Source organism: Hahella sp. NBU794 (assembly GCF_050749805.1).
In the GTDB taxonomy this organism is placed as follows: Bacteria; Pseudomonadota; Gammaproteobacteria; order Pseudomonadales; family Oleiphilaceae; genus Hahella.
The window spans coordinates 4,203,137-4,318,479 of record NZ_CP192738.1; the positions used below are offsets into that span (position 1 = coordinate 4,203,137).

Consider the following 115,343-nt stretch of genomic DNA (forward strand, 5'->3'; position numbering starts at 1 on the left):
AGGCTCAATTAATTCAGAGGGCGTCACCGGCGTAATCAGGTGCCCACGCCGTATGATCTCCACGAGAAAAAGCTGCTCCAAATTCCTAAAGCCATTTTCAGACACTGTCTTACCAATAAGAGGAGACTGGGGCAGCACGGTATACTCAAGGAAATACTCTGACTGCAATGCAGATTTTGTCATGCCATTCTTAGGCAAAGAACGCACGCTCAGAAAGACAATACACGCACAGCCACATATAAAGACCGGCAGCCCAACCCACACAAAATCAAGCAACGCCAACGGAGGATAGCCAGCCTCTCGAACAAAACCATCCACAATAAGATTCGTAGAAGTTCCAACAAGAGTGAGCACACCACCAAGAATTGAGGCGTAGGAAAGAGGAATTAACAGGCGCGAGGGTGAAATAAAGTTATTATTCTTCAGTGGCGCAATAAGGGAGCTAACTACCGCTGTATTATTTGCAAAGCTGCTTACAATTCCTGCAACTCCAATAGTCTTCAGCAAACTACTTCGCTCTGTACTTCCAACAATCCAGCCAGCAATACGCGGCAACAACAGTGTCTTCTCCAGTGCAACGGAACACAACAGCAGCAAAGCCAGCGAAGCCAGCGAAGTGTTGGTAAAGTTCGCCAGCATCTTCTCTCGATCCACCAACCCAAAAACATACAGAGTGACGAGACCAAAGATAAATACCATTGCAGGACGCAGAGATGTAACTGCCAGCGCAACAAGGATTGACAAAACCACCAGCGCAGATAACCAGAGGCCCAATTCGCCGAACACGCTATCTCCTATATTAACTTAACCCGCTAAAACGCACATTCCACCACACCTTTGCAGTAGCTGCAATTTCAGCAACATTAATAACAGACACATCTTTCTTATTAAGTTGGAGGGAGACCGAATAGGCCTCACAAAAAACAAGACGGGTAGTCTAGCCTTAGTCACAACATGCGAGGAGTTCGGTTCTCAGCTTCGGTAGACAGGACAGTAAACACTCAAGCTTAAAGCACAAGAAGCGGAGACTTTGCAAAATTTTTGCCGCGATAACTATCGACATACAAAAGGGGCGTAAAGAAAACTTTACACCCCTTTCGCTTAAAACTTCAGACTAAACTGATTAAGCTTTCTTACGACGAGAAAGACCCAAACCAACCAAGCCCAAGCCCAACATCGCCAGAGTACCTGGCTCAGGAACATTGTAACCGCCTTCGATAACGTCGTTAGCGCAAGTCATAGTCCAACGCAGGCCCAGAGCAGTAGATTTGCTCAGATCAGTAATACCCAGGTCAGCCAAAGTGATAGTAAAGGACAACACACCCAGATTACCAATAGTGTTGCTTGCGCCACTCAGGTCAGCACTGGAAGTTTCACCAGCAACCAAACTTGCTGCGTCAGTTTTCACGCCTACTTCTTGATTTACACGAACAGAACCAGGACCAGAAAGTACTAGCTGAGACGCGTAGTCTACTTCTGACAGGCTGTAAAGATCGCCAGTTGTAGAATCAAGTGCGTATTCCCAATGCTCGCCGTTGCTAACATCGTCAGTACCGTAGCGGTTTGCTGCAGTGCCGTTAGGATTCCAACCGTTAGTGCTGATGAACAGATCACCAAACTTGTGACCTAAGCTATCAGCGCCTTCAAAGAAGTTTGTATAAACATTTACGTAAAGATTGTTTGCGTCGTAGGAAACTTCCATACGATCTACTTGGTAAATGTCAGCATTTCCAAAAACGTCGCCATTGTAAGAAAGGCCAGCGCCGTTGTAACCATCGTTGATAGTAGCAGCATTTGCAGAAGCCGCAGCGACACCGATAACTAAAGCCGCCAAAGTTGACTTAGTGAAAGAACTCATAACCGATTCCTTTTTTCTTTTGAAAGAAAGTGATGATAAACCCGACGCTAATAAAGCACAGCCTATGCCAATATTTTTTTATCATTATTTTTCAATGCATTATAAAAATACCACCCCCCCACTGCCTCAAGCAAATGTAAAAAAAGCTGACAAGAAGGTTGCCAGGGTATAAAACCAGTTGATCTCCGTTTTTATTCTTCTTTATAGTGCGCAATCACTGAATTTTAGTTGTGCGATCAATGCCGTCAGAGTTAAAGAGATTCAACCTAACCACAATTTCACTTGTGCTACTGACCATTTCCCTAGGTTACTGGCAAGAGTGGTTATCCCTATTCCAGTTGTGGAATGATTCCTACGACTACACACATGGCTTTCTGGTCTTTTTTGTAACCCTGTGGCTTCTCTACACAAAACGCCACGACGCCATGCTCCTTAAGCCAAATGGCTGGTGGATCTTTTTACCCGCACTATTACTGACAGCCGCCGCCCATCTTTTAGCAAAAGCAGCAGATGTCAAAACCGTCGCCACACTCAGTTTGCCTTGCTTTATCTTATTCTCTGGCATGTTTTTGTATGGAAAACAATTTTTTATAAAAATTACTCCAACACTCTCTTTGCTGTTCTTCGCCCTCCCTGTGTGGGATGACATCGCGCCATTACTGCAGCGCATCACCGTATTCACCAACCAGATACTACTTAGTGCTTTTGACATACCCGCTATAATAAGGGACCTGTACATAACAATCCCCCAAGGAACGTTCTTTGTAGCGGGCGGATGCAGCGGCTCCCGTTACTTACTCGTCGCCATGTTTATCTCTAATGTCTACGGAATACTTTATCTCAAAGACATCAAGCGAAGCCTTTTGCTCTTCTCTTTTAGCATCTTCTTCTCAATGCTTGCGAACTGGATTCGTGTATTTGGCATTATCTACGCTGGCTATCAAACAAATATGCAGAGCTCGCTCGTTAACGATCACGAAGTTTATGGTTGGATCATTTTTGCTGTTGTGTGCCTGTTACCAGTGTTTATTACCGCACACTTCATTGAAAAAAGCGCACCAGACGCTATTAGCGAATCCACCACCAGTTCGCCAAGCTCCACCCATGCCACTGCTACGCCATCGCTCACTCCAACCTATATTCGCCTCGGCATTGCTGTAGCAATTATGCTGATATCACCAACTTGGATCTCGCTCCTTTCCCTAACTCAGCCTTCAGAAAGAGGCGTTTTAACTTCCAATGAACTACCTGTTGGCAATGGAACCTGGAAGGGACCCCTTCTAAAGGAGACTGCTTGGAAGCCTAGGTTTCACAACGCAGATCTGGAAGCCACCGGCGTTTACATAAACTCAAATGGAGATAACCTGCAACTTAGCGTCAACTGGTACGTCGAACAACATCAAGGCAAAGAGCTGGTTTATTATGATAATCATCTGTTTGATGATAAAGAGTGGACGTTGATAAGTTCAAATGCGGCTCCAGCCTCCATCCAGAAAGGAATCGCTGCAAAAGAAACGATACTGAGAAGCAAGTCAAATCAAGACAACTTCGTAATTATCTACCACTGGTACCAAATTGGCCCATTCACAGCCAATACAGACCTGAAGGCCAAATTATTTGGTGCAATTGCTAGACTCACAGGAAGAGATTCCAGTGGATTACTGGCTATAGCAAAATATTGCTCATCTATTAGCAGCTGCCAAGAATATAGAGAGGAACTCCTCTCTCTATCAGTAATCGCGCACAATTCTTTTAAGTAAACTGGCACGCAGTTGCCTAATCGCCAAAGCTATGAAAGCATTAAGAAACGCCGTCAAATATGTAGTTCAATCCATTAACTACACACAGTTCAAGGTAAAAGCGAAGTCTTTTAACAAACCAACGCTGTATATTCTTACCTATCATCGCACACTACCTTTAGACGACCCTCGTCGAAATTTTGAGCAGCCAGGTATGATGATAGCCCCCGAACACCTGAAAAATCATATACACTGGCTAAAAGAGGCGGGAGGTAACCCCATATCCCTGACAGAATGGGGAGATAAGAGGGATACACTCAAGCCTGGGCTCTATTTTGCTGTAACATTTGATGATGGCTGGAAAGATAATCAAGAGTACGTTACCAGCTTTTTAGCAAGCCAAGAAATTCACAGCACAATCTTTTTAGTCGCGGACTACATTAGTACCGACTTCATTTTTTGGCCGGAAAAGCTGCTATACCTTCTTAAAACAACGGCGGCCAACAAGCCTGAAGCGCTATCTCACCCTCAATTCAACTGGCTGCGCGAGCTGGGCGCCAAACTTGACTGGTCAAGCCCTCCAGACACTGAAGAACTGGATCCCATTATCAACCTGTGCAAAAGTTTAGATGAAGTCACCTTGTACCAAAATATAAATGCGACTATATCTTCCACTCTCGAAAGCAGCGCCTCTTTACCTATAACACACCAGTTAGTCAGTGACTGCGACATCAAGCAACTGCTAAGCACAGGCTTTATCCAATTTGGCTCTCACACGTGTCGCCACTCCCGCTTAGATAAACTTCATTCAAAAGATGAATTAAAGTACGAGGTTGTCGAGTCAAAAAGAAAAATATCTCAACTAACAGACACGCCTACTGACATTTTTTGCTATCCAAATGGAAGTATGTCTAATGAGTCGCAAGCATTAGTTGACGCGAATTACGTAATAGCGTGCACCACCGTTGTAGGCAACAATCAGGCGACGACTCCCCTACTGCGCCTAAAAAGACACAACCTTCATGACGGAAATGCCGGCACAAAGCTTAGCTTTTTTTCCACCCTCAGTAAGGGCTGACTTTGTCTATGCAAAATCCACCTCATATAACCCATATTGCTTCTGGCGATATATGGGCCGGAGCAGAGAAGCAACTCTACGAACTATGCAAAGCTCTGGTTGCCTCCAAGCAAGTTAAAGTTTCAGCCATAATCTTTAATGAGGGCGCCCTTGCTGACAAACTGAAAGCCTTAGGAATGCCGGTGACCATTGCTCCTGAAAGTCAGCTCTCCTTTATGCAGTTGATTTTCAAGACAAGATCCCATCTTCTCGCCCAGAAGGCAGACCTCATACACACACACGGATTCAAAGAAAACATAGTTGGCTCTCTCGCCCGTATCGCCAGCAAAACCATGAAATCCGTCACTACTATCCATGGCAACCAAGAAACCCAATTACCATGGACTAAGCCTCACAAATTAGCGATATATTACTTAGACAGACTCCTTACCAGATTTTATCAAGACAGAATAATCGCTGTTTCAACACAGCTGGAGCAATCTTTAAGAGCCTTGTATTCAAACAAAGTTGTTAAGATCTTTAATTTTATCAACAGCTCAGAGATTCAAGAGCTGCGAAAACCTGAAACTAATAGAGAGCTATATACAATTGGTTTCGTTGGCAGGCTTGTCGGCGTCAAGCGAGTAGATTTGTTTATCAAAGCCGTTAAAGCTCTAACCCAACGCCTCCCCCAGCTAAATATTAGAGCCAAGATTATTGGCGATGGACCGCTTCGACTGTTAGCGGAAAAGCTCGTCATCGAACAGCAGCTTGATAATGTTATTGAGTTCACCGGCTTTATAGACCCATCCACACCAGAAATAGGAAAGCTTGATATCTTAGTTATGCCGTCAGATCACGAAGGGCTTCCCATGACCTTACTTGAGGCGCTAGCTCTTCGCGTACCTGTTGTCGCCCACAACGTAGGGGGCATACCAGAAGTACTAGATAATGGAAAAGCCGGGGTGTTAGTTGCAGATCATTCGGAGCAGGGTTACGCCAATGCACTAGCCAAATTGGTTTCAGACCCAAGGCAATTATCACTCATAGCCGAACATGGCTACAGTCATCTGGCAAAGAACTTTGACGCATACGCCATCACCCCTAAGTATTTGAAACTTTATTTTGAACTAATATAGCCAGGAGGAATTCTGAATGGTTGACACCAATATTGTATGGCAGGATTTTAAGCTGCAACGGCAGGACCGCGCCAAAATTAAAGGACAGAAGCCTTGTCTTATATGGTTTACAGGCTTGAGCGGATCAGGAAAGTCGACGTTATCGAATGCCTTAGACATTGAGCTTCATAAGAGGCGTTACCACACCTACGTACTTGACGGCGACAACGTAAGACACGGACTAAATAAAGACCTAAGCTTTTCGGATAGCGATAGAATAGAAAACATACGCCGTGTAGCTGAGGCTAGCAAGCTCCTCGTTGATGCGGGAATTATAGTAATGACCGCATTTATTTCACCATTCAAAGCAGATCGCGACATGGTGAGAACCTTATTTGCTGATGGAGAGTTCACAGAGGTTTTCGTCAACACCCCTCTCCACATTTGCGAACAACGCGACCCTAAAGGCCTCTATCAAAAGGCGAGAAAAGGCGACATCAAGAATTTTACCGGTATAGACTCACCCTACGAGCCTCCTGAGCACCCTAACATCGTCGTAGATACAAGCAAAGAAAGCACAGAAGAATCAATTGCGAAAATAATTTCTTACCTTGAAGAAAGGAAATTTATCAACCCGCTCAGAAACCTTGAAAATGAGTAAAATACTGATTTTGTATCATTGCGAGAGCAATACGGGATATGCAATCGGCTCTTTAGAGCGAATATTTTGGAGAATGGGCTTAAATTTAGTTAATTCTCCCAACAACATCCACCTTTGCTACCCTAGCTTCACAAAAGGAATACCAACTTACCCCCCTGGTGGCTACAACAATTATCTCGAATTTTCGGACAAAGAAGCAGACGCCGTCAGGATAGCGGAATTCGCCAAGTATATAAAAGACAACGACATATCCATCCTGTTTGGGTTTGATCAACCGCTGTCCCTACCCTACTACAAAGCCGCCAGAGCCGCCGGCATAAAAGCATTTATATCCTATTGGGGCGCCCCTATGAGCAGCCTCAACTCGGGAGTCAAGCTAATACTAAAGAAACTTGACGCATCAAGGTACCGGCAGGGGCCAGATCTATACATTTTCGAGTCAATTGCGATGCAAAAATCAGGTTATCTGGGCCGCGGCATAAGCAAACGCAAAACCGCCGTGTGTTATCTCGGCGTCGACGTAGGCAAATACCGTCCAGACAGTAATGACCGGTTTTATGCACACGACCTTTACAACCTGCCGCGAGATAACAAGCTTTTCTTCTACTCGGGCCATTTTGAAGAAAGAAAAGGCGTCAGAGTTATCGCAGAAGCAGCCAATATCATCGCGGAACAAAGAAGCGATGTGACATTCCTGTTGTTCGGAAACAAAGATGACGAAGCCGCACCTTACGAAGCAGTTCTAACAGAAAAGGCAAAAAAACAAGTTATCTTTGGAGGGTATCGCGATGATCTTGAGAGGATACACAGAAGCTGTTTCGCAGGAATAATCGCCTCTGTCGGCTGGGACTCATTTACGATGTCATCTATAGAAATGCAGGCCTCTGGACTCCCGCTGATCGTGTCAGATCTTCAAGGACTTAGCGAAACGATCGTTGACGGCAAAAGCGGCTTTCTATTCCAGCCAGGCTCTTCAGAGCAACTGTCATTAAAAATACAAGGTTTGCTATCTTCCAATAGCCAGAGGGATACAATGTCCAGCTATGCAAGGGAGAGAATCGTTGAAGCTTTTTCAGATAAAGCACAGGTTTCAAAATTGACAAGCCTCGTCAACCAATTCCTGTAGCCCAGTGAAGTTGGGGAGAGACTCTCCAACTTCACTCACATATCGTGAAACTATTGCAACTCAGCTGATGGGGCGCTAGGAGGGTTGACGCCAGGGATTTTATCCAATGTAATCATTAAGTTATCCATGTAAAAGGCAGTATCGGCACTATAACCACTATTAGCCCATCCTAAAAAGTAGCCTTGATCCAAATAGTTGCCATTATCGCCATTAATGTCTGTCGCTGACGAATAATTAGCCAGCCCCGTTACATTAAAAAGCGTATCCCCCCCTTTTTTAACCGTAATAAATCCGTCAGTAGCCCCGGGGGCGCTTGCAAGCTTTATATCAATTCTGTAGTTGATCCACTTTCCTCGATCAGCCGCTGCGAACACTGGAGTAGCGGAGGGAATTTTATGCCCCCAGTCACTATCTCCAGGCCCTAAGTGGTATGACAAAACCGAGTCCCCTTCCGCCCCTCCTTTGACAGTAGCAGGCCAGTATTCAAAAGCTACTGAGTTGAGGGATGCTCTTGTGCCGTAGTCGCCAGACCACAGGACAAGAAATTTATTGTTCGCTGTAGAGGATTGCGTTCTATGTGTAAAATTAGTGGGTATAAAAAGGTCAAACGTTATACTTAAAACTGACACTTGGGGCTTAAGTATACGAAAGCGCTGTTCTACAGATGAGTCCTTACCATCGGCGACCCCCTTAAACAGAAACTTAAGGCTCTTTTTCTGACCCGTATTAACCTCACCATTGATATCGACAGCCTTATACTGCTCGCCACTTACAGTGCCACCAAGCCCCCACCACTTGAATATCGGCACACTGCTGGCCGCAAACTCGTCATATGACAGACTTGTCCCAGCAAAGTTCTCCTTATAAACATATTCCGCCGTTTCCGCTAACGCGGACGTAGTGAGCATCGAACAAGAAAGCACTAGCCCAGCCGTAAATCCTGGAATTTTTTGCATGCTTTTAAGTTTCATGTCTGTAAAACCCTCAAAAAACTCTTAAAATCAATGCAGACAACTGCCCACTACAACGTAACTACCAAATACGCCTTATATAAGAATAGCAAGGTTTTGGAGCACAAGCGCAGTTTTTGCCAACATCTCGGAGCCGCTCTTTCTAGGAATCGGCCGTCTTTAACAAAGATAACCTTCTAGCGATCAGAAAACTTGAGAATCAGTCAATGAAATACAATTTTCAAAAAATTTTGAAAAAGGCTTACACACGACTCACGAAGTTTATCTTAAGCCGCAAAAAAGGCTTGATAATCGGAGAAAACGTAACCTTTAAGGGGCTTCCGAGCATCATGCTTCACCCCTCCGCCAAGGTTGTCCTCCATGACAACGTCACGGTTAACTCTTTGAATAAAGGTTACCATATCAATATGCATTCTTCTGTAAAACTTATGGCCGATATGCCCGGCGCAGTCATAACTATTGGAAAAGACACAAGAATTCACGGATCGTGCTTACATGCCTATCAATCAATAGAGGTAGGGGAAGGCTGCCTAATTGCAGCAAACTGCCAAATAATGGATTGCAGCGGACATAACATTTGCCTAACCGCCCCGCATGAGCGCCTTAACACAAAAGGAACCCCCAAACCCATTGTCATCGGCAACAATGTATGGATAGGCGCTAACACCATCATTTTACCCGGAGTCACCATCGGCGCCGGCAGTGTAATTGGCGCAGGAAGCGTCGTTAGAAACGACATCCCTGCTGGCTGCATCGCAGCAGGGAACCCAGCCCAAGTTCTTGCACAGCAGCCCCCCAACTAAAAGGCCCTAATGGATTTGGCCAGTTATACAAAGAGCCGCTAAGCATGAAAGCTTTAGCGGCCATAGGCAAGAATCACCACCAAGACTGGTCGCTAGAAAAAGGAAGTCTAGAGCTTTGAGATCACTCCTTTCACTTTACCGCTTTTGGTCTTTTCCAGTTCTTGGACTTTGGTCACCTGAAAAGTAATAGACTCTCCTAATCGTTCTTTCAGGTTCTGAATTAACTCAGCAACACCGTTATCAGCAGACTCTCCTTGAGGCACTATCCTCAACTCAATTTTGTCGAGCGCATGTTGCACAATTTGGCATCCTCCAATTCCAACGACTCCTTTAAATGCAGGGTCCAATCTACCGATCCTTTTGCCCTCAGGAGTTAAAACTACATCATCCTCCCTGCCAACGATCTCGCTGATCTTTAGAGCATGACTCCCGATAAACGCGTCTTCAGAATTCGCCACTGTTACATTGTCACCTATCTTATATCTTATCAAAGGCATGTAAGAGTTTATGAACCCCGTCAGCACCAATGCTCCTGATTCGCCAGGCATAACCTGCCTCCCCTCCTCATCAAGAACTTCCACCAGACCATAGAAGGGATTTGCCGTATATAAGGACTCAGAGTTGTATTGCGCCAAAGTCCCTCCCATCTCTGCCTGCCCGTACTGGTCATATACCTTACATTCAAAGAAGTCTTCAATCTCCCGCCTCTGATACGAGAACAATGTTTCACTTGAAGTCACTATACATTTTGGCTTGTTATTAAGCACCAACCCTTTTACTTTAGCTAAGCAGGCTAACTCGTAGACTGCTGAGGGATAGGAGTCGATATATATTGGGGCCCAGTCATTCAGTTCATTTATATAACTGGCAACATTCTTTTCACTCAAATGATACGATGAACACAACAAAGTATTCATAGTGAAATTTTTGCGGCAGAAAGGAGCCCCGGAGTCAGAGCTTAAAATCTTTCGCCCAGCAAAAGTTGCGCTACGATCAAAGCTGTTAACGCCATTTGAATTTAAAAAATATTCAAAATGGGCGTAGTTTTTCTGCAGCGCAGATCTCGTACATGCAATACTCAAAGGCGACCCTGTTGACCCACTTGTGTTTATGGTAACAATGTCCTTACACTTTTCTTTTGATCTAAACTCAGAGCTTCTGCTCTTTAATGTAGACTTATCAAGAATGGGGACCACAGATGAGAAGTTATCTAGAGTTATTTCACATTCATTCGGGAGTAATCTATAACACTCTGAATAGTAAGGAACATTTTTTTTAGCGTAGCTGACCAACTCTCTTATTTTGGAAGCTTGAAACGCCTTCACTATGTTTACGTCCCCCATGGACGCCATATACTCATCCAGCTCTTTTTTATAGCCAGGATAAATACCGCCATATCTCCTCACTTTTAGCTGAAGTCCATACATGCTTAGCGCAATATTCTGCATGAATGGGGGCATAAGTTGATAAAGACTATCCACCAGAATTATCCTCCATTATCAAGAAGGCTAAAGTATTTCTCGGCCATATCATCACCAACAGCCTTAAAGGAATAGCGTCGTTCAATGAGCTCTCTCCCAGCCCTCCCAAGATCAATTCTTAATGACGGTTTATCCAGTAAATACAATATCTTATCAGCCATAGCTTCTGGTGTTTCAGCAAGTACGACATTCTTGTCCTGCTCAACGTCTATGCCTTCACACGCTATCGGGTGCGCCACCATAGCCTTACTCATTGATAATGCGTCAAGAACTTTAAGTTTTGTTCCACCGCCAACAAAAATGGGGCATACGTATACGCTCGCTCTCTCAATATATGGTCTTACATCGTCCACAAAGCCAGTTATCTTGATCGCCGCTTCCGCTCCAACGAGCGGGCGTAGTTTATCCCCACCTCTTCCGACTATAGTTATATTTATTGTTGGTCTTCTTTGTTTAAGCAATGGCCAAACTTCTTTAATAAAGAACTCCATAGCCTGAAAATTTGGATACCACGTCATCCCTCCAGCAAAAATGAGAGAATCATCAACCTCTCTTTCATTAAATGAGGAGGAAAAATAGTCTGTATCCACTCCATTTGGAACGACATGAGTATCAACATGTAGCTTATCAACAAGTCTCTCAGCATCCAAATCTGAGCAAACAATATTCAAATCAAATTCATGGCAATATCGTTTCTCCAGGCTATATATTTTCATTGCGTCAAAATAAAAATACAGCTTCTTTAATATGTTTTTTTCGCCCTTAGCCCTTCGATACTGCATATGAGATTCGATATTATGATGATTCAAAATCTTTTTAGCTAAAAGCACTTCCTTTGCATAGCGCGCGACACCAATCGTATCACAATGAACAAGATCATAGCTGTCATTCCCACCTATATCCTTTAACCTAGCCAATAGCTCGTCAGATTTTAGCCAGTACTCTATATAAGGGGATGAGGACAGACCTGCCTTTATGGCGGTAAGCGCCTTATTTGGCTTATTTTTTTCTGAGTTAATATAGAAAAATTCAATTGAGCTTGTGTACTTCGACAGTTCATTCTTACAAACTTGAATCCCCTCTTCAAGACTTCCAAAGTTTTCTTTAACAGGAAAACTTTGCACCAAAGAAAACAAGTCAATATCAAAATATCTACTCGCCTCCTTTAGCAAATTAAAGCTACGCTGCAGCGCCCCGCCTTTGGGCGGGTACGGTATAAAATGTGAAAGCCATAACAGTTTTGGCTTTTTTGAAGGTGATCTGTTCCCCATACTATTCCCACAATAGATAATTATAGCCTTAGCCTAATGATAACAATCTCTATTATAACTTGCTGTAAAGTCAGGATTTCTAGTGATCAAAAAAATCGAAACCTAATCCATCTGACCTAACCTTACTCAAACTCAACCTTTTCGCGCCGTAAAATCTTTACTACTAAGTTAACAGAACCATAGCACAACAGTTAAAAAAACGTAGATAACTGTGTAAAATACCGCCTTTTTAAACGTCCACCTTCTACCCCCTTTTCCAGAGGTTGCTGTGCTTCGCTATAGACCAGACATTGATGGCCTTCGGGCGCTTGCTGTTGTTCCCGTAATTCTATTCCACAGTTCAATACAAGGATTTTCCGGCGGATACGTTGGTGTAGATATATTTTTTGTCATTTCTGGCTTTCTCATAACCAGCATTATCTATGCTGAAATGGAGAAAGGTGAATTTTCCATTCTTACATTTTATGAGCGGAGAGTTAGACGGATCTTCCCCGCATTGTTCACAGTTATCGCTTTGACGCTGGTGGCAGGATACCTGATTTTATTGCCGAATGAATATGAGAACCTGGGTAAAAACGCATTATCAGCAACTCTTTTCTCTTCGAATCTTTACCTAATGACAGAGATTGGCTACTTCGCAGCCCCAGCAGAAACCAACGCGCTATTGCACACTTGGTCTCTTGCAGTCGAAGAGCAGTTTTATATCTTCTTCCCCCCTCTCTTGTTGGTTATATGCAGCTTAGGCCGCAAGAGAATTTTTCTTTTGCTTGCATCAATTGCTTTATCGTCTTTGGTGTTGGGCGTAGTTCTCACTAAGAGCCACCCAGAATCGTCTTTTTTCTTCACTCCCATACGCATTTGGGAACTGATGATCGGCTCTATTTTAGTTTTTATCCCTAGAGGTGAGCTGTCACGACCTACAGCAAATATTATCTCTCTTGGTGGGCTTAGCCTAATCGCGCTCAGCATTATCACTTTCACACCCGCAACACCATTTCCTGGTTATGCCGCACTTGCCCCTTGTGTTGGCACTGCACTAATCATTTATGCAGGGCAGTATGAAGGCATCTATGTTTCTAGGTTACTATCCCTATCACCAGTCAACTTTATAGGAAAACTTTCATATTCCTTGTACCTATTTCATTGGCCAGTGCTGGTTTTTCTGAAGCTTTATATAATCACCCCTATAACAGACTTACACCTAGCCTTTTACTTTGCATTAGTATTTTCTCTTTCATATTTGAATTGGAGATACATTGAGACGCCATTTAGAAAGAAAAAGCTTCTTTCGAAGCGAACGCCAACCCTAATAACAAGCGCAGCAACTCTGTCACTCTTTAGCATCATTTCCTTCATAACCATTACCTCACAAGGACTACCCTCTCGAGTAGATGAGAAGATATCGGTTATCGCAGATGCGGCAAATGATAAACCAGACCTATCAGCATGCCTGAAAGACAACCAGGCATTCGGCTCCCACTCCCACCTCTGCAGCCTGGGAGCCGATAGCAACAATGATGCATCAGTGTTATTGTGGGGCGACTCGCACGGAGAGGCTTTAATGCCAGCGCTTGATAAGGCCCTAAGTAAACTGGCGCTTAAAGGTGAGTTTGTCGGAAGAGGCGGCTGCATTCCTTTACTCGACGCTTATCAGTCGGCGGAGGGCTTCTCAGAGTGCCCACAAATAAACGAGGCCATTTTTTCACACATAGAAAACATGCCCAAAGTAAAGACCGTTATACTTGCCTCCAGATGGAGCTTGTATGCAAATGGTCTACGTTACGAACACGAGCACGGTTCAACAGTGTATCTGCGAACCTCTGACACCGCTCACACATCTCTTGAGCATAATAGAGAGGTATTTAGAAGCTCGTTTTTCAAGACCTTAAACAAACTAAGGGCTAAGGGAGTCAAGGTATTTGTAGTAGAGCAGGTTCCAGAAATTGGATTTGATGTTCCAGAGAATATTGCTCGCTCAAAGCTACTAAACGTTGACATTAATATAGAACCAAAAGTTGATGACTATAATCGGCGTCAGGAGTTTGCAAGAGAGATATTTAACGAAGCAAAAACTAACGGCTTAGTCAATGTCATAGCCGTCCAACCACTATTCTGTGATGAGTTTAGCTGTGCAGCGACAAAAGATGACAAGCCAATTTATAGAGATGGAAATCACATAACTCGCACGATGTCCGAAAATATCGCATATATCTTTATCAAGCCACTATCAGCAGCAGAAAGCTACAATTAGACAAACTATTAGTTAAACTTTTTTGAACTTATACTCCATGAGAAGACATATGGAAAAAAATAACTTTCACGTGCTTCATGCTCACGCCTCAAGAGAGAACGTTGGGGATGATGCGATAGTTATCGCGATCCAAAAGATATTGAGCAGTGCCCTTCCAGATCACAAACTGACTTACACCACTCTATGCTCGGACAATAGAAGCCGAGAAGAGTCTATTACAGGTTACATGCACCTTTACACTTTGCATTATCCAAAGAACTGGAGCCATTTGCTTAGTGAGTTTAGAAAAGCAGATCTCGTTGTCATTGGTGGCGGTGAACTCATCTGCGGCGCTCTGGAGTATTTAATGCTACTCCCATTAGCCAGAATTTTTAAGATTCCTGTGGTGTTTTTAGGTGTTGGTGCAGACCGACATGGAATGTCATTTCTGACAGAGAGCTACACTCGCCATACATTGAAGCTTGCCGACAAGTTACTGGTTAGAGATAACTCCGCCTACGAAGTCATTAAGTCATTCAACACTCCACCTGAAAAAACCGAGGTGACGGCTGATGTTGTATTTGCTCTATATAAAGATCGCCCCGTTGAGCCTATAAAATCAGGCATCGGAGTTTGCTTACGCTCAACACAGAGAGACGATAGAGCGCTAACACTTGAAAGATTGGAGGTACTAGCGCAATACGTTTCTGAACAATCCAAGCAACTGAACTGTGATATACACTTATTTCCTTTCATTCCCTATGCTACAGACAAAAACGGCGACAAGCTGGAGATTGATAAGGAGTTTAAGTTTGGCCTTCCTTATTCAGATCAAGCCATAATGGATAAGCTATACGAGCTTCTACCGGAAAAAGAAAGGGTTATTATGCACGCGCCGCTGGAGCACCCTGAGGAGATAGTTGAAAAGCTTGCCAAGCTTAACTATATAATCTCGATGAGACTACATGCGCTAATTTTATCAGGCCTTGCTGGCACTAAGTTTATAGCCGTAAATTATGCCGACAAAATAGCTAGAGTAATGACTGAATTAGGCGTAGGAGGCCAAGTAGTACCGATAGATGCGCTAGATTCATTAGAGAAAGTCGGCTCAACCATTTCAAATCTCCCCCCTCTGGACTCAGAGAGTCTAAAGTCCTCTCTGGTCAGCCTAAATAGCAAAGCATTGAAGAATGCAGATATCATAAAAGATATTATCAAGCGCGCCCCAAGAAAAAGAGCGCACTTAGCTAGCTACGCATTAGCCATTCCGTTTCTGCTTATTAATGCCTGTTACTTTTGGCTTGTCGAAAGTAAAAACCCAACGTTAATTAAGCTCATTAAGCTATTCAGGGGCAAATAGCCATTTGAGCACTAACATAGACTCCATGTTAGTGCTCAGTTCTTTACAGTGACCAAATAGAATAATCACGCCCCGTCACTTTCTCTAACTCCAAAAGCTTTTCTTTAAATATTGGGGTTAGCAGCTTATAGACTTCATCACGCTCCTGACTCGACAATTTTTCAGCACTCACCTCTTCTGACAACTGATTACCAAACTTCTTGAGAGCCTTAGGAATCAGGGGAGACACCTTATCCCACACTTCGCTATGCCTTAGTTTATTCAAATACCCTTTTCCTTTAGCCTTCACGTACACTTCTGGAGCCTTATTGGAAACCAGATTTTCCTTTGGCTCCACCATATCGACATCAAGCCACTGGTATAGCTGGCTCAGCCCGGAAAAAACGTCTTCCTTGAATTCCTCAAAAACAAGCGTATATACACTCTCTTTGCCAAAGGCGGCATAATAAGGCGCCAGCTGATAGGCATAGTCTGAATAAGCTATATAGTTTGGATCTTCCTTAATTGCAGAGAAAATATCTCTAGTTTCTCCGGCTCCTTTTAAGTTCCTTACGGAGTGGAAATAATGACTAATGGTTCTCTCAATAGGGTTTCGCATTATGTATATAAACTTAGCATTAGAATTATAGTCCTTTATTCTCTCTACAACCCCTTGAAATCTAGGAAGCTTTGTATAGTGCGTACTCGACTCCCCGATGTATCTTTCTTCTCGAGCTCTCGCAAATAAAGCCGAATACTCACTGTCATCACGTCGCCCCCAAAGCTCAGGCACAAAGAACCCTGGCTCCTTTTCCTCCGACATGAAAATTTGTGGGTGTTGCGCTAAATAGTCATGCAGAGTGGTAGAGCCTGATTTCATAGCGCCAATTAAAAATAAGTTTGCTTTAGCCATAAATCACGCGCCCGCCTTCTTCGCCAAAGTTGAGTACACAGTTTTCAAATCCGAAACTTTCACAATTTTCAGAACAAAGAGCATTATTAAGAACAGGAAGCAAACTAACACATTAGACAAGAACAAATTACCTGTATTAATCACTCCGATCTCATTAACCCAAAAAAGAACAGAAGCCAAACACAAGGAGCTAACTGCTGGGTACCAGTTAAGCTTCATATTAAATCTCGCTTTCGCTAACTTATGTATAACAAAGAAGCGAACAAAGAAAGCTATAGCTGTAACCACGGCCGCCCCCATCAAGCCATATGATGGAATGGCCAACCAATAGGCAACCAAACAAAACAACGCGGTAAACATGGAGCTAACACCAAATACCTTGGTGTTGCCAGAGGTAAATATCCCCAAATTACAATACCCTGTCCAAGATAAGAAAACATAACCCAAAATAATCACTGGAACATATTCGGCAGCAGGCCAAAACTCCTGGTCAGACATGAGCTGTAAAAAGTAACCTATCCATATAGATAAACCAAAGGCCATAAAAACCAAGAGCACTGACATAAAACTGAATATTGCGGGAAACAAATAGTGCTGACTTTCCTCCTTGTATATACGATATCTTTCAGCCTCCCACATTGACTGAAATGGCTGCCAACCAATTGCATATAATATAAAGCCAAACTTGTAGGCCAGCGCATATATCCCAACATCAGACAATGTCAAATATGTTCTTATAAAAAACCTGTCACCGTATGTAATAAAGAACATACTGACCGCGGCGAGTATAATTGGCCAACTAAATCCCACCAATTTTTTAGCCATCTCCTTAGACAAAATAATTTTATTGCTCTTGATACAGTACAGAGTAAGGAGAACCGCAACAGTTCCCTGCGCCAAAACAGAGGCTAACGCAGCTCCCATAACCCCCCATTCAAGGTACACTAGAAGTCCAACGCAAAGAGAAATTTGTAACACTAGCTTAGCTAAAGAAAAAAATAGGACACTCGCCGCTTTACCGTTAGCACGCAGCCAAGCAAGAGGTATTTCAGACATACCTCCAAAAAGCAAATTCAACGAAAAAACAACTAGAACGGCATGGTATTCCTGCCCACCAAATAATAGCGCCCCTATTGATGTGGAAAAAACAATAAGTAGTACTGCGCCAACAAGGTGCGTAAAGCTCAGAAGAGAGAACGAGGTTGAAAACACCTCACTTTTTTCTTTTTCATTACTGGCAAGGCCATAATATCTTAGAAAGGACTGCCCAACTCTTGCGCCAAAAAATATAGCGGCAAAATCTACCGTCATCGATAAGAGCTCTATAACTCCATATCCCTCTGTAGATAAATACCTTGTATAAAGAGGCAGCAAGATAATACTAGATAAAGAGCGAGCAATTATTGCAACGCCATATATCAAAGAGTCACTAAATAACTTCTTAACTTTTGAGGATGACATCTTTTATTTATTTCTCAGGTGAAATAGCCTGATCGTATATCTCACACATACGATCAGCATATTGCTTTGGCAAGAAGTTTTCTTTAACGCTTATTTTAGCGCTCTGAGTTATTAGCTTCCTGAATGCCGCATCCATGACCACTTTCTTAATCGCCGCTGAAAACTCGGTCGAGTTTCTAGGGTCAACCAAAAGCCCTGTGACCCCATCATCGACCAACTCCTCTGGAGCACCCAGTTTGGAGGCGATAATTGGAACGCCTGAAGCCATTGCTTCTGTGACAACAAGTCCAAAGGGCTCCGGCTCTATAGAAGAGTGAAGCACCAGATCCACATCCTTGTATACCTCATGAACATCACGAACAAATCCAGCCCAGATTATATTCTTCTCAACTCCAAGTAATTTCGCCTGCTTCTTGATTTCTTCAAGATAGACATCACCAAACCCCTCGGTTGAGCCCCCTACCAGGACCAAATATACCTCATCCCCCAGCTTGGCCTCAGCAAATGCTTTAACCGCCTCAAGCTGCCCTTTCCATTCGATTATTCGACCAAATACAGCAATTAAAAAGGCATTTCCGGCTAACTCATACCGCTCACGCAAGTCTGAGTTTCGGCTTTCATTACTTAAAGTACAGTCTTCCTCAATAAACTGGTCACCAACAGGATTCCAAACAGTCACCAGTTTGCCTTTAGGATAACCATGCTTCGCTGCCGAATCACTTACATAATTAGAGATAGCCAAATAACATGAAACGCTTGGTTCTAAGAGTCTGTGTAGAAAAGATCGCTTTTCTTCAACCACGCCATGTATATGCCAAACACACGGAGTGCCAGTTATTGCAGCCGCCATCAGCACATAAACGCTATTATTTATATGTACAACGTCTATTTTTCTCTTCTTTATAATTTCACACAAATCCAGGACATACCTTAGATTCACAAAAAACTCATAAATCGAGAGCATATATACACTTAACTTTCTAACAACCCTCGACCTAATTTTCCGTATTTTTTCATATGCACTGAATCTATTCACATATGTAAATGCAGGTTTACGCGACAAAACCTCAAAATCGCCACCAATATCAATCCACTTGGATATGTCGCCATCAATTGCCGAAACAATAGTTGGGTTATACCCAGACTTCAAATTTTTTACAATGGAGACCAATACTACTAAAGCGCCGCCGAATGATACCCCTTGATCAACCAAAAGAACGTTTTTTCCTCCATCGAGATGGGAGTCGACAACATCACTTGCGCTCATTTTTTAATTTCACCTTGACATTCCATGAATTATGCATTGTTGATGTGAGTGCAAAATGAATCCAGAGGAAAGGATAGTAAAGAACAGTCACAAATGAAGCGCTTATCAGTAAGCCGACCAAACCTAGGTCCATGCCATAGCTTAAGTAGTAATAGAATTTATCATCATATTTGTCCGCTTGCTTTCTGACAGTCCTATTTGTTTTAAAGGAAGTAAAAAGAAGCAAAAATAAAACAAGAAGCCCCGAATAACCTAACTCGCTTCCACATTGAACAAATATATTATGGACTAACTTACTTCCCTTCTCTTCTGGAGTAAAGTTTCTTGGGTAGAAAGTAGTCCACGCATCATGCCCAACCCCCAGGAGAGGGTAATTATTTAACGTCTCCCAACCATGTCGCCACCGCTCCATTCGGTGTAGCGACGTTTTATCTTCGCCGGAGGACTGGAACCTTGCTTTTGATTCATCAGGAACAAAGTACCATATAATACTACCCAAAATCGAAACCGCCACGAGCGTTCGTATTAGATATTTTGTTTTGCTCAGAGCCATAAGTCCACTGGCGGCCAACCCAACCAATGCTCCACGAGAAGATGAAGCTATAATGGTTGCAGTTCCACTAAAGGGCATAAAGTAGAAGATAAACTTCCACACTTTATTCCAGTGCCCCTTAAGCGCCATAATAAAGGCCACTGCGAGTGGAACGTATATCGCCATCTGAATGCCGACTTCACCACTATTATGAAACCAGCCTGGCGCCCCCGTTACACCCCAGCTAGCAAAGCCAAATCCTCTGGAGGCCCAGCTTATAAAGCCATGTTGAGACATTTTTAGGGAATATATAAGATACGATAGGAAGAATATAAAAAATCTCTTTGGCGTATTAACTATTTTAACAATAAGAAAATATATAATAAACCAATCACTAAACTTCCATAAGTTATCAAAAGAAACAGATGAGTATTGAGAAAAGACGGATGATAACAAAACCACAGCCAGATAAGTGACCATTAGCTTATTTAAAGGATGCGCGGTCTTTATCTTCTTTTTCTCAAATAGAAGGAGCCCCATGATAGCGGTCAATAGGCATAACGGAACCCAAGGTAGAATATCTAACCAGTCGTATATAGACTGAGGACGAACATATTCAAAAAACAAGTAACCACAAATACCAATAAAAGCGATCCCTTCCGCCCGAATAGTGTGGTAATAGTACTTTAAGTCCATGGAGTAGAGCCTTTCCATGTCCGAGTCTATGGAAGTCTCCACTTTCTTTTTAGGGAAAGCACCACCAGGGCTCTCAAGCTGAGGAAAATTCATTACAAGCTTTTCTGCAGAATAGCGAGCTTCAACTCAATTGTGTCGAAGACCTCGTTAAAAACTGGCACTTCCTTACCGTAAGGGTCTGGAATGTTCGGCGTTCTATTTTCGCCTAACATTCCCAGAATTATAATTTGAGATTCGCCACCACTCTTTTGATAAGGCTGTAGTGCTTTCACCATGTATGGCTCCATCACCACCAGCAAATCACTATCTCTCAGCGCTACATCCTGAATCCGAGTGCTTTTGTGCCCTTGAAGATTAACCCCTCTGTTGGCGGCGACATCTTTGGCGGTTGGATTAGCAGGGGTGTCGCCATCAGTAGCCAGACCACAACTTATAATTTCGACCCTGCCAGAAGAATCATTTTTTGACAAAATATCTTTCAAATAAGCTTCTGCATATACACTACGGCATACATTCCCTTTGCAGATAAAAATTATTCGTTTTGGAGAAAATCCAGAAGGAATATTCGAGTACCTTTTATATAACCCCACCATCATACAAAGATATTCAGTCATATACTTCAATAGTTTTTTTAGCTTACCCAAATGATTCACCTTCTTCTAACGCCGGGCGCATTTAGCTCTACGAGCGCGATTATAGAGACTGTGCGTGGTTATTCAAACCACAGTGGACAACTTTTGACAGTTCAACACATACCCAATTACTATCACTGGCATTTCAGCAACGAAACCTTACTCAATTTCTAAGTGACTGACTCACAATGACCAACATTCGCGCCCTAATACTAGACGCTAATCAACGCTCCGCTCTCGCCGCCACCCGCTCTTTAGGCGCCCAAGGCATTTGGGTCATGACCGCAGATGAAAGCCTCGAAACGCTGGCAGGAGCCTCCCGCTTCTCACTTGACAAGGAGGTGTACGCCTCCCCTTACACCAAGCCAGCCAACTTCTTTAACGATATTTTGAAAATAATATCCGAGAAGCAGATCAACTTCCTTCTGCCCGTTACTGAAGCCTCGACTTATGTCATCCTGGAAAACAGAGAGAAGTTGCCAAAAGGCTTAATTCTGCCATTTTCAGAAGCGGAGTCGATAGAGCATTTGGCCAACAAAAATCGCTTGTTTCAGCTTGCCCAGTCTCTAGGGCTACCAACTCCACACACTCAGTATATTGAAAGTATAGAGCAAGCGCAGAGCGTATTATCCGACATTACGGAGTACCCTATCGTATTAAAGCCTTTTAAGTCGCGCATTCTTACAGGTCGTGAAATTATCAGCACTACTGTGCTCATCGTTCACTCCCGAGCTGAGGCTGAGGAGGCACTCAAAAAGCGCTATTTCCGTGATTATCCCTTCATGATTCAGTCTTACATTAAAGGAGAGGGTCAGGGCTTATTCGCTCTTTATTCCCAAGGAAGCCCTGTTTGCCACTTTTCCCACCGCAGACTTAGAGAGAAACCCCCATCTGGAGGCGTCAGCGTGCTTTGCGAGTCAAAAGAAGTTGACTCTCGCATGAAGCAAATTTCTGACACCTTACTCCATCATGCAAATTGGAATGGCGTAGCGATGGTGGAATTCAAGGTAGCGGATGATGGCACGCCATACCTTATGGAAATCAACCCCCGATTTTGGGGCTCTCTCCAACTCGCCATCGATTCCGGCGTAGATTTCCCTTATCTCCTTCTAACTTCCTTTGTAAACGGCGTCGCCGCTCCTGTCGACTCATTCGTAGTTGGGCAAAAAATGCGTTGGCTGCTTGGCGACCTGGATCGCCTATACCTAGTTTTAAAGTCCCCATCTCGCCAATATTCAATAGGGCGAAAGTTGCTTGAATTACTTCGCTTTTTTCTTCCCAATGGCAGAACCAAGCATGAAGTCAACAGACTATCCGATTTCAAGCCATTTATATTTGAACTAAAGAAATACTTACGCGATTTACGTAGCTAAAACTTCGCCAAAGTACTGAGAACATCGCACATTCATCTTGCCCAGTCTTAAGACTGGGCAAGACCGCTATTGCAAAGCTCCTCTAGGAAGACTATGCAGTGAGTTTGTCGTATAGGCCCTCATAGTCTCGCACCATGTTTACTAGAGAAAACCTCTCTTTTGCAGAGCTTAACGCCGCCTGACGCAATTTATCCGCATACTCTTTATCCCTGAGCTTGAGCAAAGCCGTTTTAACTGCTTCCGAGTCTCCTACGGGAATCAATTGGCCTGAAACCTCATCTTCAATGATTTCCTCTGGCCCACCACTTCGAGTCGCGACAACTGTCAAACCTGCCATCATGGCTTCAACTGTCGCTATGGAAAACCCTTCACTTATAGAAGTTAAAAGAAAGATATCCGCTTGCCCCAGTAAATCCTTTACATCTGAACGAAAGCCAAGAAAGTGCAGATTAGGCACTCCGCCATGGGACTCAACTCGCCTCAACAGCTCCTCATAGAGACTCTTTTTCTGATCCCCTACAACGACAAAGTGGTACTCCTGGGCCCCCTTCATCTTGGCGGCAGCATCCACCAAATGCTCATAGCCTTTTGCGGGGCGTATATTACCCACGGAAAGCACAACAATCGCGCCGTCAGGCAAGCCAAGCTCGCTCTTCAGCGTCCCGCCTCGCCGCGAAAAGAGCCCAGGATCAACACCATTGTAGATGAGCTTTAACTTACTACTCTCAAGCTCCCCTCTTTGCTTTAACTCTTCTTCCAGCTTCTTCGATACAGAAACGATAGAGTCCGCCCCTAGGCTTATTAACTTAAACTTCAGATTCAACAACCTTTCCTGCTTCGCCACATCAACACCTCCATGAAATGTGGCTATCATCGGCTTCCGCGTAAGCATGGCGACAAGAGCGCCATATACATTCGATCCCATTAAGTGCGCATGGATCACATCTATCTTCATTGATCGGACAAATTTCACCAGCGCCCAAGCATAACCAAGATTAAAGCTCCCTTTAGAGTCGATAAATACAGGCTCCAGGCCCGACTCTCGGACTTGATCCGCAACCCATCCATCTCCACGCAGAATAACGTAGTGTCGATATTTGTCTTTGGACAAATTTCTCAATAATTGGATGAAAACAGTCTCTGCGCCGCCAGGACCAGTGGTGTCGATTAAATGCAATACGTTCTTCATATAAGTTAGTTACCAACCAATCCTCTCGACACTTTATTCTTGCTCACGAAGAAAGCCGGCGAGCACCCGTTTTGCTTCATCTGACTCCAGAAACTGAGCGTGCTCCGCGTCCACCGTTTCAACTTCGACTCTACCCGTAAGGTGCCTCTCCCAACCCAGCCATGGAAAACTGTACACCCCCGCTTTTTCCATTGGCAAACGCAGCAAAATCACGCTGCCGCCATAGGTTCGTTCACGGTGTCTTTCCATGGCGATTCTATTAGCCCTACGAACATCGAAGATTCTCAATGTTTGAGGCAAGCGAAGACTAAAGGCGCGATAGAGACTCAGCTTAGCCACCTGTAGATAATACTTGGATCGCGCAGAAAAGCTTTGCATCGCCTTCTCCCAAAAGCCGCGCCTATCTACTTCTGCGCTCTCACGCTCACTTTTTGCCAGCGGACCAATCGTATCAAGCAGGATAACCCAATCCACTTTAAAGCCTTTAGCCAAAAGTTCATTGGCCAACTCTATAGCTATAGTTCCCCCCATAGAGCCCCCTAAGAGACAAACATGCTTTTTAGCAAACGTTTGTTCTACCTGGACCGCATAATACGCCGCCATTTCCAGAATGGACTCGAATGGCTTACTGGCGCCATCCAGTCCTGTCGACTGTATTCCATATACAGGCCGATTCAGCCCTTCGAAATCAATCAACGCTTTGTACGCCAGCACATTCCCGCCAATAGGATGAACACATATCAGTGGCGTTTTCGCCCCTCCAGGCGACAGCGTGACAATATTACGCCAATGGGCGGCCTCTCCTTCCTGCGACGAAGAATACGCCTCAACATCTTGGGCATTATCATTCGCCACTAAAATGCGCCCCAACTCCTTCGCCAGAGACTTTGGCGTTGGCGCCTTAAACAGCAGTGCTAAGGGCGCGTTAATTCCACATTTCCGATGCAACTGATCAAAAATCTGCAGCGCCTTTATAGAATGGCCGCCAACTTCAAAGAAGTTAGCGTCCTCATCAAGACTGCTTAGTCCCAAAACGTCTTTCCATACTCCTATTACTTTTTCTAACAGAGCTTCGTTCACCATCAGATCAGTCGCCAGCTTATCTGGATCAAAGCCTTCTGCCGGAGAAGCCTTACTAACTATATACCCAGCGTGTCCTTCTAACTTCAGTTCGGACTTACCCGCTTCCAAACTATCTATCAAGCTGGTGAGTGTATGAGTGAAGTCAGAGACCATAAGTTTTGAGGTTTGCTCAGTGAAAAGTGCGGTACTGGTTTGGAATCTGAACGTAAAGTCCCTTCCATCAAAGTCTACAAATAGAAATATCTCACCTTGCGTATAGCCAGCATCAACATGAAGCGGCCGCAGAGCGCCAGCATTTTTTACCGCCCTTTTACGTTGAGAAAAGTCATTAAACGTAATATAAGCCTGAGCCAGGGTCGGCCTGGATGGGTCTCGATCAGCATGCGCCGCAGAAACTATTTTATCGAACGACAGCTCACCATGCAGGAGCGCCTGATTTAGAGTTTGCTCAACATACTTAACTTGCTCAAAAAGACTCTTTTCCTGTTTATACAGCCTGAGCGGTATCGTATTAAAGAACATGCCTATAGCATCATGGAGCCCCGCCTTGGAGTCTCTACCGCTTGTAGCTGTGCCTAGTACTATATCTTCTCCACCAGAAGCTCTTTTCAACCATGCCGCATAGGCGCAAACCAATATAACAAAGGGCCTGGTGCGAACTAAGTGAGCAGCGGCAATTAAACGCTTCGCAACATCCTCACCGAGAAGCGCAGAATATTGTCGTCCCTTAAAATCAAAATACTCCGGGCGAGGATAGTCTGCCGGAAGACTTAAGGCTGGCAAGGGCCCTTTTAACTCCTGCCTCCAGAAGTCCACACTTTCTCGTAAATCATCTCCACCTCTCGCCAAATTGACGCCATCCCACCCCACTGCCGGTTGAGCTTTAAAGTCCGCCCCCCCTATCAATTGTTCGTATAAATCAAATAACCGATTCCATACCAGCAATTGAGAGACTCCATCCAATAAAATATGATGGGTAATCATCTGTATTGCGATCAGTTTTCCATCAGCCTCATAGGCTACAAAGCGGACTAATAACTCCTCACTAAAGTTAAACTCCCTTTTCGCCTCCTGATGTAGGTAGGCATCAAGAGCGCCTGAATCCAAATATAAATCCCTAACCTCCAACGGCGTCTCAGGCTCTTCGCGCAACTCCCAGCTCAAATCATCAACATTTAAATGCAGCCTTATCGCTGGCGTAGCTTTCATTAAGGCATCTATCGCAAGCTTTAACTGATCAACTTCCCAGACGCCCTCCAGCATGAATGCCTCAGACTCGTTGAAAACACTACTGGAGCCTGCCAACTGACATATAAACCAAATACGTTTCTGTCCATCGGTCAAGCTTCTATCGTTATTTGCCGGCTCGTCCAGCCTATTACCATCTTCGGAGAAAGAGGCGACTAATTCACACTGCTCCATGAAGAGTGGATGAGCGATCAAAAGATTAATGCTTAGGAATTTGCCAAACTCTTTCTCAATCTCCACCGAGAGACGGGCAGAGGCCAACGAATGCCCCCCCAATTCATTAAAATGGTCATAGGGACTTTTAGGCTCGACGCCTAAAACAGCCCCCCATACTTTCGCAAGCCTAAGCTCCGTATCTGTGGCAAAGCATGCCTCGACGCCATCAGCCGTCGATAGACTCGCTTCAACGTCCTTTTTTAGCGCTTTTTTATCTATCTTTTTGTTAGGCGTCTGAGGAAAGCTTTCATAGACTCGCCACAATCCCGGCGTCATATAAAACGGCAGCGTATTCCGCAGATCTTTTTCAATAACAGGAAAAGCAAGCTTTTCGCCGGCAAACCGAACACAACCTACCAGGACGTTATCGCCTACCGCATTAGATACGGCGACAACAGCTGCATCCGCGATTCCCGGGATCTGCTGCAAAGCGGCCTCAATCTCTCCCAATTCAATTCGAAAACCGCGTATCTTTACTTGATTATCAAGGCGATCCAGATAACGCAGACGCCCATCTTGCCTCTGCTCGACCAAGTCCCCTGTGCGATAAAAAGCTTTGGTTTGACCATTTTCAACCAAAGATATAAATCGATCAGAATTTAATTCAGGGCGTCGAAAGTAACCTGGCGATAGACACTCTCCGCCGATTAACAGCTCCCCTGAGCCGCCGGTGCAAACTGGCTGCAAGCTCTCATTAACGACACGTAACTCGATATTAGCGTATGGTTCACCTAAGGGTATAAAGCCAGCCTCGATGTCTTCTGAGCTAACCTTATGGCTAGTTACCCAAACTGTGGCTTCTGTTGGACCATACATATTCCAGACTTCACCAGCGCTGCTGAGCAGCTTTGCGGCCAAGTCTGACGGGAAGGCTTCGCCTCCACATAATATTTTCTGATCTTGATTCGGCTTCCAGCCCAGCTCCAACATTAACCGCCAGGTAGCTGGCGTGGCCTGCAAGACGTTGATGCGATTATCTTCGATTATTGCAGCCAGTCGATCTGGAGAAAGCGCGTCCCCTTTCTTACAAACATATACGCAGCCCCCCAAAACTATGGGAAGAAATAGCTCCAACACGGAGATATCAAAAGATATCGTGGTTAGACCAAGAAACCGGTCGCCATCTTGCGTTCCGATCTTATCGTCGACGCCATATAAAAAGTTTATCGCCGCCCGATGCGTAATTGGGACGCCTTTAGGCCTTCCAGTGGAGCCTGATGTAAAAATAATATAAGCAAGCAATTCCGCCGTATTGGTTCGGCGTTCAGAAATGCGCAGATATTCACTTCTAAGTTCATCAAAAGAACGCAGAGCGTCTCCCGGCGGGTTCAGGTCATATCTATCAAGCAAAAGTACATTTTGCGTACTTCCAACCAGAGGTTGCGTAGAGGGTTCATAGATAGCGGCCGATACATCCGCGTCTTCAAGGATAATTGCAATTCTCTCAGCAGGGAAAGCGGGGTCCACAGGGACATAAGCAGCGCCTAACATCCCTACTCCCAAAAGCAGAGCAGAAAGGTAATGGTCTCGATTAACACATACAGCCACCCTATCGCCTGACTTTACGCCCAAGATCTTGAGGCGCTCCGCCACGAGCAAGGAGTGACTTAGTAACTCTAAATATGTGAATTGACCATCTTCAGACTTGACTGCGCTACAGTCAGGGAAGCGCTCGGCTGCAGCAATTAGAGCTTCCGGCAACCCCCACTCTTTTTGCCTGGCGGCGGCAAACAACTCTCGCCTCCACCCTCTATTCCCAAGAGTGCTACTCATTACTTTACTCTGCAGTTTAGGTTCGACGCGGCGGATAAGCCTATCAACCGCCTATGGCAAGTACTTAACCAGCAACGGGCCCACTGTATTAGTAAGCCAAACAGGAAGCCTCTTCCAAACTGCTATAACCAACTTGAACTTCGGATTATCCGGGTTCAATTTGGGCGCGTCCCTACCTTCCGCCAAGCCGTAATCCCAATGCAACCTGACAGGAGTCGCCCCCCACTGCTGTTTAAACTTATAGGTGCCGCTACCTTCAGTGCAGCGCCCAAAATCAAATATCTGATACTTCTGATGAATGCTGAATTTGAGTATTTCCCAGTACATCAGCATATTAATTCCAGAGCTGTTAGCTTCCTGCAACGTAGAAGCCCAGGGAATTTCCATGCGACGCCCGTAGCCAATTACAATTGCGCATGCAACTACAGTCTTATTTAACCTGCCTATGACAACTCTAGCAGATTCTCCGTATGAGCTAAGGAAACCATGAAAAAAGTTTTTCCCATAAACTGGCGTACCAAGATCCCTCATATTCCTTGCGAAAACAGCATAGAAGTCATTCAACAACTCGGCGCCGCCGATAGTGATTTCCGCACCTTCCTTTTGAGGACGCTTAATTTGCGCTCGAATTTTGGGCTTGAAGCTTAACCACAATTCTTCTTCTCGCTCTGGCAACGCAAGCCAGAATGTCAGCTTCTCAGTACGTTGCGGCAATCCCAGATTGGATGTCGTCAAATGTCTCAGCTCAATGTGACTTGCTCCCACCTGATCGCGCCAACGTACTGCATCGGCGAGCAGCATTTGTGCGACCTGTTTGCTGTCAGCCAGAATTCCGCCATAGTTAAAATACGGCGCAGAAACAATAAAGTTTCCAAATAGGCGGCTATTCAATTGAGTAAGAGGCAGAATACCGACGACTCTATTCGATTCATCAAGCGCACAAATAAATCGACATGGATGGCCATACACCGACTCGACAAAAGATTTCACCCATAACTTGTGGTACGGGGAAGCCTGTAGATGTTGGTCGACGTATTCCTCCCAAGACGCTCGCAAACCTGGTTCGGCGTCAACTTCCACGACGCGAAATGCTTTGACTGCGAGACCTAAGATCTGAGGCGCAGAAGAGACTTCCTCAACAATCTGTTGCAGCTTCTCCGCCTGCTTAGCCTTATCTGGCGGACCATCCGAAAGCACATCGCTCGATTGTCCGACCTGCTGGCGCTGCGCCTTCTTAAAATCCTTAATCTTACCCGTTACTTCCTTAAACTCGGCTGACACTACCCCCATTTCAACAATGAGCTCACCCGCATCGGAGCCATTTTTCTTAGCCTCGCCAATTAAGCGCGACAGTTCGCCCTTGCGCGCCTTAAGCTGGTCTTCCCGTAACTTCAGGCTGTCTAGATTGTTAGCATCTTTCATAAAAGGCGTTAAACCGCAACTGGAGCAGAGTCTATAGACTGAGACCTGAGCACGTCTGAAACCGTAGTAAAGGAAAAGTCATCGAGCAACGCCTCTAACCTGGAAAAGCAAACATCCAGATTGTTGTAATGCCTAAATGTCGACAACATGCTGGCCTTGACTCGAGGCTGCTTCGGATCAATTTCCCATGGGTGCAAATAAAAAATAAAACTACGCCCCAATCTATTCACACGCCCCAACCCCCAACGCGTAAGCCAATAGGGAAACAACCTGAAATAGCCGCCGCCAGCGATAGGAAGTCTATATTTTCCGATTGGACAGGTGGTTAAGGGGAACTCCACAATCTGTTTACCATTTGGCGCTTGCAGAAGATAAGGATCTTCCGGCGTGTTCGGCATCCCATAGCGGTCATGCCTTACCGGAAAGATACTTGAATCCCACTTAAATCCTAAATCACACAAAATATCCAACGCCCACTTGGACTTAGCTGTTATTGAGTAACTTGCCGCCCTATACCCTTCCACTGGCTGCTGGATGATATTTTCCAGAATATCTTTGGATTTAGCGGTTTCTTCCCTGAATACTTCAGGAGTCTGCGAATAAACCAACTGGTGGCTGTAGCCGTGTGACGCCACTTCGTGACCCGCCTGATGAATCTCCGTGACAATATGAGGATATCTTTCCGCCACCCAGCCCAAAACAAAAAAAGTGCCTTTTACACCTTTCTTATCAAACAACTCGAGCAAGTCTCGCGTATTTTTTTCAACGCGACACTCCCGACTCGTCCACTCATCAACGCCGATTGATTCCGCTAGCGCTGCAACGTGGAAATAGTCCTCTACATCTATAGTCAAGGCGTTCTGCAAGACAACCACCTGTATGCTGAATGATTAAAAGTTGGGGACGTAGTCGACGCCGACTCCAACCGTCAGCGCATCAAATTCATTTACTCCATCCGAAGAGTCTTTAACTTCATACTCCGTGTAGTATCGAGAGCTGAAATTTTTAAACCATTTATGGTTTAACCTAAGTGTGTGGTCATACGAGTCTTCATCTGCGTTGCGAGCGCCAACCTCTTTATTTGTATACTCCGACGAAGCAAACCAACTCCATGTAGAGTTGACTTTATGAGACCAACTAACGGACAAAGAGTGTTCTTTATCTTCAAAGCCAGCACCTTCGTTATCTTCTGTACTGCTAACTCCTGACAACTGAAAAGTATCTCTGGCATTCGGACTATAATTTGCTCCAGCAACATGTTCCTGCAATAGAACGCTGTCACTGGAACCAAACGATATAGGTCTTTCAAAAACCTGAAAAACAGTTTCTGAAGCACTATCAGTCAGTGTGCGTTTGTAAGAATAAAAAAGCCCTAAAGCCGCAGTAGCTTGATAATTGGCATTAAATGAGCCTGTAACATCTTCTGACTCATTGGTAACGTTAGCGCGCTCACTTTTCAGCTTGGTAAAACCAACCGCCAAACTAGTAGTAAGATCATTATATTGCTTGCTAAAACGTACCTCAGACTCCAGTGTTTCAAGGTCAGTCTCATTATCTAACTTTGCCCACTCACCACTGTTACTCCAGGTAAACGTCAGTGCACTGGCGAAGCGGTGTATATAATCAGCCGTCGCCGTTTGTCTCTTGCTATCAACGGCGGTATTGCTATCAAAGTCGATTTGTTTGTAATTAGCGCCTAAAACCAAGTCGTCCTCTGAGGTCATCGCAACTCGATAACTTGGGCCAGTAGTAAGAACATTCTTACGCACTCTTGAATCCGGCGTGGTCGGTGTACTGCTATTCAGGACAGTTTCGGTAAGCTCATCCTTAAGAGACCATGAAAGCGCAGGGGAAAAGTTATATTTGCCACTATACGTGGCTTCAGTAGTGACCTCATCGCCAAATGTGTCCCCCCAATAGTGCTCAAAACCAAAGTCAGCTGATAACGAACTTGAATACACTCCTTTTGAAAGAGTTTGACCCAAATTGATCCCTACTTTAGTTAGGGTGTCATCTTTTTTTTCTTTAGTCTTCGTAACATTATCTGAGTATTCTTGCGTGGCGCTAAGACGAACCTCCAGAGGCTCCGCACGAAGGGCCAACGGCGCGCACAATAGGTTTACGCCAACCAGAGCAAAGAGCGTTGGCTTTTTCTTAAATGGAACAAGGTAATCCATGAAGGGACGGGTCCTTATGGTGGTTACATTAAATAAGACAGATTTTTTAGGCCCAAATTAGCCATTTATTAGGACTCCAGCGCATTTCTGCGAAGGAATCGACGACACAGCGGATACAATCTGACTTTCTGTAACCCTTCCATGAGGTACGACAACCAATGTCAAATCACACAGCTCGGAAATGATCCGCGCATCTGGCGATACTGCAATCGAAGGTGTGTCCAGAATAATAAAGCGATCAGGGTATCGCTTTCTTAACGAGTGCAGAAACTGCCTCATGCGAAAAGAAGTAAAGAATTCTCCTGAAGATTCCCTTCTACTACCTGCTGGAATGAGCCGCAGTCTTTTGATCCCCGTCGGATATATTACCGACGCTATATCCATATCAGGGTCTTCAATAAAGTCAGTAACACCCAGATCTGGCATAAGATCGAGAATATTGTGCAACGAGGGCTCCCTCAAGTTGCAGTCTATAACCAATGCCGTCTTACTGCTATCCAACGCAAATGCGGCAGCTAAATTTACAGCCGCAAAGGAAGCTCCACACCCTTCAGTTACACCCGTAACAGCCAAGGTAAAATTATTTCCCTTACTGATTTCCAACAGGCGTGTACGAAGCTCCCTAAACTTATCGATAATAGCGCGATCCGGAGACTCTGGATGAATTATGCGCTTTTGATTCAGGTCGTCCACTGACAAGAGAGAGGGTTCTCTCATTTTGGCGATTTGCTTGCTAATCACATAGCGCTCTACGCTACCTGATTTAACTTCCAAAGAACTCGGAACTAAAACTCTGTCCGCAGACGCATTCTGAGCCGGATCCTGAGGTCGAGCCACGCCCTTATCAATATCATAGATATTTTTTGTGTTCTCCTGCTTATCACTCACAAGACGACTCCCGCATAACGCATCCACCCGTACAATAAATAGACGCCAATACTCAACACAGCCAAAAATAAGATGACTTTCGTACGACGCCGGTCAATTCTCCGTTCCAGTGGAGTGGAAATATAGGGGATGGTCGCCAACACAGGGATACCCGTATTTTCCTGCAAAATAGATCCTGTACGCACTCTTGGATCAACTTGGCAAAATGCAATAGCCAGACCGAAAGGGGCCAACATGCCTAAAAAAAGGCCAGCCATTGCAAAGTGCCGAAATGTGAAGCCTGAAGGCTTCAAAGGGTACGCAGGGGCCTCATGTATCTTATAGCTAAGGCCATGCCCTTCAACGTCAAGCCTCATTGAAACGCGTGCTTTCTCACGTCTTTTGAGCAGATCGTCATATATGCTCTTATTGACCTCATAATCCCGAGTAAGCTCGGATATTTTTGCTTCATTTTCCTGAATCCGCTGCATACGGGTACGCTCTCTTTCCAACAAAGCAGTTAGAGAGCTTTGACGCGTTCTCAGCGTGTCAATATTCGCCAGAGCCTTAGACAATTCACTCTGCAACTCTTGATAAATTGGGTTAAAAGAAGACTCTGAGCGAGAACTAGAGCCGCCGCCGCTAGATAAAGCCTCGGACCTCTGTCTTTCCAGCTCCGCAATTTGTTGCTTGAGCGCAATAATATCCGGATAACTATCCAGATAAATTAACCTAAGCGAATCCAGCTTCTTGTTCAGCTCCTCGATTCGCGTTTCGTATGCGTCTCCCGCCACTTCTCTGCGAACGATTTTAGACTGGCCGGAAAGTTGCGACTGAAGAGCGTCCCTTTGCGCAATAGCCTCCTTGATACCCAACTCAGCTTCTTCAAGCTGACGCTCAAGCGAGGAAATTCTAGAGCCGACTGTGTCCGCAGTACCATCGACGTTCTCTTGTAAGAAGTTTTTCAGCCGCTCTTCAGAAGCCTGCAGTTGCGTTTGATACGCTTTAACCTGTTTATCAACGAATTCGTATGCGTTGCGGCTTTCTTCCCGCTTGCTACTTTCAGTCTCATCAATAAACAGTTGGCTCAATTCTCGAGTAACATCAAATACTCTTTGGGCAGTTGAGTCCTTATACTCAATCTCAATAAAGTTGGGGGCGCCTGTTTTCTTAACGGCGACATTATTTCTAATTTTGCTGATAATGCCTTCTTTCGCAGCTTCAGTTTTGACCGGCCCCCAAATTTCCTCCATTTCAGCGAGCCGCGTCAGAACTCTTCTCGACAACATGACTTCTTCTACGGAAGCAACGTGATCCTTAACCTTTGTGGTCAGCGCCGAGCCTTCCATCAATGGCCGGATAATATTCTGATCATCCACATAAATAACACCACGTGACGTGAATTGCTGCGGCCAAAATGCGCCCACGACAAGCGTTCCGAAGCTGACAGCAAGAAAAACAAAGAACGACAGCCATTTCCGGGAGCGAATCTCCCTGAAGGCTTCTTTTGGTAGCTGATCTAAAGGAACCGCCATATCATTGCACCAGCATAGTCATAAGAGAAAAGTTCTGTCTCAAATTCAATTTCGCCCCCAACTGCGTCGTATTACAACACCTTCTCAGGAACAGTAATTATATCCCCAGGGTTCAACTCATAGTTGGTGGTCACGTCGCCTTCCTGAAAGATTTCATTTAATTTTACAGGAATGATAACGGTCTTCCCTTGATACTGCCTGTACAGCACGCTGCCGTCCCCGCTGGCGAAGTCATTCAGTCCGCCGGCTGTCAATACGACATCCATGACAGTCATACCATGACGGTAAGGTATTGAAATTGGCGATTTCACAGCACCAGTAACACGCACCCTACTGGAAAACTCATAGCTCTGCATTCCGGTGACAACAACGCTCACCTGAGGCTCACGAATATAAACCGACAGCTTTTGCTTGATTTCCTCAGCCAACTGAGCCGGAGTTTTGCCGGACGCTACGATATCGCCAACCAGGGTCGTAGACAATTTGCCATCCGGCCTAATTGGCACTCCTCCAGACAATTCAGGGTTGCGCCAGACATTTATGTTAACCACATCGCCAGGCCCTAGAATATACGACTCCAGCATCTTCGGCCGGTCTTTCAGAGCGGCGCTAACCAAAGCATTGTCGGAAGGCTTAACCGTGCTGCAGGCGCTAAACAGCACAGCCAGCAATGCTAGAACGCATATTTTCAAGGCGTTAATTTTCATCATTAGTATCCCAAGTTAATCAGCAGTTGAATCCAATGCGACTCTTCAGCAGCCAGGTTTTTCCGGATAGTTTTCCAACATTACGCCCTGCTAAATACTTCAAAACAATGATGCCAATGTTAAAAACCCGAGCGCCCGCTTACCGGGAGCCTTTCTTAAACAAAATAACCTCAACGGTCTGAATTAATACAATCAAATCAAGCAGTAGGCTCTGATTTTTAATGTAGTATAAATCATACCGCAGCTTCTCCTTGGTGTCCTCCTCACTATCGGCGTAAGCGAAACAGAGCTGCGCCCAACCGGTAATACCGGGCTTCACTCTATGCCTTTCGTTATAGTAAGGAATCTTTTCCGAAAGCTTTTCCACAAAAATAGGTCTTTCCGGGCGCGGCCCGACTACAGCCATATCTCCGAGCAAAACATTAAAAATTTGCGGCAACTCGTCGATACGCACTTTACGAATAAAGCCGCCAATACGGGTCACACGGGTGTCATTTTTCTGCGCCCAGACAGCGCCATGCTTTTCTGCATCGACCCTCATGCTCCGGAACTTCATGACAGGAAACGGCTGACCGTTTAGCCCCACCCTCTCCTGCTTGTATAACACTGGAGCCGACCAGCCTTCCTCAAGCTTAATGGCGAGCACCGTCAATAACATAATAGGCCAAGTCACGAGCAACAGGCTTAGACTGGACAAAATATCAAACCCACGCTTGGTGATGCTGCGGGTGGAAACAGCTCCAAACCCGTCTGCGAAAATCATCCAGCTTGGCTGGATCAAGTCCAGCGCCACTTTGCGTCCTTCGCGCTCCAGGAACGTGGGCGCATCCACGATATGCACCCCCTCCATCTTGCATTCAAGCAGATCATCCAAAGGCAGTTTTTTCCTGCGGTCATCCAGCGCAATAACAATTTCATCGACAGGATGCTGTAGAACGTACTCTTTCAACGTCCCAGGAATCGTCAATACTTTCTGATGAGGCACCTTGACCTCTTCATCAAGCCCAGGCACAAACCCCATCAACTCAACGCCTCGACGATCCAGGGGCTCTTTTAAGTCTTCATAGAGATTGCTTGCACGATTTCCTGCGCCGAGCACTAAGACATTGCGCTTAAAGCTTTGCTCATTTGCGAAAAACAGGAACAGGCTACGAGATATTCCCAGGATAAAAATCGCCAGGACGGACGAAAGGGCCAGAACCCCCTTGCCGAAGTACCACAACCAGGATTCGGTTACATAAAATAAGAATGACAAACCTGCGGCGGACATGAGAATCGAGAATATCGTTCTCAACATCATGCCCGACATCCCCTCTTGGGTTTTGGCGGGATAGACGCCCATCGCGATCATGATGATCAAATTCACCGCCGCGAAGGTCAGCGCCTCGGGAAAGGCGACCTGATAGTTATCAAGGAAAAAATTAATTTCGCCGAAATAACGGAAGAAAACGCCACAGTAAAATACCACGCCTAAGACCACCAGGTCCGCGACGCCCATGATAATGTAGGGCAAATGTATGTAGTGCCGGAATATACGTACGTGGGCCAAGCCTTTTCTCCTTACCAACACGGACTTGCAGCCTAGACTTGAGGGCCGCTCATGCTATCAAATTTTTTAGGACAACTTAAGTTAAGCAAATACAAAAGAGTATTGTTAAACTAAATTCAAATATCTTGGCGCGTATTTTCCGATATACTTGCGCGGCGACGCGCTTTGGCTAAATTTCTCAAGAGTTCGCTTGATATTGTCGCAATGGTCGAGATGCGCACATCAGTCCAAACGAAGTCTTGAATGATTTAGCCTTAAGCGCATGATCCAATCATGGATGCGCGGGCTATTTCCTGAGTTTCCACGGAATTGCCAAGGGCTTCCGCGGAGACCGTCTAACGACGGACGCTCATTATAGTTCGATTTTTTAAATAAAATACTACTACTATCTCGCTTAAAGGGTTTCCAATGACAGATTTGAGGAACGCAAAAATTGCAGTTGTGGGCCTGGGTTATGTTGGCCTGCCACTGGCCGTCGAGTTCGGCAAGAAGTTCTCTACCGTTGGCTTTGACATCAATGCCGCCCGTATCGAGGAGCTGAAATCCGGTAAAGACAGCACATTGGAAGTGGAACCCGAATTGCTTGCTGAAGCCAATAAACTTTCCTACAGCAACAAACTTGAAGATATACAATCCTGTAATGTTTACATTGTCACCGTCCCAACGCCTATCGACGACTTCAAGACTCCCGACCTGAGACCATTACAATCAGCCAGCCGCACAATCGGCAAAGTACTGAAAAAAGATGACGTTGTTATTTACGAGTCCACCGTTTATCCCGGCGCAACGGAAGAAGTCTGCGTTCCAATACTTGAAGAAATCTCCGGACTGAAGTTCAACCAGGATTTTTTCGCCGGCTACAGCCCTGAGCGAATCAACCCAGGGGACAAGGAACACAGAGTCATCAACATTCTGAAGGTCACCTCCGGCTCCACTCCTGAAATCGCCCAGTACGTAGACGAGCTCTACGCATCCATCATTGTCGCGGGCACCCACAAAGCGAGCAGCATCAAAGTTGCTGAAGCGGCCAAGGTTATCGAGAACACTCAACGCGACGTCAATATCGCCTTGATTAACGAGCTATCGCTGATTTTCGAAAAGCTTGGCATCGACACACTGGAAGTACTGGAAGCGGCCGGCACCAAGTGGAACTTTCTCCCCTTCCGCCCTGGCCTGGTTGGCGGTCACTGCATCGGCGTCGACCCTTACTACCTAACTTACAAAGCCCAGGCGGTTGGTCACCATCCAGAAATTATCCTGTCCGGCCGACGCATTAACGACGGCATGGGCGAACATGTGGCGGAACGCGTCATTCGCATGATGACGCAGCGCAAGCAACATGTGGCTGAAGCCAACATTCTTGTATTGGGATTGACGTTCAAGGAGAACTGCCCCGACATCCGCAACACTCGCGTAGTTGACGTTATCAGCGCCTTTGAGTCGTACAACGCCAACGTTGATGTCTACGACCCCTGGGCCAGCCCTGCGGAAGCAGAGCACGAATACGGCATTCGCGTTATTCCAGAACTGAAAGCAAACCATTATGACGCCATTATTCTTACTGTGGCTCATAAGCAGTTCAAAGATATGGGCATAGAAAATATCCGCAAACTCGGCAAGGACAACCACGTCCTCTTCGACGTCAAGTATGTTCTTCCGAAAGACTCGGTGGATGGACGCCTGTAGGGCCAACCAGAAACTGAACAATAAAAAAGCGCGGATATCCGCGCTTTTTTATTTTTACGCCGCCCTCCTGAAAAAGAGGGCGTCAGATCACAAGCATCAGATAACGAATAGATCCATAAACTCGTTAACTGGCGTCGCCTCCAGCGTTTTCTGATCTTTACACAGAGAAAAAATATCGTCGCAGCGCTTACCAGGGAAACGCGTCGCCAAATTGGCGCGGAATTTTTTCTCTAGCAGAGGAATACCCTCCTCGCGACGGCGGCGATGGCCAACCGGATATTCTACTTCAACTTTATCCGTGGACGTTCCGTCTTTGAAGAACACCTGCACCGCGTTAGCGATGGAGCGCTTGTCCGGCTCGTGATATTCCTGGCTATAGCGCTTATCTTCTACGATTTCCATTTTGTTGCGCAGTTCATCAATAATCGGGTTCGCAGCATGGAAGTCATCTTCATAATGTTCCGCCACCAGATTACCGAACGCCAACGGCACAGCTGTCATGTATTGCAGACAGTGATCGCGGTCCGCCGCATTCGCCAGAGGGCCAACTTTAGAAATAATACGGATCGCAGATTCATGAGTCGTGATAACGATCTTATCGATATCCTGCAACCGGTCTTTGACCTGCGGATGCAACGTAACCGCCGCTTCCGCCGCTGTTTGAGAGTGGAATTCCGCAGGGAAAGAGATCTTGAACAACACGTTTTCCATCACGTATGAGCCGTAATCTCTCTGGAATTTAAACACGCGATCTTCAGGCGCCTTCACTTTTTGATCCGCCACGGTTTTGCTGAAGGATACGTCATAGAATCCCCACTGTGGAGCCGTCAGAACGCCCGGAATTCCCATCTCACCGCGCATGCTGATGTCAGCCAGACGCACCGCCCGAGAGGTGGCGTCGCCCGCCGCCCAGGACTTACGTGAACCGGCATTCGGCGCATGGCGATAAGTACGCAGCGACGAGCCGTCGACCCAGGCCTGTGAAACCGCCGCCATAATCTGCTCTCTATCCCCGCCTTTCAGCTTGGTCACCACAGCGGTGGAAGCAATACGCACCAATAGCACATGACACAGACCCACACGGTTGAAGCTGTTCTCCAGAGCAATGACGCCTTGGATTTCATGAGCCATGATCATGGCTTCCAGAACATCCCGCATGGTCAAAGGCTCTTTCCCCGCTGCGACGCACTTCTGAGACAAGTAGTCCGCCACCGCCAGAATACCGCCCAGGTTATCGGAGGGATGACCCCACTCCGCCGCCAGCCAAGTATCGTTGTAATCCAACCAGCGAATGATACAACCGATATCCCATGCCGCCTTAACAGGGTCCAGACGGAATTGCGTACCAGGAACGCGAGCGCCATTGGGCACGACCGTGCCCTCCACAATCGGGCCCAAGTGCTTGGTGCACTCGGGAAATCTCAGCGCCAACAGGCCACACCCCAGAGTGTCCATCAAGCAGTTTCTTGCAGTATCCAGCGCTTCCTGGGATTCGATTTTGAAATTCAGGACATAGTCAGCAATATCCTGAATGACCTTGTCATAATCAGGACGATCATTCAGATCTACATTCGCACCCATTCTCTTTCTTCCTCAATTTGGTTATTCGTATTAATGACGCTGTTCAATCGGAGTCCATTCAGCGGACTCTGGACCGGTATAGTCCGCCGAGGGCCGAATAATGCGATTGTTCTCACGCTGCTCTTTCACATGCGCAGCCCAACCAGTCAGGCGCGACATAACAAAAATCGGCGTGAACAATTCGGTAGGAATGCCCATGAAGTGATAGGCGGATGCATGGAAAAAGTCCGCGTTGCAGAATAGTTTTTTCTCACGCCACATGACTTCTTCACAGCGTACGGACACGGGATAGAGCACCTTGTCGCCCACTTTTTCCGACAGCTTTTGAGCCCACTTCTTAATAATGGCGTTGCGGGGATCGGATTCACGATAGATGGCGTGCCCGAAGCCCATAATTTTTTCCTTGCGCTCCAGCATGCCCATGATCTGCTCTTCCGCATCTTCGGGGCTCTTGAACTTTTCAATCATCGCCATCGCCGCTTCGTTGGCGCCGCCGTGCAAAGGACCGCGCAGCGACCCAATAGCGCCGGTAATGCATGAATGAATATCCGACAACGTAGAAGCACAAACCCTGGCCGTAAATGTCGAGGCGTTGAACTCATGTTCCGCATACAAAATCAGAGAAGCGTGCATCACTTTTTCATGCAAAGCGTCCGGCTTGCTTCCATGCAGCATGTGCAGGAAGTGCGCGCCGATGGAGTCATCGTCAGTTTCCGTATCGATACGCACGCCATCCTGACTGAAGCGATGCCAGTAACAAATAATGGACGGGAAAAGCGCCAGCATGCGGTCGATATGATCATCTTGCTGCGAAAAATCAGCCTCCGTCTCCAAAACGCCCAGCATGGAACAGCCGCTTCTCATCACATCCATTGGATGCGCATCGGCGGGAACTCGCTCCAGGACTTCCTTAAGAGCCTGAGGCAATGACCGCAGCGACTTCAACTTCGCCTTGTAGGCGCTCAGCTCCGCTTGATTGGGCAGCTTGCCTCGCAGCAGCAAATAGGCCACTTCCTCAAATTCAGCTTTATCGGCAAGCACCTCAATGCCGTATCCCCGATAGGTCAAACCATGCCCTGATTGACCTACCGTGCATAGCGCCGTCTGTCCTGCGACCTGACCTCTCAGGCCCGCGCCTCCAATATTTTTTTCCGCCATTGCTAATTCTCCTCTTGCATCAGACTGTTTTAAGAGTTTCGCCAAGGCGAAACCTCAATGCTTGCAGCGACTTATGCGTTATTTGTTTTTCCCCGCCGCAAACAGCGCATCCAATTTCTTTTCGTAATCGTGATATCCCAGAAAATCGTATAACTCCATACGAGTCTGCATGGAATCGACCACCTCTTTCTGATCGCCTTTACTCAAAATACTTTCATACACATTCAAGGCTGCGCGATTCATCGCCCTGAAAGCGCTCAATGGATATAAAACCATCGCCACGCCGACGCCAGCCAGTTCAGCCTTGTTGTATAACGGGGTTTGCCCGAACTCAGTAATGTTGGCCAGAATAGGCGCGCTCAGCGCATCCGTGAAGGCCTGATAATGCTCCAGCTCCGTCACCGCTTCAGCGAATATGCCGTCGGCGCCAGCCTCCAGACAGGCGCCAGCGCGGTCAATCGCCGCCTGCAGCCCTTCCTGAGCAAACGCATCGGTTCGCGCCATGATGAAAAAGTCTTTGTCCGTGCGCGCATCCGCCGCGGCCTTGATCCGATCCACCATTTCTTCCTGGCTGACAATTTCTTTATTAGGCCTGTGCCCACAACGCTTTTGCGCCACCTGATCTTCAATGTGTACCGCCGCAGCCCCGGCGCGGATCATTTCTTTGACTGTACGCGAGATATTGAAGGCGCCGCCCCATCCAGTATCAATATCGACCAACAAAGGCAGCTCCGACGCCGCTGTAATCCTGCGTACATCTTCCAGGACGTCATTCATGCTGGTCATTCCCAGGTCAGGAAGTCCAAATGACGCATTGGCCACACCACCACCTGACAAATATATAGCCTGGTGCCCCACTCTTTCCGCCATCATCGCGCAATAGGCGTTGATAGCCCCGACAATTTGCAGCGGTTGGTTATCTTCTAGCGCTTTGCGAAAGCGACGTCCTGCTGACATATAAGCCCCCTGTTGCATACCATTGAGAGACGGACGATTCACAGCGTGCTATAGCTGCAACTCTCCATCGCGATACTTCCTGATTAAATTGTTTCTCGCAGCGGAAATGTGTCGCCGCATCAAGAGTTCAGCCAATTCGCCATCCCGCTCTTCAAGCGCCTCGATAATACGCCAGTGCTCATGAAACGCTTTTTCGGGTCGACCGCTGAATGTGCTGAGACGATATCGATATAGCCTCAACAAATGATATAACTCGCCTGTCAGCATATTGCTGAGTTTGCGGTTTTTACTGCCGGATATAATTCGGAAATGAAAGTCGAAGTCGCCTTCTTTTTGGTAATAGGCGAGTCCTTTCTCTTCCTTGATTTGCTCTGCATGGATGTCCATCAGGCGCTTCAAATCGTCTATTTCTTCTTGCGACATACGCTCTGACGCCAATCGAATCGCCATCCCCTCCAGGGATTCACGCACTTCATACAACTCAATCAGCTCTTCGAAGGTCAGCGCCACCACTCTGGCTCCAGAATGAGCCTTACGAACAATCAGCCCTCTGCCTTCCAACCTGTGCAGCGCCTCTCTCAAAGGTCCTCTGCCAAAGCCAAATTTTGCAGACAGCTCCGCCTCACTAATTTTTTCTCCTGCTCGAATGTCGCCTTTGACAATAGCTGTCTGCAGGCGTTCAAAAGCTTGGTCAGCAAGAGTTCGGGAGTCAGGCGCAGCCATATTGTTTACAATTTTCTCCTGTATTGCGCCAACACAACCATTGCGTCGGCGCACGCCAAAGGATTGTAAACAATTTTGCCAACAAAGAGAAAGAGGCTTCAAGCCGTTTTTTACAATAGCGGAATACCCTTAAAGCAAGCTCTGCCTGGCCGCTCAGAATCACAGATATTTATAGAAGAAGACAAAATCCATTTTTTTCATGACGTTACATGAGATTTTTGACAGCCCGACACTAAGATCCAAATAGCGTATCCGAACTAACCACAAATGCAGAATGAATGCGAAACAAGGCGGAAGAAGAAGGAAGCGCCACTCACTTAGCCAACAGCAAGCCAATGGCGCATAGATTGTTTACAAAATGAGAGGCTCGACTTCCAGAGGCACGCCAAAGCGCTCCTCAACAGAGGCCTGTATTCTGGAGGCGAGTAATTTCACTTCACCACCCGACTTATGGCCAGGGTTAATAAGCACCAAAGCCTGTTTGGGATAAACCCCAACGCCATTTTCCAGGAAGCCCTTCCAGCCACAAGCCTGAATCAGCCAACCCGCCGCCAACTTCCTAGAGCCGTCCGCCAGCGGGAAAGAGACAATGTCAGGAAATTTCTCGTTGAGAGCAAGAAAGTGCCCAGCAGACACAATAGGGTTTTTGAAAAAGCTGCCAGAATTGGGCAATTGCACCGGATCAGGCAGCTTTTCCGTTCTAATAGCCTCCACCAATTTGGCGACCGCTCTGGCGTCACAGGGAGCGCCATCCAGCTCCCAGCGCCTTTTTAGCTCTGCATATTCGAGAACCAGGGGTGTTTCAGCCGACAGCCTGAAAGCCACCTCCCAGATCAGCCATCGCCTTCCCGGCTCCGACTTGAAAAAGCTGTCGCGGTAGCCGAAGCAGCAGTCAGACAGAGAGAACTCCCGCTCCTCAAGCGTATCCATGTGAATCGCCCGCACGGAGTGCAACCGATCCTTAAGCTCCACACCATAGGCGCCGATATTCTGAATCGGAGCGGCGCCCACTGTACCCGGAATCAGAGCCAGGTTTTCCAGCCCTACGTAGCCTTGCTCCAGCGTCCACCAGACAAACTCATGCCAGTTCTCGCCAGCGGCCGCCCGCACGATATCGCCACTGGAATCCGAAGCATCCACGCTGACGCCACGGTTCCCCATATTGATGACAACACCTGCAAGATCACGGGTAAAAACAACGTTACTGCCGCCGCCAAGCACAAAAGCAGGGACAGATGTAGATGTCAGCTCTGACAGTACGCGTCGAATATCATCAATATTCGCCACCGTCACCATGCGCTCCGCCCGAGCGGGACACCCCATGGTGTGGCGCATCGCCAAGTCCGCATTCAACTCCCAATGCATATCAGCCACGATGCTTTAGTTGTCCTTGAACATGTTCAACAAGCCCTTGGCAGGCGTCTTCCACCAAGTCCAGCACATGCTCAAACCCCTGAGGGCCGCCGTAATAGGGGTCCGGCACTTCACGCTCATCACTGGACGAAGCAAAGTCCAAAAACAACTTCACTTTAGATTGATGCTTCTGGGGGCAGATGTGTTGCAAGTTCGCGAGGTTGTCCCGATCCATCGCCAATACTAGGTCAAACTGCTCAAAGTCATCCGGGGTCACTTGTCGAGCTCGAATGTGCTCAAGGGAATAACCACGCTTCCCGGCAAACTCACGCGCCCGACGATCAGGCAGCTCACCCGCATGCCAGCCTCCCGTGCCGGCGGAATCCACCTCCACGCAGTCCGTCAGCCCTGCACGCTGCAGAAACGCTTCGAAAACGCCATGCGCTGTGGGCGACCGACAGATATTACCCATACACACAAACAAAATATTGATCATGATGTCTTGGCCATCATCGCGCGCACGCGCTGCAAATCAGCTTCCGTATCCACTCCCGCCGGCGGAGCCTTCGCCACCACATCCACATGAATGGGCACGCCGCGCCACATGGCGCGCAGCTGCTCAAGACTTTCAATCCCCTCAAGCGGACAACTCCCCCAGGTGACATAATCCCGTAAAAAGCCAACTCGGTAAGCGTAGATGCCTATGTGGCGATAAAAGTCATAAGTAGGAGGCAGCCCAACACCTGGGTCGGCAAAATAATCCCGCGCCCAGGGAATCGGCGCCCGGGAGAAATACAACGCCATACCCGCTTCACTTTTCACAACCTTGACGGCATTGGGATTAAATAAAGTTTCCCGGTCGTGAATTCGCTCGCACAGCGTAGCGATTCCCGCCTGCGGATTCGCCGTCAGATTATTAGCGACCTGACTAATCAGTTCCGCCGGCAGCATCGGCTCATCCCCTTGCACGTTAACGACGATTTCATCATCGTCCAGCTCGAGAATATCCGCGCATTCCGCCAAACGATCCGTGCCTGAAGGGTGGTCCGCACGAGTCATCAGAACAGAGCCCCCGAAACCTTCCACCGCCTCAGCAATTCTCGCATCGTCCGTTGCGACAAAAATACGCTTGGCCAGACTCTCCTGCGCCCTATCGTACACATGCGCAACCATAGGCTTGCCGGCAATATCCAGTAAAGGCTTGCCTGGCAGCCTGGAGGAGCCATAACGGGCGGGAATAATGACGGTGAACACGCTCATATCAGCTCAACCGCTCATCAGTAGTCAGCGTGCGCGCCTCTTTCTCCAGCATCACCGGGATGCCGTCGCGGATAGGGAAAGCCATACCATCGTTCTTACAGACCAACTCCTGCTTTTCCCGGTCATACTTCAAGTCGCCCTTACACACTGGGCAGGCAAGGATGGCCAATAGTTTTTTATCCATCTTTTTTGTGACTCCGCAATTCGTTTAGCCTGGCGTCGATCCTCTCATAAAACGTAGAGTTGAGCTCAGCGCCAACTTCCAGGTACCAAGCGTTTTCAAGATTGAACGACTTACACTTGACCGCATCCTTCTCCGTCATCAAAACGGGAAGATCATCGTTGAATTCTATATCCTTCTGGGCGTAACTGTAATGATCAGGAAACGCATGCTGAATGGAGGCCACATCCAGATCCGCCAGGGTTGCGAAAAAGCGCCCCGGATTCCCGATCGCCGCAACAGCATGCGCAGTGCGCCCAGCAAAGTAATTAGTACTTTTTTCTTCCTCGCCAGACACTTTTTTCCAGCGCACAGGACGTAACTGCATTGCGTAATCAGCATTGACCTGCGCATGCAAACCATTACTGACGACCAGATCCACAGACTGCACGCGCCTGACCGGTTCCCGCAAAGGGCCTGCAGGAAGACAAAGTCCATTGCCCCACCCTCGCTGCGCATCCACCACAACAATTTCCATATCCCGCGGCAATGCCAGGTGCTGCAATCCATCGTCGCTGATCACCACATCGCAATCATATACATCCAGCAGTTTTTGCAGCGCTTCCGCCCGCTTAGGCGCCACTACAACGGGACACCCCGTGCGCATGTGAATCAGGGCAGGCTCATCGCCTGTTATTCTGGGGTCAGGATTTCGCTCCACCAGAACAGGGTATGATTCGCTCACACCGCCATATCCCCGACTAACAACGCCGGGTCTAAGTCCTCTACGCTGAAAGTACTCCACCAGCGCTACCACCAAGGGAGTTTTACCAGCGCCCCCCACCGTCAGATTGCCCACCACAATAATCGGCGGACGCATAGACGTAACACCCGCGGCGGAAGCCGGGGGCTTTGTCATAGTGAAAATGGTTTTTCTGATTGCAACGACCAACAGGTAGAGCCATGACAACGGCCACAGCAGAAATCTCCAGCGCGACTTACCGTACCAAACTCCCTCGATCCATGCGCTCATGCGTCGGCTTCACTGAACTGCAGCTTGTGTAAAGCCGCGTAAGCGCCGTCTTTTTCAATCAACTCGCGATGCGTTCCGACTTCCACAATACGCCCCTGATCCATGACCACGATCTTATCGGCGTTCTCAATAGTGGAAAGCCTGTGGGCAACCACCAATGTGGTGCGACCTTTCATCAAGGTTTCCAACGCACTCTGAATATTCCGCTCCGCGTGAGTGTCCAGCGCGGACGTGGCTTCGTCGAGAATCAGTATCGGAGAGTCTTTAAGTAGCGCCCGCGCTATAACCATGCGCTGCCGCTGCCCTCCTGACAAACGCGTTCCATTTTCGCCCAGCAGCGTGTCGAAGCCTTGTTCCAGCTGCTCGATAAAATCCAACGCATCCGCAGATTTCGCCGCTTCACGCACCTGCTCAGGCGTTGCATCAGCCAAAGCGCCGTAGGCAATATTGTTGGTGACTGTATCGTTAAACAACACAACCTGCTGAGTCACAATGGAGATTTGGCGACGCAGAGACGTCAGAGTGAAATCTTTGAGCGGTTTTCCGTCCAACAGAATTTCGCCAGTTTCATAGTCATAAAATCTAGGCAGAAGACTGACCAACGTGGACTTCCCACTACCGGAACGCCCAACCAGCGCAACGGTCTCGCCCGGCTCAATTACAAGGTTAATGTCCTGCAGCGCAGGCTTGCCTTCATCGCCGTAGCTAAAGCCCAAGCCCTTGAACTCCAATCGGCCTTGCACTCGCTCCGTCGCAAATGCGCCTTCGTCTTTTTCAATCGGCTCATCCAACTGCATGAATACATCCTGCGCCGCGGAGATCCCTCGCTGAATGACGGCGTTAACCTCAGTCAACTGCCTGATGGGCTTAGCGCAGGTCGTCGCAGCAGTGATGTAGGCCAGAAACTCGCCAGTGCTCATATTGCCGCGAATTTCAGGACTAAGAGCCAGCCACACCAACAGGGCGATAAAAACGGAGATAACCAGCTGAATGATCGGCGTTGACAGCGCCTGCGTGAGCGACATTTTCAGCGCCTGCGCGATGTTGTACTCACTGGCTTTCATGAAGCGATTGAATTCGTACTCCTCGCCGCCAAAAGTCCGCATCACACGATATCCGCCAATGGATTCCGAAGCCACATGAGTAACGTCTCCCATGCTGCTTTGTATGCGATGACTAATACGCCGGAATCGCTTGGAAACGTAGCTGATAAGGACACCGATGATCGGACCAAGGACAAGAAACAGAAGCGTCAACTTCCAGCTGACAAAGATCATGTACCCCATCAATCCAATGACGGTAAATCCTTCTCTCAGGACAACCGTAATCGCATTGGTGGCGGCGCCTGTCACCTGGTCCACGTTGTAGGTGATTCGAGAGACCAGATGTCCGGTTGAATTAGAGTCAAAGAAGCGACACGGCAATACGGTCAGATGGCGAAACAGCTCCAGGCGCATTCTGTGAACAATGCCCCTGGCCACACGTGCCATGAAATAGCCGCCACAAAATGAACCCAGACCGCGCAGGGCGAATATGCCGATGATCAGCATGGGAACCAGGAAACGCCCTTCCGGGCTTGGAGTTTCGATCGCCGCGACGATGTACTTGGTTGCATCCGCCATCCCGGCGCTGGCTAATGCGTAAATCACATTACCCAGCACCGCTAGAGCGAAGACCTTCCATAACGGCTTCAAGTAAGACAGCAGTCTGCCGTACACTTGCGCGCCGGCATACTGCTTTGCGACTTTTGACATGTCAGCCCTTAGTCAGGATAGGGTTATTCGGCTTCGGTGCGTTGAGTGGTAATACTCAACTTCTGATACCCGAGCTGACCGGCGACATCCATTGCCCGGACCACGAATTCGTGGGGAGTTTTGGCGTCCGCCGTAACAATGAACGGAAGATCGTTCTTGCCCTTGGACAATTGCTCCACCGCCCTTTTCAATGTAGCGATCTGACTATTGATCAGTACTCGCTGATTAACGGTGTACTGACCGTCTTTATTGATCACGACCTCAATTTGATCAGCCAGGCTTTCAGACGCTTCGCCTGAGGACTTCGGCAGCTCCACCGCAAGACGGCTTTCCTTGGTGAACGTGGTTGAGACCATAAAGAAGATCAGTAGCAGAAAAACAACGTCAATCAGAGGCGTTACGTTTACTGACAACTCTTCTCTGGATTGGCGCCGGAATTTCACTTGCTTTTCACTCCGCTCATGTCGACGTCACGATCGCCGTGCACAACTTCAACCAGCTTCAACGCCTGCTGCTCCATCTCAACCACCAGCTCATCCACGCGGCGCTGGAAGTAACGGTGAAATACCAGCGCAGGGATAGCAATCGTCAAACCCACCGCAGTAGTAATAAGCGCCTTGGAAATGCCCCCCGCCAATGCTTGCGTATTGCCAGTGCCGGCAATTTGAATTTCGGCGAACACGTCGATCATACCGATAACCGTACCCAACAGTCCCAACAGAGGAGCAATCGCCGCCACAGAACCCAACGCCGTCAGGAAACGCTCCAGTTCATGCACAACATGACTGGCTTCTTCCTCGATACTTTCTTTCATGATCTCACGGCCATGTTTGGCGTTGATCAGACCGGCGGCGAGAACGCGCCCAAGGGGGGTGGATTGTTGGAGGTCTTTCAGGGTTTTGCCATTAAGTTCTTTTTTCTTAAGGCGCGCCATCAAATCGTTAACGATAGAGCGCGGCGCAACTTTTTGCGGCCGCAGAGTCCAGAATCTTTCAATAATGATCGCTAGAGCCACCACTGAACACAGCAAAATAGGGATCATTATCAAGCCGCCGGCCTTTAACAACTCGTACACGCATCTGTCTCCTCAAAAAAATTGCCATACTTTACCACAGCCTATAAACAAACCGTAACAGCAAAAGCTTATCGGTAAGTAATCTTAGTCCTTTAAAAGCACGGGGTTGTTCACAGAATCAGCGATTCTTATCCAACGCCATCAGAACCTCGCCCCAAGGTCCGCCAAACTGTATTTTTACCGCGCCGTCGCCCTCTTCAATCGATATCTGCACAGCGCCCACCTCGGCCGAGTTATAAAACGCTGCGCCTCTGCGCTCAAACCAATCACGCACTAGCTTATGTGGATGCCCAAAGGCATTGAGATAACCTGCGGAAGCAATGACAACCCGAGGCGACACAGCGGAAGCGAACTCAGGCAAAAAGCTGGACGCGCTACCGTGATGCGGCGAGACCAGTATGTCAGACGCCAGCTTGTCTTTGGCTTCAGTTAATAGCGCCCGCTGCGCCGACGCCTCAATGTCTCCCGTCATCAGTATGCTAAGCCCCCTCACCGTCAAACGTATTACGCAGGAACGGTTATTACCTTTCCCTCTCGCTCCCTCCAGAGGCCAAAGGACCTCCATTCTCGCCACCCCGACCTGATAGTTGGCGCCGGCGATACAGGGTTTAGAGCTTTCCACTCTGTCCGGTTCACCAGAAAGCGCGGACGCCACGATGAAATTTGTGCGGACATCGCCCCAGCCGCCAGCGTGATCGCTATCTCCATGACTAATAACCGCGTACTTCAATCCTTTGACGCCAATAGACCGCAAGTAAGGATCGACCACAGTTGCCCCAGCACTCCACCCATCCGCGAAGCCAGGGCCCGCGTCATACAAAGCCGTTTCGCCACGACTTTCTATCACTGACGCCAATCCCTGCCCAACATCCAACAAGGTAAAACGGAACCAAACCTGCTCATATTGCTCACGCATCCCTGCCCCAATTAGCGCCAGCACTCCGATAAACCAGACAGCGCCGGGCATCCGCATGGCCCCCGCCGCGCAGATTCCGAAGATGACGAAGCTGACTGACGCCAGCGTCATCTCCAGAGGCGTTTGCAGAACAGGACCTAACGAGGCCAGCTCGGCTACCCGCCAAAACCCATCCAGACAGATATCCGTCATTCGCAACAAAATCTCACCGCCTGCCGGCCAAACCAAAGCCACAGCAAGCGCCATCAGCCCCAAGGGAACCACAATCAGCGTAACCAATGGCGTTGCGACGAGGTTCGCCAATGGAGCCGCCGACGGAATCTGCTGAAAACTTATCGCCAGAATTCCTGCCAGACCCACTGTCAAAGCCATTTGCGACCGCCACAGCGATCCTGGTTTCGAAAAGGATTGCAGCGGTCGATGACTAAAGGCCACAAAGAGCAGCCCCACCGCAACGAAAGACAACCAAAAGCCCGCGCTCCAGGGAGCCAAAGGGTCCAGAAGCAAACTGCAGGTGAGAACCGCAATAAAGAAAGTCGACGGCAATATCCGTCGACGCAACCTCAGCATAAGCAGCGCAAGAGAAACGGCCAATGCAGCGCGCACCGCTGGCAGACCGTAATCGATCAGAGCGACATAGGAGAGTATCGCCAATATAGTCAACCCACACGCAACCCAGTAGGCGAACTGCCGAGGGAGCCAACAAAACGCCCAACGCAAGGCGAACATAACCAGAATTGCTATCAAACCAATATGGAGGCCGGAGATAACCAATAAATGCGTCAGACCGGAGCGCCTCAGCACTTCCCATTGCGACTCATCCAGCTCTGTGCGAGCGCCCAGAAATAGCGCCAGGAAACTTCGTTGATGCGCCATCGACGCCGTCGTCGAGCGAACCAGACCCCGAGTCCAAGACCGAAACTCAGCCAGTCTCCCCATAAGCCCCTCAGCCCGCTCCATTGCCCACAATTCAACAGAACCCTGGGCAATGGAGCCTCTGGCGTACAAACCTGACCGCCACAGCTTTTGCCAACCCCATGGATCATGAAAGTTTTGTAATGGCCGGAGGTCTTTTAGCTTCGCCTGAAGGGTGTAACGTCCGGATTCGTGCAACTCCACGTCACAGTAGTAGCAGGATAAACGGATGGTCTTGCTCGCCAGCTCTGGCACCAAAACGCCATCCACACGGGCCTCTGCGACACAAAAGGAAAAGGACTGCACATTGCCGGCGCGCACGGAACTACATATCTCACCGCGCAGTTGCAGGGGTTCGCCAAGCAGTGACGGCGGCAAGGATTCCGCAATATTTTGTAATCGAATTCCGGCGAAAATGACCCCAAACAGAAACAATGCCGGGGTATAATAGCGACCTCGGCCGCTGAGACTCCCCGCAATAACGCTCAGCAAAGCTAAAATGCTTAAAAGGGGGAAAATCCAGACATACTGGGAGACGAATGAAAGCCAATGATGGCCGAATAAAAAAACTGTTAGCCATCCGGCGGTTAGCGCGAGCATCCATGTGCGCATCGGTTGTTCCCTAAATTTACATTACACTCTAATATATGGCGGCTTTTTTCGGAGCAGCACTCTATACGACTTTCACGCGGTTGTAATCAGCAAATGCCTAAAGATTTCATCAAGAAGTGGATGCCAAATCCACACAAGCTCAAAGAAAACAAGTCTCTGCATTTTTTAGGCGACATCTTACATGAGCCCAACCTCTGGCATATCAACCGCCATGCCATCGCCAAGGCTGTTCTGGTTGGTGTGTTCTGCAGCTTTATTCCCATGCCTTTCCAGATGGTGGTGGCCGCATTCATCGCGGTCTGGGTAAATTGCAATCTGCCACTGGCCGTCGCACTCGTATGGATTAGCAACCCTGTCACCATGCCGCCTATTTTTTATTTCAACTATCTGGTTGGCGCACACATTTTAGGCATGCCGAAAGTTCATTTTGAATTTGAGCTCAGTTTCGCCTGGCTGGGAGAAAAGCTCTATCAGATTGGTTTGCCGCTCTATTTCGGCTCATTCATTTGCGGGCTATTCTTCTCCGTACTGGGCTATGTTGTCGTCGAGTACCTGTGGCGCCGCAAAATCAGACATGACTGGCGTAAACGACAGGAAAAGCGCGTAGCTCGACGTGCGTCGGGCATGACCTGCCAGAATACCAAAGCACAATAAGGAACATCGCCGCCCGCGGCGAAAAAAATAAGCATCGGACCCCGTCCGCCTCAAGAGTCCCCCCTACTTCAGGAAACCGCTATGCTGATCATTCTTCACCCTGACACAGATATTTCCTCAGACGCTTATAGAGAAACCTTGAACTTTATTGACGCACTGCCGGGCGTCTCCAGCAAAGTCCATGAAATTCAGGGCCAGCAGCAGAAGTTGACGGAAATCTATCTTCTTGGCGACACCAAGAAGCTGAACGCCGAAGAGCTGGAAGCCTTACCCGCTGTTGAACGAGTCGTTCGCATTTCTGAAGAATATCGCATTCTTGGCCGCCACGCGGACAGCAAGCGCACTACCGGATTTCACTACAATGGACTGACCTTCGATCAAGATAGCTTCCATGTGTTCGCAGGCCTTTGCGCAGTGGACAACCCGACTCACGTCGAAGAAATGATGCGCGCCCTGAAAGAGAACGGCCAGCAATGCACCCGCATGGGCGCCTATAAGCCACGCACCAATCCCTATACCTTCCAAGGTCACGGCAAAGACTGCCTCCCCTACGTCTTCGAGCTGGCGGGCAAATACGACATCAAAGTCATCGCCATGGAGATTACTCACGAGAGCCACATCGAGGAAATTGATGAGTGCTTGGAGAAAACCGGTCGCCCTACTGGCGTCATGCTGCAAATCGGCACCCGCAATACACAGAACTTTGAGCTGCTCAAAGCCATCGGTAGACAAAAAGAATATCCGGCGCTGCTGAAGAGAGGGTTTGGCATCTCACTGAATGAATCTCTCAATGCAGCGGAGTATCTGGCAAGCGAAGGCAACGCCAATGTCGTCTTCTGCCTGCGAGGCATGAAAACCGACGGCGGAGCGCCTCACCGCAATCTGGTGGATTTCGCCCATGTCCCTGTCATCAAACGCCTCACCCGGATGCCTGTTTGCGTAGATCCTTCACATTCTGTCGGCAATCATGAGCGCGCGCCTGACGGCATACTGGAAGTTACTCACGCCACTGCTCAGGGTATCATCGCTGGCGCCAATATGGTTCTGGTGGACTTCCACCCTCACCCATCCAAAGCTCTGGTAGATGGCCCGCAGGCGCTGACCATGCCGGATTTGCCAGCATTTCTGGAAGATGCGAATTTATGCAGGGAAACCTATCTTAAACGCCAAACAATCTACAAAAAGGCCAAATAACGGAAACTCAATATGATTATTGTGGGTCATCGGGGCGCCAAGGGCGAAGCGCCGGAAAATACCGTCGCCGGCTTTGCCCATCCCTACCAGGAAGGCATCCGCAATTTTGAGCTGGACCTCCAGCTCAGCAAAGACGGCCACTTGATGGTCATTCATGATAAAACCACTAATCGCACCACCGGCCACGCCGCCAAGGTCGCAGAGCTAACTGCGGCTGAACTGGGCGATTTGGACGCAGGACTGCATGTTCCACCCTGGCATGAGCCAGCTCCAGTGCCGACGCTACAGAACATCCTGGCGGTTTGTCCTGAGTTTCAGTCGATACAGCTGGAAATCAAGACTGACACCAAGCCCAGGCTAAACATTCTTTGCAATCGACTGGTAGAACTGATCCAACACGAAAAGCTGTTCGGACGCGTCGTCGTTACGTCATCCAACTCATGGGTGTTGCAGCAGATCAAGCGACTGAATGGTTCCATCGATACGGGATATGTCGCGGAGAAGCGCTTTCCTGGGCCAATACAAACCGCACTCAAGCTCAACTGCCGAATGCTGGTGCTGTATTACAAGCTGGCCGACGAGGAGCTGATGACAGAAGCCAGAAAGGCGGGACTGGAAGTCTCCACTTGGACGGTAAATATGATTCCCGATGTATTACGCCTACAGGAATTGGGGGTGCACAGCGTCATCACCGACTACCCCTGCCACGTCCTCAAATATCTGAAGACCCAGCAACCGCACCTGACTCACGCGCAGTAGTCGCTTTCGCGACAGCAGGCGAGCGGGATGCACAATCCCCTCGCCTAAGCCCGATCAAAATATCCGATTAAGTCCGTTTAACGCCGCCACCCGATAGGCTTCCGCCATCGTGGGGTAATTGAAGGTGGTGTTAACAAAATACTCGATGGTATTCAGTTCACCAGGCTGATTCATGATGGCCTGTCCGATATGCACGATCTCGGAGGCCTGATCTCCGAAGCAATGAATGCCCAGCAACTCCATTGTTTCCCGATGGAACAGCAGTTTCAGCATACCCACCGTATCGCCGGTAATCTGCGCACGAGCCAAATCCTTGAAAAACGCCTGCCCTACTTCATAGGGCACCTTGGCTTCCGTCAGTTCTGCTTCTGTGCGACCAACGGAGCTAATTTCAGGAATCGTATAAATCCCGGTAGGCACATCGGTAATAAAGCGGAAGAAATCATCCTTAACTATCTCCGAGGACGCGGAGCGCCCCTGGTCATAGGCGGCGCTTGCCAGGCTGGGCCAGCCAATCACGTCGCCCGCGGCGAATACATGCGGGATCTTGGTGCGGTAATGATTATCCACCGCCAACTGGCCGCGAGCGTTGGGCTCCAGCCCAATATTCTCCAGCCCCAGATTATCTGTGTTGCCGGTGCGCCCGTTACACCAGAGGAATGCGTCGGCGCGAATACGCTTGCCGGATTTCATTGTCAACACAACGCCATGATCATCACCGACCACGCTATCGTATTGCTCGTTATGGCGCACCAACACCCCGTTATCCCTCAGGTGATAACTCAATGCGTCGGAAATTTCTCCGTCAAGGAAAGACAGCAAACGTTCGCCGGGATTAATAAGGTCCACTTTAACGCCCAACCCGACGAAAATGGAGGCGTACTCACAGCCTATCACCCCTGCTCCATAGATAATCAGGGTTCTAGGCGTATGACTCAGCTTGAGAATACTATCGCTGTTATAGATACGACGATGAGTGAAGTCTACGTCTTCAGGCAGATAGGGCCTGGAGCCTGTCGCGATAACGACCTGCTTGCCATACAAGACTTCTTTACCGTTCAGACCGCCCCGCACCTCAATACGGTTCTCATCAATGAAACTGGCGCGACCGCGATACAGATCGACTCTGTTGCGGGCGTAAAACTGCGTACGAATTTTAACCTGTTTACCAATCACTCGCTCCGCATTCTGCAAGACTCTGGGGAAAGAAAACCAGCGCGGCTCCCCGATATCCCGGAACATAGTATTGGTATTGAACTGGATGATTTGCTTGACTGCGTGACGCAACGCTTTCGACGGAATCGTCCCCATATGGGTGCAGTTGCCGCCAACCTGACTCTTATCTTCAATCACTGCAACGCGCTTGCCGTGCTTCGCCGCATTCATCGCCGCGCCTTCGCCAGCTGGCCCGGCGCCAATTACAACCACATCATAACGATATTCAGCCATGCGCTGTCGGTCTCCTGAAATCCCATCCCGCCGGATTGCAGCCGCCGCAGGCCACCAGACGGAACATCTTTATAATTTAATACTTAAGTCGCGACGTCAGATAAACGCACCGTCGCGTGCGACAACTCAATCACAAACCGCAGAACGCCATTGAGGCATTCGCGGACTTGCTTCTATAAGGTAAGAGCTCACCCCTTACGGGTGGCGTCGTATGCGAGATCTTCAGCCCGCGCCTGAGATTGCTTGGCGGCGGCTTCCGTCTCTTTTTCACACTTGTTTTTATCGCCTCCGCAAATATCGCAGGCGACTTCCATTCCCAAGGCGCTCATACCGCCGCATGAACCTGAGATGGGCTTGCGGCCTAGGATAACGCCGATGGACATGGCCACAACGATGAGCAGCATGACGCCGAAAACAACAAGAAACACATACATCGCTCTACTCCTCCAATCGTTTGATACGTTTCAAAAACGCGGGGGACGTTTCTTCTACAAACTTACCGTCCCGCCGGACAATAAACAACACAGCGATATCGTTTTTGACCGCAACATCCATACCTTGTTCCGGCCCCATTACCATAAAGGAAGTCGCCAGCGCGTCCGCACGCGCCACCGTATCGTCGATGACGGTTACCGAGGCGAGATTGTGGCCAATCGGCTTACCAGTGCGGGGGTCAATGGTATGGGAATAACGAACGCCATCTTCTTCGAAGTAATTACGATAGTCTCCGGAAGTGGCTACCGCGCCCCTATCCATTTCCACCACGTTTTGCGCCCGCCTTTCGCCCACTACCGGCGATTCTATGGCGATCCGCCATGGCTGACCATCAGGCTTGTGGCCACTCAGCATGACTTCGCCGCCAACCTCAACCAGATAATCAGTAACGCCCTGCGACTCCAGGTATTTAGCCGCCAGATCAACGGAATAGCCTTTGGCGACGGCGGAGAGATCAACGTACATCGCCGTCTCTTTGAGGACTTTATCGCCGTCCGCCTGGTATTTGAGGTGCTGATATCCGACTTTGGACAGCTCGCTGGAAAGCGTAGCCTCATCCGGAATCTTAATTGGACGAAGATCAGGACCAAAGCCCCACAGATTCACCAGCTTACCCACTGTGATATCAAAAGCGCCGCCACTGATATCGCTGACGCCTTGCGCAATTTGAAAGACTTCAAATGACTCAGGCGAGAAATCAAACCAGCTTCCAGGTTCAGATTGATTAAAGCGGCTTAATTCCGATTCGGGCTTATACGTCGACATCAGGCGATCAACCAGCTGCAATTGCGCCAATACGCCCTGCGCCAGTTCCTGCTCTGATTTGCTCGAACCAGAAGCCCATTTAACATGATAGGTCGTACCCATGATTTTGCCCTCAGAAGAGTGCAATTCAGGGCCAGAATGAAAGCAGCCCGCCAATGCGAGACTGCTGGAGAGCAGTAAAGCACTGGCGGGCTTTCTGATTTTGAGGAACGCAGAAATAATATTAACCACCAAAGTCGTCTAGCAGAATATTCTCGTCCTCAACACCTAGGTCTTTCAGCATTTTGATAACCGCCGCGTTCATCATGGGCGGTCCGCACATGTAGAACTCACAATCTTCCGGCGCTGGATGCTCCTTGAGATAGTTTTCATACAACACGTTGTGAATGAAACCTTTGTAGCCCGTCCAGTTGTCGTCAGGCAGCGGATCGGAAAGAGCCACATGCCATTGGAAGTTATCATTCTCCGCAGCCAGACCGTCAAAGTCGTCCACGTAGAACATTTCACGACGGCTACGAGCGCCATACCAGAAGGACATTTTACGACTGGTCTTAAGACGCTTCAGCTGATCGAAAATGTGCGCGCGCATTGGAGCCATACCGGCGCCGCCGCCAACGAACACCATCTCAGCATCAGTCTCTTTAGCAAAGAACTCACCAAAGGGTCCGTATACCGTTACCTTATCGCCTGGCTTCAACGAGAATACCCATGAAGACATTTGTCCGGGCGGGAAGTTGGTGCCTGGAGGAGGCGTCGCGATACGGATGTTGAACTTCAGTACGCCGCGCTCTTCCGGATAGTTCGCCATGGAGTATGCGCGAATCACCGGCTCTTTAACGACAGAACGGAAGCGCCACAGGTTGTGCTTGTCCCAGTCTTCACGGAAACGCTCTTCGATTTCAAACTTATCGAAGGTCACGTCGTAAGCTGGCGTCTCAAGCTGAACGTAACCACCCGCGCGGAAGTCAACAACTTCGCCATCCGGCAGTTTCAATACAAGCTCTTTGATGAAAGTAGCGACGTTATGGTTAGACACCACCTCGCACTCCCACTTCTTGACGCCAAAGACTTCTTCCGGCACTTCAATTTTCATGTCCTGCTTAACAGCAACCTGACAGGACAAACGCCAGCCTTCCTTCTCTTCACGACGCGTAAAGTGCGCTCTCTCCGTTGGCAACATGGAGCCGCCGCCGTCGAAAACCTTACATTTACACTGCGCGCAGCTGCCGCCGCCGCCACAGGCGGATGACAGGAACACGCCCTCTCCAGCCAAAGTTTGCAGCAACTTGCCGCCAGCTGGCGTTTTGATTGTGTGATTGGGATCGCCGTTCACCTCAATGGTGACGTCGCCCGAGCTGACCAGTCTTGCGCGCGCCGCCAGAATCACCGCCACCAGTGATAGCACTATGGCGGTGAACATGACTACGCCCAATATGATTTCAGTGTTCATTTGTTATTAACCTTCACCTGTTCGGACCGATTACAGAGAAATGCCTGAGAAAGACATAAAACCAAGCGACATCAGACCTACGGTGATGAAGGTGATGCCCAGACCACGCAGACCTTCAGGAACGTCACTGTATTTCAGCTTCTCTCTAATACCGGCCAAAGCGATGATCGCCAACGCCCAGCCCAGTCCAGCGCCGAAACCGTACACCAGACTCTCTCCGAATGTGTAATCACGCTCAACCATAAACAGGGAGGCGCCCATGATCGCACAGTTAACGGTAATCAGCGGGAGAAACACACCCAGCGCGTTATAGAGCGCTGGGAAGAATTTATCCAGCACCATCTCCAGTATCTGTACGATAGCGGCGATAACGCCGATATAAGTCAGCAACCCAAGGAAACTCAGGTCAACATTAGGCAGCCCCGCCCAGCTCAATGCGCCTTCGCGCAACAAACCATTATAAATGGCGTTGTTAACAGGCACGGTCACAGCCAGTACGACGACAACCGCAATGCCGAGACCAATAGCCGCTTCCATCTTTTTGGACAAAGCCAGGAACGTACACATACCCAGGAAGAAGGCCAAGGCCATGTTTTCAACGAATACCGCCTTGACAAGGAGGCTCAGATAATGTTCAAACATGCTTAAAACGCCTCCTTAACTTTGTGCGCGGACAGTTTGTACTCCGCCGCTTCCACCTGATCCTTCTTCCAGGAACGCAGCCCCCAGATGATCAAGCCGATAATGAAGAACGCGCTTGGAGGCAGCAGCAACAGGCCGTTTGGCTGGTACCAGCCGCCATTAGCGATGGTGGGAAGAATTTCCACACCGAACAGCTTACCGGCGCCCAGCAGCTCACGCACTGTAGCAACTGTAATCAATATAGCGCCGTAACCTGCGCCGTTGCCGATACCGTCAAGGAAGCTCAGTACGGGGCCATTCTGCATGGCGAAAGCTTCCGCACGTCCCATTACGATACAGTTGGTGATAATCAGTCCGACGAATACAGACAACTGCTTGCTGATTTCGTAGGCGTAAGCTTTCAACACCTGATCAACCACAATTACCAGCGACGCAATGATGGTCATCTGTACGATGATCCGGATGTTGCTTGGTATCTGTGAGCGTATCAACGCGATAAAGAAGCTGGAGCTCGCTGTTACCAACGACACCGCGATCGCCATTACGATTGACAGCTTAAGGCTGGTGGTGACAGCCAACGCGGAACAGATTCCAAGAATCTGCAGCGCAATCGGGTTATTGGAGAGAATAGGCTCTAGAAGAACTTTCTTCGGCGTTACGTCAGACATTTCCTGCCTCCCCGGATCTTACCTTTTCCAAATACGTTTTGAATCCGCTCTCGCTCAACCAGTAGTGCAGCAGATTTTCCACGCCGCGGCTGGTGAGGCTGGCGCCAGACAATGCGTCAACAGAGTACTTGGCGTCAGATGAAGAAGGATTCACACCGCCCTTAACGAGACGCACTGCAACATCAAAGTTGTCATCGTACACCTCTTTACCAGGCCATTGCGCTTTCCAGTTAGGGTTGTCGACTTCACCGCCCAGACCGGGTGTTTCGCCGTGCTCGTAGAAGCCCAGCCCCACTACGCTGTCGCCATCCGCTTTCAAAGCCAGGAAGCCGTACAGCGTCGACCACAGACCATAGCCTTTGACCGGAAGGATCACGCGAGTCAGCGCGCCGTTTTCCTTGACCAGATACACTTTCGCGTAACGCTCGCGACGCTTGATGCTCGCCAGGTCTTCAGAAGAATCCAACACTTTGGACAGTTTCGGGTTTTGCGCAGATTTCTTTTGATCAAACGCGTCTACGCTTTCAAAACCGATGTCCTTGGGCTCCACATACAAACCAGTATCCAGGTCGACAATTTTCGGCGTTATCTGAGCAAACTTCTCTTCCACTTCTTTTTTAGTGGGAGTCGCGCTCAACATGCCCGCCGCGCGGAGAATATTCTCTTTCAGGTTCAGTGTTTTATTCTGAATCTGAACCGGCTTCAGCAGTACGACCGAAGCGGATACAAAGATAGAGCAGACGATACACAGCGCCAGCGCGACGATGACCGTCTTTTGAATTGAATCGTTTGACTTAGACACGCGCCAGCCTCCGTTTGATATTGGCTTGAATCACCAGATGGTCGATAAACGGCGCAAACAAGTTGGCGAACAGAATGGCCAACATGATGCCTTCAGGGAACGCCGGGTTAACCACGCGAATCAATACGGTCATCAGGCCAACCAATATACCGAACGCCCACTTACCGGTATTGGTCATGGATGCAGATACGGGGTCTGTCGCCATGAACATCATACCGAACGCGAAACCGCCCAATACAAAATGCCAGTGCGCAGGCACCTGGAACATTTGGTTAGTGTCGGAACCGATAAAGTTCAACAGAGTTGCAGTCGCGGCCATACCCAGGAATACGCCAGCGACGATACGCCAGGACGCAATGCCCATGATCAGCAGTACAGCGCCGCCCAACAGAATCGCCAGCGTAGAGGTTTCACCCACACTGCCCTGCTGGAAGCCAAGGAACGCATCCATCCAGGAAATGTTGGCGGTCAGCGCGTTCAAGCCGCCGGAAGCCGCCACACCCAGAGGCGTCGCGCCACTGAAACCGTCAACAGCAGTCCAGACCGCGTCGCCGGAAATTTGCGCAGGATAAGCGAAGTACAGGAAAGCGCGCCCAGTCAACGCCGGGTTCAGGAAGTTTTTACCCGTGCCGCCGAATACTTCTTTACCGATCACAACGCCAAAGCTGATGCCCAACGCCACTTGCCACAATGGAATGGTTGGAGGACAGGTCAACGCAAACAGAATAGAGGTTACGAAGAAACCTTCGTTAACTTCATGCTTTCTGATCGTCGCAAACACCACTTCCCAGAATCCGCCCACAGCAAAGGTGACCGCATAGATAGGAAGGAAGTAAACCGCGCCATAGATGAAGTTATCCCAGATGCTGGCGGGGTTATTTCCGGCAAGCATGGCGATAATCGCGCCGTGCCAGTCCATATCCATGGTCAGGCCATTAGCCGCGAGGTAGGTGTTGGACTGGTAGCCCACGTTGTACATGCCGAAGAACATGGCCGGGAATACGCAGAACCACACCGTAATCATGATGCGCTTCAAGTCAACGCCGTCACGCACGTGCGTGTTAGCGCTGGTTACTTTGGAAGGCGTATAGAAGATGGTGTCGACGGCTTCGTACAGCGCGTACCACTTCTCATACTTGCCGCCTTTTTCAAATTGCGGCTCGATTTTGTCAAGAAATTCTCTCATTCCCATGCATCAACCCTCTTTCTCAATGCGAGTGAGGCTATCGCGAAGAATAGGACCGTATTCATATTTACCCGGACACACGAAGGTGCAGAGGGAAAGGTCTTCTTCATCCAGCTCCAGACAACCCAGCTTTTGCGCCATTTCTGTGTCGCCGACAATCAGAGAGCGCAGTAGTTGTGTTGGAAGAATGTCCAACGGCATCACCTTTTCATACGAACCAACGGGGACCATGGCCCGCTCGCTGCCGTTCGTGGTGGTGGTGAAGTTGAACAACTTGCCCGGGTTGAGCTTGGAAAGATAAATATTCAACAAGGAGAATTTATTGGAGCCCGGTGACAACCAGCCCATAAATTCACGCTTGTAGCCTTCTTCAAGGCAGGATATTTGATTGGCGTAACGCCCCAGGAAAGCCACGCTGCCTTTCGCGTTACGTCCACCCAGTACGGAACCGGAAATCAGACGCACATCGGAAGACTTCAGTTCGCCTTCAGTCAGCTGGGTTAGCGATGCGCCCGCACGGGTGCGCAGCAGGCGAGGCTTATTGACCATAGGGCCAGCCAATGCAACCACTCTCTCCACAGACTTACGTCCGGACGTGAACAGGCGACCAATAGCGATTACGTCCTGATAACCGATCGTCCAGACAAATTTGGACGCGTTCACAGGATCAAGGTAATGGATATGGGTGCCTGCCAGACCGGCGGGGTGTGGGCCGTCAAACTGTTCCTGCACGGCATTGGAGCCGTTAGGCAGATCGAAGGTGACGCCAGCGCGGGCGCAGACGAAGACTTTGCCGCGGGTCAGTTTGCCCAGAACAGTCAAGCCGTTTTTAAAGTCGGCCTTGGCTTCGTTGATAATGACCGCCGGATCAGCGCTCAATGGGTGGGAGTCCATCGCCGTTACGAAGATGGAGTGAGGCTCAGCGTCAATGGCAGGAGCCTTGCTGTACGGACGCGTTCTCAACGCAGCCCAATCTCCAGAAGCGATCAGGTTTTCAGCAACCTGCTCGCGAGACAAATTGGGCAGTTCCTCGGGGCTGTATTGAGCAAACTGCTCATATTCGTCCCCTTCAACGTCGATGACAATCGACTGAAACACCCTACGTTCGCCTCGGTTCACCGCTGACACTATACCGCTCGCTGGCGAAGTGTAACGGACGCCTTCCGTCTTTTTATCAGTAAATAGAAGCTGGCCGCACTTAACACGATCGCCTACCTTTACTTCCATGGTAGGTTTCATGCCATTGTAGTCAAATCCGATTAAAGCAACCTGGTTTACAGGCTTACCATCTTCAATGACCTGTGCAGGCGCTCCGGCTATCGGAAGATCCAAGCCTTTCTTGATCTTGATCATCAGCCCCGCCTAATCATCAGAATAAATTGATTTACAGCCACCACGAATGCGCTCTTGTGATTGGAATTTAGGATTGCCCTTGTTGGAGGGATGCACAGGATGGCCGACCAAAAAACGCCATAATTATAGTGACGCAAATCCGGATTTTCTACTACGCCGGGCGAGCTTATACGGCCAATCCCCTATTTTTTCAGCGAATTCAGTCATTCAGCGGCCCCGCTGCGGTTTATTACCATCGGATTACAATTATTCAGGCGCATTTCCCAGGAAATACGGCCCACACACACCCTTAGACTTTAGTATTAGAGCACTCGCTCAACCGCTCAATATTTCCGCACCAACAAAAAAGGCGAGCACATTGGCCCGCCTTTTTAACCAGTTGGTCAACCTTTCAGGGTTGATCCAACAGTGGCTCTTTTATCCCATTGTTTTGGGATAGACAGCATAGGTAACGCCCGCCATCTGGTTCACGACGCGAACCACCTGCGCGCTATATCCAGCTTCGTTATCGTACCAAACATACAACACGGCGCGATTGCCATTGACGATAGTCGCCTGCGCGTCGACAACGCCTGCGCGACGGGAACCAACAAAGTCAGTGGACACCACTTCCGGCGAGTTAACGAAGTCAATCTGCTTCTGCAGATCAGAGTGCAGAGACACGTCGCGGAGGTAGCCGTTCAGTTCTTCCACAGATGTATCGCGGCCCAAGTTCAGGTTCAGGATAGCCAGCGACACGTTTGGCGTTGGCACACGGATCGCGTTGCCGGTCAGCTTACCAGCCAGCTCGGGCAACGCTTTGGCGACAGCCTTGGCGGCGCCGGTTTCTGTGATAACCATGTTCAGAGGCGCGCTGCGTCCGCGGCGGCTGCCCTTGTGGTAGTTATCGATCAGATTCTGGTCGTTGGTATAGGAGTGAACGGTTTCCACGTGACCGTCTTTGATGCCGTACTCGTCATTCAACGCTTTCAGCACCGGCGTGATGGCGTTGGTCGTACAGGAGGCCGCTGAAAGAATGCGATCTTCCGCAGTGATCAAATGGTTGTTGATGCCGTATACGATGTTCTTGATGGAGCCTTTGCCAGGCGCAGTCAACAACACGCCCTTGACGCCTTTGCACTCCAGGTGACGGGACAGGCCGGCCTCATCGCGCCATACGCCTGTATTGTCGATAACAATCGCGTTATCGATGCCATATTGGGTGTAATCCACTGCATCCGGGTTATTCGCGTAAATAACCTGAATGTAGTTGCCGTTGGCGATGATAGCGGATTCTTTCTCGTCCACGGTGATCGTGCCCTGGAAGGAACCGTGTACGGAATCGCGACGCAGCAGGCTGGCGCGTTTTTCCAGATCATTGTCCGCATTGCCTTTGCGCACGACAATTGCGCGTAAGCGCAGGTTCGCGCCGCCACCGGCTTTCTCGATAAGAATTCTCGCCAACAAACGTCCAATACGTCCGAAACCGAACAGCACGACGTCTTTGCTTTCTCCGGAAGTCCCCATACTTCCTTCAGCGGCGCATTTCCCAACTACTTCGTCCAGCTCGCGGCGCACGAAATCTTCCAGCGCAACTGTGTCTTTTATTTTTTCATATTTAATAGCGAGCTTGCCGATATCTACGTGAGCGTGCCCAAGTTCCAGCTCGTCCAGCAACTTTAATATAGGATAAGTGTTGTGCACGGACAGTTCATGATCAGCTACCTGACGCACAAAACGGTGCGCTTTTAACAGGCCGATCACTGAACGGTTGATGATTGGGCGACCATATATGGATGTGATGACGTTATATTTTCTGTACAGTCTTCCGATAAGGGGAATCATCGCTTCAGCGACGGTTTCGCGTTCCTTCCATTCCCCAAAACAAGCATCCAATTTTTCTTGACTCACTTTTATGCACCTCTCGTCTGCGCAAATCGGGCGCTCATTATCCCTTTTCAAAACATCCGAAGCAATTTAGGCTCCTTGATTTTTAACGCTTTCCAAGGCGTTTCAGGGCCCTTACACAAGTGGACTGGCTATCACGTTTTCGGGGTTTGGTTGTGATTTTACGAAACAATTGTAGAATGCCCCTTGACTTTAAGGTGGAGATATAAAGTTGACAGAGCGGCGCCAACTTCCTTCAAATTCAACGACTATCAAGTACTGGCCTCAGGCCGTCGGACAGTCAGACGCTTACATTCTGGCGCAGGCGCTCAAAGAGCAAAAACGCCTGTTGGTGGTAATAACACCAGATATGCCCTCGGCGGATCAGCTCGAATCAGCGGTGAAATTTTTTTTAGGGGACGTGAAAAAAAATGAGAACACGCCCCCAATTTTGACCTTACCGGACTGGGAAACCCTTCCTTACGATACTTTTTCGCCTCATCAGGACATTATTTCCCAGCGTATTCAGACCCTGCATAAACTACCGACCTGCGCCAGCGGCCTGCTTATTGTCCCGCTCAGCACCATCATGGTGCGTCTGGCGCCAAAGGAGTTTGTGCAACGCTCCACCCTGATCCTGCGCAAAGGTCAGCCACTCAGGATAGACAGTTATAGATCCGAGCTGGAGCAAGCGGGTTACCGCTGCGTCGATACGGTTTATGAGCACGGGGAGTTTGCCGTCAGAGGGTCGATTTTCGACATATTCCCGATGGGCTCCAAAGCGCCTTATCGTATTGACCTGTTTGACGAAGAAGTCGAAACCCTGCGCCAGTTTGATCCAGAGACTCAGCGCTCCGCTGGACAGGTGGATGAAATCAGTCTGTTGCCTGCGCACGAGTTTCCACTTAACGACGCATCTATCCAGTTATTCAAAGACAACTTCTACGAGAAGTTTCCGGGCGCGTCCCGCAACATTCCTTTGCTGCAAGACATAAGCCGCGGCATCGCCACGCCCGGGCTGGAGTACTACCTAACTCTATTTTTTACTGAGACCGCCAGCCTGCTGGATTATGTGGCCAAAGACGCCTGCTTCGCCCTTTATGATGGGCTGCACGAAAAAGCGCTGCATTTCTGGAAAGACCTTGAACAGCGTTACGAGGATTTGCGTCACGATATTCAGCGGCCCCTCTTACCACCAGCGGATATTTATCTGCGGGTTGATGAGCTGTTTGAGGGACTGAAGCAATTCCCTCGCGCGCAATTCAGCGCCAAGTCCGAGGAAACGGACAAGCCGTTCTCTCCCCTTCCCCACTTGGCTCTGGACGCCAAGAAGGAAAACCCGTTACAGGCTATTGACTGCGCCCAGCAGGACAGCGGTTACAAGATAGTCTTGTGCGCGGAGTCCGCCGGTCGCCAGCAAGCGCTGATGGATACATTCAAGGAGCACGGCAGACCACTGAACTTGTTAGAGTCCTGGGAAGCGTGCCTGAACTCCACCGACCCGTGGAATATCACGGTGGCTGAGCTGGCGAAAGGCTTCGCTGATAACGAAAACCGGATTCTGGTCGTAGCGGAAGCTGATCTGTATGAAGGCAGAGTCCTGCAGCGGAGACGACGCAAGCGGACTCAGGAAAGCCCGGAAAACATCATTCAGAACCTGACCGAGCTGAAGCTTAATGCGCCGGTTGTGCATATCGATCACGGCATCGGCCGCTATAAAGGCCTGCAGTCACTCGAAGTGGACGGCCAGAAACAGGAGTTTCTGGTGCTGGAATACGCCAATGAAGCCAAGCTGTATGTACCGGTATCCTCTCTGCACCTGATTTCCCGCTATGCCGGCCTTGACGATAATCTGGCGCCGATTAACAAACTCGGTACGGATCGCTGGTCCGCCGCTAAGCGTCAAGCAGCGGAGAAGATTAAAGACAGCGCGGCGGAGCTGCTGGATATTTACGCCAAGCGCGAACTGCACAAAGGCTACGCCTGCCCGCCGCCGGATGAGCATTATCGCGCCTTCTCTGCCGCCTTCCCGTTTGAGGAAACGCCGGATCAGGCCACGACGATCAACGCAGTCCTACAGGACATGATGAAGCCACGCCCCATGGACCGGCTCGTCTGCGGCGATGTGGGCTTCGGCAAAACGGAAGTCGCCATGCGCGCCGCCTTCCTCGCCGCGCATGCAGGACGCCAGGTGGCGATACTCACGCCAACCACACTGCTTGCGCAACAGCATTTTCAGTCCTTCCAGGACCGCTTCGCCGACACCGCAATCAACGTCGAACTGATTTCCCGCTTTCGCAGCGCTAGCGATATAGAAAAAGTCAAAGACAAACTATCGGAAGGCAAGGTCGACATTCTCGTCGGCACCCATAAACTGCTGCAGAAAGACATCCAGTTTAAGAATCTCGGCCTGCTGATTATCGACGAGGAGCATCGTTTCGGCGTGCAGCAAAAGGAGAAGGTTAAATCTCTGCGCGCCAACATCGATATACTCACACTGACCGCCACGCCGATACCGCGCACCCTGAACCTTTCCTTTCAGGGCGTCCGCGATTTGTCGATTATCGCCACCCCGCCGGAGAAGCGCCTGTCCGTCAAAACCTTCGTACAGGAACACAGCAACAGCATTATCAAAGAAGCCGTGCTGCGGGAAATTTTACGGGGCGGCCAAGTGTTCTGCCTGCACAATGAGGTTAACACTATCAACAAAGCCGCGGCCGAGTTGCAGGAGATGGTTCCGGATGCGCGCGTGGCTGTCGCCCATGGCCAGATGCGTGAGCGTGAGCTGGAAAAGGTCATGTCGGATTTTTACCATAAGCGCTTCAATGTGCTGATGTGCACTACCATTATTGAAACCGGTATCGACATTCCCTCCGCCAACACCATTATCATCGAACGCGCGGATAAATTCGGCCTGGCGCAGCTGCACCAGCTGCGGGGCCGGGTCGGCCGCTCTCATCACCAGGCATACGCCTACCTGTTGACCCCTCCGCCACGCAACCTCACTGAGGACGCCAAGAAAAGGCTGGACGCCATTAGCAGCGCTCAGGATCTCGGCGCAGGGTTCACCCTGGCCACCCACGATCTGGAAATTCGCGGCGCAGGGGAATTGCTTGGCGAAGAGCAAAGCGGGCATATCCAGAACATTGGCTTCACGCTTTATCTGCAATTGTTGGATGCGGCGGTCAAAGCCATGCGCGAGGGCAAAGAGCTGGATCTGACCCAACCTCTCGATCAAGGTTGTGAAGTCAATCTGCGTTTGCCCGCACTGATTCCCGACGACTATCTGCCGGATGTTCACAACCGTCTGATCCTGTATAAACGCGTCGCCAGCGCCAAGGATGAGGACGCATTGCAGTCTCTGCAAATTGAGATGATTGACCGCTTTGGCCTCTTGCCTGACGCAACCAAAAATCTGTTCCGCCAGGCTCGCCTGAAATTGACCGCCGACAGGCTGGGCATCGCTCGAATTGATATCGGCGCCAGGGGCGGCGTGATCGAATTCAACGCGAAGACCACCATCGAACCGATCAAACTGGTCAATCTCATCCAGCGTGAACCCAAGCACTATAAATTGGACGGAGGCTCCAAGTTACGCGTCACTCGCTCACTGGAGGACAAGGAAGACCGTATGCAATTCGTGGAAAAACTTCTGAAGTCCTTCGCTCCCGCCCGCGCATAACCCTGCCGGGCGGCCCCGGCGCCAGGGAAATGTAGTATACTTTGTGAGGGTTTGTTGATGGATGGCCACTTCCCCATTGGCGCCATCAACCCGCCCTAGCTTTTATTCCCTGGCGCACGCCTTCCAATCACAAAACAAAAGAAGTTGTCCAAATAAATGCTATTTTGCCGAACACCTCAACTTTGCCCTTTTTCAGCGCGAAGCATTGCACTCTTTCTCACGCTGTTTCTTGGGCTTATGTCTTCCAGCCTGCGCGCCTATGCAGGGCTTTATCAAATCGACCTCATCATGTTCAAAACCCCCGTGCCGGAAGGGGAAGAAAACTTCGAATATTATCCCGTCGATTACAATCCCGAAGCACCGCTTCTGGTGGACTTCACACCGCTGAGCAGTCTGCAGAAACAGGCGCTCGGCGCAAACCAGACACTGTTAAAGTGGATCGCCAACAACCTTGACCGTCGCTCTGGTTATCAGGTTGTCTGGCATAAATCCTGGGTCTCGAATCTCGCGTACAACCAAGATACGCCCGTGCGCATTTTTGATACGGAAAGATTGGGCGAGGGCTATAGCATAGAGGGCGTGGTGAGCCTGTCACGCACTCGTTACCTGCACACCACGATTGATTTATCTCTGGTGGAGTGGAGGCAAAAACAGCCAGGCGGCGCTATGGATGACATGTTTACGCCCTTCCCCGAGCAAACGGGCGCCGCCAATGCGCTCACGCCAATGCCGCAAAACACGCCGGGAGCAAAAGTAACCGCACCCGACAGCGAGGAGCCGTTCATGGAAGAGGCCTTCAGAGGACTTGAGCCTGTCGCCCGCTACCGCAACCGACAATCACGCCGCATGCGCAGCGGCGAGGTCCACTATCTGGATCATCCTGTCGTGGGCGTACTGGTCAAAATTATCCCGGTCCGTAATGTGCGCATCCAGACTTCCGTCGACACCGCAGAAGGCAACCTGGCTGGCGAGGACGAGAAAGAGTCGGAAGAAAGCGAAACCAACAGTCCAACGGAAGACTGATATAACATACACAAGTTAGACGGCTTTGAGCATCCAATAAAAAAGCGGGGTAATTTCCCCGCTTTTTTCATTCAACGATCAGCATGTATAACGCACAACGCAGAAGGTCAGCTCTCTGCAACCAGCGCCGCCAGCAGCTGCTTCACATATCCCATACCCTGATCAATCGCCTCATGGATTTCTTCCATAGTGATGATATTTTCGCTGACGCCCGCCGCCGGATTAACGACCAGGGAAATACAGGCATAAGGGACATCCAGCTCGCGCGCCAACGCCGCTTCCGGCATTCCCGTCATACCAACGATGTCACAGCCGTCTTGTTTCATGCGGCGGATTTCCGCCACCGTCTCCAGGCGCGGTCCCTGGGTAGCGCCGTAAACGCCAAAGTTGCTGTGTTTAACGCCCAAGGCGGTCGCCTTTTCACAAATCAGTTTGCGCAGCGCTTCATCATAGGGGTAGCTGAAATCGATATGGGTGACATGGTCGATATCGCCCTGAAAATAAGTATGCTCGCGCCCATAAGTGTAATCGATCACCTGGTCAGGGATGCACACATGGGTCGCCCCCATATCCGGATGAATGCCGCCTACGGCGTTTACCGCCAGGATGCCTTTGGCGCCCGCTTCTTTCAGCGCCCAGATATTAGCGCGGTAATTCACTTCATGAGGCGGGATTCGATGCGGATTGCCGTGACGCGCCAAAAACAGCACCTCCTTCCCTTGCAACTGTGCGCGTACGATATCCGCCGAGGGCGCCCCCCAGGGCGTATCAATCTTATCCTGCCCCTTGATTTCCAGACCTTCCAGCTCAGTCAGTCCAGTGCCTCCGATAATGGCGTACATGTCATTCTCTCCGATCTTGTAAACTGTCTGCTTCTTTCAACACTTTCAGTTGGTCCGGCAAATGCACCGTTTGCGTTGGAAACGCCACTTCCGCGCCGTGCTGCTGAATAATATCCATCACTTTGATCAGCACGTCCTGCTTGACCTCATGGTACTTGATCCAGTTGGTGGTCTTGGTGAATGTGTAGATAAAGAAGTCCAGAGATGACGCCGCAAAAGCATTGAAATTGACAATCATGGTCTGGGTTTCATCTATTTCATCGTGCTCCGCCAACATGGCTTTCACCTGCTCCACAATCACCGGCACTTGTTTGAAATCGTCATAGCGAACGCCGATAGTCTCGTAGATACGACGGTGAGTCATTCGGGAAGGGTTCTCCACCGAGATCGTAGTAAAGGTGGAATTGGGCACATACAACGGACGCTTGTCGAAGGTGCGAATACAGGTCAGACGCCAACCGATCTGCTCTACTGTTCCCTCAATGTTTTTGTCTGGAGAACGAATCCAGTCCCCCACGGAGAACGGACGGTCCAGATAGATCATCAGGCCGCCGAAAAAGTTGGCCAGCAAATCCTTGGCGGCAAATCCCACTGCAATGCCGCCGATACCCCCAAACGCCAGCACCCCGGATACGCTATAACCCAGGGTCTGCATGATAACCAGCGCCCCGGTAATAATGATGGATGCGCGCAGCAGTTTGCTGATCGCCGACATGGTGGTCTTGTCCATGGGCTGTTTCATCTTGTCCGGCGACACCAGAATTTCTTCCGCGCCTCTGACGAAACGGATCAGGAACCAGATAATCAGCACGATGACGCCGATAGCCCGGATAATATCCACCGCCTCAAATACGACTGCACCGGTTTCCCGCTGCGCCACTTCCGCCGCCCAGGAAAGCCCGATCAGCCAGATGAATACCCCAAGCGGCTTGGCGCCGGCGTCCAGGAGCGTGTCATCCCATAAGTTCCGGGTTTTCGCCAGCTGACGCGCGATTCGCGCCGTTACTTTATGGCACAAATAATTGGCGACCAGGGTTACGAAGACGATGAGAAACACCCGCACAATCCAATGCATGGAATCGTCGGCAAACCCCAACCAAGAACTCGCTTCACTCCAGGACACAACTTCCCCCTATCGTTACGTTAGTATGCTATTTCATCACGTTTACTGACGCAGGCTTTGCGCCAGCTCACGGGCTCGGGCCAGCCTCGCCTGATCCACCATCCCCACAGGGCGTCGTCGCATACTGTGGCGACGGCGCAGTGAATCCTCCGGGAATAATAGATCCTCAGGCAGGGCCTCCAATTTATTGGCGACCTTGAGTAAGCGCTCCGGATTGTTGCACGCCATCAGCAGATCACAGCCCGCCTGCAGCGCCCTGACAACGCTGGCGCTTTCATCCTCCTCGCCATCCAGATCCGCCCCCTGCATGCCCATATCGTCACTGATAATAGCGCCCTGATATTGCAAGCGCTCACGCAAGACCTGGGTGAGCCAGAAAGCGGACTGACTTGCAGGTGAGGGGTCGCAGGCAGGATAAATGACATGAGCGGGCATCATCGCCTCGACGCCGGCGTCAATCATCTCAATGAAAGGCCGCATGTCCGCGTCCAGTAATTCTTCATAGCTGCGCAAGTCGCGGGCGCTCTCCACATGCGTGTCTTCCGCCACAAAGCCATGTCCAGGGAAGTGCTTGCCTACGCCTGCACAGCCAGCCTCCCCCATCCCGCGCCAGAAGGCGTGCGCCAACGCCGCCGCCATTGCCGGCGTATCACCAAAAGCGCGGTCGGCGATGACTTTGTTTTTGCCATAGTCCACATCCAGCACGGGCGCGAAGCTGAAATCCAGGTCAAACTCTCTCAGCTCTATGGCGGTTAGCCAGCCCAGCTCTGTCGCCATTGCCTTGGCTTTAGCGGGGTCTTCTTGGTAGCTTGCGCGCAGTTTTCCTGGGGCCGGCAATAAAGTGCGCCCTTCCCGGAAACGTTGCACCCGACCGCCTTCCTGATCCACACACAAAAGCAGTTCAGGACGTATAGCGCGAATCTGTTTGACTAACGCGTCCAGTTGCTGAGGATCGGTGTAATTACGTGCGAAGAATATGACGCCGCCCACGACAGGTCGGCTCAGTAGCTCCTTTTCCTCCGCACTAACATCCAGCCCTTTAAGATCGATAATCAAAGGACCCAGTTTTGCTGTCTTGCTCATAAGAAATCGCGTATCTGGCTGATTGGATTTAGGCCGCGCGCAGTTTAGCCGTTGATGAGAACGGGAGTTCCAGGGCCGACGCGGTCAAAAAGCCGGATAATATCTTGATTTCGCATTCGAATACAGCCATGCGACAACGGCTCGCCCATAGGCTCGGAGTCTGGAGTTCCATGTAGATAAATGTAGCGACGCATCGTGTCCACATCGCCGCCGCGGTTGAAGCCCTTTTGGGTCCCGCTCAGCCACAGAATGCGAGTAAGAATCCAGTCGCGTTCAGGGAAGGCTTCAGCAAGCGCTGGGGAATACATTTCACCGGTCCAACGGCGGCCGCGAAACACAGCATTTAGCGGCGCCTTTGCGCCAATTTTGGCGCGAATAATATGTTCGCCCCGTGGCGTTTGTCCGCTGCCGTTACGTTCGCCAACGCCCGCTCTGGCGGTGGAAACGGTGAAAGTCTCCACCGCTTTACCTGAATCCAGCAGCGTTAACGTTTGCAATGGTACAGAGATGACAATAGAAAGCGACATGAGGCTCCAGGAGTTGATTGGCGACTGCCCCCAAGGATATTACATCCTCGCCGGGTTTACAGCCGCTCCTGACTTACCCTGCGCTGGCGGCTTCCGTAGAGGTGTGACGCGACTCGTCTGAGGGGGCATTGATGCCCGCAGCCAGGAATGGCACCAGCTGATTGACGATGCCGACCACAGGGGTTTTTACACCCAGTTCTTTCTCAAGGATGCTGCCCAATGCTTCTGAGGAGGACATGGTGAAAGCCGTAGCGCCCAGCATAAACTGTATACGCCAGAAACGCTCCACCGCATTCAGTTCCGGCGTGGCGTCCTTCAACAGGCGCATGAACAAACGGAATTCCGTGGAATACTGTTGCTCCAGATACTTGCGCAAATGTCCCTGGGATTGTGTGTAAGCCAACCCGAGCAGACGCATGAAAATTGACAGGCTCTTGCTGTTTCTGGCTGGAATGTCGATAACGGAGGAAGTAACGATCTGCAGCAGTTCCTCCAGTTCGACTTTGCGACTTTCCGCAACGACGCCCTGAAGTCTATCTCGCAATATGCGGGTGAATGGATTAATGAAGCGGGCGAACACGGCTTGAATCAGCGCGTTCTTGGAACCGAAATGGTAGTTTACCGCAGCCAGATTGACTTTGGCTTTGCTGGTTATCTGCCGCAGTGATGTTTCCGAGAACCCCCGTTCCGCGAATAACTGCTCTGCAGCATCTAAAATCCGATCAACTGTATCTGACTGAGACATGTTTATTCTTCTGACGTACCGCTCCAAACAAGTGTTTGAAACATACGTTTGATAGGCTGGAATGTCAAGTCTGACAACGTTTTATATTGTGCAATTATTGCACACACGATTTTAACGAACCAGATCAGCGGAAAGGTCGGTCAAGTTTGCGCTGAATGCAGATAAATTAACAGTCGGAAGTTCCCTTATGCGCCGGCGGGCATGACTTACAGCGTCATCCCCACCGGAGCCGGAGAACTCAGTCCATGCTGTTGGCGCCAATGCGATGAATCGCCAAGTCCGCCCCCTGGTATTCCTCTTCTTCGGATAAGCGTAGTCCAGACAGCTTTTTCACCACGCCATAGACGACAAATCCGCCCACAAACGCCAGCGCCGCGCCGGTGACCGAGCCGACCAGTTGCGACAGGAATGTGACGCCGCCAAGGCCGCCAAATGACTGCAAACCGAAAACGCCCGCCGCCACGCCGCCCCACAAACCACAGACGCCGTGTAAGGGCCAAACGCCCAATACATCATCCAGTTTTCGCAGGCGTTTTTGCATGTACTCAAACAGGAAGACAAATAACGCTCCCGCCACTGCGCCGGTAATAAGCGCACCAATCGGATGCATAATGTCAGATCCCGCGCACACCGCCACCAGCCCGGCCAAAGGGCCGTTGTGTATGAATCCAGGGTCTTTACGCCCTACCAGCATGGACGTCACGATGCCGCCCACCATCGCCATCAGGCTATTAAGCGCGACAAGCCCACTTACGCCGCCCAGCGTCTGCGCAGACATCACGTTGAAGCCAAACCACCCCACCGTCAGTATCCAGGCGCCCAGCGCAAGAAAAGGAATGTTGGATGGTGCGAAGGCGACCAGCTGACCATTGCGATAGCGGCCGTTTCTCACTCCCAGCAGATACACCGCGGCGAAGGCGATCCAGCCGCCCACAGCATGTACGACGACGGACCCTGCGAAGTCATGAAAAGTTGCGCCAAAGCGCTCTTGTAAGAAGTCCTGAAAGCCGAAAGCGCCGTTCCAAGCCATTCCCTCAAATAAGGGATACACCACGCCCACACAGATTGATGCTGCGATTAGCATGGGGTAAAACTTGGCGCGTTCTGCGACGCCTCCGGAAATAATGGCGGGAATCGCCGCGGCGAAAGTCAGCAGGAAGAAGAACTTCACCAGCTCATAACCGTTGTTGACGCTCAATTCGGTGGCGCTGGAAAAGAAGTTGACCCCATAGGCGATCTGATAGCCAACGAAGAAGTACGCCAATGTAGACGCGCCAAAATCCGTCATAATTTTCACCAGGGCGTTTACCTGGTTTTTATGGCGCACGGTTCCCACTTCGAGAAATGCAAAGCCGGCGTGCATCGCCAGCACCATAATGGCTCCCAAAAGGATAAACAGGGTGTCGGCGCCTTGCAGCAAGGTCTCCACCGCATTATTCGTATCGTTCATTCCATCTCCTGTTACGCTCTTGCATGGTGCGCCGCTCATCACAACGCACACAAATAGTGCTTTTGATTTTGTTATTGTCGATCCGTCTTAGAGTGAAGCAGTCCCTTGTTTTGGTTTGTTTTTCGCTGAGTTACGACCAAGCATCACATTTACCAGCCACAACTCGCCGACTAAATCAGCAAATTCCAGACCAAAAACGCACCAACTTAATGCCAGATCAATCGCACGGCGCACTTTAATGAGACAGAGGCAAATAGACGTTGAAAAACACGCAATAAAAGCGCGCGCACGAACACAGGAATCTGCTCCCTACTTCAGAGAGCAAAGTCTATGGGGAGAGCCGTAGCAGGGATTGAAAGTGAATTTGAGGGGGTAAGGGATAAGGAATAGAGGAAACAAACGACGACGGTCACCAACGAGCACAGAAAGGCCCGCACTCAGGCTTCAGCTAACGCCAAATCCGCAAACTCCGTCTTAATTTTGGCGCTGGCTTCCATGTATTTATTCTTGGTGATCTCAAAAGCCTGCTGAGCCTCCAGTAAGTATTGTAGATAGAGACGAATCGCAGCGACCGTCCGCATGGCTTTGATTAACTGTCCTTGCTGACTCAAAGTGACGAGACGCCGATAGCGCCTGTCCAGCAGACTCTTGCGGTAGGTTGACATCATCAGACATTGATACGCCAAACCGTTGGAGCCTTCCAGCATACGGATGTGGGTGATCGCGCGAAATTCCAACTCTTTTCTCTGACGCACTAACTCACCGTACCCTGCATTCTTGATGAAAAGACGCCGCAGGGGTGGAATAGCCAAGGCGGATAAAGCGACAAAGAAACCAAAAGCGATACCAGCGATCCAGGCGTTAAGCCCGCCCTGCCAGCCAATCAGGAATACCGCGAAACTAAGCAGACAGGATAAAAGCCAGAGATCCCTGCGCCGCCGGGCGCTGATCAAATCAATCGTCTGCGGATAGTGCTTGATCGCCAACACGTCATAGTTCATGACTTCAAGCGCCTCACACTCCCGGAGAATCTGAGTAAGTTGATTACGCTGCGCCACGGTCTCCCGATAGCGGCGCTTACGATCCTCTTCACTCTCCGCCGCATCCGCCTTTTTCTGCTCCGCCTTTTTGGCGCCCTGAGCGGGTGGCGCAACGCCGTTGCTTTTAGCCTTAGCTATGTCTTTATTAGCGCGCGGGTCCGACGGCGGCGCTGCAGGCGTTTTTGCAGGAGACTTCGCAGCAGGTTGAGATTCCTTGGCGGCGGGTAGCGTATTGCTCCGGTGTTCCTCCACCGCACGCCGCACTGGGTCCATATCACCGCGCGCCAATGAGCGCAGCGTCTTGGGATCCAGATCAAAATCATTAGGGTTATGTATCTTCATATCGAAAACTATAGAGTAATAACGAGGACGGGTCACCAGCGCCCACTGCGCCAAAACCTCGTCAACCTCAGAGTATTTAGCAATAGACGCGCCAGTCACCTGAATTCATTAGAAAAACCTGTACATTGCTGCGATGCGAGACTTAGCTAGATATGACATACGCCGAGTATTTGGCGAATACGCCCTCCCCATGCGACAAAACTTACCGCTGGGCCGCCTCTTTCGACTCAACAACCCAGAGAAATACGCCTGAAAAGTTAGAAAATACAGGCATGGACGCTTATTATGGCCACCTGCATAAAAAGCATTTACCTCAGCGAAAGGATCAGTCCACCGTGTTTACAGGAATCGTTCAAGGCAAAGCCACACTGCGCAAAGCCGTACGCCGCGAAGGTCTCTACACCTACGATTTTGAGTTCCCTACCGACCAATCTTCAACAGAAACAGGCGCCAGCGTCGCCATCAACGGGACCTGTTTGACGGCGGTGCGCATTGATGGGGCCTATATCGCCTTCGACCTTATGACAGAGACATTGCGCCTGACCAACCTTGGCGATCTCAAAGAAGGTGATGAAGTCAATTTCGAACATGCCGCACGAATTGGCGATGAAATTGGCGGCCATCTGATGTCAGGGCATATCCATGATGTCGCGGTGCTGACTCATATCGAGCGCACGGAAAATAACGTGGCGCTGGATTTTCAGTTGCCCCTGGAACTGCGCAAGTATGTTTTCGACAAAGGCTTTATTGGCGTTAATGGCGCCAGTCTGACCGTCGGCTCTGTCAGTAAGGACGGGTTCAGAGTGAACCTGATACCGGAAACGCTGCGTGTCACGACTTTCAGCGCCCTGCAACCGGGCGACAAGGTCAACATAGAGGTCGACCCGCAGACGCAAACGCTAGTGGACAGCTTGGAGCGAATGCTGCCCCGTTATCTGGAGAACCTGACTCCCGGCGCCTGATCGCCAGCATTGGATGCGCGCCGCAGTGGCGCGTTTCCCGCTTATCTCCGATAATTATTTTCTATGACTTTTCAATCCGTTCCTTGTGCTTTCCCTGTAGGTAGTTAGAGATCCAAGATGCTGATTATTCCCGCTGAACAGACCATAAACTGGCGCAAGCCCCCGGTCGCCACACTGCTGTTGATCTTCATTAATTTCGCCATATTCTTTTACCTCAGCGGCAAAGATAATCGAGTCTGGCAGGACGCCGCCCATTACTACGAACAAAATCAGATGGTCAAACTGGAGGCGCCTGAATTCGCCGACTATCTGCAGCGCCATATCGGCCTGGGCCAGGACAACCGTTTTGAGCTGTCGGCGGCGGCGCGTAAAGCCGTCAACGAGGGTCGCGGCGACGAACTGATTCCCTACATGCTGACCGATAGAAAGTTCGTTAACTATCTGATGCAGAATGGGCAGGAGTTCATTGAGCCGGAAGACTTTGAAACCTGGAAGTCCCAACGCACTTACCTCCAGGAGCACTATCTCAGCCAGCTCAGTCACCTACAGATGGGACTTATTCCTGGAGAGATGGAACTGGCGGATCTGCTCTCCTATCAATTCCTCCACGGCGGCTTCGGACATGTTTTCGGCAACATGGTAATGCTGTTTTTACTCGGATTCGCCATTGAACGCATTCTTGGCGCTGCGCTTTATGTCATGGCTTATCTGTTCTGCGGCGTGGTTTCAGGCTTTATTTTCAGTATGGTGGAAGGCGACAGTCTGACGCCACTGGTGGGCGCATCCGGGGCTGTGTCAGGTCTGATGGGGATGTATGTGGCGCACTACCGGCTGCAGCAAATCCGTTTCTTCGCCTTCCTTTATGTCTACTTCAACTACTTCCGCGCGCCAGCGTTAATCATGCTGCCGGTTTGGGTAGGCAAAGAGCTTTACGAGTACTTCACTTACGTCGACTCCAATGTCGCCTATGTCGCTCACGCCGCGGGACTGGTGGCGGGCGCCGCCATCATCTTCCCCCTGGATCGCTTGGCGCCGAGGGCTGCGCAGGAAATCACTCATTCCCCGGAAGAACAGGACCAGTCCATGCGAGAAGAACTGGCTCGCGCCATGGACGCCGTTGGGCGAGTCGACTTTCAACGTGCGCGGGAACGCTTCAAAGCGTTATGGGAAAAACACCCTGACCACATCGGGATTCAAGAGCAGCTTTTCCATTTATACAAAGTAAAACCGGACACCCAGGAAAGCCTGCAGTTCACCATCACCGTGCTTGAGCACGCGTTAAAGATGCAGGACTTTAATCACGCCTATTTCATCTGGAGCGAGTATCAGAAGTACGCCAAGGAAAACTCTCGTCTGGAAGACAAATATCATTTCCGTATTCTGAACACCTGCCTCAACAACAACCTGATCAAAGAAGCAGAGCAGGTATTTAGCGTAGTAGTGAAAAGCATCAGCAATCCAGAGCTGGTGCGAGAGTGCTACCGCACGTTGATTCAGGCGCTCAAAGCACGGCAAATGGACGTCAAAGCACAGAAATATGAGCGCGAACTAAAGCAGCTTGAAGGTTAAGAATCTTAAGAACCCACCGCAAATGGGCGCGCAACCCGCGCCCTTAGGAAGATAGTCCAAACTTGGCGACCGGCTCCGGCAGCCTGCCATTCTTCGCCATCGCTTCAATCCATGCAGGAATTTCCGGCACGGCGGAATGGTCCGGGTAATGTTTCTGCACATAGAGCAAATATTCCTTGGCTTTATCCGCTCGGTGCAGCCCATTCGCCAGGGTACGCGCCATGACAATGATCGCGTCAGCGGCGTGCGCGGATTCTGGAAACCGGGAATTGAACCCCTGCAGCAACTTCAAGGTCAGCCTGAAGTCGCCAGAGTGATATAGACTCTGCGCCACGTTGTACAACAGCGTCTCATCGTTGATCGTATAGTCCGGGAAATGCCCGTAGAGCCCTCTCAGCACCAGCTTCAGCTCATGAATCCGTCCCGCGTCCGCCAACATCTGCAAAACAGGCTTTGACGTTTTCAAAAGCTCTGGCCAGGCGTTGGTCTCCAGCAGCAGTTTGTACAGCCGGTCCAGCACCACCAAATCATGCGGTTTGCGTTTGTACAAATTGCGCAGCAGCCCAGCCGCCGCCTCATAACGCCCTTCCTTAAGATTGATGTCAATTTCCGCCATCGCCAGCTTATCATTCCGCTGCGCCAGCGCTTCTGGGTTCTGCGGCGGCGCATCAAGAGCTTCATCCGGCGCCAGGCCAAGGCGATGCTGATACTGAAACAACAGATAACCCAGCATATTGAAGATCACCAGCATGAAGTAACTGGAAATAAAACCCGCTAGTGGAAAGCCCAGGGTTTGGGAAAAGTTGCTCAGCACAAAATCCTGCGCCGCGCCCAGCCCCAGAAACAGCAGAAGCAGATAGCCATAAAGAACGAAATACGGCCAGCCAATGCTGGAGATGAACCCAATCAGACGCGTCGGATGCAGGGCATCCACCACATTGCCTTCAATCGCCAGCAGCATGATGCTGGCGGGCAGAACCAGGGCGGAAAACGCAACCGCCAGAATCATCAGAAAAGAGCCGCCCCATATGCCGGAGACGACAATGAGCGCGCCGAAGGCAATGAAGATCAAGGTCTGCTGAATGACCAGCAATAACCCGCCACCGCTGAATGCGGACAACAGCTCAGGCGGCTTCAATACGCCTTTGGAGGTGGTCTCAATCACGCTATACATGTATTTGACCTGCGCGCAAAACAGGGCGATAGCGATGATCAGCGATATCAGGTCTTTACCCAACGCCAGCGGCACCAAAGTGCAGATGGCCACCAAAATCATGGGGTCCCTGGCCATGGGGTAGGCGAAGAAGTCGTTCAGCCGCTGCCAGAATGGCGTGACCTCCGCCGCGGAGCCTTCCGCGGAATACCGCATGACTTGCTGACACAACGGACAGGTCGCGGCGCCTTTGCCCGGCTTTACCGGAACGCAGCTTCCGCAGAGTTGAACATGGCAACCCAGGCACTGCCAGTTGGCGCCATGGGTGGGATGGTATCTGCAATAAACATCCACGCGCGTATATTTCCTTTTGCTAACTTACTACTTAACTCGTTTTCCAGGCTCCTGTTAAAGGAGCGTATGACAACTCATTTTGCGACCGCATTGTCGCAGACGCGAAGCCATCAAATATGACTCACTCGGTAGAGGCGACTATTTCTTGCGTTTGCGTACGCGCTTGTTCGCCAATAACCAGCTTTCCAACATTAATTGTGGATTCAGGTTGCGCTGCTCCACCAGAGATCGCTTTATTTCGATCAGTTCAGCATAGAGTGAAACCAGCTGCTGCGTATCCAGACGCGCGCCCACGCCCGCCAGAGTCGCTTCCGTCACGCTCCCCTCGCCCTCACCTACCTGCGTGGCGGTCAGCAATTGTTTCAGCCAGATAGCCAGCCAATCCGCCAAACGCTCAAGATCGAGCTTGCTCCAGGTTTCCGCCAGGGTGAACGCATCCACGCGCCCTTCCAGGTAGTTGAGCCAGTCCGCCAAGACTTCCGCCCGCAACTCCAGTATGTCCTGACTGTGCCATGCCAATGCGGTCAAAGGGCGACCGCCAGCGCTTTCCGTCAAACTATAGGCGCGCTCTTTCGGCACATCCAGTTGAGTCAGCCAATTCACCACAGACTCTCTATCCGGCGCAGCCAGCGTATATATCTGACAGCGGCTGCGAATCGTCGGCAGCAGCAGGCTGATTTGTTGCGAAACCAGCAGAATGACGGCGCTGGCGGGCGGCTCCTCCAGTGTTTTCAGAATGGCGTTGGCGGAATAGGCGTTCATCGCCTCCGCCGGGGTCAGCACGCATATTCGGCGACGGGAGATCTGCGGCTTGGCGTAGATAAAGTCTCCCAGTCCACGCACCTGGTCAATTTTTATGGCCTTGGCGCCGTCCTCTGGAGCCAGCCATTGCAAATCGGGGTGCGTCCCCGCTTCTATCAGCTTACAGGAACGACAGTCGCCGCAGGGACGCTCAAGACGCAGAGCCTGCTCACAGAGGAGGAATTTGGCGTATTCAGAAGTCAGGCGATTCTTGCCAACGCCGCGTTGTCCCGCCACCAAAATAGCGGAAGGCACTTTATCGTTGTGCGCCAGCCCCACCCAATCGCGCCAGGTTTTGTTGAGCCAGGGAAGTTGATCCAGAGATATTTCCGTCGATTCGGACATTAGTACTCGATATTTGGTGCTATTCAGTTTTTGTTTATCGGGCAGACAAGTAGCGTCTAGCTGACTGCCACCTACCTGCAACAGCAGGACCTGTAGATATCAGGCCCACCTCCCGCGGCATGCCGTCGCGCAGGCGCAAGCATGTGCAAGACTATTAATCACGCCAACCTCGTGAAGGTCGTTTCGGCGGCTCAAGAATTCAAAGCCAGTTGCTTGATATCCCGCTTCAGGCGGCGCACTCTGTCTGGACTGCCGCCCGCGTCATCCGCATACAGGTTTTGCTCAAACTCGTTGAAAATCTGCCGTAGCAATTTACGCTGCCGCGGCCACTTTTTAGTCGCCAGGGCCAATGCCTGCCCAGGCGTCAGGCCCGCATCCAGCAACAGCCCTTTCTTGTGCATTCTATTCAGCAGAGATCGATACAAGCGCACCATGGGATCGCCTTTATTGCGCCGCCACTCCGCCTTAAGGGTCAGTAATGAAAGAACGAGAAAGACCATCACGGAGACGCCTGCGAGTATCATCAGCATCGTCTTCATGTCGCTATCGCCAAACCAGCGTTTAAAGAAACTGCTTTGCTTCTCCTGATCGTAGTTGACGACCCATTTCTGCCACATGTAATTCATGTATTCCAGATTATTGGTCACCCAGGCGAAAACGCCGATATGGTTATATCTGGCCAGGGACAACGGCGTATTTTGCAGGAATGTGCCCTCTTCCGCGACGGCGTCTCTAATGCCCGACTCCACCCTTTGCGGCGCCACCGCCGCCGTCGGATCGACACGCACCCAACCGCGTTCAGGCAGCCATGCTTCCACCCAGGCATGGGCATCATACTGATGCACCACCAGAAAGCCACCCTGCTCGTTCCACTCTCCGCCCTGATACCCGGCGAGCACTCGCGACGGGATATTGGCCGCGCGCAAGATGAACGCCATCGTGCTGGCGTAATGCTCGCAAAAGCCGCGACGCGTGTCGAAGAAAAACTCATCGATTCTATTCGGCGAAGTCAACAGCGGCGGCGATAGCGTATAGGCGTAGGGTTCCTGATTAAAACGCGTCAACACCGTCTTTATAAAGGTTCCGGCGTCAGGCGTCGTCTCACGTAATTGTTTGGCCCATTCAGCAGTACGGGGATTGGAGCCCTGCGGCAAACTGCTGAAACGGGCAAAGCTTTGGGCGCTTTCTCTATATTCCTCAGCTTGATTGATGACGCGATACCACTCAGGGGACTTCACGTCTCTCATAAATCTCACCAACTGATCCGGCGTTGAGAAAGGCGCGCCCCGCGCCACCTTGGCGTCATCCAGCGCAAAGCCCCATTCACGATTATGGGGTTCCAGCAGCACCTCATAATCCCACTGCTCAGTCTGAGTTCTGGCGCCCGGTCTGACCGCGCCTTGACGGTCGCGATTGGTCTGACTGAACGACCGCTTCCAACTCGTACCGTCGTAGCGATCCAGGATCAAAGCGCGCCAGTATAGGTCCCGGTAGGCCGGTCGCGGTCCATTAAACACAATCCGAAACGCTCGCTCGCCTGACTGGGCAAGATTCGCCACATCTCCCGGCGACATGGTTTCATCAAGCCCGGTAAACGCAGTAGAGCTCTTCAGCGGCATCGCCCATAAGGGACCAAAGCGGGGAAAGAACAGATACATCACGATCAACAACGGCGCTGCAACCGCCATGGAGCCATACACGCCTTTAAAAGTAGCGCCAATGGAACGGGATTTAAGCGACTGGTTCACCGCCATCAGAGCAACAAAGCTCAATCCCATGGCGATGAAAATGTAGAGACTGACGAACAGGGACTGGGTGAACAGGAAGCCGAGGCAGAGCAAAAACAACGTCATGAAACTGAACAGGAAGGCGTCGCGCCGCTGGTTCAGCTCCAGCAACTTCAGCGCATAAGCCAACACAAAAAAGCCTACCGCCGTCTCCACCGTAAACTGCGCCTGCGTCGAGAACACATAGGCGACGGAGGTCACCACCATGACTCCGCCTTTCACCCAGGTCGAAGGCGCAGGCCATTTTCCCTGATACACTCTGGTGCGCCAAAACACGGACACACACGCGAATCCAAGCAGCCACACCGGAACATGGTTCCAGTGCGCGCCTGCGGCGGCGGCCAGAGAAACCACCATCCATACCAGCGCCCGCGTATCCAGTGCGGGAGACTCATCAAAACTTCGCTTAAACATGATCAGGATACTTCGCCAGCGCAGTCAGACATTTATTGCGGTGCTCAAGACCCGAGCCAGGCCCGCACGCCCAACCGGGCATACGTAGTCCGTAAGGCGTCCCTTTTTGCTCCAGTTCCAAGATCTGGGCGCAAAGAGTAGACAGACGCAGCTCCGTCTCCATCCCCTGGTAGGCGTCAAAATCAATCCAGTCCGGGTCCAACTCCGGCTGACTGAATTCCTTACTGTATAACTCCCCCTGCTGCGCATACTTCTTCCAGGCGATACGGGTTAAAGGCTCGCCGGGAACATAAGTGCGCAGGCCTGCGAAGTCCTCTTGCCCCACGATGTGCGAATCGCCTTTGCCTTCGCCCTCAGCCAGGGAGGCGCTCCACTTGTACTGGGGTTGCGTCGCCGGCCTGGGATAGACCAGCGCCTTGGCGTTCAGGTCCTGCCAGGACCAGGCGCGAATCAGCCCCATCGGATAGGTGGATGTAATCAGCATACGCCCAGGCGTCAGCCAGCCTCGTTTGCGACAGCGATACTCAATCACCGCACGTCGCTGCCCATTCTGATCCAAGTCCAAAGTAACATAGCTGTCAGGCGTCCAACCGAGTTGCACCGCGACCGCGCCATGTTCCGACGCCGACACCAGAAACTCAAACCCGGCCAGTTCGTCAGCGAAGCAGGAAGCCGCGCGATGAAAGCGAATGACCAGTCCCGACATATTGCGGTAGGCGATGAGGATATTGACCACGAAAATAGAAATAAGAAAGAAGCCTACGGCCAGAATCATGGAGTTCTGATAATTGATCCCGGTAAGAAGAATCAGTCCCGCCAACATCACAAAGCCGACGCCCCAACGCGTAGGCAACACAAAAATAGCCCGATGCGACAATGTGGCTTCTTCTACCGGCGGCAGCCGCTTTTCCACCCACTTATCAATGCGGCGTCCGAGTTGACCGCCGATGCGCGCCCCTGATTTTTGCCTGATGCCGGTTGTCATAAAACTACTACTTAACTTCTGTCCTTGTCTTTTGCAGGCCAGGGAAATACAGGCTTACAAAAATTAATCAAAATTCGCGCGATACAGTGGCTTTTGCGAATCAATCGGTTGAAAATGTAAGTATACGCAGTAAAACTGGATTCCACCTAAACGCTTGTGGCCGAACGCAATTATTTTTTCTCCACGCATGCTTTCGGCAGCGGGCCCATGAGAATCGGTTGTTGGAAAATTTACGTTTAACACGAAATTGTAAAACACGGCGCTGCTATGAACTACTCAAGGATTTTGCTCGGATTGGCCGCCACCGGCCTTGTTCTGACCGCCCGCGCGGAAGTCAAATCAATGACCAGCGGCGAGTTGACCGACACCTATATTAAAGATTCCACCATCATCGTTACCCCTGCTCCCAAAAAGCCGGAGAAAAAGCGGGTCGTCACCTACACCATCGGACCCGGCGAGCCCGTGAAAACAGAAGCTGAAGAACAGTCAGAACTAAACACCGCGCTGACGGTGGATCAGCAACAGTTTAAAGACTCTTCAGAAGCCGCCGCCCAAGTGATAAGAGAGCTTGCGTTTATTCCCTATACGCAACCAGAGCTGGCGGCGCTGAGCGAACGTCCGCTGCCTCATCCAGATCTGGTGATTCCAGACGGAGCCTTCACATTCCAGCAGGTTCTATCGCCGTTGAATCCGGATATGGCGCAACTGCCCTACGGCGACCAGTTGAACCTGCAATCCAATGGCCAGCAGTTAACCATCACAATTGGAAACAATTTACCCGGCGTCGATAACATCATCATCCCTGAACGAATCCAGGGCGGCATGATTGATTTAGTTCCACGGGACAGCGGTGGGTTTGATCTGACGCTGACAATGCCTCAGCAGTAAAAAAGAAGCACAGAAGGCTCGCTAATACAGCGAGCTTTTTTGTTTGCGGAGTCATAAGAAACACCAGCCGGATGACAGATACTAACCGCTTCGGCTGATTATCAAAGCAGGCGCGCCAGACGCGGGCTTCCATCCCGGCCTAACGCCATCAGACATTTTCAGAACATCTTTATCGGCGTCAGCTTATACGCATCCGCGCCGACATTAATAATATCCGTATTGATCGGGGCGTTGAGAATCACCAGCCCCTGCTTGGTAAGAAAAACCTGATCATCTATGTTCACAGAGGTATCGCTCTGCTGAATATCCAGCGGCATAAATCCTGTGCCAAACCCTACATTGGGCTGAAAGCTGAATATTGCGGCGCCACGGTCTTCAACGCCATCTCCGTTGGTGTCGATCTGGCCATAACGCAAAGGTAAAACGGCCGTAAACAGGTCAACGAGCGTCCCCGTGCGCGGGGTTCCAAAGGTCATCCCCTGCAGGGAGACATTATCATCGTGAACCGCCCCGTCGCTGGACGTCTGACCAGGATAAATAACTTCCCGCACCCCATCGGGGTTGGTGTAGGCGATCGCCTCATAGGTGACTTGACCGTTTATTTCGATAACGGGAGCCGCCTGCCCCACAACTTCGCTGAGCTGCTGATCGTTAATCGGTTTTAATTCGGCCATTACCGCCGTGGAGAACATCGCTGCGCAAACAAACACAGTCTTTTTCATACTCCCCTCCACACTCCTTACATCTCTAGAGCTTTTGTTACTGCTGGCGCTTAAGAGCCTTTCGCTCAGCGCGAGGCAGACGTTACACCTACTCACTGAAGCCAGTGTATGTATCGTCTGTCTGAGAAAGGATGATTTTTACTGCAGAACAAATAGATGCTTAAGAGATATTCACAAGAAAAGGCATCTCGAACGATGCCTTTTCCATCATCAATCGACTGACCGTCAGGTCCGCCCGGTATTAGTTACCGTGAACAACCAGCTCAAGGCCGTCCAGGTTCATACCGATGATTTCAACAGCGCCCATGCTGTTAACTTGACCCAGACCAGTCTGGTTCAGGTAAACACCCATGTCGCCTACGCGCATGTTGATGTCGGAGTTGGCGAAGGTGATGCCGATACCGCCCAAGTTAGTGGTGCCCAGAGTGGCTGCGTCAGCCAGGGCATCGATAGTAACGTCAACACTACCGTTGATTGAGATGTCTTTCGCGATGAAGCCGCCCAGTGCGCCAGTAGAAGCGCCCAGAGTAGCGTTAGAAGCGGAATCCCATGCTTCTACGTCAACTTCCCATTTGAACGCGTCGATGTGGATGCCAGCGTCAGTATCCCAGTCGCTGTCAGCGATTACAGCGATGTCTGAGTAAGTCAAAGAACCGAAGCCGGCTTCAATGACCAATCCGCTTTGACCGGAAACGTCCGCCAGAACAGCGTCGTCAACTGCTTTCAGTTCAGCTTGCGCAGCCAGAGGAGCCGCAGCGATAGCAGATACCAAAACTAATTTTTTCAGGCCTTTCATTAAAATTCTCCTAATGTTTATTTTTTTAATTTCAGGAAACTCTCGTGAGCTTCAGATTACCGCTCAATAATCAAACAAATTGTTTGACAACCGACCGAATAATTCTGAGCGATTGTTAATTTAGTTTACGCTTCATTGGTTTTCCGTGATTACTCTCACAGTTTCCATATTATTAATATGCGTCTAGAATTCCATTTAAAAACAAACAATTAGCGACTAAGTACAACCGCCTGAGCATCGTGAAACGTTTCGTTTTTGTTTGATTTGTGTTTCACAATCACGAGGCCAGTGTAGGGTTGTGTAACCGGCGAATCCGTGAATGAAATCACAGAAACCAGGCCGTTTGTTAAGAAGTGTTAACGGGTAGACACTATTTGGCCATCTGGCCTATATACGGTCCGACAAGGCCGCCAAAAAGCGCATCACAATAGATAAACATCCTTTTAAATTTCCTGCCAAGAGCCAGCCAAACGGTTAATTGCGACCGAACTGGAGGTCCAAACGCCGCCGCCAGCGACTTAAAAACGTGAGCAACTTCAAATATGCGCTCGCTAACACTACAATTCCGCAGTCTTTTGAGACCTCTCAAGCCAATAGACGTAAGACAATAAGAAGTCCGGCCGCGAAACACCGCCGTCCGAGCGCCTGAAAAATGGAAGCCGGAAGGTTAAAATGTCGGATTAATAAGCCAATGGCGCTTAGCGAGCGCCGAAAGAGGCGCTTTTTAACCAGGCCAATATTTGTTGATGTCAGTTTTCACCATTCCCTACGCAGACTATAACGCCGTCATTCACTTGCTATCTTCCCGTCCTGGCTTCTGTTGGCTGGACAGTCGAACTCAAGAGGGGCGCGCCTTTGAAATTATCGCCTGTGATCCGGAATGGATAGCCCGCAGCCAGGGCAACACCCACTTTCTCTCCCGTCCTGGCGAGACAGAGACGCCCATTTCCTATGCCAACCTGCTGGCGCTTGCTCAGCAACCCCGCGCGCCCCTTCCGACGCCCTGTTTCAAAGGCGGCCTGATCGGATTCATCAGTTATGAGTTTGGGCGCAACCAGTTGCTAGGCGACCACAACTGGCGTCGAGAGTCCGTATTTCCATCCGCCTGCATTGGCGCCTATGACCATTACCTGATCGTAGAACACGACAAACAGATGATTACTGGCTTCGGAACGCCCGCTTTCCAGAGCCTGCTGCAACAAAACGCCCCCGCCACAGAAGCTTTCAACGTCACTCGGGCGATTGCTCCGGACTGGAGCTACGAGCAGTACGCAACCGAGTTCGACAGAATCAAGGAGTACATTCTCGCTGGAGATTGCTATCAAATTAACCTGACGCAACGCTTTTCAGGCGCTTACGCAGGCGATCCTCTGGAGGCTTATATAAATGTAAGGCAGGCGGCCAAGGCTCCCTATTCCGCCTTTTTCCGCAGCGGTCATGGCGATCTGCTTTGCTTTTCGCCGGAGAAATTTCTGACGGTGAACGGTCGCGATGTCGTCACCAAGCCGATCAAAGGCACCCGCCCGCGCGGCGCCAGCGCCACCGACGATTTTCGCCACATTGAGGACCTTACCTCCAGTCCCAAAGATCGAGCGGAAAACGTGATGATTGTGGACCTGCTGCGCAATGACCTGGGTAAGATTTCCAAAATCGGCAGCGTCAAAGTGGAAAAGCTCTGCGCGCTGGAGACCTACAGCAACGTCCATCATCTGGTCAGCACAGTGAATTCCACCTTGCGCGACGACGTCTCGCCTTTCGCAGCGCTGATATCCTGTTCACCGGGCGGGTCAATTACTGGCGCTCCCAAGAAGCGGGCGATGGAAATTATTGATGAGCTTGAGGGTCACGCCCGCAGCGCTTACTGCGGCAGCGTATTTTATCTGTCCAATGATGGCCGTATGGACAGCAATATCGCCATCCGCACCATGACCTGCAGACAGGGCGACATGCATGTATGGGGCGGAGGCGGCATTGTCGCGGACTCCGACTGCCTTGCGGAATACAATGAGTCTGTCGTCAAAATCAGACACATCGTCGAAGCCCTCGGCGGAGAGCTTCCCGGCAAACGCGAAGATTAGTCCGTCACCAGGCGACTGGCTTTGATAAATTCCGCTCGCAGTTCGCCATAGGTAAACACCGCGGGAAACTGCGGAAATTCAGTTATCACGTTGTCAGGTGCATTAAACAGAATCCCGGCATCCGCCTCCGCCAGCATCGTGGTGTCGTTGTAAGAGTCCCCCGCAGCGATAACACGGTAATTCAGGCCATGAAACGCCTGCACCGACATCCGTTTTGGGTCTTTCTGGCGCAGCACGTAATTCGTCACTCTACCGCGCTCATCGACTTCCAGGCGATGACACAACAATGTCGGCCACCCCAGCTTCTCCATCAATGGCATTGCGAACTCGTAAAATGTATCGGACAAAATCATCACCTGAAACCGACGGCGCAGCCAGGCGACAAATTCCTGGGCTCCAGGAAGCGGTTCCAATGTGGCGATAACAGCCTGGATGTCCGGCAGCCCATAGCCATGTTCATTAAGGATTCTTAATCGCTGCCTCATCAACACATCGTAGTCCGGGATATCCCGGGTCGTCGCACGTAAAGCGTCTATCCCAGTTTTTTCCGCGAAAGCGATCCATATCTCGGGTATCAACACCCCTTCCAAATCCAGACACGCTAGTTCCACGACTCACTCCTGTCATCTTTATTCGATTGAAAGTTACAGAAACAAACGTCTACGCCGCTCGTTTCAGGCGTGACGCAGCGCCCTACAGCAGCCCAGGCCAGTGCTGCTTTTCCTAAAAATCGCCTTAATCATAAGGGTTTAGCAGGGGGTTGCATATTCGATGAATAAAGCTAAAATCGATTAAAGATGTAAACAAGATTTCACATAAGTTTACGAAAAAAATAACAAGATCAAACTATAGAGGAGAGTCCGATGTACATCAGCGCAAAAAAGCTGGCTGGTCTGGTTGCGTTTAACGCGTTAGGGTTAACTCTGACGTTAGTTTTGGCGAATCAAATACTTTAAATCACCTCTAACTTGAATAATTAGTCACGTCCCGGTTTGCAGTCCGGGACGGCTGCCTGACGTCCCGAATCTATTGAGGACGCCCTCTCTTCTACTACCTATCTCATTCTCGCCACACGGCACTTAACTGAATTGCTTCGCCAGCGGGTATATCTTTGACCTGTTTGTGAACCTGGCCAGTTATAGAAAAGTGAACCTCTATATCAGCAAGTTCAAAGTTTTCCGCCACATAGTCGCCTCCCAGCACGGGCAGTTTTTTGAAGCTATACAACATCCCAGGTTTTAACACCAAGCCTTGTTCCTTGAGCTGCGCGACGATAGCCGCCAAAAAGCACTCATTAACCAGATTCGTATCTCGCAGCTTATGACGAAAGTCCTCGTAGGAATCCGCCACTTTCTCATAGGTCCCATCGCCCGTGGATAACAAAAATACCTCTCCGTTACGTTCCTGGAGATAAGCGTCGCCTGTGGAAGAAATCAAAATGGGTTGCGCGGCGTCTCCCACCAACCAACGCCAGTCACTTATGAGACAGCTCTTATCAAGGCGCTCGATATTTACTGTCAGATCATTCCAGGTTATCGACATATGACTTCCTTTATTATTGAGGGTTCAGTTACAAGTCTTTACAGTTAAACATGCAGACATAGTTAATCCAAATGGACTATACTGATCTTACGGTGGTGATAAACCCTTGCAGAAGCAGCCACCGACCGAATTAGGAGGCCCTGAACGCCTCCTTTTTTCTTTTTAGCGCCCCTTCCCCTGATTGTCTTATCCCACAGCATCAAGCCTTAAACATCAGAAGTATTGGGGCGCAGTCCACCTCACCACATCCAAACGTAAAGTTGACTGTTTTCATGAGGCATTATTTTATTCTTGGTCTACACTTTCTCTCGTAGTGACACAGACCTGTTGTGTCAACAGCTTAGAATCAAATCTTGGGAGGCCTCTTGGCCTCCTTTTTTTGTTTTCGTTCTTTAGATATAAGTCTTTATTATTTTTAGCACTATCAACAATTTGTTAGCCTACAGGCGTCTAATTTCTCTGCTACAAGGCGCCAGTTGATGACACCCGAATATGATGTAAAGGAACTCGCCAGGGAGATGGAAGAGTGGAGCCCCAAGGAAGTGATGCGTAAGGCGTTGGAGCTTTACGACAATATCGCAATTTCGTTCAGTGGCGCAGAAGATGTGGTTCTGATAGAGATCGCCAGCAAACTAAAGAAGAACATCCAGGTGTTCACACTGGATACAGGCCGCCTGCATCCCGAGACTTATCGATTCATCGAAAAAGTACGCGATCACTATAATCTGCAAATTGAAACGCTATACCCCAACTCGGAGGACGTAGAACGTCTGGTCAAGGAAAAGGGGCTCTTCAGCTTCTATAAAGATGGCCACTCTGAATGTTGCGGCGTTCGCAAAGTGGCGCCGCTAAGGCGCAAGCTCGCTAACGTCGACGCCTGGATCACCGGGCAAAGAAAAGACCAAAGTCCCAGTACACGTAATAAAGTGGCGTTAGTGGAAGAAGACGCCGCATTTGGCGCGCCGGATCATCCTTTGGTCAAATTCAATCCTCTGGCGAATTGGACGTCGCAGGACGTATGGAACTACATCAGGATGTTCGATGTTCCCTACAATGAACTGCATACAAAAGGATTCATCAGTATCGGCTGCGAACCTTGCACGCGACCCGTGCTACCCAATCAACATGAGCGTGAAGGACGCTGGTGGTGGGAGGAGTCCACCATCAAGGAATGCGGGCTACATGCAGGCAACCTCAAAAGCTGAGCCCCACGCGCCTGCCCGCAGCAACCTCTAGTATGTGGGCAGGCTGATACTCTCGAAAAGTTCTTCGATTTCCGCCTTGGTGGCCTTTTGAGACGCCTGATCCACCAGTTCTCTGGTGAGATGAGGTGCGAAACGCTGGATAAACTCGTACATGTAACCACGAATAAACGTCCCCCGCCGAAAGCCGATTTTCGTCGTGCTGGGACGAAACAGCTTGCTGGCGTCCAGGGCCACCAAATCAGAGTCCGCCACCGGGTCATACGCCATGCGGGCGATGATGCCAACACCCAATCCCAGTCGCACATATGTCTTGATAACGTCGGCATCCGCCGCGGTGAACACTACTTTTGGCGTCAGCCCTTTTTCACTAAAGGCTTCATCTAATTTAGAGCGCCCAGTGAAGCCGAACACGTATGTAACGATAGGGAACGCCGCCACATCTTCTATTTCAAGCTTCTTCTTCTCGGCCAGAGGATGGTTTTTCGGCACCACTACACAGCGGTTCCAGCGGTAGCAGGGAATCATGATCAGATCGGAAAAGTGCTCCAGCGCTTCCGTGGCGATGGCGAAGTCCACGGTGCCGTCCGCCGCCATTTCCGCGATCTGCATTGGCGTGCCCTGATGCATATGCAACGAGACTTCCGGATATTCCTGAATGAAGCTGCGAATGATGGAAGGCAGCGCATATCGCGCCTGCGTGTGAGTCGTGGCGATGCTGAGGTCGCCTTTACGCTGATTGCTGAATTCCTGGGCGATCTGTTTGATGCCGTCGACCTTACGCAGAATCTCACCGGCGACTTTGATGATGGTCTCTCCCGCCGGCGTCACCCTGGTCAGGTGCTTGCCGCTGCGAGAGAAAATCTCCACGCCCAGTTCATCCTCCAGCAGACGGATTTGTTTACTGATGCCGGGTTGTGAGGTGTAAAGACTCTGAGCAGTGGCGGACACGTTGAGATCATGATGGGCGACTTCCCATATGTATCTCAGCTGTTGCAGTTTCATTGAATTGTCTCCTTGCAGCCCGGCGTTATTATAATTGGAGATAAAAATATAAATAAATATTCTTTTTAAGAATAGATAAATCTAGCTAGATTGGCCAAATAATTCTTGGCTTATTACGCATTTGTTAGTTTAGACCATCTCTATGGAAATTCTTTTATATATTGTCGCCGGGGCCGGCGTTGGTTTTTTGGTCGGTTTGACAGGCGTTGGCGGCGGTTCGTTGATGACGCCGTTGCTGATTCTTTTCGGCTTTCCCGCGCATACGGCGATCGGCACCGATCTGCTCTACGCCGCTATCACCAAGTCCGGCGGCGTCGTCACTCACGCCCGCAGCGGCACGGTAAACTGGAAGCTGGCGGCCACCCTCGGCGCTGGCAGTATTCCCGCGTCGATCATCACCACCCAAGTTCTCGCGCACTACTTCCCTCACCCGGAAGCGTATAAACACCTGTTGACCACCAGCCTGGGCTTGATGCTGATCGTCACCGCCGCTGTGCTTCTATTTAAAGACCGGTTGCTGCGCGCCAGCTCCGGGGCGACGGTCATGAGCGACGAGCGACGCGCCGGGGTCACCGTATTTATGGGCGTCATACTGGGCGTGTTTGTGACATTGTCCTCCGTCGGCGCAGGCGCTATCGGCACCGCCCTGCTTATGCTGCTTTATCCCGCTTTGTCTTCGTCCCGCGTCGTCGGCACAGATCTCGCTCACGCCGTTCCCCTGACCTTCATTGCGGGTCTCGGACACATGCAGTTAGGGAACATAGACTACTATCTGCTCGGCAGCCTGTTGATCGGCTCTCTGCCAGCGATCCATTTCGGAACCGCCCTGGCTAAACGGATGCCTTCGGCCGTGCTGCGCCCCGCCTTGGCGAGCATGCTGTTGATCATCGGCGTCAAATACGCGTTTTTCTGATAATTGACGCAGACGGCTAATGTCTCTATTCATCCAGCACCCCGTTAAAGAGCCCGCTCTAACGGGGTATGGCGCGCATATTTCATTGATTTAATTGAGTTCAGTTGACAAGTTTTCAGTTTCCATAAAGACTGAAACCCGCTTTTGGCCATACTGACTGCACTCTGCGCATGATCGTTCTCGAAACCAAACTTTTCCCGCTTCGCCTCGACGACAGCCTGTTAACGCGGCAGCGTCTGCTTGCCCGCATCGGCGAACCCGGCAGCGCCCGCTTTATTGGCCTCGTTGCACCCGCCGGCTTTGGAAAATCCACGCTGGCGCGGCAATGGACGCAGTCTCATCATGCGCTTACCAGTTGGATCTCGCTCGATCCTGCCGATAATTCCGCCACTACATTCTGGAGCTATGTCGTAGAAGGGTTGCGTCGTAACGGCTTGGACGACATCAGAGAGCTGCGCGCGCACTTGCAGGAAACAGCGCACACCAACGTCAGAGTGCTGGTGACTGCGCTAATCAACCAGCTACACCAGTATCAGGATCGCCACTTTGTGCTGGTTCTGGACGACCTACATCATATCGCCAACAAGGACATCTTCGACGGCTTAACCTATCTGGTGGACTTCGCGCCCGCCAACTTCACCTTGCTCGTCACGTCCCGTAACGAGCCGTCGTTTCCGCTCGCTCGCTGGAAGGTAAAACGCTACGCCAAATTGCTCTATTCCGCAGACTTGGTGTTCGACTCGCAGGAAGTCGCAGACTTATTCGCCCTTGCATTAGACGTCAAAGTCAGCCCGGAAGCTGCGGCTCGCGTCGTCGGCTCCACCGGCGGCTGGGCTGCGGCGTTGCAGTTATTGTCGCAAGCGGATTTGAAACGGGCGGACGGAGCCTTATCAAACGAGAAATTTGAGCAGGCGCTAGCCCAGGCTAAGAAAGAGATCGACGACTACGTCGCCCAGGAAGTACTGGACGATCTACCGTCCCATCTGCGTGAATTCATTCTGGAAATGGCGGGAGCACCCCGCTTTGACGCACCGCTGTGCGACCAGGTCAGAAGCGCTCAGGACAGCCATCAGATATTGCAGGAGCTGGAAGCGCGCAACCTGTTTCTGATTCCTCTGGATGACGCTGGCCAATGGTTTCGTTTCCATGAGCTGTTCCGCGATGGCGCATTGCACTGCTTGAGGCAGCGCCAGCCGGAAGTGCATCTACAACACTGCCGCAATGTCGTGCGAGCCTGCCTGGAGCGCAGACTTTATTTGGAATCCGTGCAATTGATCATGCACATTCAGGCCTGGGATCTGCTGCAATCCACCCTGGAGAGCATCGGCAACCAACTGGTCCGGCAGGGATACCACCTCTACATCATTGAATGGCTTAACGACGCCCCGCAAGAGCTACTTGACCAGTCACTGCGTCTGCAACTGCTGAAAATATGGTGTCTGCTTTACGACAACCAGTTCGCCGCCATTCCCGATCTGGTGGAAGCGGTGAAGAAGCACCCTTTGCTGCCCGAGCAGGATGATACCGTGCGCCATGAGTTGCGCCTGCTCGAAGCCTACGCCGCGCGGAGCCGCAAGGACATTCAGACCGCCAGCGCGCTGACGCAGTCCGTCTTACAGGACCTGCAGCAGATCAACGCCCCAATCAAGTCCCTGGCCTACTTCGGTCTGGGCAACGACTACTACGGCCTGGGGCGACTGGATGACGCCATTGCGGCATTAAAGGAAGCCGTCACGCTGGGCAAACTGGAGCAACGCTTCTCCACCGTGCTTTCCAGCCTGGGCCTGCTGCTATGGATCATGCAAATCAAGGGGGAGTTTCTACATGCGATCAATTTGTTCCGACAAACGGAACTCTGGGTGCAGAGTTATCATAAGGACGGCCCTGAACCCAATATTGTCTCATGCTGGCTGAACAGCTCGCTGGTGCTGATCCATTGCGCCCTGGGCAATCAGGAACACGCCGAGCGCTTTCTCAAACCAATGCTGTCATTCGTAGATAACGCGGAGCCGCAACAGAAGCTCATCACCTATTACACCTGGGCGGAATTCAACCGCCATTGCAGCGATTACCCGCAAGCGCTACGTCATTATGAACAGGCTCGCGAACAGTTGGAATATAACCAGCGCGAACTGGCTGCCTTCGCCCCGCCCGTTCTGGCCGGCAAGTTGCACTGCCTGCTGGATAAAGGCGACATAGCCAGTGCTGAATCCGTTTGCGCCCTTATTCTGGGCAAAGACCCCAAAGAGGCTTCGCCTTTTGAGGCTATGGAAAACCTGTCTGCACAGGCGCGTTTTTTTCTACGCAAACAGCAATGGCGCAATTTGCAGGAAACCGCTGAACTTATACTGGCTCTCGCCGAAAACCACGGCTCTTCCCGTTATCAGGCGCAAGCCAAACTGCTGCACGCCGCCGCTATGGGGGGACAAAATCAGTCAGAGGCCGCGCTCCGCCTGATAAGTGAGGCATTGGCGCTGGGTGAAAGCAACGATTTCGTCGCCATGTTCCTGACGGACGACGCCTATCTGAGGCCGTTATACGCCAACCTGGATATCGCCGAAACAAGCCCGGCTTACCTGGAAAAGCTGCAAGTCACCTCATCTTCCCAGAATGCTGCGCCAATGCGAGAAGAAGAGCCGCAGACCCAGACAGAAGGTTTGCTGGAAGAGTTAAGTAAGCGGGAAATGGAGGTGCTGACGCTGATTTACGAAGGGCTCCCCAATAAAAAGATCGCGGACCGATTATTCCTGGCGCCCGCCACCGTAAAGGCGCACATTCGCAATATATACGGAAAAATCGGCGCGGCGAGCCGTACGGAAGCATTGGCCCGGGCCCGTCATCTAGGCCTGTTGTGATCCATTACCTCCTTTTTACGCCCTATGGACGATGCGGCTACGCCCCCTCATTTTTTACGCTAGCCCTATGAATCGAATTCGACAAAGCCTTTCATTTCGAATTCTCTTGCAGGGCTTGTCCCTGCTTTTTTTGTCTCCTTATGAGCGCAGGAAGTTTCATCTCCTGTTTTGCGCCAGCGGCGATGTCTGGCTATGCAGCTTCGAACTCGCCGCCCCTTTTTCCGGCCGCTTCGGCATTTTCAGACAACGCCCATACTTTAGCGCAGTGCAATATGCCGTTGTTTCCTGCTTATATAAGGATGACGTGGCTCTTTATAAGTTATAAGCCTAGGATTCACTGGCGGTGGGCTGACGAATATCCGCCGAGACCACTTTGTAAGGCGGCAACGCGTTGAGAATGATACGGCCGTAGGAGCGCGTCCACAGACGACGGTCCATAATCGAAATCTTACCGCTGTCCCTCTCGCTGCGCAGTAAGCGTCCACATGCCTGTAGCAAACGCGTGATTGCGTCAGGCAGCACCACCTGGTTGAACGGATTGCCGCCCTTGGATTTCAGCCACTCCGCGTAGGTCGCCTCCACCGGATCATCCGGCACGGCGAAAGGCAGCTTCGCAATAATGACGTGCTTGAGATAATCTCCCGGCAAGTCCAGACCCTCGGCGAAACTGGCCAGACCAAACAGTACGCTGCCCTTGTTTTCATCCACTCGCGAACGGTGATTGTCGATCAGCTGGCCTTTGTTGCCTGAGTCCTGGGTGATGATCAGGCTCCCCAGTTTGGTATCCGCCAGGGCGCGGGCGGCGAACTGCATGTGTTTGCGCGCGCTGAACAGTACCAAGGTGGCCTGCTTTTCATCAATGATGCGTAATAGTGCCTGACTCAGCATTTCCAGATAGCTTTCTGAGTCTTGCGGGTCGCGACCAAGATCGCACAACTCCAGAGTACAATTGTTGTTGAAGTCGAACGGACTGTGATGAATCGCAAAGATACTGCCGTCGGGAAGGCCCACCTGTCCCGCCAGGCGGTCAAAGCGCCCCGCCACACTCAGCGTCGCGGAAGTCAGCACACAGCCAAACGCTCGCGACCACAGCCGCTTGCGCAGCAGATGCGCCGCATTGGTGGGGCTGACATGCACGACCACATCGCTATCCGCTTCTTTAGCCCAGGTCGTCAGCCAGCGGGCGGTTGGCGTGTGACCTGCCTGGACTTCCTCGCCCATGATTCGCCATACATCTTCCAGATTCTCGACTTGCGACTGATACACCGACAGCGCCATCACCGCCTGATCATAGGCCTGTCGCTGCGCGCCGCCTTGCTGCTCTTTTTCTGCAAGATCCCGCAAGCGCTTGAGCACCGCCTCCAGTTCCTTATTCATCTCTGCGACCTTATCCGCCATCGCCGCTGACAGCTTGCGCAGCTCCTCGGGAATCACGCCCATGGGATAACGGTATTGAAAGGTGGCGCGCTCGTCGTTTTCTTCCCACTCTATGGTTTCATTCAGAAACCGGGCGACGGCGTCGAGATGGTGATGCATTTCCTGGGACAACGCCGCCATTGGGCTGACCCGGTTGGTGATCTGCTCGTCGTAAGCGAAAACGCTTTGCCCTTCCACCAGGGCGCGGCTCAGTCCACGCAACATTTTCTGCGAGGATTTCAAACCGGCGCTGAAGGCGAAGTGATTCAACGCCTTATCCGCCATGTGGTGGGCTTCGTCAAAGATGTAAATGGTTTCTTCCGGCGGCGGCAGAACAAAACCGCCGCCTAACGCCAGATCCGCGAACACCAAATCGTGGTTCGCGACGATAATTTCCGCCTTTTCGGACTCCATCTTCGCCTTGTAATAGGCGCACTGAGTAAAGAATGAGCAACGCTTATTCAGGCACTGGCGATGGTCCGTGGTCACCGTTGACCAGATCGTCTCTTCGATGGGCTCCGGGGCGCTGTCCCAGTCTCCGCTCCACCCTTTGTCCACCATCCAGTTCATGAACCGTTGGTAGGCCTCTGCATCCACATCCTGCCCACCGCTCTCCTGCGGCCCATCCAGCAACAAAATGCCTTGCTCTTGGCCAGCCAGATAGGAATCAAGTTTATGCAGACAGATATAGCGCCCGCGCCCTTTCGCCAGCGCGACTTTGAATTCAAGATCCGTGTGCTCCGCCAGCAACGGCAATTCACGCTGCACGACTTGCTGCTGCAGCGTCACGGTGGCGGTGGAAATAACGATTTTTTTGCGCAACGCGGCCGCGAACGGAATGGACGCCATTAAATAGGCCAGGGTTTTCCCTGTGCCGGTCCCCGCCTCCACAACACAAGTGGTGGCGTCGTTGCTGCGGCGAAACTCGCCGTCCAGTTCGATGGAGGACAGATAACGCGCTATCTCAGCGATCATATGCCGCTGCCCGGAGCGAGGCTTGATGTTACGGGCGGCGATATACTTTCGATAGGCGGACTGAATCTGCTCCTTTATACCTTCACTTACCATGCTCGCCTAACTTTCGGGAGCCCAGTTACGGATGACGGGAATCCAGAATAACTGGCCGCCTTTATCCAACACTACGCCGTTCTCGGTAATCTGATACACCTTCAGGCCGGAGAAACGTTGTCCTTCCCGAAGATAGTTATTGTTGATCATAATTCTACGGTCATCCGGACTGGCGCTGTAGATATGACTATTGAACTCCATCGCTGGAATCTGCTGCTGAAAAGCCGTACTCAGCTCAGAAATATTAGGATACTGATCTTCCACGTTCTGAGCCGCTTCCGCCGCTCCAGAGCCGGGGATAATCATCGTTCTGCGTGAAGCGCCGCTGGAGGGCGCGATCAGCATGCCGCCATCCGTATTGATCGTCTCCTCTTCTTCACCACCGAGATCCACATAGATATCGGTGTTCGAGGCGGTATCCAGGGGCACCTTATCAACCATAAAGTCCGAGTTATTCGCGCTCATCGGTTGTACGGGAACCGCCTGACTCGGAGCGCTCGCGGCAGCTGGCTGCGCTGACAGGGGTTGCGCTGGCGTCGCAGGAGCGGTCGCCGACGAGGCTGTAGATGAAGCGGGAGCGGCGTCAGCGGAGGCTGTCTCCACTGGCGTCTCTTTTTCGAAAGGCCGATTCATAAAAAAGAAAATCGCCAGGGCGATGGCGTTGAGGCTCAGCAATAAAATGAGAATCAGCGCCCAGGGCGCGCGCTTCTCTTTACGGGGCATCATGAATGCGCCGCCTTGCACCACGTCAGGCAGCTTTTCCTGATACCTTTCTGATTCGGAACGTCTCAGGGCTTCAAGTATATAGGACATGTCGTTTTCCTATGAGCGCTTGATCGGAATAAGCAGAGGCGCTGTGCTGTCAGTCCAGCTGTTTAACATGATCAGGGTGATGGCGCCGGGAATGCCGTCCGGCAATATCCCGACCTCCTGTTGAAACCAACGCACCCGGTCTTTCAATGAGGTGTCGGGCAGCGGCTCCAGTGAAGGCTTTTCGCCCTGAGACAGCCAAACCTCGTTCACCCGTTTGATCTTGCCGTCAATCCACTCATTTTCACCCTGCACTTCCCCTGGCTGAATCACCATGGACGCATAAGGAGGCACTTTCCACAAAATACTGTAATCGCCCTGCCAATGCCCATCCAGTTCCGCCAAAGGAATAGTATGACGTTCCCCATCCAGTTCAATCACCGCTGACTGATCCGCCGATACGGAGATTAGCGCAGCGCTGAAGGTTTCGCCGGTATTATTCATCAATTTCAACACGGCTGGACGATTCAGCTGCAGAAGGCTGCGCCAATTGCCCTGTCGATGCAGGCAGCGCAGCCCGCGAGTCTCTACGAATTCACACACCAAACCGCGAGCGCCGGCATTGTCGGCCAGTCCCCAGATATGCATCACAGACTGATAGGCCTTACGCGTATTGTCGCCCTTGGGTTGATAGCCGCCCAGCACCTTGGATGCTGAGGTCGCCACTGGCGATACCCAGGCGGCGGGCTGTGCAGCGGCGGTTGCAGTCGCGCCGCCGACGGAAGCTTCAGAAGCGCCCCCTTTCTCTTCGGAAGGTAAGGCGGCGTCTTTAAGCGCGCCCTCATCCCGCTGAATCTGGCCTCCCCCTTCGCTCGCATCCGATAAGGCGGACGCCTGCGCAACCGCGCCAATGGCCTTTTCCGGCTGGCGGCGATCCTGATTGAGCGACAAGCCCAGCACCAGGGTCAAACCACCCGCCAACGCGCCAGCGGCGAAGCCTTTGACGATCCAGTTGTCCAACCATTTCACGGTGGTGCGTTTGGCGTTAAGGCCAATTTCTTTGCCCGCCATCTTGACCAGCGCAGGGGTCACCACCTGGCTGTTTTCCGAATAAGCGCCTAACAGCGCCCGGTCGCAGATCAGGTTGATAATACGAGGTATGCCGCGACTGAGCTTATAAACCTTATTGATCGCCGCATTACTGAACAGTTCTTTGCGACAGCCTGCAACGGACAGGCGATAACCGATATAGGCGCGCACATCCACGGGTGAGAGCGCGTCCAAGTGATAACGGGCCGTAATGCGCTGCACTAACTGACGCAATTCCGGCCGCTGCAGCAGCTCTTTCAATTCCGGCTGCCCCAGCAAAATAATCTGCAACAGTTTCTTTTTTTCTGTTTCCAGGTTGGTGAGCAGTCGCAATTGCTCCAGTACATCCGAAGACAGATTCTGCGCTTCATCAATCACCAGCGCAGTATGCTTGCCGGCCGCGTGCGCTTTCAGCAAATGCTTGTGAATAACGTCAATCAGGATCTTGATGGAGCATTGGGCGGGATAAGCGATGTGCAACTCATCGCAGATCGTGGCCAACAGCTCTCTGGCGGTGAGTTTCGGATACAGGATGAAAGCGATGTCCGTGTTTTTCGGCACCCGCTGCAAAAAGCAGCGACAGGTGGTGGTCTTACCGGTGCCGACTTCACCGGTCAGCAGCACGAAGCCCCCTTCCCTTTCAATGCCGTACAACAAATGCGCCAAAGCCTCTCTGTGGCGTTCGCTCATGTAGAGATAACGGGGATCAGGCGCGATGGAAAATGGGCTTTCTTTTAATCCGAAAAACGCTTCGTACATGGAATCCAAAATTGCGCCTGTTGGCGCGGGCATAGTTACTGTCAACGCGCTAGTGTAACGCGCCGGACGACGGAGTTAAATTATAGAAACGGCAAATTTCAGGGATTCGTCCATGAAACACATAAATTCCCCGTCAGCGTCGCGACTGCGCTCTATTATGTCTATTTGGTAACGTTCACCACCCGCAATTCCGCCTTGCGTCCCTGCAGCCTGTTTTTCAATCGCTTGATTCCTTTCTCCAGAGTCAGACTGATCTTGGAGTGTGTCCGAATCATGGATATTTTCGGCCAAGTGGCGCGCTCGCCTTCCAGCGCCAGGCGCTCGACGACATCCGGCGAGGGATTGGAAAGCATCCGCCGGAAATGCCAGAAGCTATAACGGGGCGCAATGGTGACATCGCCATAATAGCGTTGCGCCAAAACCGTATAGGCTTGCCCGCACAGCTGCCGCAGCAGTTCCGGCTCGGCCTGTTTCCGCAGATAATCGAACGCGCCCATGCCGTGAAATTGCATTTCCGCCTTGATCACCCGCAACGGCAGCGACGCCAGACTGATTTTCTGGTCGCGTTTCTTCGCATTCATAAATGGAACGATATGCGGATTGGTCTGGCTCACAATGGAAAAGTTAATGTCATACAGATGCTTGAGTCGCTCTATAGGCAGATCGCTCACCACTGAGCCGTCCACCCAGCGAAGTTTCGGCATGTAGGGAACAATGCCGCCGTTCTCATCCTTGCGCATCAAACGCACGGGCGGGAACACTGCGGGAACCGCCGACGACGCCAGCGCAGCGCTCCATACCAGGAGATAAGGCGAGGTATAACCGCTAAGTAAGCGCTCCTTCTGGTGATGATGCACGGGCGAGACAGAGATATTAATGCTGCGGCCAGTACGCTGATAGGCCTCTAAAAAGGAATACTCGCCAATATTCGAACGCAGACATTTCTCCAGCTGGCGGATATCCATAAACCCGCGCCCGCGCAGACCATTGAACATCCCCATCCAGCGCCAAGCTTTCAGATTGTGGCGATGGGGCTCCAGCATTTCCGGAATTTCCGCATCAGTATGAGTCCCCAGCATGGCCGCAATGACGGACCCAACACTGGAGCCAGCGATCACCTGAGGCAGCAGGCCGCGCTCCCACAGCGCCTTGATCACGCCAAGATGAAACAGACCCAATGTCGCGCCCCCGCTCAGCAATAGTGAAGGCCGGCCGAAGCTGATCGACGTATCTTTGAAAAACTCCAGTTTCTGCCGCGGCGGCAGCTCGGGAATATCATTGTCACAGACGTAATTGAGCGCATCACAGACTTGATTGACGTACTCCTCAATCAAGTGCTTGGTGCCGATATAACTGTGCTGATACAGCAACGCATTCCCCATATTGCCGAGGTCATGGTGCAACCCTTCGCGCAAACTGCGGATCAGTTTGGAGTGATCCCGCCCCTGCATCGCGTTGCGAAGCTCCATCAGGCGGTCATAAATCAGCTCATAATTGTATAAATCGCTGGCGAATGACTCCTTCCACTCCACATGCCCTTCCAGATAGTCCAGCTCCAGCGCGGCGTCACGCCAGGTGGCGTAATCTCTCGCCTCGGCCATCGCCTTACGGTACTTGTGAAGTTTCGTGTTCAAATATCTCGACATCATTCCCACCCAGCTATCAAATCCTTAGATTAAATATAGCTTATCGGACAGGGAGGGCCGCAAGTAGCTAAACAAGTGAAGGACGGAAAGAGGCGTGGCGAGAAAAAGGATGAGGATGAGACGGCGAGAGACTGGCTCCCGCCTGACAGGATCAATAGTCTTCGTCGAAGTCGTCGGAGGTAAAGGGATCTTCGATCTTGCCATCGTTGATCAGGAACTCACGCTGCTGCAGATAAGCGTTTCTGACGAAGGTATAACGATCGCCCTGGATCAGATTTTCCGCCGGAATAATATCGGCGCGTTTGTCGACAATACGGGTTGCGCTGGCGATATATCTTTCCGGCTCAGAGAACAGATACCCTACCGGGTCCGCATAACTATCAGGAATGCGGCCAATGGTGTCGGTAATCGTGCCTGGGCCCAGGAACGGCAGCATCAGATAGTTGCCCTGGGGTACGCCCCAATAACAAAGCGTCTGACCGAAATCCTCTTTGTCGACGGAAATATCAAAGGCTGTCGCCACATCGAACAGACCGCCAACTCCCCAAGTGCTGTTAAACATGATACGACTGGCCGTCGCTGCGGCCTCGTGATGCTTCAACTGCAGAATATTGTTGGCCAGCGTAACGACATCGCCAAGGTTACCAAAAAAGTTCGTAATTGAGCGATCGACGACTTCCGGGGTCACTGCCCGATAGCCTTTGGCGACGGGGCGCAGAAAGTAGTCGTCGAGAAATTCGTTAAAGGCGAAAACCTTTCTATTGTAAGATTCCCACGGGTCCTGTGGGTGAGAAGCCATCGCCCCTGCGGGTGCGGCCATTGACAATAACAAAACGGCGGACAAACGCCTTGTATGCTGCGGTTTACTCGTATCCATAAATCCCACTTAAGCGCCTTGGGGGGCTCTCTGTATTCTTCAGTCTGGCTTAACTTCGGCGGTATTCAAGACTCTCAAAGCTTCCGTCTTCTTGCGGCGACCTCTCAACGTCGTCGCTACGCGGAATGCTGAACTGGCCGCGGGCGCTTATTTTTATTGGATATGGCGGCGGGTTGGCTCAAAGGCCCGTTTAATATGCGGGCTAACTCACATTTTTGCAACGGCCGAGCAGTCTACCTGACAAAGTATCCACTTCAAAGTAGGTATTCCTCTGTAGCCCGGGCTTTATGATTCGCGACCCCAGCTTGCGTCTTTCAACTCAGTTCCCGTCCACGAGTCTGTCTCAATATGACACTTATGAATAGTTACAGTTCAATGAAACGGGTTGCGCTGACTATCCAAAATAAAGAAGGAGTCAGGCCCAGAAATGAAAAAGCCGCGACGCATTCGCCACGGCCAGAGAAAAGAAAGGTCTGGATTTCAGACTGAATCAAACCTTGCGAACAATAATGCTGCCGGCGGAATAACCTGCGCCAAAGGAGCAGATCACGCCCAATGCGCCGCCATTCAGGTCCTGCTTGTTCAGGTGAAATGCGATGATGGAGCCGGCTGAGCTGGTGTTGGCGTAGGTGTCCAAAATGGTTGGAGCCTCTTCCGCTGTCGCCTCTCGTCCCAGCACTCTCTTTGAAATCAGCTGATTCATGCTCAAGTTCGCCTGATGCAGCCACATGCGATTGAGCCTGGAGGCGTCGATATCGTTGCCACCCAAATGCTCCACAATCATCTCGGAGACCATTGGCACCACTTCTTTAAACACCTTGCGTCCATTCTGGACGAAGAGTTTGTCTGGCTTGCCAATCCCGGATTCATCACAACGGTTCAAGAAGCCGAAGTTGTTGCGGATATTGTTGGAGAACAGTGTCTTAAGCTTGGTTCCGATAACTGCAAACTGGTGCTGGCTGGTCGCAGTCTCCGCCTTCTCCAGAAGAATCGCCGTGCAGGCGTCGCCAAAGATAAAGTGGCTGTCGCGATCCCTGAAATTCAGGTGGCTGGAGCAAATCTCCGGATTCACCACCAATACCGCGCGAGCGGAACCGGATTCAATCGCGTTGACCGCAGCCTGAATGCCAAACGTAGCGGAAGAACAGGCGACGTTCATGTCATAGGCGAAACCGTCAATGCCCAAGGCGCTCTGCACTTCCACCGCCACTGCGGGATAAGCGCGTTGCAGGTTTGAACAGGCGACAATGACCGCATCAATGTCCGCCGGGGTCTTGCCCGCTTCAGCCATGGCTTTTTTCGCCGCATCGACCGCCATTTCACACTGCACGCTTGGCTCTTCGTTGCTGCGCTCTGGGATATAGGGGTGCATACGGTCTACGTCCAGTACGCCCTCTTTGTCCAGAACGTAGCGACTTTTGATGCCGGATGCTTTGAGGATAAAATCAGCCGAGGATTCTTGTAGCGCGGCGACTTCCCCTGACTCGATTTTCTCTTTGTTCTCTTCGTTAAAACGTTGCACATAGGCGTTAAACGAAGCCACCAGCTCTTCATTGGATATGCTGTAAGCCGGGGTAAACAGGCCCGTGCCGCTAATGACTACAGAACTCACGATTCAGCCTCTACTTATTTAATTAGTTATTGCACTCGCGTATTGACGAGAAATCTTAGCACATAACAGCGCCGGGGCTGGATGAATTTGCCCCGGCGCGCCCAGAAGAATGTGACCATTATGTTAAGAAGCGGAATTAAATTCGGACTTTTTCCCATTGCTTCTGAAGCTTCTTCTCCGACACGCTCATGAGGGTGCCTAGCTTCTGCGCAAAATAGGAAACCCGATACTCCTCCAACATCCAGCGGAAATTGGCGAGCTCTTCATCCACATAACCTTCCCGTTGGTGCTTCTCTTTTCTCGCGTTGTATTGCGACCATAGCGTCTCGAACATCAGTTGGAACTGGCGCTCCTGAGTGATCTGCCGTGGCATCTTGTCCAACCGCTCCTCTATCGCGGCAAGGTAGCGCGGATATTGCCGCAACCATTCCAGCGGCGCTTCCGTGAGAAACCCGGGGTACACCAAGTGCTGAAGCTGCCGCTTCACATCTCCCAAAAACATCGCCAGCGCCAAAACCGTGTTTTTACCCAAGGCTTTGGTTATGCGGTGATAGGCCTGCAAAATCTCATGCAGCAACAACGCAAGCTCTTCCGCTTTGGGGATTAAATCCGCCTTATACTGCTGCACCCGTCGAGTGAACTCATCTGCGTTGGCGATCGCAGGTTTGTCTTTAAGAAAGACCTCGATACAGGCCGTCAAGGCAAGCTCGTCCACCAGACCATCCAGCTTTCCGGTTGGAGCATAGTACAATCCAATCTCTTTCAGCTTGGGCAGATTCTTCTTCAGATACTTCACCGTATCCGCCAGCCTCAGCATGATCAGCCGCGCCATGCCGAGACGGTGCTGCGCCTGAGCGAACCCCGCGTCGAACGCCGACTTTAACGCTACGGACGTTCCCTGATCCTGCAAATAGGGATACAGGAACAGACTGGCGCCCGCCTGGCTGACGGCGACTTTCTCCTGCATGGCGCCGAAGCTCCATTCAGTCAGCCCTGCCTGCTCTTTGAACAAGGTTCCAGATTCCTGCGCCAACTTTTCCAGGCGTCCTTCAAGCCTTTTAACCAGCTCATGATAATCTCGTCCCTGGTCAATCACGCCGCCCTGGCTGTCCACTACCTGGATATTCATGCGCAGATGAGGCGGCAGCAGGGATTCATCCCATTGCTCAGGAGCGACCTGCATGCCGGTCATTTTGCGCAACTGCTCACCCAACGCCAGAGACATGGGATGGTTATCCGGAACCATGGCGTCACTGGCCGCCTTGGCGAAATCAGGGACAGGCACAAAGTTTTTCCGAATCGCCTTCGGCAGCGAGCGAATCAACGCCTCGCACTTCTCTTTACGCATTCCCGGGGCCAACCAGTCCAGAAGACCCACTGGCGCCTGCGCCATGGCTGCGGCGGGCATGCGCACCGTCACGCCATCGTCTTTGGCGCCCGGCTCAAATTTGTAGCTCAGCTGAAATTGCTGCCCATTCCACAACAATGTGTCGGGAAACTGCTCTTCCAGCTTCACCTCCGGCAGCACTCGCAACAGCGCTTCCGGCGATAACAGCAACGCCTTTTTGTCACCGTCCGACAAGCGCTTGTACCAATACTCCAACCCTTTGACGGTGGTGATGTCCGCGGGCAGTTGCTCATCGTAGAACTGGAACAACACTTCGTCATCGACCAACAGGTCGCGACGACGGGCTTTGGCTTCTATCTGCTCGACTTCCTCCCGGCATTCCGCATTGTGCACAATAAACGGCAGGCGGCTGTTGATCTCGCCTTCAATAAGCCCTTCCCGGATCAACGCCTCGCGACTGAACTGCGGATCAATGCGGCCGTAGCTCACCTGGCGACGCGGCACCACAATCAGGCCATACAAAGAGACCTGCTGGAACGCCAACGCTTCGCCTCGCTTCTTCGACCAGTGCGGCTCCAGATAACTGCTCTTGAGCAGTTGCGGCGCAACCTTTTCTATCCAGCCAGGCTCCATGCGAGCGACGGTGCGGGCGAACAGACGGCTGGTTTCCACCACTTCCGCCGACATAATCCAGTTCGGCGCCTTTTTCCGTACTTTCGATCCCGGAAAGATCACAAATTTGCGCTGACGGGGGCCGGCGTACTCGCCCTTTTCGTCTTTCTGGCCAATTTGGGTGATCAGCCCCGCCAATAGAGCCTGATGCAGTTCGTCATAAGCAGCGGGCTCCGTGTTTTCTTTGTAGCTTTGCTCATGGCAGAGCAACAACAGCTGGCGATGAGTGTCACGCCACTCGCGCATTCTCAGGAAAGACAGGAAGTTTTTCTTGCAGAAGTTGCGCAGTTGATTCGCGCTCAACTCCTGGCGCTGCGTCTCATAACCGTTCCACAGGTTCAGCAGGCTGACGAAGTCCGATTGCTCATCCGCCCACTGCGCGTGCTTTTCATCCGCCGCCTGCTGAAATTCCATGGGACGCTCCCTTGGATCTTGCACCGCCAGGGCGGAAACAATAATCAGCATTTCTTTCAGGCAATGCCCTTCCGCAGCGGCCACCAGCATTCGCGCCAGACGAGGATCGATGGGGAAACGCGCCAGGGTCCGTCCTATCGCCGTCATCTGCCGCTGCGCGTTAACCGCGCCCAGCTCTTCCAGCAGCTTGTAGCCGTCATTGATATACCGCTTGTCCGGCTTCTGCATGAAAGGGAACTTCTGGATATCGCCCAGACGCAACGAAAGCATCTGCAGAATGACCGACGCCAGGTTGGTGCGCAGAATTTCCGGATCGGTGAAGGGGTCGCGACCGACGAAGTCCTCCTCAGAGTACAGCCGGAAACACACACCCTCCGCCACCCGACCACAGCGGCCTTTGCGCTGCTCGGCGCTGGCCTGCGAAATCGCCTCTATCGGCAGTCGTTGCACTTTGGAGCGGTATGAATAGCGGCTGATGCGCACCTGCCCCGGATCGATCACATAACGAATGCCCGGCACCGTCAGGGAAGTTTCCGCCACGTTGGTGGAGACGACAATGCGACGTCCGCCATGGGACTGAAAAATACGGTTCTGCTCCTGATTACTGAGCCGAGCGTACAGGGGAAGGATTTCCGTGTTACGAAACTCCTCTTTACGCAATCTCTGCGCAGTCTCGCGAATCTCCCGCTCTCCAACCATGAATATCAGGATATCTCCGGGTGGTTTGCGCTGCTCACGCTCCATCTGCTCGATTTCCCGAATCACATGCACAACGCCATCCTGCAGACCGATATCCACCTCGTCGTCCATAGTGGTCAAGGGACGGTAATGCAGCTCTACCGGATAAGTGCGGCCAGACACTTCCACCACAGGCGCTCCATTGAAGTGTTCGGAGAAGCGTTCAAGGTCAATCGTGGCGGAGGTGATGATGATTTTGAGGTCGGGCCGCTTGGGCAGGAGGTTTTTCAGATAACCGATCAGGAAGTCGATATTTAACGAGCGCTCATGGGCTTCATCGATAATGATCGTGTCGTAACGATTGAGGAAACGGTCATTCTGGGTTTCCGCCAGCAGTATGCCGTCGGTCATCAACTTCACCAACGTGCTGTCGTCGGTATGATCAGTAAAACGGACCTGATACCCCACCTGCTTGCCAACTTCGCAGCTCAGCTCCTCGGCAATGCGGTTAGCGACGGAGCGCGCCGCCAGACGACGAGGCTGCGTGTGGCCGATCAAACCGTCCACGCCGCGCCCCAGATCCAGACAGATTTTCGGCAACTGCGTGGTTTTACCGGAGCCGGTCTCACCGGCGATGATAACCACCTGATTTTCAGAAATGGCTTTTTTGATCTCTTCCAGCTTATCGACGACTGGCAGATTATCCGGATACCGCACCTGCGGCATCGCTTGCAGGCGCGTCGCCCGAATTTCCATAGAACGCAGTGTCGCGCGCCAGAATTTTTCAACGTCCTTTTCCGCAACAGAACCCTTTGCGATTTCCCGCCATTGCCTCTGCAATCTAAAACGATCTTTGATTAACACCAGGGACGGGTCAAAACGAGACTCACTCGACATGTAATATACTTTTTAACCAATACTAATTCAGGATGCGGATGTTAGCGGGAAATGGGTTAATAGTTAAGCGGTAAATGGGATAGCGTAACCACGCAACAGCTTGAAATTCAGGCAGTCATACTCGTAATTTGCACTCAGAAAAATGACCACTGGCGCGAGACTATCCACGACATCAAGTTTCATTATTTTATTAATAACACCAGTTGTTCTCTTCACTCTTCATGAAGAATTTAAAACCTGCAGCGTAGAGGATATACATCCAATGTAACGCTAAGACTCAGCCGCCTTCTTGGCGGACAGCAATAGGGTCACCCAGGAAAAAAACGCAATGCCGGCCACATCCGCCATGACATCGGTGATATCCAGCGTGCGGGAGGGAAAGAACGCCTGCGTCAACTCTTCCCCTATTGCGAATGTAAGCACGCAAAGCGCGCCGACATAGAGAGGAATCGGGCCCAGTTTCAGGTGTTTGGTTTTGAAGGCGAAGTTAGCGGCCAGAGTCAGGACGCCAAACAAGCAAAAGTGCCCCAGTTTATCGCCATAGGGAATGGATTGGACGAAGTCGAAGAAAATGCTCGCTCCACCAGTATCCGCCAGATAGATAATCCATAGAATAAACGCCAGAAACCCAAAGGCGAACAGACTGACCGCTTTCTGCATAATCAATTAACAACGCTCTACAACTGAAAGAACCCGCCTTTAATAACACAAAAAGCGGGCTCTCACCCGCTTTTCAGCTCTCCTGGACTCGCCGCGCAGAGTTACGCCGCTTTGTCTTTCTGCTTTTTGATTTCCTCATCGCGCAGCTCCCGGCGCAGAATCTTACCGACATTGGTTTTCGGCAATTCATCGCGGAACTCGATGGTTTTGGGCACCTTGTAAGCGGTCAGGCGCTCGCGACAGAACTCTTTCAGCGCGCTTTCAGTAAGATTGGGATTGCTCTTCACAACGAACACTTTCACCACTTCGCCGCTTTTCAGGTCAGGCACGCCAATCGCCGCGCACTCAACCACATCCGGATGACTGGTGACTACATCTTCAATTTCGTTGGGATAGACGTTGAAACCAGACACCAGAATCATATCTTTCTTACGATCCACAATGCGCAGGTAGCCGTCGTTCTGCACCATGGCGATATCGCCGGTTTTCAGCCAGCCGTCTTCAGTCATGGTTTTTGCGGTCTCATCCGGACGCTGCCAGTAACCTTTCATGACCTGAGGCCCTTTAACGCACAGCTCGCCGACTTCCCCGACGGTAAGATCTTTACCTTCATCGTCCATGATTTTCACCATGGTATTGGGGATCGGCAGACCGATAGTGCCGATTTGAATGGCGTTCATGGGGTTGATGGAAACCACTGGCGAGGTTTCTGTCATGCCATAGCCTTCCGTCACATCACAACCCGTGACTTTCTTCCACATTTTCGCCGTATCGCTGGTCAGCGCCATGCCCCCGGCGGCAGTCACTTTCAGGGAAGTAAAATCCAGCTCCTGGAATTTCTCATTGTTGCAAAGCGCCACGAACAGCGTATTGATGCCCAGGAACGCTGTGAATTTCCATTTGCCCAGCTCTTTGATAAAGCCGTCGAAATCCCGCGGGTTGGGAATCAAAATACTGTGGTTGCCGGTATCCAGCATGACGCCGCAATTCATAGTGAATGAATAAATGTGATACAGCGGCAGCGGCGCAATGACTGTCTCGATGGCTTCACCCAGACGCACCGTCAGTAACGGCTTCAATTGCGCTACGTTGGAAACCAGGTTGCGGTGGGTCAGCATGGCGCCTTTGGCGACGCCGGTCGTGCCGCCGGTGTACTGCAACACCGCGATATCTTCGGGGTTAACGTCCACAGGCTTAAAGGTGTAGCGCGCGCCCATGGACATGACTTTAGTGAACGGGACCGCGTTGGGAATATTATAAGGCGGCACCATTTTCTTGACGTACTTGATCGCCGCGTTCATCACCATGCGCTTGATTGGCGGATGCATGTCCGGAATCTGCGCCACGATGACGTGCTCCACGCCGGTATGCGGAAGCACTTCCTGCGCCTGCGAAGCCATATTGGCCAGAACCACCAACGCCTTGGCGCCGGAGTCGTTAAACTGATGCTCCATTTCCCGCGGGGTATAAAGCGGGTTAGTGTTAACCACGATCAGTCCCGCCCGCATGGCGCCGAAAACAGCGATCGGATATTGCAGCAGGTTAGGCATCTGGATGGCGATACGGTCGCCGGGCTTCAGGTTGGTTTCATTCTGCAGGTAGGCGGCGAATGCGCGCGTGTGCTTCTCCATTTCGCCATATGTCATGGTGGCGCCGACGGCAGTAAACGCAGGTTTGTCCGCGTATCGTTTACATGCCTGTTCGAACATGTCGACAACCGATTTGTATTTCCCCAATTCAACTTCGGATGGAACTCCGGGGGGATATTTATCCTTGAAAAAATTATCCATACCGCTATCTCCTGGCCAACGCTGTTAATAGGCAATCTGATTATATTTGTAATTGTCTTCGGCAATCGGGACTGACTGAGAGATGACCGCGTCGCCCGAGGCGACGGCTTCAAGGATGACGGAGCAATTCCGCAGCTAACTCGACGCTTATGCGCCCGGCGCTCGAACCTGCGCCGTAACCCTTAAAATGAGTGAATTCCACTGCACAGAGCAACGTCGACTTCCGCACCCGGCGGTTTCGACGCACCCCACATTAGAAACTCTTACTCGCGATCATATATAAGCCAATCATCGAATCCCTGACGACCACTACCCCATTCTTACTTCTGTCATCGGGCGGCGCTATTTTCAGGAGAGTCACCCGGTCGGGTGATTACCCCATTAAGCCGGAACGGTATAGTGGGCTCGTTTTTTATAGTGCGCGATAGAATAGCAGCTTTATTTTGGCTTATGTAGACAAAAGTCTTACTTAATTATCGGCGTTTCCTTGGCTCCCCTGGGACAATACAGAGCGGGAATACCGCGACAATAATCGTTGACGCTGATGCCGACGGTAGCTAAATTGTTGCGAATCAGCGTATAAAACACTAATAAAATCCAATAAATAGCAAACATCATGCGCAACCTGGAAGATTTCCTGACCAGCACGGACGGCCATAAAATCGGGTACTACAGATGGATACCGGACGCCCCCGTCATACGCGGCGTTATTCAGATTTCCCATGGCATGGCGGAGCACGCCGGACGCTACCGGAATCTGGCTGAGCACTTCTGCGCCCGGGGCTACGCGGTTGTCGCACATGATCACCGCGGTCATGGCCGCTCTATCGCCAACGGGCAGACTGGTCATTACGCTGATCGCGACGGCTGGGACAAAGTCGCCGCAGACCTGCTGTTTATGGCCAATCAGATAAAAAGCTGGCATCCAGACGTTCCGCATTTTCTCTTCGCCCACAGCATGGGGTCTTTTATCAGTCTGCAATGTCTGATCGCGCACCGCCCGCCCTTTCACGGCGTTATTCTTTCCGGCAGTAATTACGGCGCGCCATTGAAATATCTTGCGGCGGCGGCCATCGCCAGGGCGGAAAAGCTACGCCTGGGCGCGCGCAGCGCCAGTCGCCTGCTGGATCAACTTTCATTCGGCTCATTCAATCATCGCTTCGCTCCTAATCGTACGGAATTCGACTGGCTTTCCCGCGACCCCGCCGAAGTGGACAACTACATTAAGGACCCATGGTGCGGCTTCATCTGCACCACCGCCACCTGGATCGCGATGCTGGATGGTCTGCGGCGCATTTTCACGTCCGCCAGCTTCTCCCGCATCAACCCCAATCTGCCTATCTATCTGATCGCGGGAGATAAAGATCCGGTTGGAGAGTTCGGCAAGGGGGTAAAAAGACTGGAGCGCCACTTACGCGAGGCGGGCGTACGCGACCTCAGCTGCACGCTCTACCCCGACGGACGCCATGAAATGCTCAACGAGATCAATCGCCAGCAAGTGCTGAACGACCTGTCCTCATGGGTGACCGCGCACACTCCGTAACAGACGCGTTAGAGAAATATGGATTACACTAATATATAAAGGAAAGTTAATCCCTGCGTCGCCACTCTCCGGCGTGCGTTGTCAGCAACCCAATCAAGTTATCAGTTCACTATGGACGCGCTAGAAAACATTACCTACGACGAACTTCATGTGGGCGACTCCGCCACTTACACCCGTACACTGACAGAGCAGGAAATCGTTCTGTTCGCCGCCGTTTCCGGTGATATCAATCCGGTGCATCTGGACGCCGAGTACGCGCAGTCCACCGTATTCAAGGAGAGAATCGGCCACGGCATGTGGTCCGGCGCATTGATTTCTGCGGCTTTGGCCACCGTTATTCCGGGTCCCGGCACCATTTACCTGGAACAGCACCTGAGCTTCAAGCGTCCGGTAAAGTTAAATGATGTCCTGACGGTCACCCTCACAGTAACGGAAAAGCTGTCGAAGAAACGGGTGGTTCTGGATTGCGCCATTCACAATCAAAATGGCGTATTGGTGGTGGAAGGTCAGGCGAAGGTCATCGCCCCAGATGAGAAAATTTCACTGGAAAGGCCCACACTACCGGCTATATCCATCAGCGGCGAACAGTGATTCGCTAATTAAGAGCGACCGGCTTCATCAAGTCCGCCGCTCAGTTTTCTCCATAAAAAAAGCGCCCACTCAGGGGCGCTTTTTTTGTTTGCTCAGGCTTACAGCAAGTCAATGGGATATCTGATCGCCTGTTTGCCTGCGTTGGATTTGGCGCCGAAGTTCAGCAGCCTCAAGTAAGAGCAGATTTTCTTTTCGAAGTCCTGATTATTCAGGTTACTCTCCACAATCTTGCACTGAGACACACTGCCATTTGCTTCCACTGTCAGCTCAGGCACCAAGGTTCCTTTAAGCGTTGGATCTTTGCGAAGCGCACGCTTATGCAAGGTAGACAGCTGCCCTTTGGCCGCATCAAAGACCTTCCTGATCTCTTCGGCGGAACGCGTTGTGCTGCGCTGATTGCCAGAACCGGAACCAGACGTTTTCTTGCTGGTGGAACCACCTCCGCCCGGCTGGGCTTTTTCCTGCACTTCCGTCACCTTACGCGAAGCCAGCGCCACCTGTTGGGTAGACTTATCCAGCTTGTTGGCGTCCACGCCCCCACTCCC

At 50.7% G+C, this 115,343-nt stretch carries 93 protein-coding genes (2 of these 93 running past the window's edge); 25 read left to right on the top strand and 68 right to left on the bottom strand.

Annotated features, from left to right (window positions below; genetic code table 11):
* Together ACQYWX_RS18285 and ACQYWX_RS18290 are read right to left on the bottom strand one after the other, a co-directional pair.
* Window positions 1-786, bottom strand: partial view of an SLC13 family permease gene (locus ACQYWX_RS18285; RefSeq protein ID WP_431685871.1) — the 5' portion only. It extends 954 nt beyond the left edge of the window; only the first 786 of its 1,740 coding nucleotides appear in the window; its start codon is at window positions 784-786; the stop codon falls past the left edge of the window.
* 337 nt (window positions 787-1,123) lie between these two features.
* Window positions 1,124-1,858 carry a PEP-CTERM sorting domain-containing protein gene (locus ACQYWX_RS18290; RefSeq protein WP_216735624.1) on the bottom strand — a complete coding sequence of 245 codons (735 nt, stop codon included), beginning with the start codon at window positions 1,856-1,858 and terminating at the stop codon, window positions 1,124-1,126.
* On the opposite strand from ACQYWX_RS18290, the gene ACQYWX_RS18295 reads away from it, so the two are divergent.
* The 6 genes from ACQYWX_RS18295 (at window position 1,845) to ACQYWX_RS18320 (ending at window position 7,559) form a co-directional block, all read left to right on the top strand.
* A complete protein-coding gene (locus ACQYWX_RS18295) occupies window positions 1,845-2,030 on the top strand; it encodes a hypothetical protein (protein WP_431685872.1) in 186 nt (61 codons plus the stop codon). The genes ACQYWX_RS18290 and ACQYWX_RS18295 overlap by 14 nt on opposite strands.
* A 67-nt stretch (window positions 2,031-2,097) precedes the next feature.
* On the top strand, window positions 2,098-3,618 hold the full coding sequence (xrtA, locus tag ACQYWX_RS18300; protein WP_431685873.1) for an exosortase A: 1,521 nt from the start codon (window positions 2,098-2,100) through the stop codon (window positions 3,616-3,618).
* Window positions 3,619-3,649: 31 nt separating this feature from the next.
* Window positions 3,650-4,675, top strand: a complete 1,026-nt coding sequence (locus ACQYWX_RS18305) for a polysaccharide deacetylase family protein (RefSeq protein WP_431685874.1) — start codon at window positions 3,650-3,652, stop codon at window positions 4,673-4,675.
* 8 nt (window positions 4,676-4,683) lie between these two features.
* Window positions 4,684-5,793, top strand: coding sequence for a glycosyltransferase family 4 protein (locus tag ACQYWX_RS18310; protein WP_216735621.1), 1,110 nt, complete (start codon window positions 4,684-4,686; stop codon window positions 5,791-5,793).
* A gap of 16 nt (window positions 5,794-5,809) precedes the next feature.
* Window positions 5,810-6,433, top strand: a complete 624-nt coding sequence (gene cysC, locus ACQYWX_RS18315) for an adenylyl-sulfate kinase (protein ID WP_216735620.1) — start codon at window positions 5,810-5,812, stop codon at window positions 6,431-6,433.
* Window positions 6,426-7,559, top strand: coding sequence for a glycosyltransferase family 4 protein (locus ACQYWX_RS18320; protein WP_431685875.1), 1,134 nt, complete (start codon window positions 6,426-6,428; stop codon window positions 7,557-7,559). The genes cysC and ACQYWX_RS18320 overlap by 8 nt, the downstream gene beginning before the upstream one ends.
* A 50-nt stretch (window positions 7,560-7,609) precedes the next feature.
* On the opposite strand, the gene ACQYWX_RS18325 is transcribed toward ACQYWX_RS18320, so the two are convergent.
* Entirely contained in the window at window positions 7,610-8,530 is a 921-nt protein-coding gene (locus tag ACQYWX_RS18325; RefSeq protein ID WP_216735618.1) for a hypothetical protein, read from the bottom strand.
* A gap of 206 nt (window positions 8,531-8,736) precedes the next feature.
* On the opposite strand from ACQYWX_RS18325, the gene ACQYWX_RS18330 reads away from it, so the two are divergent.
* Window positions 8,737-9,333: an acyltransferase gene (locus ACQYWX_RS18330; RefSeq protein ID WP_216735617.1), complete on the top strand. Its 597-nt coding sequence runs from the start codon at window positions 8,737-8,739 to the stop codon at window positions 9,331-9,333.
* Window positions 9,334-9,440: 107 nt separating this feature from the next.
* Here the strand turns inward: ACQYWX_RS18330 and ACQYWX_RS18335 are convergent, their stop codons facing one another.
* Window positions 9,441-10,814 carry a phenylacetate--CoA ligase family protein gene (locus tag ACQYWX_RS18335; protein WP_431685876.1) on the bottom strand — a complete coding sequence of 458 codons (1,374 nt, stop codon included), beginning with the start codon at window positions 10,812-10,814 and terminating at the stop codon, window positions 9,441-9,443.
* A gap of 5 nt (window positions 10,815-10,819) precedes the next feature.
* The gene (locus tag ACQYWX_RS18340; RefSeq protein ID WP_431685877.1) at window positions 10,820-12,085 is read right to left on the bottom strand and encodes a glycosyltransferase family 4 protein; all 1,266 of its coding nucleotides are present in this window, start codon (window positions 12,083-12,085) and stop codon (window positions 10,820-10,822) included.
* A 268-nt stretch (window positions 12,086-12,353) separates the two neighbouring features.
* Between ACQYWX_RS18340 and ACQYWX_RS18345 the strand changes: the two genes are divergently transcribed.
* Window positions 12,354-14,336, top strand: coding sequence for an acyltransferase family protein (locus ACQYWX_RS18345; protein ID WP_431685878.1), 1,983 nt, complete (start codon window positions 12,354-12,356; stop codon window positions 14,334-14,336).
* A gap of 49 nt (window positions 14,337-14,385) precedes the next feature.
* Window positions 14,386-15,675 (top strand): polysaccharide pyruvyl transferase family protein, encoded by a 1,290-nt coding sequence (locus ACQYWX_RS18350; protein ID WP_431685879.1) that lies wholly within the window; start codon window positions 14,386-14,388, stop codon window positions 15,673-15,675.
* 43 nt (window positions 15,676-15,718) lie between these two features.
* Here the strand turns inward: ACQYWX_RS18350 and ACQYWX_RS18355 are convergent, their stop codons facing one another.
* From ACQYWX_RS18355 to ACQYWX_RS18375, 5 genes are read right to left on the bottom strand one after another with little or no spacing between them, the layout of a single operon-like run.
* Window positions 15,719-16,567 (bottom strand): sulfotransferase family protein, encoded by an 849-nt coding sequence (locus tag ACQYWX_RS18355; RefSeq protein WP_216735613.1) that lies wholly within the window; start codon window positions 16,565-16,567, stop codon window positions 15,719-15,721.
* A 3-nt stretch (window positions 16,568-16,570) separates the two neighbouring features.
* Complete coding sequence (locus tag ACQYWX_RS18360) at window positions 16,571-18,028, bottom strand: lipopolysaccharide biosynthesis protein (RefSeq protein WP_431685880.1); 1,458 nt, start codon at window positions 18,026-18,028, stop codon at window positions 16,571-16,573.
* A gap of 7 nt (window positions 18,029-18,035) precedes the next feature.
* Window positions 18,036-19,295, bottom strand: a complete 1,260-nt coding sequence (locus tag ACQYWX_RS18365) for a glycosyltransferase family 4 protein (protein WP_431685881.1) — start codon at window positions 19,293-19,295, stop codon at window positions 18,036-18,038.
* The gene (locus tag ACQYWX_RS18370) at window positions 19,282-20,616 is read right to left on the bottom strand and encodes an O-antigen ligase family protein (RefSeq protein WP_216735610.1); all 1,335 of its coding nucleotides are present in this window, start codon (window positions 20,614-20,616) and stop codon (window positions 19,282-19,284) included. The genes ACQYWX_RS18365 and ACQYWX_RS18370 overlap by 14 nt, the downstream gene beginning before the upstream one ends.
* Window positions 20,616-21,167, bottom strand: coding sequence for a hypothetical protein (locus tag ACQYWX_RS18375; protein WP_216735609.1), 552 nt, complete (start codon window positions 21,165-21,167; stop codon window positions 20,616-20,618). The genes ACQYWX_RS18370 and ACQYWX_RS18375 overlap by 1 nt, the downstream gene beginning before the upstream one ends.
* Window positions 21,168-21,433: 266 nt before the next feature.
* On the opposite strand from ACQYWX_RS18375, the gene ACQYWX_RS18380 reads away from it, so the two are divergent.
* Entirely contained in the window at window positions 21,434-22,528 is a 1,095-nt protein-coding gene (locus tag ACQYWX_RS18380) for an ATP-grasp domain-containing protein (RefSeq protein WP_431685882.1), read from the top strand.
* A 91-nt stretch (window positions 22,529-22,619) separates the two neighbouring features.
* Here ACQYWX_RS18380 and ACQYWX_RS18385 read toward each other — a convergent pair whose 3' ends face one another.
* The 9 genes from ACQYWX_RS18385 to ACQYWX_RS18425 all read right to left on the bottom strand — a co-directional run bounded on the left by ACQYWX_RS18385 (window position 22,620) and on the right by ACQYWX_RS18425 (window position 36,294).
* Window positions 22,620-23,717 (bottom strand): glycosyltransferase family 4 protein, encoded by a 1,098-nt coding sequence (locus tag ACQYWX_RS18385; RefSeq protein WP_216735607.1) that lies wholly within the window; start codon window positions 23,715-23,717, stop codon window positions 22,620-22,622.
* A gap of 33 nt (window positions 23,718-23,750) precedes the next feature.
* On the bottom strand, window positions 23,751-27,998 hold the full coding sequence (locus tag ACQYWX_RS18390) for an amino acid adenylation domain-containing protein (RefSeq protein WP_431685883.1): 4,248 nt from the start codon (window positions 27,996-27,998) through the stop codon (window positions 23,751-23,753).
* Between the two features lie 90 nt (window positions 27,999-28,088).
* Complete coding sequence (locus ACQYWX_RS18395; RefSeq protein WP_431685884.1) at window positions 28,089-29,459, bottom strand: FemAB family XrtA/PEP-CTERM system-associated protein; 1,371 nt, start codon at window positions 29,457-29,459, stop codon at window positions 28,089-28,091.
* A gap of 8 nt (window positions 29,460-29,467) precedes the next feature.
* Window positions 29,468-30,325, bottom strand: coding sequence for an XrtA system polysaccharide deacetylase (locus ACQYWX_RS18400; RefSeq protein WP_216735604.1), 858 nt, complete (start codon window positions 30,323-30,325; stop codon window positions 29,468-29,470).
* Between the two features lie 24 nt (window positions 30,326-30,349).
* Window positions 30,350-31,636: a hypothetical protein gene (locus ACQYWX_RS18405; protein WP_431685885.1), complete on the bottom strand. Its 1,287-nt coding sequence runs from the start codon at window positions 31,634-31,636 to the stop codon at window positions 30,350-30,352.
* A 57-nt stretch (window positions 31,637-31,693) separates the two neighbouring features.
* Window positions 31,694-32,524 carry an XrtA-associated tyrosine autokinase gene (locus ACQYWX_RS18410; RefSeq protein ID WP_431685886.1) on the bottom strand — a complete coding sequence of 277 codons (831 nt, stop codon included), beginning with the start codon at window positions 32,522-32,524 and terminating at the stop codon, window positions 31,694-31,696.
* A complete protein-coding gene (locus ACQYWX_RS18415) occupies window positions 32,521-34,038 on the bottom strand; it encodes an XrtA system polysaccharide chain length determinant (protein ID WP_431685887.1) in 1,518 nt (505 codons plus the stop codon). The genes ACQYWX_RS18410 and ACQYWX_RS18415 overlap by 4 nt, the downstream gene beginning before the upstream one ends.
* Before the next feature lie 71 nt (window positions 34,039-34,109).
* On the bottom strand, window positions 34,110-34,748 hold the full coding sequence (locus ACQYWX_RS18420; protein ID WP_305905680.1) for an XrtA/PEP-CTERM system exopolysaccharide export protein: 639 nt from the start codon (window positions 34,746-34,748) through the stop codon (window positions 34,110-34,112).
* 136 nt (window positions 34,749-34,884) lie between these two features.
* Complete coding sequence (locus ACQYWX_RS18425) at window positions 34,885-36,294, bottom strand: TIGR03013 family XrtA/PEP-CTERM system glycosyltransferase (protein ID WP_431685888.1); 1,410 nt, start codon at window positions 36,292-36,294, stop codon at window positions 34,885-34,887.
* A gap of 408 nt (window positions 36,295-36,702) precedes the next feature.
* Between ACQYWX_RS18425 and tviB the strand changes: the two genes are divergently transcribed.
* On the top strand, window positions 36,703-37,980 hold the full coding sequence (gene tviB / locus ACQYWX_RS18430) for a Vi polysaccharide biosynthesis UDP-N-acetylglucosamine C-6 dehydrogenase TviB (protein ID WP_216735598.1): 1,278 nt from the start codon (window positions 36,703-36,705) through the stop codon (window positions 37,978-37,980).
* Window positions 37,981-38,076: 96 nt separating this feature from the next.
* Here the strand turns inward: tviB and prpD are convergent, their stop codons facing one another.
* From prpD to ACQYWX_RS18495, 13 genes are all read right to left on the bottom strand, one after another.
* Entirely contained in the window at window positions 38,077-39,561 is a 1,485-nt protein-coding gene (gene prpD, locus ACQYWX_RS18435) for a 2-methylcitrate dehydratase (RefSeq protein ID WP_431685889.1), read from the bottom strand.
* A 30-nt stretch (window positions 39,562-39,591) separates the two neighbouring features.
* Window positions 39,592-40,719, bottom strand: a complete 1,128-nt coding sequence (gene prpC / locus ACQYWX_RS18440) for a bifunctional 2-methylcitrate synthase/citrate synthase (protein ID WP_431685890.1) — start codon at window positions 40,717-40,719, stop codon at window positions 39,592-39,594.
* A 78-nt stretch (window positions 40,720-40,797) separates the two neighbouring features.
* Complete coding sequence (gene prpB, locus ACQYWX_RS18445) at window positions 40,798-41,676, bottom strand: methylisocitrate lyase (protein ID WP_431685891.1); 879 nt, start codon at window positions 41,674-41,676, stop codon at window positions 40,798-40,800.
* A gap of 48 nt (window positions 41,677-41,724) precedes the next feature.
* The gene (locus ACQYWX_RS18450) at window positions 41,725-42,399 is read right to left on the bottom strand and encodes a GntR family transcriptional regulator (protein WP_431685892.1); all 675 of its coding nucleotides are present in this window, start codon (window positions 42,397-42,399) and stop codon (window positions 41,725-41,727) included.
* 351 nt (window positions 42,400-42,750) lie between these two features.
* Window positions 42,751-43,764 (bottom strand): UDP-N-acetylmuramate dehydrogenase, encoded by a 1,014-nt coding sequence (gene murB, locus ACQYWX_RS18455; RefSeq protein WP_431689520.1) that lies wholly within the window; start codon window positions 43,762-43,764, stop codon window positions 42,751-42,753.
* A 1-nt stretch (window position 43,765) separates the two neighbouring features.
* Window positions 43,766-44,248 (bottom strand): low molecular weight protein-tyrosine-phosphatase, encoded by a 483-nt coding sequence (locus ACQYWX_RS18460; RefSeq protein WP_431685893.1) that lies wholly within the window; start codon window positions 44,246-44,248, stop codon window positions 43,766-43,768.
* On the bottom strand, window positions 44,245-45,012 hold the full coding sequence (gene kdsB, locus ACQYWX_RS18465; RefSeq protein ID WP_431685894.1) for a 3-deoxy-manno-octulosonate cytidylyltransferase: 768 nt from the start codon (window positions 45,010-45,012) through the stop codon (window positions 44,245-44,247). The genes ACQYWX_RS18460 and kdsB overlap by 4 nt, the downstream gene beginning before the upstream one ends.
* Before the next feature lies 1 nt (window position 45,013).
* Entirely contained in the window at window positions 45,014-45,196 is a 183-nt protein-coding gene (locus tag ACQYWX_RS18470; RefSeq protein WP_127971510.1) for a Trm112 family protein, read from the bottom strand.
* A complete protein-coding gene (gene lpxK / locus ACQYWX_RS18475) occupies window positions 45,189-46,205 on the bottom strand; it encodes a tetraacyldisaccharide 4'-kinase (protein ID WP_279502740.1) in 1,017 nt (338 codons plus the stop codon). Before lpxK ends, ACQYWX_RS18470 begins: the two co-directional genes overlap by 8 nt.
* A complete protein-coding gene (msbA, locus tag ACQYWX_RS18480; RefSeq protein ID WP_279502742.1) occupies window positions 46,202-47,959 on the bottom strand; it encodes a lipid A export permease/ATP-binding protein MsbA in 1,758 nt (585 codons plus the stop codon). Before msbA ends, lpxK begins: the two co-directional genes overlap by 4 nt.
* Before the next feature lie 23 nt (window positions 47,960-47,982).
* A complete protein-coding gene (locus tag ACQYWX_RS18485) occupies window positions 47,983-48,402 on the bottom strand; it encodes an ExbD/TolR family protein (RefSeq protein ID WP_216735590.1) in 420 nt (139 codons plus the stop codon).
* Window positions 48,399-49,034 (bottom strand): MotA/TolQ/ExbB proton channel family protein, encoded by a 636-nt coding sequence (locus ACQYWX_RS18490; protein WP_127971518.1) that lies wholly within the window; start codon window positions 49,032-49,034, stop codon window positions 48,399-48,401. The genes ACQYWX_RS18485 and ACQYWX_RS18490 overlap by 4 nt, the downstream gene beginning before the upstream one ends.
* 118 nt (window positions 49,035-49,152) lie before the next feature.
* Entirely contained in the window at window positions 49,153-51,357 is a 2,205-nt protein-coding gene (locus ACQYWX_RS18495; RefSeq protein WP_431685895.1) for a DNA internalization-related competence protein ComEC/Rec2, read from the bottom strand.
* A 213-nt stretch (window positions 51,358-51,570) separates the two neighbouring features.
* On the opposite strand from ACQYWX_RS18495, the gene ACQYWX_RS18500 reads away from it, so the two are divergent.
* The 3 genes from ACQYWX_RS18500 (at window position 51,571) to ACQYWX_RS18510 (ending at window position 54,084) form a co-directional block, all read left to right on the top strand.
* Window positions 51,571-52,131, top strand: coding sequence for a DUF2062 domain-containing protein (locus tag ACQYWX_RS18500; protein ID WP_431685897.1), 561 nt, complete (start codon window positions 51,571-51,573; stop codon window positions 52,129-52,131).
* An 81-nt stretch (window positions 52,132-52,212) separates the two neighbouring features.
* The gene (locus ACQYWX_RS18505; protein ID WP_431685898.1) at window positions 52,213-53,325 is read left to right on the top strand and encodes a 3-deoxy-7-phosphoheptulonate synthase; all 1,113 of its coding nucleotides are present in this window, start codon (window positions 52,213-52,215) and stop codon (window positions 53,323-53,325) included.
* A gap of 12 nt (window positions 53,326-53,337) precedes the next feature.
* Entirely contained in the window at window positions 53,338-54,084 is a 747-nt protein-coding gene (locus ACQYWX_RS18510) for a glycerophosphodiester phosphodiesterase (RefSeq protein ID WP_431685899.1), read from the top strand.
* 54 nt (window positions 54,085-54,138) lie between these two features.
* On the opposite strand, the gene sthA is transcribed toward ACQYWX_RS18510, so the two are convergent.
* From sthA to ACQYWX_RS18560, 10 genes are all read right to left on the bottom strand, one after another.
* Window positions 54,139-55,533 (bottom strand): Si-specific NAD(P)(+) transhydrogenase, encoded by a 1,395-nt coding sequence (gene sthA / locus ACQYWX_RS18515; protein WP_216735585.1) that lies wholly within the window; start codon window positions 55,531-55,533, stop codon window positions 54,139-54,141.
* 188 nt (window positions 55,534-55,721) lie between these two features.
* On the bottom strand, window positions 55,722-55,967 hold the full coding sequence (nqrM, locus tag ACQYWX_RS18520; protein ID WP_279502751.1) for a (Na+)-NQR maturation NqrM: 246 nt from the start codon (window positions 55,965-55,967) through the stop codon (window positions 55,722-55,724).
* Between the two features lie 4 nt (window positions 55,968-55,971).
* Window positions 55,972-56,895 carry an FAD:protein FMN transferase gene (locus ACQYWX_RS18525; protein ID WP_431685900.1) on the bottom strand — a complete coding sequence of 308 codons (924 nt, stop codon included), beginning with the start codon at window positions 56,893-56,895 and terminating at the stop codon, window positions 55,972-55,974.
* Between the two features lie 121 nt (window positions 56,896-57,016).
* Complete coding sequence (gene nqrF / locus ACQYWX_RS18530; RefSeq protein WP_216735582.1) at window positions 57,017-58,243, bottom strand: NADH:ubiquinone reductase (Na(+)-transporting) subunit F; 1,227 nt, start codon at window positions 58,241-58,243, stop codon at window positions 57,017-57,019.
* Window positions 58,244-58,273: 30 nt separating this feature from the next.
* On the bottom strand, window positions 58,274-58,885 hold the full coding sequence (gene nqrE / locus ACQYWX_RS18535; protein ID WP_127971532.1) for an NADH:ubiquinone reductase (Na(+)-transporting) subunit E: 612 nt from the start codon (window positions 58,883-58,885) through the stop codon (window positions 58,274-58,276).
* Between the two features lie 2 nt (window positions 58,886-58,887).
* Window positions 58,888-59,553, bottom strand: coding sequence for an NADH:ubiquinone reductase (Na(+)-transporting) subunit D (locus ACQYWX_RS18540; RefSeq protein WP_127971534.1), 666 nt, complete (start codon window positions 59,551-59,553; stop codon window positions 58,888-58,890).
* A complete protein-coding gene (locus ACQYWX_RS18545; protein WP_127971536.1) occupies window positions 59,546-60,355 on the bottom strand; it encodes a Na(+)-translocating NADH-quinone reductase subunit C in 810 nt (269 codons plus the stop codon). Before ACQYWX_RS18545 ends, ACQYWX_RS18540 begins: the two co-directional genes overlap by 8 nt.
* The gene (locus ACQYWX_RS18550; protein ID WP_127971538.1) at window positions 60,348-61,547 is read right to left on the bottom strand and encodes an NADH:ubiquinone reductase (Na(+)-transporting) subunit B; all 1,200 of its coding nucleotides are present in this window, start codon (window positions 61,545-61,547) and stop codon (window positions 60,348-60,350) included. The genes ACQYWX_RS18545 and ACQYWX_RS18550 overlap by 8 nt, the downstream gene beginning before the upstream one ends.
* A 3-nt stretch (window positions 61,548-61,550) precedes the next feature.
* Window positions 61,551-62,894: a Na(+)-translocating NADH-quinone reductase subunit A gene (locus ACQYWX_RS18555; RefSeq protein WP_431685901.1), complete on the bottom strand. Its 1,344-nt coding sequence runs from the start codon at window positions 62,892-62,894 to the stop codon at window positions 61,551-61,553.
* A 417-nt stretch (window positions 62,895-63,311) separates the two neighbouring features.
* Window positions 63,312-64,784 carry a glyceraldehyde-3-phosphate dehydrogenase gene (locus ACQYWX_RS18560; RefSeq protein WP_431685902.1) on the bottom strand — a complete coding sequence of 491 codons (1,473 nt, stop codon included), beginning with the start codon at window positions 64,782-64,784 and terminating at the stop codon, window positions 63,312-63,314.
* Between the two features lie 208 nt (window positions 64,785-64,992).
* On the opposite strand from ACQYWX_RS18560, the gene mfd reads away from it, so the two are divergent.
* Both mfd and ACQYWX_RS18570 read left to right on the top strand, forming a co-directional pair.
* Window positions 64,993-68,442, top strand: a complete 3,450-nt coding sequence (gene mfd, locus ACQYWX_RS18565; protein WP_431685903.1) for a transcription-repair coupling factor — start codon at window positions 64,993-64,995, stop codon at window positions 68,440-68,442.
* 237 nt (window positions 68,443-68,679) lie between these two features.
* Window positions 68,680-69,465, top strand: a complete 786-nt coding sequence (locus tag ACQYWX_RS18570; protein WP_431685904.1) for a peptidoglycan binding protein CsiV — start codon at window positions 68,680-68,682, stop codon at window positions 69,463-69,465.
* A gap of 107 nt (window positions 69,466-69,572) precedes the next feature.
* On the opposite strand, the gene ACQYWX_RS18575 is transcribed toward ACQYWX_RS18570, so the two are convergent.
* The 7 genes from ACQYWX_RS18575 to ACQYWX_RS18605 all read right to left on the bottom strand — a co-directional run bounded on the left by ACQYWX_RS18575 (window position 69,573) and on the right by ACQYWX_RS18605 (window position 76,716).
* Window positions 69,573-70,307 (bottom strand): S-methyl-5'-thioinosine phosphorylase, encoded by a 735-nt coding sequence (locus ACQYWX_RS18575; protein ID WP_431685905.1) that lies wholly within the window; start codon window positions 70,305-70,307, stop codon window positions 69,573-69,575.
* Window position 70,308: 1 nt separating this feature from the next.
* Complete coding sequence (locus tag ACQYWX_RS18580) at window positions 70,309-71,430, bottom strand: mechanosensitive ion channel family protein (RefSeq protein WP_431685906.1); 1,122 nt, start codon at window positions 71,428-71,430, stop codon at window positions 70,309-70,311.
* A 42-nt stretch (window positions 71,431-71,472) separates the two neighbouring features.
* A complete protein-coding gene (gene nagZ, locus ACQYWX_RS18585; protein ID WP_431685907.1) occupies window positions 71,473-72,513 on the bottom strand; it encodes a beta-N-acetylhexosaminidase in 1,041 nt (346 codons plus the stop codon).
* A 44-nt stretch (window positions 72,514-72,557) separates the two neighbouring features.
* Complete coding sequence (locus ACQYWX_RS18590) at window positions 72,558-73,040, bottom strand: L,D-transpeptidase family protein (RefSeq protein WP_431685908.1); 483 nt, start codon at window positions 73,038-73,040, stop codon at window positions 72,558-72,560.
* Window positions 73,041-73,113: 73 nt separating this feature from the next.
* Window positions 73,114-73,785, bottom strand: coding sequence for a TetR/AcrR family transcriptional regulator (locus ACQYWX_RS18595; RefSeq protein WP_431685909.1), 672 nt, complete (start codon window positions 73,783-73,785; stop codon window positions 73,114-73,116).
* Between the two features lie 238 nt (window positions 73,786-74,023).
* Window positions 74,024-75,235 carry an ammonium transporter gene (locus tag ACQYWX_RS18600; protein WP_431685910.1) on the bottom strand — a complete coding sequence of 404 codons (1,212 nt, stop codon included), beginning with the start codon at window positions 75,233-75,235 and terminating at the stop codon, window positions 74,024-74,026.
* 437 nt (window positions 75,236-75,672) lie between these two features.
* Window positions 75,673-76,716: a hypothetical protein gene (locus ACQYWX_RS18605; protein ID WP_431685911.1), complete on the bottom strand. Its 1,044-nt coding sequence runs from the start codon at window positions 76,714-76,716 to the stop codon at window positions 75,673-75,675.
* A gap of 173 nt (window positions 76,717-76,889) precedes the next feature.
* Here ACQYWX_RS18605 and ACQYWX_RS18610 point away from each other — a divergent pair, with 173 nt between their 5' ends.
* Both ACQYWX_RS18610 and ACQYWX_RS18615 read left to right on the top strand, forming a co-directional pair.
* Entirely contained in the window at window positions 76,890-77,579 is a 690-nt protein-coding gene (locus ACQYWX_RS18610) for a riboflavin synthase subunit alpha (protein WP_431685912.1), read from the top strand.
* Window positions 77,580-77,696: 117 nt separating this feature from the next.
* Complete coding sequence (locus tag ACQYWX_RS18615; RefSeq protein ID WP_431685913.1) at window positions 77,697-79,148, top strand: rhomboid family intramembrane serine protease; 1,452 nt, start codon at window positions 77,697-77,699, stop codon at window positions 79,146-79,148.
* A 43-nt stretch (window positions 79,149-79,191) separates the two neighbouring features.
* Here ACQYWX_RS18615 and ACQYWX_RS18620 read toward each other — a convergent pair whose 3' ends face one another.
* The 4 genes from ACQYWX_RS18620 to ACQYWX_RS18635 all read right to left on the bottom strand — a co-directional run bounded on the left by ACQYWX_RS18620 (window position 79,192) and on the right by ACQYWX_RS18635 (window position 84,987).
* Window positions 79,192-80,655, bottom strand: coding sequence for a tetratricopeptide repeat protein (locus ACQYWX_RS18620; RefSeq protein WP_279502779.1), 1,464 nt, complete (start codon window positions 80,653-80,655; stop codon window positions 79,192-79,194).
* A 138-nt stretch (window positions 80,656-80,793) separates the two neighbouring features.
* Window positions 80,794-81,801 (bottom strand): DNA polymerase III subunit delta', encoded by a 1,008-nt coding sequence (locus ACQYWX_RS18625; protein WP_431685914.1) that lies wholly within the window; start codon window positions 81,799-81,801, stop codon window positions 80,794-80,796.
* 191 nt (window positions 81,802-81,992) lie between these two features.
* Complete coding sequence (locus ACQYWX_RS18630) at window positions 81,993-84,002, bottom strand: transglutaminase TgpA family protein (protein ID WP_431685915.1); 2,010 nt, start codon at window positions 84,000-84,002, stop codon at window positions 81,993-81,995.
* The gene (locus ACQYWX_RS18635; protein WP_431685916.1) at window positions 83,995-84,987 is read right to left on the bottom strand and encodes a DUF58 domain-containing protein; all 993 of its coding nucleotides are present in this window, start codon (window positions 84,985-84,987) and stop codon (window positions 83,995-83,997) included. The genes ACQYWX_RS18630 and ACQYWX_RS18635 overlap by 8 nt, the downstream gene beginning before the upstream one ends.
* A gap of 267 nt (window positions 84,988-85,254) precedes the next feature.
* Here ACQYWX_RS18635 and ACQYWX_RS18640 point away from each other — a divergent pair, with 267 nt between their 5' ends.
* Window positions 85,255-85,875: a hypothetical protein gene (locus ACQYWX_RS18640; RefSeq protein WP_127971572.1), complete on the top strand. Its 621-nt coding sequence runs from the start codon at window positions 85,255-85,257 to the stop codon at window positions 85,873-85,875.
* Window positions 85,876-86,033: 158 nt separating this feature from the next.
* Here ACQYWX_RS18640 and ACQYWX_RS18645 read toward each other — a convergent pair whose 3' ends face one another.
* Together ACQYWX_RS18645 and ACQYWX_RS18650 are read right to left on the bottom strand one after the other, a co-directional pair.
* Window positions 86,034-86,597: a DUF6160 family protein gene (locus tag ACQYWX_RS18645; RefSeq protein WP_279502786.1), complete on the bottom strand. Its 564-nt coding sequence runs from the start codon at window positions 86,595-86,597 to the stop codon at window positions 86,034-86,036.
* Between the two features lie 241 nt (window positions 86,598-86,838).
* A complete protein-coding gene (locus tag ACQYWX_RS18650; RefSeq protein ID WP_127971576.1) occupies window positions 86,839-87,393 on the bottom strand; it encodes a DUF6160 family protein in 555 nt (184 codons plus the stop codon).
* A gap of 746 nt (window positions 87,394-88,139) precedes the next feature.
* On the opposite strand from ACQYWX_RS18650, the gene pabB reads away from it, so the two are divergent.
* Complete coding sequence (gene pabB, locus ACQYWX_RS18655; protein ID WP_431685917.1) at window positions 88,140-89,471, top strand: aminodeoxychorismate synthase component I; 1,332 nt, start codon at window positions 88,140-88,142, stop codon at window positions 89,469-89,471.
* On the opposite strand, the gene thrH is transcribed toward pabB, so the two are convergent.
* Complete coding sequence (gene thrH / locus ACQYWX_RS18660; RefSeq protein ID WP_431685918.1) at window positions 89,468-90,082, bottom strand: bifunctional phosphoserine phosphatase/homoserine phosphotransferase ThrH; 615 nt, start codon at window positions 90,080-90,082, stop codon at window positions 89,468-89,470. The genes pabB and thrH overlap by 4 nt on opposite strands.
* Before the next feature lie 448 nt (window positions 90,083-90,530).
* Window positions 90,531-91,013 (bottom strand): T6SS immunity protein Tdi1 domain-containing protein, encoded by a 483-nt coding sequence (locus ACQYWX_RS18665; RefSeq protein ID WP_431685919.1) that lies wholly within the window; start codon window positions 91,011-91,013, stop codon window positions 90,531-90,533.
* A gap of 479 nt (window positions 91,014-91,492) precedes the next feature.
* On the opposite strand from ACQYWX_RS18665, the gene ACQYWX_RS18670 reads away from it, so the two are divergent.
* Window positions 91,493-92,218 (top strand): phosphoadenylyl-sulfate reductase, encoded by a 726-nt coding sequence (locus tag ACQYWX_RS18670; protein ID WP_431685920.1) that lies wholly within the window; start codon window positions 91,493-91,495, stop codon window positions 92,216-92,218.
* Window positions 92,219-92,245: 27 nt separating this feature from the next.
* On the opposite strand, the gene cysB is transcribed toward ACQYWX_RS18670, so the two are convergent.
* Complete coding sequence (gene cysB / locus ACQYWX_RS18675) at window positions 92,246-93,220, bottom strand: HTH-type transcriptional regulator CysB (RefSeq protein WP_216735560.1); 975 nt, start codon at window positions 93,218-93,220, stop codon at window positions 92,246-92,248.
* Window positions 93,221-93,362: 142 nt separating this feature from the next.
* Between cysB and ACQYWX_RS18680 the strand changes: the two genes are divergently transcribed.
* Window positions 93,363-94,133 (top strand): sulfite exporter TauE/SafE family protein, encoded by a 771-nt coding sequence (locus ACQYWX_RS18680; protein WP_216735559.1) that lies wholly within the window; start codon window positions 93,363-93,365, stop codon window positions 94,131-94,133.
* A 170-nt stretch (window positions 94,134-94,303) separates the two neighbouring features.
* Window positions 94,304-96,988 (top strand): LuxR C-terminal-related transcriptional regulator, encoded by a 2,685-nt coding sequence (locus tag ACQYWX_RS18685; protein ID WP_431685921.1) that lies wholly within the window; start codon window positions 94,304-94,306, stop codon window positions 96,986-96,988.
* 327 nt (window positions 96,989-97,315) lie between these two features.
* Here ACQYWX_RS18685 and dinG read toward each other — a convergent pair whose 3' ends face one another.
* The 9 genes from dinG to ACQYWX_RS18730 form a co-directional block, all read right to left on the bottom strand.
* Window positions 97,316-99,472, bottom strand: a complete 2,157-nt coding sequence (dinG, locus tag ACQYWX_RS18690; protein WP_431685922.1) for an ATP-dependent DNA helicase DinG — start codon at window positions 99,470-99,472, stop codon at window positions 97,316-97,318.
* A gap of 6 nt (window positions 99,473-99,478) precedes the next feature.
* A complete protein-coding gene (locus ACQYWX_RS18695) occupies window positions 99,479-100,285 on the bottom strand; it encodes a general secretion pathway protein GspB (protein WP_431685923.1) in 807 nt (268 codons plus the stop codon).
* A gap of 9 nt (window positions 100,286-100,294) precedes the next feature.
* Window positions 100,295-102,070 carry an ExeA family protein gene (locus tag ACQYWX_RS18700; protein WP_431689521.1) on the bottom strand — a complete coding sequence of 592 codons (1,776 nt, stop codon included), beginning with the start codon at window positions 102,068-102,070 and terminating at the stop codon, window positions 100,295-100,297.
* A 161-nt stretch (window positions 102,071-102,231) separates the two neighbouring features.
* On the bottom strand, window positions 102,232-103,704 hold the full coding sequence (locus ACQYWX_RS18705) for a DUF3336 domain-containing protein (RefSeq protein ID WP_253938152.1): 1,473 nt from the start codon (window positions 103,702-103,704) through the stop codon (window positions 102,232-102,234).
* Between the two features lie 163 nt (window positions 103,705-103,867).
* Entirely contained in the window at window positions 103,868-104,593 is a 726-nt protein-coding gene (locus ACQYWX_RS18710) for an MlaA family lipoprotein (RefSeq protein ID WP_216735554.1), read from the bottom strand.
* 490 nt (window positions 104,594-105,083) lie between these two features.
* A complete protein-coding gene (locus ACQYWX_RS18715; RefSeq protein ID WP_431685924.1) occupies window positions 105,084-106,205 on the bottom strand; it encodes a beta-ketoacyl-ACP synthase III in 1,122 nt (373 codons plus the stop codon).
* Between the two features lie 136 nt (window positions 106,206-106,341).
* Window positions 106,342-110,214, bottom strand: a complete 3,873-nt coding sequence (hrpA, locus tag ACQYWX_RS18720; protein WP_431685925.1) for an ATP-dependent RNA helicase HrpA — start codon at window positions 110,212-110,214, stop codon at window positions 106,342-106,344.
* Window positions 110,215-110,484: 270 nt separating this feature from the next.
* Window positions 110,485-110,874: a VanZ family protein gene (locus ACQYWX_RS18725; protein WP_431689522.1), complete on the bottom strand. Its 390-nt coding sequence runs from the start codon at window positions 110,872-110,874 to the stop codon at window positions 110,485-110,487.
* A gap of 101 nt (window positions 110,875-110,975) precedes the next feature.
* Window positions 110,976-112,664, bottom strand: a complete 1,689-nt coding sequence (locus ACQYWX_RS18730; RefSeq protein ID WP_127971610.1) for a long-chain fatty acid--CoA ligase — start codon at window positions 112,662-112,664, stop codon at window positions 110,976-110,978.
* Window positions 112,665-113,280: 616 nt separating this feature from the next.
* Between ACQYWX_RS18730 and ACQYWX_RS18735 the strand changes: the two genes are divergently transcribed.
* Both ACQYWX_RS18735 and ACQYWX_RS18740 read left to right on the top strand, forming a co-directional pair.
* Window positions 113,281-114,207, top strand: a complete 927-nt coding sequence (locus ACQYWX_RS18735; protein WP_431685926.1) for a lysophospholipase — start codon at window positions 113,281-113,283, stop codon at window positions 114,205-114,207.
* Between the two features lie 111 nt (window positions 114,208-114,318).
* Window positions 114,319-114,798, top strand: coding sequence for a MaoC/PaaZ C-terminal domain-containing protein (locus tag ACQYWX_RS18740; protein WP_216735549.1), 480 nt, complete (start codon window positions 114,319-114,321; stop codon window positions 114,796-114,798).
* A gap of 98 nt (window positions 114,799-114,896) precedes the next feature.
* On the opposite strand, the gene ACQYWX_RS18745 is transcribed toward ACQYWX_RS18740, so the two are convergent.
* Window positions 114,897-115,343, bottom strand: the end of a protein-coding gene (locus ACQYWX_RS18745; protein ID WP_431685927.1) for an AgmX/PglI C-terminal domain-containing protein. The gene runs 555 nt beyond the window's last position; the window shows 447 of its 1,002 coding nt (coding positions 556-1,002); the start codon falls outside the window, past its right edge; the stop codon is at window positions 114,897-114,899.

Excerpts from the sequence above, each read along its gene's own strand:
- ACQYWX_RS18290 (WP_216735624.1), bottom strand. The coding sequence starts at position 1,858 with ATGAGTTCTTTCACTAAGTCAACTTTGGCGGCTTTAGTTATCGGTGTC.
- xrtA (WP_431685873.1), top strand. The coding sequence starts at position 2,098 with ATGCCGTCAGAGTTAAAGAGATTCAACCTAACCACAATTTCACTTGTG.
- ACQYWX_RS18305 (WP_431685874.1), top strand. The coding sequence starts at position 3,650 with ATGAAAGCATTAAGAAACGCCGTCAAATATGTAGTTCAATCCATTAAC.
- ACQYWX_RS18310 (WP_216735621.1), top strand. The coding sequence starts at position 4,684 with ATGCAAAATCCACCTCATATAACCCATATTGCTTCTGGCGATATATGG.
- cysC (WP_216735620.1), top strand. The coding sequence starts at position 5,810 with ATGGTTGACACCAATATTGTATGGCAGGATTTTAAGCTGCAACGGCAG.
- ACQYWX_RS18320 (WP_431685875.1), top strand. The coding sequence starts at position 6,426 with ATGAGTAAAATACTGATTTTGTATCATTGCGAGAGCAATACGGGATAT.
- ACQYWX_RS18325 (WP_216735618.1), bottom strand. The coding sequence starts at position 8,530 with ATGAAACTTAAAAGCATGCAAAAAATTCCAGGATTTACGGCTGGGCTA.
- ACQYWX_RS18330 (WP_216735617.1), top strand. The coding sequence starts at position 8,737 with ATGAAATACAATTTTCAAAAAATTTTGAAAAAGGCTTACACACGACTC.
- ACQYWX_RS18340 (WP_431685877.1), bottom strand. The coding sequence starts at position 12,085 with ATGGGGAACAGATCACCTTCAAAAAAGCCAAAACTGTTATGGCTTTCA.
- ACQYWX_RS18350 (WP_431685879.1), top strand. The coding sequence starts at position 14,386 with ATGGAAAAAAATAACTTTCACGTGCTTCATGCTCACGCCTCAAGAGAG.
- ACQYWX_RS18355 (WP_216735613.1), bottom strand. The coding sequence starts at position 16,567 with ATGGCTAAAGCAAACTTATTTTTAATTGGCGCTATGAAATCAGGCTCT.
- ACQYWX_RS18360 (WP_431685880.1), bottom strand. The coding sequence starts at position 18,028 with ATGTCATCCTCAAAAGTTAAGAAGTTATTTAGTGACTCTTTGATATAT.
- ACQYWX_RS18365 (WP_431685881.1), bottom strand. The coding sequence starts at position 19,295 with ATGAGCGCAAGTGATGTTGTCGACTCCCATCTCGATGGAGGAAAAAAC.
- ACQYWX_RS18370 (WP_216735610.1), bottom strand. The coding sequence starts at position 20,616 with ATGAATTTTCCTCAGCTTGAGAGCCCTGGTGGTGCTTTCCCTAAAAAG.
- ACQYWX_RS18380 (WP_431685882.1), top strand. The coding sequence starts at position 21,434 with ATGACCGCAGATGAAAGCCTCGAAACGCTGGCAGGAGCCTCCCGCTTC.
- ACQYWX_RS18385 (WP_216735607.1), bottom strand. The coding sequence starts at position 23,717 with ATGAAGAACGTATTGCATTTAATCGACACCACTGGTCCTGGCGGCGCA.
- ACQYWX_RS18395 (WP_431685884.1), bottom strand. The coding sequence starts at position 29,459 with ATGAAAGATGCTAACAATCTAGACAGCCTGAAGTTACGGGAAGACCAG.
- ACQYWX_RS18405 (WP_431685885.1), bottom strand. The coding sequence starts at position 31,636 with ATGGATTACCTTGTTCCATTTAAGAAAAAGCCAACGCTCTTTGCTCTG.
- ACQYWX_RS18415 (WP_431685887.1), bottom strand. The coding sequence starts at position 34,038 with ATGGCGGTTCCTTTAGATCAGCTACCAAAAGAAGCCTTCAGGGAGATT.
- ACQYWX_RS18420 (WP_305905680.1), bottom strand. The coding sequence starts at position 34,748 with ATGATGAAAATTAACGCCTTGAAAATATGCGTTCTAGCATTGCTGGCT.
- tviB (WP_216735598.1), top strand. The coding sequence starts at position 36,703 with ATGACAGATTTGAGGAACGCAAAAATTGCAGTTGTGGGCCTGGGTTAT.
- prpD (WP_431685889.1), bottom strand. The coding sequence starts at position 39,561 with ATGGGTGCGAATGTAGATCTGAATGATCGTCCTGATTATGACAAGGTC.
- prpC (WP_431685890.1), bottom strand. The coding sequence starts at position 40,719 with ATGGCGGAAAAAAATATTGGAGGCGCGGGCCTGAGAGGTCAGGTCGCA.
- prpB (WP_431685891.1), bottom strand. The coding sequence starts at position 41,676 with ATGTCAGCAGGACGTCGCTTTCGCAAAGCGCTAGAAGATAACCAACCG.
- ACQYWX_RS18450 (WP_431685892.1), bottom strand. The coding sequence starts at position 42,399 with ATGGCTGCGCCTGACTCCCGAACTCTTGCTGACCAAGCTTTTGAACGC.
- murB (WP_431689520.1), bottom strand. The coding sequence starts at position 43,764 with ATGCATTGGGAGTTGAATGCGGACTTGGCGATGCGCCACACCATGGGG.
- ACQYWX_RS18460 (WP_431685893.1), bottom strand. The coding sequence starts at position 44,248 with ATGATCAATATTTTGTTTGTGTGTATGGGTAATATCTGTCGGTCGCCC.
- kdsB (WP_431685894.1), bottom strand. The coding sequence starts at position 45,012 with ATGAGCGTGTTCACCGTCATTATTCCCGCCCGTTATGGCTCCTCCAGG.
- ACQYWX_RS18470 (WP_127971510.1), bottom strand. The coding sequence starts at position 45,196 with ATGGATAAAAAACTATTGGCCATCCTTGCCTGCCCAGTGTGTAAGGGC.
- lpxK (WP_279502740.1), bottom strand. The coding sequence starts at position 46,205 with ATGAGCGCATGGATCGAGGGAGTTTGGTACGGTAAGTCGCGCTGGAGA.
- msbA (WP_279502742.1), bottom strand. The coding sequence starts at position 47,959 with ATGTCAAAAGTCGCAAAGCAGTATGCCGGCGCGCAAGTGTACGGCAGA.
- ACQYWX_RS18500 (WP_431685897.1), top strand. The coding sequence starts at position 51,571 with ATGCCTAAAGATTTCATCAAGAAGTGGATGCCAAATCCACACAAGCTC.
- ACQYWX_RS18505 (WP_431685898.1), top strand. The coding sequence starts at position 52,213 with ATGCTGATCATTCTTCACCCTGACACAGATATTTCCTCAGACGCTTAT.
- ACQYWX_RS18510 (WP_431685899.1), top strand. The coding sequence starts at position 53,338 with ATGATTATTGTGGGTCATCGGGGCGCCAAGGGCGAAGCGCCGGAAAAT.
- sthA (WP_216735585.1), bottom strand. The coding sequence starts at position 55,533 with ATGGCTGAATATCGTTATGATGTGGTTGTAATTGGCGCCGGGCCAGCT.
- nqrM (WP_279502751.1), bottom strand. The coding sequence starts at position 55,967 with ATGTATGTGTTTCTTGTTGTTTTCGGCGTCATGCTGCTCATCGTTGTG.
- ACQYWX_RS18525 (WP_431685900.1), bottom strand. The coding sequence starts at position 56,895 with ATGGGTACGACCTATCATGTTAAATGGGCTTCTGGTTCGAGCAAATCA.
- nqrF (WP_216735582.1), bottom strand. The coding sequence starts at position 58,243 with ATGAACACTGAAATCATATTGGGCGTAGTCATGTTCACCGCCATAGTG.
- nqrE (WP_127971532.1), bottom strand. The coding sequence starts at position 58,885 with ATGTTTGAACATTATCTGAGCCTCCTTGTCAAGGCGGTATTCGTTGAA.
- ACQYWX_RS18540 (WP_127971534.1), bottom strand. The coding sequence starts at position 59,553 with ATGTCTGACGTAACGCCGAAGAAAGTTCTTCTAGAGCCTATTCTCTCC.
- ACQYWX_RS18550 (WP_127971538.1), bottom strand. The coding sequence starts at position 61,547 with ATGGGAATGAGAGAATTTCTTGACAAAATCGAGCCGCAATTTGAAAAA.
- ACQYWX_RS18555 (WP_431685901.1), bottom strand. The coding sequence starts at position 62,894 with ATGATCAAGATCAAGAAAGGCTTGGATCTTCCGATAGCCGGAGCGCCT.
- ACQYWX_RS18570 (WP_431685904.1), top strand. The coding sequence starts at position 68,680 with ATGTCTTCCAGCCTGCGCGCCTATGCAGGGCTTTATCAAATCGACCTC.
- ACQYWX_RS18575 (WP_431685905.1), bottom strand. The coding sequence starts at position 70,307 with ATGTACGCCATTATCGGAGGCACTGGACTGACTGAGCTGGAAGGTCTG.
- nagZ (WP_431685907.1), bottom strand. The coding sequence starts at position 72,513 with ATGAGCAAGACAGCAAAACTGGGTCCTTTGATTATCGATCTTAAAGGG.
- ACQYWX_RS18590 (WP_431685908.1), bottom strand. The coding sequence starts at position 73,040 with ATGTCGCTTTCTATTGTCATCTCTGTACCATTGCAAACGTTAACGCTG.
- ACQYWX_RS18595 (WP_431685909.1), bottom strand. The coding sequence starts at position 73,785 with ATGTCTCAGTCAGATACAGTTGATCGGATTTTAGATGCTGCAGAGCAG.
- ACQYWX_RS18600 (WP_431685910.1), bottom strand. The coding sequence starts at position 75,235 with ATGAACGATACGAATAATGCGGTGGAGACCTTGCTGCAAGGCGCCGAC.
- ACQYWX_RS18610 (WP_431685912.1), top strand. The coding sequence starts at position 76,890 with ATGGACGCTTATTATGGCCACCTGCATAAAAAGCATTTACCTCAGCGA.
- ACQYWX_RS18615 (WP_431685913.1), top strand. The coding sequence starts at position 77,697 with ATGCTGATTATTCCCGCTGAACAGACCATAAACTGGCGCAAGCCCCCG.
- ACQYWX_RS18625 (WP_431685914.1), bottom strand. The coding sequence starts at position 81,801 with ATGTCCGAATCGACGGAAATATCTCTGGATCAACTTCCCTGGCTCAAC.
- ACQYWX_RS18630 (WP_431685915.1), bottom strand. The coding sequence starts at position 84,002 with ATGTTTAAGCGAAGTTTTGATGAGTCTCCCGCACTGGATACGCGGGCG.
- ACQYWX_RS18635 (WP_431685916.1), bottom strand. The coding sequence starts at position 84,987 with ATGACAACCGGCATCAGGCAAAAATCAGGGGCGCGCATCGGCGGTCAA.
- ACQYWX_RS18640 (WP_127971572.1), top strand. The coding sequence starts at position 85,255 with ATGAACTACTCAAGGATTTTGCTCGGATTGGCCGCCACCGGCCTTGTT.
- ACQYWX_RS18645 (WP_279502786.1), bottom strand. The coding sequence starts at position 86,597 with ATGAAAAAGACTGTGTTTGTTTGCGCAGCGATGTTCTCCACGGCGGTA.
- ACQYWX_RS18650 (WP_127971576.1), bottom strand. The coding sequence starts at position 87,393 with ATGAAAGGCCTGAAAAAATTAGTTTTGGTATCTGCTATCGCTGCGGCT.
- pabB (WP_431685917.1), top strand. The coding sequence starts at position 88,140 with ATGTCAGTTTTCACCATTCCCTACGCAGACTATAACGCCGTCATTCAC.
- ACQYWX_RS18665 (WP_431685919.1), bottom strand. The coding sequence starts at position 91,013 with ATGTCGATAACCTGGAATGATCTGACAGTAAATATCGAGCGCCTTGAT.
- ACQYWX_RS18670 (WP_431685920.1), top strand. The coding sequence starts at position 91,493 with ATGACACCCGAATATGATGTAAAGGAACTCGCCAGGGAGATGGAAGAG.
- cysB (WP_216735560.1), bottom strand. The coding sequence starts at position 93,220 with ATGAAACTGCAACAGCTGAGATACATATGGGAAGTCGCCCATCATGAT.
- ACQYWX_RS18680 (WP_216735559.1), top strand. The coding sequence starts at position 93,363 with ATGGAAATTCTTTTATATATTGTCGCCGGGGCCGGCGTTGGTTTTTTG.
- ACQYWX_RS18685 (WP_431685921.1), top strand. The coding sequence starts at position 94,304 with ATGATCGTTCTCGAAACCAAACTTTTCCCGCTTCGCCTCGACGACAGC.
- dinG (WP_431685922.1), bottom strand. The coding sequence starts at position 99,472 with ATGGTAAGTGAAGGTATAAAGGAGCAGATTCAGTCCGCCTATCGAAAG.
- ACQYWX_RS18695 (WP_431685923.1), bottom strand. The coding sequence starts at position 100,285 with ATGTCCTATATACTTGAAGCCCTGAGACGTTCCGAATCAGAAAGGTAT.
- ACQYWX_RS18700 (WP_431689521.1), bottom strand. The coding sequence starts at position 102,070 with ATGTACGAAGCGTTTTTCGGATTAAAAGAAAGCCCATTTTCCATCGCG.
- ACQYWX_RS18710 (WP_216735554.1), bottom strand. The coding sequence starts at position 104,593 with ATGGATACGAGTAAACCGCAGCATACAAGGCGTTTGTCCGCCGTTTTG.
- hrpA (WP_431685925.1), bottom strand. The coding sequence starts at position 110,214 with ATGTCGAGTGAGTCTCGTTTTGACCCGTCCCTGGTGTTAATCAAAGAT.
- ACQYWX_RS18725 (WP_431689522.1), bottom strand. The coding sequence starts at position 110,874 with ATGCAGAAAGCGGTCAGTCTGTTCGCCTTTGGGTTTCTGGCGTTTATT.
- ACQYWX_RS18730 (WP_127971610.1), bottom strand. The coding sequence starts at position 112,664 with ATGGATAATTTTTTCAAGGATAAATATCCCCCCGGAGTTCCATCCGAA.
- ACQYWX_RS18735 (WP_431685926.1), top strand. The coding sequence starts at position 113,281 with ATGCGCAACCTGGAAGATTTCCTGACCAGCACGGACGGCCATAAAATC.
- ACQYWX_RS18740 (WP_216735549.1), top strand. The coding sequence starts at position 114,319 with ATGGACGCGCTAGAAAACATTACCTACGACGAACTTCATGTGGGCGAC.